Source organism: Heliomicrobium undosum (genome assembly GCF_009877425.1).
GTDB lineage: Bacteria > Bacillota > Desulfitobacteriia > Heliobacteriales > Heliobacteriaceae > Heliomicrobium > Heliomicrobium undosum.
This window is the reverse complement of sequence record NZ_WXEY01000013.1, coordinates 1-83,651: the sequence shown is the minus strand read 5'-3', so window position 1 is coordinate 83,651 and position 83,651 is coordinate 1. Positions and strand designations below refer to the sequence as shown.

68 protein-coding genes and 1 pseudogene are annotated in these 83,651 nt (G+C 58.6%); 50 read left to right on the top strand and 19 right to left on the bottom strand.

Features of this window, described 5'->3' with window-relative positions; genetic code table 11:
• The first annotated feature begins 97 nt into the window (after nucleotides 1-97).
• Nucleotides 98-2,047, top strand: a complete 1,950-nt coding sequence (locus GTO91_RS12080) for a methyl-accepting chemotaxis protein (RefSeq protein ID WP_161258974.1) — start codon at nucleotides 98-100, stop codon at nucleotides 2,045-2,047.
• Between the two features lie 87 nt (nucleotides 2,048-2,134).
• On the opposite strand, the gene GTO91_RS12075 is transcribed toward GTO91_RS12080, so the two are convergent.
• Both GTO91_RS12075 and GTO91_RS12070 read right to left on the bottom strand, forming a co-directional pair.
• Entirely contained in the window at nucleotides 2,135-3,091 is a 957-nt protein-coding gene (locus GTO91_RS12075) for a tRNA lysidine(34) synthetase (RefSeq protein WP_161258973.1), read from the bottom strand.
• Nucleotides 3,069-4,274: a multidrug efflux MFS transporter gene (locus tag GTO91_RS12070; protein WP_170294224.1), complete on the bottom strand. Its 1,206-nt coding sequence runs from the start codon at nucleotides 4,272-4,274 to the stop codon at nucleotides 3,069-3,071. The genes GTO91_RS12075 and GTO91_RS12070 overlap by 23 nt, the downstream gene beginning before the upstream one ends.
• A gap of 119 nt (nucleotides 4,275-4,393) precedes the next feature.
• Between GTO91_RS12070 and GTO91_RS12065 the strand changes: the two genes are divergently transcribed.
• The 18 genes from GTO91_RS12065 to GTO91_RS11980 all read left to right on the top strand — a co-directional run bounded on the left by GTO91_RS12065 (nucleotide 4,394) and on the right by GTO91_RS11980 (nucleotide 28,038).
• Entirely contained in the window at nucleotides 4,394-4,852 is a 459-nt protein-coding gene (locus GTO91_RS12065; protein WP_161258972.1) for an ECF transporter S component, read from the top strand.
• Nucleotides 4,853-4,895: 43 nt separating this feature from the next.
• Complete coding sequence (gene murJ, locus GTO91_RS12060; protein ID WP_161258971.1) at nucleotides 4,896-6,491, top strand: murein biosynthesis integral membrane protein MurJ; 1,596 nt, start codon at nucleotides 4,896-4,898, stop codon at nucleotides 6,489-6,491.
• Between the two features lie 115 nt (nucleotides 6,492-6,606).
• Entirely contained in the window at nucleotides 6,607-8,403 is a 1,797-nt protein-coding gene (locus GTO91_RS12055) for a peptidoglycan DD-metalloendopeptidase family protein (protein WP_161258970.1), read from the top strand.
• A gap of 215 nt (nucleotides 8,404-8,618) precedes the next feature.
• Nucleotides 8,619-9,584: a bile acid:sodium symporter family protein gene (locus GTO91_RS12050; protein WP_161258969.1), complete on the top strand. Its 966-nt coding sequence runs from the start codon at nucleotides 8,619-8,621 to the stop codon at nucleotides 9,582-9,584.
• Between the two features lie 43 nt (nucleotides 9,585-9,627).
• On the top strand, nucleotides 9,628-10,197 hold the full coding sequence (locus tag GTO91_RS12045) for a glycerol-3-phosphate responsive antiterminator (protein WP_161258968.1): 570 nt from the start codon (nucleotides 9,628-9,630) through the stop codon (nucleotides 10,195-10,197).
• Between the two features lie 333 nt (nucleotides 10,198-10,530).
• Nucleotides 10,531-10,854: a hypothetical protein gene (locus tag GTO91_RS12040; RefSeq protein ID WP_161258967.1), complete on the top strand. Its 324-nt coding sequence runs from the start codon at nucleotides 10,531-10,533 to the stop codon at nucleotides 10,852-10,854.
• Nucleotides 10,818-11,528 carry an MIP/aquaporin family protein gene (locus tag GTO91_RS12035; protein ID WP_161258966.1) on the top strand — a complete coding sequence of 237 codons (711 nt, stop codon included), beginning with the start codon at nucleotides 10,818-10,820 and terminating at the stop codon, nucleotides 11,526-11,528. The genes GTO91_RS12040 and GTO91_RS12035 overlap by 37 nt, the downstream gene beginning before the upstream one ends.
• Nucleotides 11,529-11,799: 271 nt before the next feature.
• Nucleotides 11,800-13,302: a glycerol kinase GlpK gene (glpK, locus tag GTO91_RS12030; protein WP_161258965.1), complete on the top strand. Its 1,503-nt coding sequence runs from the start codon at nucleotides 11,800-11,802 to the stop codon at nucleotides 13,300-13,302.
• 545 nt (nucleotides 13,303-13,847) lie between these two features.
• Nucleotides 13,848-15,452: an anaerobic glycerol-3-phosphate dehydrogenase subunit GlpA gene (gene glpA, locus GTO91_RS12025; protein ID WP_161258964.1), complete on the top strand. Its 1,605-nt coding sequence runs from the start codon at nucleotides 13,848-13,850 to the stop codon at nucleotides 15,450-15,452.
• Nucleotides 15,452-16,714 (top strand): anaerobic glycerol-3-phosphate dehydrogenase subunit GlpB, encoded by a 1,263-nt coding sequence (gene glpB, locus GTO91_RS12020; RefSeq protein WP_161258963.1) that lies wholly within the window; start codon nucleotides 15,452-15,454, stop codon nucleotides 16,712-16,714. The genes glpA and glpB overlap by 1 nt, the downstream gene beginning before the upstream one ends.
• Complete coding sequence (locus GTO91_RS12015; protein ID WP_161258962.1) at nucleotides 16,711-17,907, top strand: anaerobic glycerol-3-phosphate dehydrogenase subunit C; 1,197 nt, start codon at nucleotides 16,711-16,713, stop codon at nucleotides 17,905-17,907. The genes glpB and GTO91_RS12015 overlap by 4 nt, the downstream gene beginning before the upstream one ends.
• A gap of 82 nt (nucleotides 17,908-17,989) precedes the next feature.
• Complete coding sequence (gene pyk / locus GTO91_RS12010; protein ID WP_161258961.1) at nucleotides 17,990-19,726, top strand: pyruvate kinase; 1,737 nt, start codon at nucleotides 17,990-17,992, stop codon at nucleotides 19,724-19,726.
• Nucleotides 19,727-20,014: 288 nt separating this feature from the next.
• A complete protein-coding gene (gene gap, locus GTO91_RS12005) occupies nucleotides 20,015-21,040 on the top strand; it encodes a type I glyceraldehyde-3-phosphate dehydrogenase (protein ID WP_161258960.1) in 1,026 nt (341 codons plus the stop codon).
• A gap of 2 nt (nucleotides 21,041-21,042) precedes the next feature.
• Nucleotides 21,043-22,227 (top strand): phosphoglycerate kinase, encoded by a 1,185-nt coding sequence (locus GTO91_RS12000; protein WP_161258959.1) that lies wholly within the window; start codon nucleotides 21,043-21,045, stop codon nucleotides 22,225-22,227.
• A gap of 95 nt (nucleotides 22,228-22,322) precedes the next feature.
• Nucleotides 22,323-23,075 carry a triose-phosphate isomerase gene (gene tpiA, locus GTO91_RS11995; protein WP_161258958.1) on the top strand — a complete coding sequence of 251 codons (753 nt, stop codon included), beginning with the start codon at nucleotides 22,323-22,325 and terminating at the stop codon, nucleotides 23,073-23,075.
• A 138-nt stretch (nucleotides 23,076-23,213) separates the two neighbouring features.
• Nucleotides 23,214-24,530, top strand: coding sequence for a phosphopyruvate hydratase (gene eno, locus GTO91_RS11990; RefSeq protein ID WP_161258957.1), 1,317 nt, complete (start codon nucleotides 23,214-23,216; stop codon nucleotides 24,528-24,530).
• Between the two features lie 241 nt (nucleotides 24,531-24,771).
• A complete protein-coding gene (phnD, locus tag GTO91_RS11985; RefSeq protein WP_170294223.1) occupies nucleotides 24,772-26,469 on the top strand; it encodes a phosphate/phosphite/phosphonate ABC transporter substrate-binding protein in 1,698 nt (565 codons plus the stop codon).
• Nucleotides 26,470-26,598: 129 nt separating this feature from the next.
• Nucleotides 26,599-28,038 carry an aldehyde dehydrogenase family protein gene (locus GTO91_RS11980; protein WP_161258956.1) on the top strand — a complete coding sequence of 480 codons (1,440 nt, stop codon included), beginning with the start codon at nucleotides 26,599-26,601 and terminating at the stop codon, nucleotides 28,036-28,038.
• A gap of 217 nt (nucleotides 28,039-28,255) precedes the next feature.
• Here GTO91_RS11980 and GTO91_RS17845 read toward each other — a convergent pair whose 3' ends face one another.
• From GTO91_RS17845 to GTO91_RS11960, 4 genes are all read right to left on the bottom strand, one after another.
• Nucleotides 28,256-28,690 carry a DUF2642 domain-containing protein gene (locus tag GTO91_RS17845; protein ID WP_207709018.1) on the bottom strand — a complete coding sequence of 145 codons (435 nt, stop codon included), beginning with the start codon at nucleotides 28,688-28,690 and terminating at the stop codon, nucleotides 28,256-28,258.
• Entirely contained in the window at nucleotides 28,659-29,477 is an 819-nt protein-coding gene (gene mutM / locus GTO91_RS11970) for a bifunctional DNA-formamidopyrimidine glycosylase/DNA-(apurinic or apyrimidinic site) lyase (RefSeq protein ID WP_161258955.1), read from the bottom strand. Before mutM ends, GTO91_RS17845 begins: the two co-directional genes overlap by 32 nt.
• A gap of 149 nt (nucleotides 29,478-29,626) precedes the next feature.
• Nucleotides 29,627-30,058 (bottom strand): hypothetical protein, encoded by a 432-nt coding sequence (locus GTO91_RS11965; protein WP_161258954.1) that lies wholly within the window; start codon nucleotides 30,056-30,058, stop codon nucleotides 29,627-29,629.
• A gap of 179 nt (nucleotides 30,059-30,237) precedes the next feature.
• Nucleotides 30,238-33,267, bottom strand: coding sequence for a PAS domain S-box protein (locus GTO91_RS11960; RefSeq protein ID WP_328793798.1), 3,030 nt, complete (start codon nucleotides 33,265-33,267; stop codon nucleotides 30,238-30,240).
• Between the two features lie 227 nt (nucleotides 33,268-33,494).
• Here GTO91_RS11960 and GTO91_RS11955 point away from each other — a divergent pair, with 227 nt between their 5' ends.
• Nucleotides 33,495-34,154 (top strand): HAD family hydrolase, encoded by a 660-nt coding sequence (locus tag GTO91_RS11955; protein WP_161258952.1) that lies wholly within the window; start codon nucleotides 33,495-33,497, stop codon nucleotides 34,152-34,154.
• 100 nt (nucleotides 34,155-34,254) lie between these two features.
• Entirely contained in the window at nucleotides 34,255-35,439 is a 1,185-nt protein-coding gene (locus GTO91_RS11950) for a M24 family metallopeptidase (protein WP_161258951.1), read from the top strand.
• A 161-nt stretch (nucleotides 35,440-35,600) separates the two neighbouring features.
• On the opposite strand, the gene GTO91_RS11945 is transcribed toward GTO91_RS11950, so the two are convergent.
• Nucleotides 35,601-36,455, bottom strand: coding sequence for a YhfC family intramembrane metalloprotease (locus tag GTO91_RS11945; RefSeq protein WP_161258950.1), 855 nt, complete (start codon nucleotides 36,453-36,455; stop codon nucleotides 35,601-35,603).
• A gap of 172 nt (nucleotides 36,456-36,627) precedes the next feature.
• On the opposite strand from GTO91_RS11945, the gene GTO91_RS18435 reads away from it, so the two are divergent.
• Together GTO91_RS18435 and GTO91_RS18430 are read left to right on the top strand one after the other, a co-directional pair.
• Nucleotides 36,628-36,750, top strand: coding sequence for a hypothetical protein (locus tag GTO91_RS18435; RefSeq protein ID WP_268894865.1), 123 nt, complete (start codon nucleotides 36,628-36,630; stop codon nucleotides 36,748-36,750).
• Between the two features lie 69 nt (nucleotides 36,751-36,819).
• Nucleotides 36,820-36,954, top strand: coding sequence for a hypothetical protein (locus GTO91_RS18430; RefSeq protein ID WP_268894864.1), 135 nt, complete (start codon nucleotides 36,820-36,822; stop codon nucleotides 36,952-36,954).
• A gap of 51 nt (nucleotides 36,955-37,005) precedes the next feature.
• Here the strand turns inward: GTO91_RS18430 and GTO91_RS11940 are convergent, their stop codons facing one another.
• Nucleotides 37,006-38,175, bottom strand: coding sequence for a gluzincin family metallopeptidase (locus tag GTO91_RS11940; RefSeq protein ID WP_161258949.1), 1,170 nt, complete (start codon nucleotides 38,173-38,175; stop codon nucleotides 37,006-37,008).
• Between the two features lie 294 nt (nucleotides 38,176-38,469).
• On the opposite strand from GTO91_RS11940, the gene GTO91_RS11935 reads away from it, so the two are divergent.
• Nucleotides 38,470-39,312, top strand: coding sequence for an alpha/beta hydrolase (locus GTO91_RS11935; RefSeq protein WP_161258948.1), 843 nt, complete (start codon nucleotides 38,470-38,472; stop codon nucleotides 39,310-39,312).
• 114 nt (nucleotides 39,313-39,426) lie between these two features.
• Here the strand turns inward: GTO91_RS11935 and GTO91_RS11930 are convergent, their stop codons facing one another.
• Entirely contained in the window at nucleotides 39,427-40,920 is a 1,494-nt protein-coding gene (locus GTO91_RS11930; RefSeq protein ID WP_161258947.1) for a 4Fe-4S dicluster domain-containing protein, read from the bottom strand.
• 218 nt (nucleotides 40,921-41,138) lie between these two features.
• Between GTO91_RS11930 and GTO91_RS11925 the strand changes: the two genes are divergently transcribed.
• The 20 genes and pseudogenes from GTO91_RS11925 to malQ all read left to right on the top strand — a co-directional run bounded on the left by GTO91_RS11925 (nucleotide 41,139) and on the right by malQ (nucleotide 65,610).
• Entirely contained in the window at nucleotides 41,139-42,413 is a 1,275-nt protein-coding gene (locus tag GTO91_RS11925) for a LysM peptidoglycan-binding domain-containing protein (protein ID WP_161258946.1), read from the top strand.
• Between the two features lie 367 nt (nucleotides 42,414-42,780).
• Nucleotides 42,781-43,520: pseudogene (locus GTO91_RS11920) on the top strand (alcohol dehydrogenase catalytic domain-containing protein).
• A gap of 17 nt (nucleotides 43,521-43,537) precedes the next feature.
• Nucleotides 43,538-43,723, top strand: a complete 186-nt coding sequence (locus GTO91_RS11915) for a hypothetical protein (RefSeq protein WP_161258945.1) — start codon at nucleotides 43,538-43,540, stop codon at nucleotides 43,721-43,723.
• 214 nt (nucleotides 43,724-43,937) lie between these two features.
• Nucleotides 43,938-45,752, top strand: coding sequence for an MASE3 domain-containing protein (locus GTO91_RS11910; RefSeq protein WP_161258944.1), 1,815 nt, complete (start codon nucleotides 43,938-43,940; stop codon nucleotides 45,750-45,752).
• Nucleotides 45,753-46,001: 249 nt separating this feature from the next.
• Nucleotides 46,002-48,044, top strand: coding sequence for a methyl-accepting chemotaxis protein (locus GTO91_RS11905; protein WP_161258943.1), 2,043 nt, complete (start codon nucleotides 46,002-46,004; stop codon nucleotides 48,042-48,044).
• 183 nt (nucleotides 48,045-48,227) lie between these two features.
• Entirely contained in the window at nucleotides 48,228-48,551 is a 324-nt protein-coding gene (locus GTO91_RS11900; protein ID WP_161258942.1) for a DUF6884 domain-containing protein, read from the top strand.
• Nucleotides 48,552-48,748: 197 nt separating this feature from the next.
• Complete coding sequence (locus GTO91_RS11895) at nucleotides 48,749-49,351, top strand: hypothetical protein (RefSeq protein WP_161258941.1); 603 nt, start codon at nucleotides 48,749-48,751, stop codon at nucleotides 49,349-49,351.
• 26 nt (nucleotides 49,352-49,377) lie between these two features.
• Nucleotides 49,378-51,732, top strand: a complete 2,355-nt coding sequence (locus tag GTO91_RS11890) for a DEAD/DEAH box helicase (protein ID WP_161258940.1) — start codon at nucleotides 49,378-49,380, stop codon at nucleotides 51,730-51,732.
• 45 nt (nucleotides 51,733-51,777) lie between these two features.
• A complete protein-coding gene (locus GTO91_RS11885) occupies nucleotides 51,778-52,095 on the top strand; it encodes a nucleoside triphosphate pyrophosphohydrolase (RefSeq protein WP_161258939.1) in 318 nt (105 codons plus the stop codon).
• 121 nt (nucleotides 52,096-52,216) lie between these two features.
• A complete protein-coding gene (locus GTO91_RS11880) occupies nucleotides 52,217-53,155 on the top strand; it encodes a nuclease-related domain-containing protein (RefSeq protein ID WP_161258938.1) in 939 nt (312 codons plus the stop codon).
• Nucleotides 53,156-53,523: 368 nt separating this feature from the next.
• Nucleotides 53,524-54,828: a flagellar filament capping protein FliD gene (gene fliD, locus GTO91_RS11875; RefSeq protein ID WP_161258937.1), complete on the top strand. Its 1,305-nt coding sequence runs from the start codon at nucleotides 53,524-53,526 to the stop codon at nucleotides 54,826-54,828.
• Nucleotides 54,829-55,005: 177 nt separating this feature from the next.
• A complete protein-coding gene (locus GTO91_RS11870; RefSeq protein WP_161258936.1) occupies nucleotides 55,006-55,608 on the top strand; it encodes a GDSL-type esterase/lipase family protein in 603 nt (200 codons plus the stop codon).
• A gap of 89 nt (nucleotides 55,609-55,697) precedes the next feature.
• Nucleotides 55,698-57,101: a DHA2 family efflux MFS transporter permease subunit gene (locus GTO91_RS11865; protein WP_235919567.1), complete on the top strand. Its 1,404-nt coding sequence runs from the start codon at nucleotides 55,698-55,700 to the stop codon at nucleotides 57,099-57,101.
• 160 nt (nucleotides 57,102-57,261) lie between these two features.
• Nucleotides 57,262-57,828: a nitroreductase family protein gene (locus GTO91_RS11860; RefSeq protein WP_161258935.1), complete on the top strand. Its 567-nt coding sequence runs from the start codon at nucleotides 57,262-57,264 to the stop codon at nucleotides 57,826-57,828.
• Between the two features lie 64 nt (nucleotides 57,829-57,892).
• Nucleotides 57,893-59,080, top strand: a complete 1,188-nt coding sequence (locus GTO91_RS18680) for a sensor histidine kinase (protein ID WP_161258934.1) — start codon at nucleotides 57,893-57,895, stop codon at nucleotides 59,078-59,080.
• Nucleotides 59,070-59,576, top strand: a complete 507-nt coding sequence (locus GTO91_RS11850) for a hypothetical protein (protein ID WP_161258933.1) — start codon at nucleotides 59,070-59,072, stop codon at nucleotides 59,574-59,576. Before GTO91_RS18680 ends, GTO91_RS11850 begins: the two co-directional genes overlap by 11 nt.
• 89 nt (nucleotides 59,577-59,665) lie before the next feature.
• A complete protein-coding gene (locus GTO91_RS11845) occupies nucleotides 59,666-59,917 on the top strand; it encodes a DUF1540 domain-containing protein (RefSeq protein WP_161258932.1) in 252 nt (83 codons plus the stop codon).
• A 216-nt stretch (nucleotides 59,918-60,133) separates the two neighbouring features.
• Entirely contained in the window at nucleotides 60,134-61,723 is a 1,590-nt protein-coding gene (locus GTO91_RS11840; RefSeq protein ID WP_161258931.1) for an exo-beta-N-acetylmuramidase NamZ domain-containing protein, read from the top strand.
• A 478-nt stretch (nucleotides 61,724-62,201) separates the two neighbouring features.
• Nucleotides 62,202-64,034 carry a ribosomal protection-like ABC-F family protein gene (gene abc-f / locus GTO91_RS11835; RefSeq protein WP_161258930.1) on the top strand — a complete coding sequence of 611 codons (1,833 nt, stop codon included), beginning with the start codon at nucleotides 62,202-62,204 and terminating at the stop codon, nucleotides 64,032-64,034.
• A 52-nt stretch (nucleotides 64,035-64,086) separates the two neighbouring features.
• Complete coding sequence (gene malQ, locus GTO91_RS11830; protein ID WP_235919566.1) at nucleotides 64,087-65,610, top strand: 4-alpha-glucanotransferase; 1,524 nt, start codon at nucleotides 64,087-64,089, stop codon at nucleotides 65,608-65,610.
• Nucleotides 65,611-65,801: 191 nt separating this feature from the next.
• On the opposite strand, the gene GTO91_RS11825 is transcribed toward malQ, so the two are convergent.
• Nucleotides 65,802-66,863, bottom strand: a complete 1,062-nt coding sequence (locus GTO91_RS11825; RefSeq protein ID WP_161258929.1) for an S-layer homology domain-containing protein — start codon at nucleotides 66,861-66,863, stop codon at nucleotides 65,802-65,804.
• A 264-nt stretch (nucleotides 66,864-67,127) separates the two neighbouring features.
• On the opposite strand from GTO91_RS11825, the gene GTO91_RS11820 reads away from it, so the two are divergent.
• Nucleotides 67,128-67,757, top strand: coding sequence for a fumarylacetoacetate hydrolase family protein (locus GTO91_RS11820; protein ID WP_161258928.1), 630 nt, complete (start codon nucleotides 67,128-67,130; stop codon nucleotides 67,755-67,757).
• 38 nt (nucleotides 67,758-67,795) lie between these two features.
• Here GTO91_RS11820 and GTO91_RS11815 read toward each other — a convergent pair whose 3' ends face one another.
• The 4 genes from GTO91_RS11815 to GTO91_RS11800 form a co-directional block, all read right to left on the bottom strand.
• Complete coding sequence (locus GTO91_RS11815; RefSeq protein ID WP_161258927.1) at nucleotides 67,796-69,229, bottom strand: TIGR00341 family protein; 1,434 nt, start codon at nucleotides 69,227-69,229, stop codon at nucleotides 67,796-67,798.
• 268 nt (nucleotides 69,230-69,497) lie between these two features.
• The gene (locus tag GTO91_RS11810; RefSeq protein ID WP_161258926.1) at nucleotides 69,498-71,126 is read right to left on the bottom strand and encodes a gamma-glutamyltransferase family protein; all 1,629 of its coding nucleotides are present in this window, start codon (nucleotides 71,124-71,126) and stop codon (nucleotides 69,498-69,500) included.
• Entirely contained in the window at nucleotides 71,095-72,591 is a 1,497-nt protein-coding gene (locus tag GTO91_RS11805) for an ABC transporter permease (protein WP_161258925.1), read from the bottom strand. Before GTO91_RS11805 ends, GTO91_RS11810 begins: the two co-directional genes overlap by 32 nt.
• A complete protein-coding gene (locus GTO91_RS11800) occupies nucleotides 72,588-73,310 on the bottom strand; it encodes an ABC transporter ATP-binding protein (protein ID WP_328793792.1) in 723 nt (240 codons plus the stop codon). Before GTO91_RS11800 ends, GTO91_RS11805 begins: the two co-directional genes overlap by 4 nt.
• Nucleotides 73,311-73,642: 332 nt before the next feature.
• Here GTO91_RS11800 and larA point away from each other — a divergent pair, with 332 nt between their 5' ends.
• The 5 genes from larA to GTO91_RS18175 all read left to right on the top strand — a co-directional run bounded on the left by larA (nucleotide 73,643) and on the right by GTO91_RS18175 (nucleotide 78,986).
• Nucleotides 73,643-74,917 carry a nickel-dependent lactate racemase gene (gene larA / locus GTO91_RS11795; protein WP_161258924.1) on the top strand — a complete coding sequence of 425 codons (1,275 nt, stop codon included), beginning with the start codon at nucleotides 73,643-73,645 and terminating at the stop codon, nucleotides 74,915-74,917.
• Nucleotides 74,918-75,188: 271 nt separating this feature from the next.
• Nucleotides 75,189-75,971 carry a nickel pincer cofactor biosynthesis protein LarB gene (gene larB, locus GTO91_RS11790; RefSeq protein WP_161258923.1) on the top strand — a complete coding sequence of 261 codons (783 nt, stop codon included), beginning with the start codon at nucleotides 75,189-75,191 and terminating at the stop codon, nucleotides 75,969-75,971.
• Complete coding sequence (gene larC / locus GTO91_RS11785) at nucleotides 75,964-77,517, top strand: nickel pincer cofactor biosynthesis protein LarC (protein ID WP_161258922.1); 1,554 nt, start codon at nucleotides 75,964-75,966, stop codon at nucleotides 77,515-77,517. Before larB ends, larC begins: the two co-directional genes overlap by 8 nt.
• A gap of 62 nt (nucleotides 77,518-77,579) precedes the next feature.
• Nucleotides 77,580-77,981: an adenosylmethionine decarboxylase gene (gene speD, locus GTO91_RS11780; RefSeq protein ID WP_161258921.1), complete on the top strand. Its 402-nt coding sequence runs from the start codon at nucleotides 77,580-77,582 to the stop codon at nucleotides 77,979-77,981.
• 273 nt (nucleotides 77,982-78,254) lie between these two features.
• The gene (locus tag GTO91_RS18175) at nucleotides 78,255-78,986 is read left to right on the top strand and encodes a YetF domain-containing protein (protein WP_207709017.1); all 732 of its coding nucleotides are present in this window, start codon (nucleotides 78,255-78,257) and stop codon (nucleotides 78,984-78,986) included.
• A 28-nt stretch (nucleotides 78,987-79,014) separates the two neighbouring features.
• On the opposite strand, the gene GTO91_RS11770 is transcribed toward GTO91_RS18175, so the two are convergent.
• The 5 genes from GTO91_RS11770 to GTO91_RS11750 all read right to left on the bottom strand — a co-directional run.
• On the bottom strand, nucleotides 79,015-79,764 hold the full coding sequence (locus tag GTO91_RS11770; protein ID WP_161258976.1) for an SDR family NAD(P)-dependent oxidoreductase: 750 nt from the start codon (nucleotides 79,762-79,764) through the stop codon (nucleotides 79,015-79,017).
• Between the two features lie 248 nt (nucleotides 79,765-80,012).
• Nucleotides 80,013-81,203 (bottom strand): pyridoxal phosphate-dependent aminotransferase, encoded by a 1,191-nt coding sequence (locus GTO91_RS11765; protein ID WP_161258975.1) that lies wholly within the window; start codon nucleotides 81,201-81,203, stop codon nucleotides 80,013-80,015.
• Between the two features lie 98 nt (nucleotides 81,204-81,301).
• Nucleotides 81,302-81,853, bottom strand: coding sequence for a DUF2867 domain-containing protein (locus GTO91_RS11760; protein ID WP_161258920.1), 552 nt, complete (start codon nucleotides 81,851-81,853; stop codon nucleotides 81,302-81,304).
• Nucleotides 81,854-82,008: 155 nt separating this feature from the next.
• Complete coding sequence (locus GTO91_RS11755) at nucleotides 82,009-82,446, bottom strand: hypothetical protein (protein WP_161258919.1); 438 nt, start codon at nucleotides 82,444-82,446, stop codon at nucleotides 82,009-82,011.
• Nucleotides 82,447-82,607: 161 nt separating this feature from the next.
• A partial coding sequence (locus GTO91_RS11750; RefSeq protein ID WP_161258918.1) for a cation:proton antiporter occupies nucleotides 82,608-83,651 on the bottom strand: 1,044 nt, incomplete at its 5' end.

Genomic DNA, 83,651 nt, shown 5'->3' with positions numbered 1-83,651 from the left:
TTAATATAATACCTGTAATGAAATAGAGTGGATGGATCCGCTCCAATTCTTGTTTTATAGGAGGGTTTCTATGCAGAGCATCAGGACAAAGTTATCGGTGTTCATTTTTGTAATGCTCGTCGTAGCCATCTCCAGCATCGCCGGGATCGTCTACTACAATGTCAAGACCATTTTTGAAGGGCAGATCAAAACGACATTAACCTCGGAAACGAAGGGCGTCGCCTCCGATGTGGGCAACTGGTACCATGATGTCAGGGATGAAGCGGAGATGTTAAGCCAATCTCCGGCGAGAAAACAAAGCCCTGATGAAGCAAGAAACTATCTCCTGGCGGAAATGAAGAGAAAGCCCCATCTCTTCTCCTTGATGTACGGGGAAGCAGATGGCTATGCGACCGGCAATTTGCCGAGAACCTTTATCGGTGATCGTGACTTTTATAAGAAAGCAGTCGAAACCGGAAAAACAGTGACCTCTTCGCCGATTATTTCAAAAAACACGGGCAAGGCGATCATCAACACCATGGTCCCGGTAATGGAGAACGGGAGCTTCCAGGGGTTTGTTCTCGCCGGAATTGCGCTCGACAAGATTTCAGAGAAGATCTCTACATATAAGATTGGACAGAATGGCTACGCCTATCTGCTGCATCGCAACGGTATGGTGGTGGCCCACCCCGAAAAAGATTTGCCCATGAAGGCAAACTTCCTCAAAGACGAAAACGTTCCCCCGAAGTTTAAAGAGGTCAACGAGCAGATGGCCAACGGGGAATCGGGCCTCTCCAGTTTTTACGGAAGCAATAACCGTGAAAATTATATCAGTTTTGCTCCCGTGCCCGGCCTGGACTGGTCAGTCGCCGTTGTGATACCGGCCGACGAGGTTTTAGCCCCCTTTCACAATACCATTCAGATCATTCTCATGGTGTCCTTGCTGATCTTGTTCGCTGTCGGGGCTTTGACTTATTATCTTTCCACCAAGGCGGTCAATCCGATCATTGCTTTAAAAGGGATGGCGCTCCAGATGGCCGGCGGGGACTTGACCGTTGATTACCAGGGCATCAAAGCCGGAGCGGACGAAGTGGGCGAGTTGACGCGAGCTTTCCAGACAATGGCTGATAACCTGAGGACATTGGTGGGACAGGTGCAAGACAATACGAGCCATGTCGCTGAATCATCGCGGAGGATGCTGGAAAGCAGCGAACAAACCGTGTTGGCCACCCAGCAGATTGCCCTCAGCTCTCAAGAGGTTGCCATGGGATCCGAGGAAACGGTCGAAAGAACACGCCAATCGGGGACCAGTGTGCGGGAACTGTCCAATTCCATACAGGTTGTCTTGGAACGAACACAGGAAGTGGCCAAAGCGGTGAACGAGGCTTCCGCCAACGAGCAAAAAGGGCGGCAAACATTGGTTCGCGTCAACCAGCAGATGGGAACGATCCAACAGTCGGTCAATGACTCCGCCCGCGTGATCAACACGCTGGGAGATCGTTCTCAAGCCATCGGGCAGATTGTTGAAGTCATCTCCAATATCGCCACCCAAACCAACATGCTGGCTTTAAACGCGGCGATCGAAGCGGCGAGAGCAGGGGAGCAGGGACGAGGCTTTGCCGTAGTCGCCGATGAGGTAAGAAAGCTGGCGGAGCAATCGGGATCTGCCGCAAATGAGATCCGGCATCTGATTGAGGAAATACAGGTGAATACAAACAGCGCCGTACAAACCATGACCCATGGGACGGCGACAGTGGAAGAAGGTTCCCGGGTAGTCTCCGAAGTGAACAAGTTCTTCGATGCGATTGCCAATTCGATTGCGGACGTTCTTGCAAACACGGAACTTGTCGCGGAGTCCGTCCAAGAGATGGTCGCAAAGGGAAATGGGATCCATGCAGACATAGAAAAAATCAAAGAGATCGCTCAGCGCTCGTCGGCCGGTTCGGAAAATATGGCCGCAGCGACGCAAGAACAGGTGGCGATCATGGAGCAGATCAAAGATCATGCCCAGACGCTGGGGCAAATGTCTGACGAACTGCGGAATCTCGTTCTTCGTTTCCACGTCTGATCTCTGGCGTTTCTTAAAAGAAGAGCAAAAAACAAGGGACTGCCCCCCGTAGCGCGGGCAGTCCCTTGTTTTTTGTCTGTGATTGCGTTAGAAACCAGCCTCGATGTTCATCTTTTGGATCTCTTCCAGCGGCGGTATGAAGCCCAGGGATGCATAACGATCCATCATCTTCAGGTAGTTTCGGAACAAGAACGTTGACGAAATTTCAGGATCATACTGATACCTGCCTCGTAGCCATTCGATGCTGGTCATGACAAAACGCTTATACATGACAAAGTCTTTGCTGCGAACCTCGGCACAGTTTTCGGGGATGCAGGGAAAGTCTTGTTCGCGCGCATACTGGCGGAGCAAATCCTCTTCCAACTCGATCAGCGGTTTGATATATGTGATTTTTCCCTGATGAGCAAAAGGCGTGTTCTTCGGATGTAACCGCCGAGACAACTCAACGACGCGCGCAAAAAGGGTGGGCGCGCTTTCCCGCATCTCCTGCCAGCTATCGTAGGCGGAACCGATGTAAAAGAGTTCCGACAGGTATCCGGCGATATCTTCTACTGTATGCCCCACCGCGACAACCGATCCGGCATACTCTTCCTTGCACAACTCCTCGAAGGCGATCCGCGTCTTCACTTTTTCACAGATGCGGCAAGGAGCAACCACCCCATCGAAAACGGAGTCGTTCAGACCTTCAGGCAAAGTGGCGATACGATGGGTAAAACCCTTGGATTTCCAGTAACTCAGCGCGTGCTGGACCAACTTTTGCTGCGTCTCATCGGGAGATTGATAGATCATTTTCGGAAAAGGGATGGTGATCAAGGTGATCGTGAGATCCGGACGGTGGGTCTGTCTGTACGCGTCAAACAGGTGCGCCAAGACCGATGCGTCTTTTCCGCCTGAATAGAAAATAACGATTTTTGAGCATTCTTTTGGGACAAGGTTGTGCGATTGCACCATGTTCAGAAACTTATCCATAATCATGGAAGATGCGCTCTTATTTGTTGCAGTCATTTTGAAGACCTCCTGTTTATTTCCCTGTTGACGTCTCATGAGATGGGGCCAGTCGAAGTCTGATCCATAAAGCGGTGAGCATCAGCAACAGGCTGGACGCATAGAAGACATAGGGGATTCCCAGCCTGGCAGCGACGATTCCACCCAGCAGCGGGCCCATAATGTTGCCGATCATAAAGTAAGATTGGTTATAAGCGAAAATCCTCGCCGTAACCGAAGTGGGCACCGAACGACGAATCAGCGAATTGATGGAGGGAAGCAAAGCGGCGATGGCAATGCCTGCCAAAAACCGCAGTCCAATCAATTGCCAAATGTTTTGAACAAAGGCTTGAGGAATCAAAAGGATGGTTGACGCAATAAGACCTCCGAGCAACACTTTTTCGGGACCAATGCGATCAGACACTTTTCCCAGATAGGATGCGGACATGACGTTCGCCAAACCGGATGCGGACACAACGGCTCCGGAATACAAAGTCAAGTAGGAATCGCTTTGATTGAGTTGGGTTACATAGACAGTGATGATCGGCTCTATGGTGAGGGTTGCCGTCGTAAGAGAAAGTGTGCAGATGAACAGCGCTCGGATCGCGGCAGGATCGGGAATCAACCCCCAAAGGTCTGTAGAGGAAACATTGTTTTTCGCAACGGCCATGAATTCTTCTTTGACAAACAAAGCCGTAAAAATAAATCCGACAAACATCATTGCGCCGGTGATAAAGAACACATTGCGAAGCCCGAGTATCTCTGCAAGATACCCCCCCACAATCGGGCCGAGCAAAGTGCCGCTGACGATGGAAGTCGAAAAAGTGCCCAGCGCCCAACCGGCATGCTCTTTCGGGGTTTGCGAGGCTACCAGGGTGACGGCGGCGGAATAATATCCAGAAATCGCGCCGGTTAGCAGGCGCATGCCCATCAATTGGTACACGTTGCTCACCAGACCTGTCAATGCCGTGGTGATCGCCATCCCCAGACTGGACCGTAAGAGCAAAGGCTTTCGACCATACCGGTCAGCCATACGTCCCCAAATAGGCGAGACGATGGCCGAAACAAGGTAGGCGGCGCCGAAAGCGAGACCTGACCATATTTCGATCTCTGCAACGGAAAAGTGTCCGAGTTGTTCAATATATACGGGCAGGAATGGGATGGATAGGTTCATGCCGGCTACGATGACAAAGGAACCAAACCAGCAAACATAGAGGTTACGTTTCCAGGACGGTATATTCATCCATACGATGACCCCCGTATCTCAGGCTGTTGATGAATTCAAAAAAGAACCCTTTGGTTTGCGGGAAGCGATGGGGTATAATCGGAAATGCGAATTGTATTCCCGTAGGAGCGATTGGAATGAACATTACTTTACTGACCCGAACGGCGCTGTTATTGGCCTTGGCCCTGCTGTTTACGCAGGTAAAACTCCAGTGGGTTTCCGGTCCGGCTGTCAATGCCCTTCTGATCATCGCGACGGCTGCCAACGGCCTATGGAGCGGCGTCCTATTAGGGGCCTTAACACCAGTGCTGGCTTTTTTGGGAGGCTTCATGCCTTTGGTTTTCGTGGTGCCCGTTATCGCCGCCGGGAATATCCTCTTTTGTGTGACCTTCGCCTGGCTGCATAAAAGAAACGGAATGGCGGCTGTGGCGGCGGGAGCGACGTTGAAGTTTCTCCTCTTGGCCTTATCTGTCAACTACCTGATCCAAGTCCCGCCGCCGGTTGCCAAGGCGCTTTCTTTGCCGCAACTGTTCACGGCTTTGGCTGGCGGGGCTTTGGCATTGCTGTTGCTGCGTTACTTGCCGGCAAGGGATTAAGCATCGTTGCAGAGATTGATGAGATGTATCGGAGGCAATTCACTTGACCGCACAACGAATCGCAAAAGCAGCCGCGTTGATTATGGTCCTTACCTTGTTGGGGAGGGCGATCGGGCTTGTCCGGGAGATCTTCGTGGGCGCCAAGTTCGGCGCCGAGGTTCTCGGCCCTTTTGTGGTGGCCTTTAACCTGCCAAACATTGTCGGCATCACCCTGACAGGTGCCTTTAGCGCCGCTTTTATCCCGCTTTTTACGGCCGAGATGGAAAAGGGGCATCGGGATGCGGCTTGGCGTTTGGCCAGCGCTGTTTTAAACACCGTGTTGTTTGGCATATCTCTGCTGGTGGTCCTCGGGATGGTTTTTTCACGGCAGGTCGCTTTCCTCCTGGCTACTGATTTTTCGTCGCAACTGCTTGACCTGACAGGGGAACTGCTCGTTATTCTTTTTCCTACGCTCATACTGTCATCGCTGGGCGGCGTGACCATGGCCGTTCTCAGTTCCTTGAACCGCTATTTCGTTTCCTCCATCGGTCCTTTGTTGTCGAGCCTCGTTGTCATCGCCTCCATCTATTTGTTGGCTCCTCGCTGGGGCATCCATGGCGTCGCCTGGGGGACAACCCTGGGGGCATTGGTGTCCTTTGTCGTCATGATCCCGACCCTGATGAAGGAAGGATTTCGTTACTACCCGACGCTGGGGCTGGACAATCCCCTCGTCCGGCAACTCTGGACGATGATCCTGCCGGTGCTCTTCGGCGTCGGTGTGAGCCAGATCCACATCCTCATCGACAGCAATATGGCGGCGTCCATCTCCGAGGAGAGCGTCGTCGCGCTGAAATACGCCAATACGGTGGCTCAACTCCCGATGGGCGTCTTTGTCTCGGCTGTCGCCATCCCCATGTTGCCGGCGCTGTCCGCCTTGTTGGCGGTGGGCGATCGGGAGGGTTTCAAAAACACCCTTGCTCGGGGTGTCAGCTATTACGCCTTGATCCTGCTGCCCGTCATGGTGGTGACGGTGGTTCTGAGCGGTCCCATCATCCAGGTGCTGTTTCAGCGGGAGGAATTCGACGCCACGCGGGCCGCGATGACCGCCTTCGCCCTCGTTTTTTACGGCCTGGGTTTTTTCCCGTCAGCCGTCCGCGATTTGTACACCCGCGGTTTTTACTCGCTTCATGACACGGCCACGCCGGTCAAAATCGGCGCGCTGACGGTGTTCATCCATGTGGCCATGAACTTTCTCTTCATCCCCTGGCTCTCCCATGGCGGCCTGGCGCTGGCCACATCCATTTCCAATGTCCTGAACATGGTGATTCTGGGATGGCTGCTCTACCGGCGCGTCGGCGGCTGGTCCTTCGGAACGCAGTGGAAGGTCTTTTACCAGGCGGTGATTGCGTCGGCCCTGATGGGACTCGTCCTGGCCGTGGGCTTTCCTTGGCTCTATTCCTTTTTCCCGGGAGGCGGTTGGTGGGCGACGGTCATTTCCATGGTCCTTGCGGGCGCAGCAGCGGCTGCCGTATACGGGGGCACACTCCTCATCCTGGGGACGCCGGAGGTGAAGGAATTCGCCCAACGGCTCCTCTCCAGGGTCAAAGGTCCGCGCAAGCCCCCCCCAGCCGTGGGGCTGTCAAAAAGCGACGGGGAATAAGGGTAAAACGCCGCAGTGATCCCTGAGACATGAACCCGGTAGGGTAACAGTCGGACTATCATGCCATATTTTGGTAGTATATACGATTGGAAATTCCCTATCGGAGGTAGTGCCCGTGAACGAATGGAACGTCGGCGCCATCGCTGCCATCACAGGGGGGCAGCTCCTGTCTGGGCGCCCGGAGGATCCAGTCCGCTATGTCTGTGAGCGATTGGCCGACTGTGGCAAGGGCGATGTCTTGATCCCTCTGGTGAAAATCGCCGATCCTGCGGGATACGCCGCCCGCGCTGCCCGCCAGGGTGTAGGCGCTCTCGTGCTTCCGGCACGGGTTGCTGCAGCGGCAGCCAATGCCGCTGTGCCTGTCATCAGCGCAAACTCGGTGCGGGACGCCTATTTCAAACTGGTCAAGGCGTACCGGCGTCGCTGCAAGGCGCGCATCATTGCGGTAACCGGCTCGGCGGGAAAAACGACCACCAAGGAGATGATCGCCGCTGTACTGGCCGAAGGGGGAGAGGTGCAAAAAAACTGGCGTAACTACAACGGTCCCTACGGGATCGGGTATACGCTCTTCCGCCTCCGTCCACGCCACGACTTCGGGGTTCTCGAAGTTGGCGCTTATATCCCTGACAGCATCGATTTTGGCGCCCGCCTGGCGGCGCCGGAGATCGGCGTGATCACTTGTATCGGTCTTGGCCACGCAGAAGACCTTGGGGGGAGAGAGGGTGTCCTCCGGGAAAAGCAGAAGTTGCTGAGACACCTTCCCGAAAAGGGATTGCTGGTTTTAAACGGTGACGACCCGGGTTGCCGGAGCCTCGATCTTTCACGCTGCAAGGCGCCTGTTCGCTGGGTGGGGCTGGAGCGTGAGCGGGAGGATCTTTTCCTCTGGGCGGAGGGGATCCAGGTGCACCGCAACGGAACGCGCTTTCAACTCTGCGGTTTGGAGCGGGAGGTCGAGGTGGAACTGCCCGGATTCTACGGTCGTCCGGCAGTAATCGACGCGCTGCTGACCGCAGTTGTAGCCGACCATGTGGGTCTTTCCCCGGAGTCGATCGCCATCGGATTGACCAAGGTTCAGCAAACACCGGGGCGTTTTTCCCCTATCCGCCTACCAGGGAGGCGACTGCTGATCGACGCCACCTACAACGCCAACCCGCACTCCATGTCGGCCTCTTTGGAAAGCGCGTCGAAACTGGCAGAAGAGGGGAAACGCCTGGCAGTCCTCGGGACCATGAGCAACCTCGGCGAGGAGGCGCCCGAGCAGCACCGGGCCGTGGGGAGGCTTGCAGCAGAACTTGGCATTGCCCTGATCGCCCTGGGACAATACGCCGAAAACATGGCGGCAGGGGCGCAGGAAGCGGGAGGAACGGTGATCTACGCCTCGAAGCAATGGAGGAAAGATCACATCGTTGATCTGGCCCTGAACCTGTTGCCGGAAGAAGGGGTTCTGCTGGTTAAAGCCTCCAACAGCGTTGAACTGGAAATTGTGGCTGAGGCCATCGAGAAAGAAGCGGCACGCCGTTCCGGTCTGATCCCGCCTTTGGCGAAAATCGTCCCCACCCGTTACTACGGTTTTCAACGGCATCCGGTAACCCGAGAGTGGGCGCCTCATGAGGGGATCGACCTTTCGGCCCGCCGGGGGACTCCGATTGTGGCGGTCGCTGATGGAACAGTATCGAAGGTGCAAATGGACCATCCTACCTATGGAAATCATCTGGAGATCGATCACGGTGATGGGATTGTGACAGGCTATGCCCATGCCCACAAGATCTACGTCAATGTTGGAGAAAGGGTCGCCCAGGGACAGTCCATCGCTGAGGTCGGCAACACGGGCCGGACCACGGGACCGCACCTGCACTTTGAGGTGCGTTTTCACGGAAAGGCTGTCGATCCGTACTACTATGTGATACGGTGACAAACCACTAGCATTAACATAGGTTTAAAGAAATTGAAGCAGTTTTATCGGCAGTCAGGCCTTTTCTATTGACAGACGACGATTTACCGGCAGGCGGCGACGCTGATCAAAAAGTGATCGGTGTCTTTTTTTTGCATGAAAAATAGAACCCGCTTGAGCATAGCGACTGCGCCTGTGGGACAAAATCGGAACACATGGTAGAAGAGCAACCAAAAATGATCGAGAGGAAGTATCCCTTGCGCGCCATCGATAAAGCAGCCCAATTCATCACCCGGTTGTTTCCCCTCTGGGTCATCCTCTTCTCCGTTTACGCCTTGATCCACCCAGCGCTGTTCCAGCCCTACCGGGGGGCAGTCCCCTCGTTGCTCGGTCTGGTGATGCTTGGCATGGGGCTGACACTCACCCCTGTCGATTTCCGGCTCATCCTCACGCGCCCGCGAGATGTCTTTTACGGGGTCGCACTACGCTATCTGATCATGCCCTTGGCCGGTTTTGTTGTGGCCAGGGTGCTGTCGCTCCCGCCTGAGTTGGCTGCCGGCGTGATCTTGGTCGGCTGCTGCCCCAGCGGGACCGCATCGAATGTGCTCACCTACCTGGCCAAGGGAGATACGGCGCTCTCCATCACCCTGTCCAGCGTCAACACCCTGCTCGCTCCGGTGCTGACGCCCTACATCTTCCTAGCACTGGCCGGCGCCTTGATCCCCGTCCGAGCGGAGGACCTGCTGGCGGATATCCTGCGGATCGTGCTATTGCCGGTCTCGGTGGGACTGGTTTTGCGCGTCCTCTTCGCTGGCACTGTTGAGCGCCTGCGGATGATCGTCCCCCTTCTGTCGGTCGTCACCATCGTCTTCATCATCGCCATCGTCATCGCTCTGAACGCCGCAAAACTCTTCACCGTCGCTTGGATCGCCCTTACCGCCGTGACGTTGCACAACGGAGCCGGCCTGGCCGCCGGGTTCAACGCGGCGCGGTCAGCCGGCCTGGGGGCAAGCAAGGCGAGGGCGCTCGCCTTCACCATCGGGGTGGAGAACTCAGGACTCGCCGCCGCCCTGGCCATGGCGCACCTCGATCCCCTGGCTGCAGTCCCCGGCGCCCTTTTCAGTGTCTGGCAGAACCTGACCGGTTCGGTCTTGGCCGGATATTGGGGAAACGCAGGATTTGGCACGAAAGATGGAGAATGAATGAACAAATACAATGCGGCAGATTCAGTGTTCGGGAGGTAGTATGGGATTTTTAGAAACGATCATGGAAGGAACCAAGATCGGAGGCGCCCTTCGGCGGCTCGAGGATCTGGAAGAACTAATCGGCCATCCCAAGATTCGCACGATCTTTCTTCTTGGCGGTGACGTCAACCAACTGCCCAACGCGATCAAACGGATCCGAGTGGCGCAAAAAAACGTGCTCGCCCATATCGATCTCATCGAAGGGATTGGGAAGGACAAGGCAGGCATCCATCTGCTCAAGCGCATGGGCGTCCACGGCATCGTCACCACCAAGTCGAACCTGGTCAAACTCACACTCGACGAAGGCCTCTGGGTTGTCCAGCGGGTGTTCATCGTCGATTCCGAATCGATCAAGACGGCTATCCGCGTCGCCGGCGATGTCAAGCCCAGCGCTGTGGAGATCCTGCCGGCCACCGTTCCTCGCTTCGTCATTCATGACTTAAAGAAGTCTCTCGGCGTCCCTGTCCTCGCCGGAGGGCTGTTGCGTTCCGAGGCAGATGTGCGACAAGCTTTCGAGAAAGGGATCGATGCCGTGTCGACGAGCCTGCGCCATCTCTGGCTATGTTCTTAACATTTTTTTAACGAGCAAGCAGGGATTTCGATTGCCATGTCGAATAAGCACTTAAGAAAACTTGAGACAACGTGAACGATGGGTTGGAGTGTAGAGAACCCCCGAGAACGCATCAATCGGATGCTTTTTCGGGGTTTACTTTTTTTCAAGGGGTGTGATGGGTTGTAAGAAACCTCGCAGAGTCAGTCAGTAAATTTAAAATAATTTTAATTTTTCAGCAGGAATTTACCCGAAGATGAAGAATGTTATAACTAAGAACAATTTGATATCGGGTTAGGAGTAAAAGAGTTAACCCCCGATGCGGCATCCACTGGATGTCGAATTGGGGGTTATATGTTTTGCTCGCTGAACCCGGGCTTTGGAGTTCAGGAGACGGCCGCTAAGACGCTCGAACCTTTCGTGCGCGAAGATGTGGTCGTGAAATCTTACGCAACGAAGGGAGTGATCTGTAAAAAAGCGGCCAACCTCCGATTGCTCCGGATAACACCGGCAAGGGGGATGATTCCGATTCAAGCGATGAAAAACCATATGGGGCATGTCGCAAGTGACAAACCGGCGAGGCGTATCCGCTGGTTGCACGCGAAGAAGCAGAAGGAAAAACAGTACGAGGAGGACAAACTATGTCGCCGTTTGCAGCAGAACTTATCGGTACGATGATTCTTATTCTCCTGGGTGACGGTGTTGTCGCCGGGGTGTTGCTGAACAAATCGAAAGGTCAGAACGCTGGCTGGATCGTCATCACTGTTGCCTGGGGTCTCGCCGTTCTGATCGCCGCCTTCAGCGTCGGCCAGTACAGCGGCGCTCACCTGAACCCCGCGCTGACCATCGGCCTCGCCGCCATTGGCAAATTCTCCTGGGACCTGGTTCCCACCTACATTGCCGCCCAGATGATCGGCGCTTTCCTTGGCGCAGTGCTCGTCTACCTGGCTTACCTGCCCCACTGGAAAGAAACCAGCGATGCTGACGCCAAACTGGGCATCTTCTGCACCGGCCCGGCCATCCGCAGCTACGGCGCCAACGTGGTCACCGAAATCATCGCTACGGCCATGCTCGTCCTGGGTATCCTCGCCCTCGGCGCCAACAAGATGGCTGACGGTGTCGGCACCATCTCCGTCGGTCTGCTGATCGTTGTCCTCGGTATGTCTCTCGGCGGCCCCACCGGTTACGCCCTGAACCCTGCCCGCGACCTTGGTCCTCGTATCGCTCACGCCATCCTGCCCATCCCCGGCAAGCGGGACTCTGACTGGGCCTACTCCTGGGTTCCCATCGTCGGCCCTGTCATCGGCGCGGTTGTCGGCGCATTCTTCTACACCACCTTCTTCGGCGCCTAATCGCATCGCTTCACACAAAAACAAAGAAGCGACCCTTTTCTGCAATCATGAAGGTGATAACGGCGGGTCGCCCCATCCGCCGAACGCTTGAAACGGTAACACTATCCTGCAAGCCGCATCCCGGTTGGACCTTTTATTCAAATTGAGAATGTATATGACAAAAAAAGCGCGTCAAATCGACGGTGAACAAGTTCATCACAGGTACAGTCCGTACAGAGATCTTTCGAATCAAAGTTGCGAATCAAATGATGAAAGAGGAGTGTCGGATTCGATGAGCAAGAAGTACGTCATGGCTTTGGACCAAGGTACCACCAGCTGCCGCGCCATTCTCTTTGACAAGGACAGCAACATCGTCGCCGTGGCCCAAAAAGAGTTCACCCAGATCTACCCCAAAGCCGGTTGGGTGGAACACAACGCCGATGAGATCTGGAGCACCCAGTATGGCGTCATCGCCGAACTGCTGGCCAAGACCGGCGTCAGCGCCGAAGAGATCGCCTCCATCGGCATCACCAACCAGCGCGAAACGACTGTCGTCTGGGAAAAGGCCACCGGCAAGCCCGTCTACAACGCCATCGTCTGGCAATGCCGCCGCACCACCGCCATCTGCGACGAACTGAAAGCCCGCGGTCTGGAACAGGCCTTCCGGACCAAGACCGGCCTCGTCGTCGACGCCTACTTCTCCGGCACCAAGGCCAAGTGGATCCTGGACAACGTGGAAGGCGCCCGCGAAAAAGCGGAAAAAGGCGAACTGCTCTTCGGCACCATGGACACCTGGCTGATCTGGAAGTTGACCGCCGGCAAGGTTCATGTCACCGACTACTCCAACGCTTCCCGGACCCTGATGTACAACATCCGCGAACTGAAGTGGGATGAGGAACTGCTGGCCGCCTTGAACGTGCCCGCCTCCATGCTGCCGGAAGTGAAGCCCTCCAGCGAAGTCTACGGCTGCACCGACGCGGAACTCTTCTTCGGACACGCCGTTCCCATCGCCGGCGCCGCCGGTGACCAGCAAGCCGCCCTCTTCGGTCAAGCTTGCTACGCGCCCGGTATGGCCAAGAACACCTACGGCACCGGCTGCTTCATGCTCATGAACACCGGCTCCGAACTGTATGACTCCAAGAACGGCCTGCTGACCACCATCGCCTGGGGCATCGAAGGCAAAGTGGAATACGCCCTGGAAGGCTCTATCTTCATCGCCGGCGCCGCCATTCAGTGGCTCCGCGACGGCCTGAAGCTGATCGAAGCCGCTCCTGACTCAGAATACTTCGCCGGCAAAGTGGACGACACCGACGGCGTCTACATGGTTCCCGCCTTCGCCGGCCTGGGCGCTCCCTACTGGGATATGCGCGCTCGCGGCGCCATCGTCGGCCTGACCCGCGGCACCACCAAGGCCCACATCGTCCGCGCCGCCCTGGAAGCCCTCGCCTACCAGACCAAGGACGTCCTCGGCGCCATGGAAGCCGACTCCAACATCAAACTGCAAGCGTTGAAAGTGGACGGCGGCGCCGTCGCCAACAACCTGCTCATGCAGTTCCAGGCTGACATCCTCGGCGTTCCTGTCGACCGCCCCCGGATCATCGAGACGACCGCCCTCGGCGCCGCCTACCTGGCTGGCCTGGCTGTCGGTTTCTGGTCGAGCAAAGAAGAACTGGCCAAGCGTTGGCAACTGGACAACCGCTTTGAAGTCGAAATGGCCGAAGAAAAGCGGGCCAAGCTCTACGGCGGCTGGAAACGGGCCGTCACCCGCAGCATGGACTGGGAAACGGAAGACTAATCGGGAGCATCGAGTTAGCGACGCAATGAATTTCGATCCAATAAACCGGTCGCTTTTCGAACCGGTCACTTTCTAAATCGGTGGCTTGGTGAACCGGTGATGAAGTGAATGCGCTTTCAGTAATAGCGCGATCCAGCAAAACAGCGGGTCATCGGATCACAGAAGCAAAGCGAGTGGGGGGAAGGCCGCGCTGGCAGTCCAACAGCCGGCGCGCCTCCTCCTGGCTCCTCTTTCTCCCTTTCGCACAGTGCCATTGATGTCGTCAATTCTGGCCGCAGGGTCGATCACAACCGTAGGGTTTATTGACCATACCGCTAGGCCAATTCGATAAAGTTTTTCGGAACCCGACTTTTTTTCGCCACCCGAACAGTTCGTTCAAATCTTATGGAGAAAAAAACGCTAGAACTTGATAAGGGCTTGTGAGTTTGGAGAAGCCGCAGCAGTACCGGAAGAGTCCCGGCATTGGCGGCTTTTTTTCATAAATTTAGGTGATTGTGCATTGGGTGAACCTTTTTTATACGACGAAACGGACGGAGGATGACCAAATGGCAACCGAACGCGTTCAGGTGGTGGTGATCGGAGGCGGCGCCACCGGGACGGGCATCCTGCGCGACCTGGCGATGCGGGGCATATCCGCCCTCCTGGTCGAGCAGGGCGACCTGGCCCATGGCACCAGTTCCCGATTCCACGGGCTGCTGCACAGCGGCGGCCGCTACGCCGTCAAAGACAAAGAGGCGGCGAAAGAGTGTATCGAGGAGAATCTATTGCTGCGGCGTTTGGCGCCCGACTGCATCGAGCCGACGGGCGGCCTCTTCGCCCAGCTTCCGAGCGACGACCCGGCTTACGCCGAACTGTGGGTAAAGGCTTGCGCCGAGGCGGGCATCGAAACGGAAGAACTCGACGTCAAAGGGCTGCTCAAGAAGTACCCCGTTCTCTCGCCGAAGATCACCCGCGCCTTTACGGTGCCCGATGCGGCCGTCGACGGCTTCCGTCTGCTCTGGAGCAATGTCCACTCGGCCCGCCGCTACGGCGCCCAGATGGCCAACTACAGCAAACTGACGGCGGTGTATCGTTCGAACGGCCGCGTCGCTGGTGTAGAGATCACCAACACCCTGACGGGCGAGACCCGCCAGATCGAATGCGAGATGGTAATCAACGCCGCCGGCGCCTGGGCAGGCGAGGTGACGGCGCTGGCCGGTCTCGACGTGAGCATCATCAAGGACAAGGGCACCCTGCTCGCCTTCAACCACCGGTTGACCAACCAGGTCGTCAACCGCTTGCGACCCCCTGGCGACGCCGACATCTTCGTTCCCCACGGCACCATCACGCTGCTGGGAACCACCTCCGTGGGGGTGGACGATCCCAACAGCTTCAAGACGACCGATAAAGAGGTCCAGGACATGCTGGCCGTCGGCCGGGAGATGATGCCCCGCATTGACGACTACCGGATCATCCGCGCCTTCGCCGGCGTGCGGCCCCTTTACCAGGCCGACAAAGGCGCCGGAGGCCGGGCGGTGACGAGAAACTTCGCCCTCATCGATCATGAACAGCGCGACGGCTTGACCGGCCTGATCAGCATCGTCGGCGGCAAGTTCACCACCTTCCGGCTGATGGCCGAAAAGACCGTCGACCTGGCCGCCAAAAAACTCGGCAACAGCACCCCCTGCCGGACGAAGGAAGAGCCCCTCAGCGCGGCCCAGCCGGCCGAACTGCTGGAACGGGGGAAAAAGGTCTTCGGCGTCCCCGGCGCCAAGAAAGCGGCCGAACGGCTCGGACAGGACTTTGCCAAGGTCGTTGCCGAGGCGGAGAAGGATCGGGCCAAGCGCCGCATGTTCTGCGAGTGCGAGATGGTCAGCGCCGCCGAGATCGACCATGTGGCCGGTGACGGCGACAGCAAGACCTTGAGCGACATCCGCCGCAAAACCCGCATGGGCATGGGCACCTGCCAGGGCATCTTCTGCAGTTACCGCACCCTGGGGGCGATGAGTGACCACAAGCAGTTCACCGGCACCCACCGCGAGTTTTTGGCCGAGTTTTTGCAAAACCGCTGGCGGGGCGTCCGGGCGGTCCTCTGGGGCCAGCAACTGCGGGAAGCCCAACTGTCCTCGGAGATCTTCTGCACACTCTTCGGCATGGAGAGAATGAAATGATGAATAAAAAAACAGATGTGTTGATCATAGGCGCCGGACTGTCCGGCCTGCTGGCCGCCGCCAAAGCGGCCGAATCGGGTAAACGAGTCACTGTAGCCGCTAAAGGCATGGGCTCGCTCAGCCTGTCTTCGGGCTGCATCGACCTCTGGGGATATGACATCGATGACCCCCAGCAGGTCTGCCAGAACCCCCTGTCCCAGATCGCCCGCTTAAACGAAGTGAATCCCGAGCACCCCTACACCAAAGTGGCCGACGTGCTGGAAGAGAGCCTGCGCTACTTTCAGGGGCTCACCGAACGCTACGGCTGCCATTACCGGGACAACGGCGGCGCCAACTGGCTGCTGCCGACAGCCGTCGGCACCTTCCGGCCTTCTTTCCTGGCGCCGCCTTCGATGGCCGTCAGGGACCTGGACAAGGCTAAGCGAATCGTCATCGTCGGCTATGAGGAACTGAAGGATTTCTATCCCGAAGTGATGGCCTCCAACCTGGCCTGCAACGGCAACCTGCCTGACACAGCCAAACTGACAGTTGTGAGACTGCGCAGCGCCTGGAAAAAACTCTACGCCACCACCTTGGCCCACCGTCTGGAACAAGCGGAAGGGATCCAGGAAGCGGTGGAGCAGATCAAGCCCCATATCGTCAATGGCACGGTCGTCCTCTTCCCGCCGGTCCTCGGCGAGCGCCTCGATATCGACGTGGCCGGCCGGCTCTCCAAAGCCCTAGGCGCTCCCGTCTATGAAGTGACCAACATCCCGCCGGCCCTCCCCGGCCAGCGGTTGCAGCAACTGCTGCTCAAGCACCTGCGCAACGCCGGCGTCGACGTGATCATCGGCTGCACCTTCACCGGCGCCAAGGTAGAGGGCAACCGCTGCCTTCAGGTGACGGCCGAAGGGGCTGGGAAGACCTTCACCTTCTCGGCCGAGACCTACATCCTGGCCACAGGCGCCTTTGTCGGCGGCGGCCTCGACAGCCGGATCGGCGAGGCGCGGGAAGTCATCTTCGACCTGCCTGTCCGCACTGCTGAGAAATGGGCCTCCGGCGAGTTCCTCTCCATGAACGGGCACGGCTTCAACAGCTTCGGCATCGCCGTCAACGACCGGTTGCAGCCCCTTGACGGGGCGGGCCGGGTCTGCCTGGAAAACGTGCGGATCACCGGCGCCAACCTGGCCGGCGCCAACGGACCCATTGAAAAATGCGGCAACGGCGTCGCCGTCGCCTCCGGCTACAAGGCCGGCAAGCTCGCCGGGGAGGTGGCACAATGAGTCAGGACCGTCATCTCATCCTCGACAACTGCATCAAGTGCAACATCTGTGTCGCCAACTGCCCCGTCGTCAAGGTGACCGACCAGTACGCGGGACCGAAACAGAACGGCCCTGACCTGGAGCGCTTCCGCCTCGACGAGCCTGCCGCCGTCCATCCCTCCATCGGCTATTGCAGCAACTGCAAGACCTGCGACTTCGTCTGCCCCTCCGGCGTCAACGTAGCCACCATGAACTGCAAGGCCAAAGGGGAGTACGTGGCCCTCAACGGCGCGCCCCTGCGTGACCAGGTGCTGGGCCGGGTCGAACTGATCTGCAAGGCCGCCCAGATCGCCCCGTCCATCGTCAACTGGGCCGCCGGCGTCGGTCCCTTCCGGGCGATGGGGGAAGCTTTCTTCGGCGTCGCCGCCGGCATGCCCTTCCCGCGTTTCGCCTCGAAAACGTTCCTGCAACAATTCAAGCCGAAAAAGATCGCCAAGCCGAAAGGGAAGGTCCTCTACTACCCCGGCTGCTATGTCAACTACTACACCCCCGAGGTCGGCCTGGCGCTGGCCAAGGTCTTCGCCCACAACGGCATCGAGATGGTCGTCGACGACTTCAACTGCTGCGGCCTGCCGACCGTCTCCAACGGCCTCATGGACGCGGCCAAAGCCTACGGCGTCAACAACCTGGCCAAGTTGAACCGCTACATCAACGAGGGCTACGCCGTCATCACCACCTGCCCGAGTTGCAACCTGATGCTGCGCCAGGAGTACCACGAACTCTTCGACATGGACACCGCCCTGGTGACGGAAAACACCTACGATGCCTTCGAGTACCTCGTGTTGCTCCATGAGAAGGGGCAACTGGACACGAACCTGAAACGGCTGCCCCGGCGCTACGGCTACCACCAGCCCTGCCACCTGCGCGCTGTCGGCTACGGTGTTCCTTCCCAGGAGATCCTGCGGCTCATCCCCGATCTGCAGGTGGCCGCTCTTGACGCCGGTTGCTGCGGCCTCTCCGGCAGCTACGGCTTCAAAAAAGAAAAATACCCCATCGCCCACGAGATCGGCCAGAACATCGTCCGGGCCGTCGCAGACACCGGCGTCAAACAGGCTGTCACCGAATGCGGCATGTGCCAGTTGCAGGTCAACCACGTGACCGGCCTGCCGGTGGTTCATCCCATCCAACTGCTGGCTGAGGCCTACGGGCTATAGCATATTCGCGTGGGCGTTTCGCGCCGGCGATAGTGAAAAATGAAGAACAACTCCGACCGAGCGCGTTTGAAAGAGGTGTCATATGCGAAGGACAAAAATCGTCTGCACCATCGGGCCGGCCAGTGAACACCCGGATACCCTGAGAGAGATCATCCGTTCCGGCATGAATGTGGCCCGTCTCAACTTCTCCCACGGATCCCATGAGGAACATGGACGCCGCATGGAGACCATCCGCCGCATCGCTGCCGAACTCGGCGCCAATGTGGCCATCCTGCTGGACACGAAAGGTCCGGAGATCCGCACGGGCGATTTCGCCGCTCCGCCGATCTTCCTGGAAGCGGGACAGCGCTTCACATTGACGACAGAACCGATCCTCGGCGACGCCTCGCGGGTCTCCGTCACCTATGCCGACCTGCCCAAGGACGTGTCACCGGGCGCCCGCATCCTCGTCGATGACGGTCTCGTCGAACTGGAAGTGGAGGCTGTCGAAGGCAGCGACATCCACTGTCGTGTCCTCAACGGCGGCAAGGTCTCCAACAAAAAAGGCGTCAACGTCCCCGGCATCTCGATCAACCTGCCCTCGGTCACCGAGAAGGACATCGCCGACATCCGCTTCGGCATCGAACAGAAGGTGGACTTCATCGCCGCCTCCTTCGTCCGCAAGGCCGCCGACGTGCTGGCCATCCGCAAACTCCTCGAAGCGGGTGGCGCCGACATCGAGATCATCTCCAAGATCGAGAGCAGCGAAGCGGTGGACAACCTCGACGAGATCATCCAGGCCTCTGACGGCATCATGGTCGCCCGGGGCGATCTGGGCGTGGAGATCCCCGCTGAAGAGGTGCCCATCCTGCAAAAATCGATCATCGCCGAATGTAACCGCCTCGGAAAACCGGTGATCACCGCCACCCAGATGCTCGATTCCATGATGAACAACCCCCGGCCGACCCGCGCCGAAGCGAGCGACGTGGCCAACGCTATCTTCGACGGCACCGACGCCATCATGCTCTCCGGCGAGACGGCCAACGGCAAGTACCCTGTCGTCGCCGTCCAGACGATGGACCGCATCGCCCGGCGCGCCGAATCGTCCTTGCAAAGAAACCAGACGATCCACAACGGCAAGACCAGCGTCACTGACGCCATCGGTCAGGCCGTCTGCGTCACAGCGACCCAGTTGGAGGCGGCGGCCATCATCACCGCAACGGCCTCCGGTTACACGGCCCGCATGATCGCCCGCTACCGTCCCCAGGCGCCTATCGTCGCTGTCACCCCCCGACCGGAAGTGTTGCGCCGTTTGGCCCTCGTCTGGGGCGTCGTCCCCTTGCCGTCGGTCCAATTGACCGATACGGATCGCATGCTCGCGACAGCCGTCAATGTGGCCATGGAGCATGACCTGATCCAGGGCGGCGATCTCGTCGTCATCACCGCCGGCGTCCCTGTCGGCGTCCAGGGCTCGACAAACCTGCTCAAGGTCCACACCGTCGGCAAAGCGGCGGCACGAGGCACCGGCATCGTCACCCGGTCGGTCACCGGCAAGGCGAGGGTCTGCCGAGTCGCTGACGACGCCGCGAACCTGGAGCCGGGAGAAGTCCTGGTCGCCTATGGCACCGATGCCGACTACGTCCCCTACCTGAAGAACGCAGCCGCCATTGTCTGCGAAGAGGGCGGCCTCACCTCCCACGCCGCCATCATGGCTTTGGAGTATCGCATCCCCGTTGTTGTCGGTGTCGACAGCGCGCTGTCCCTGTTCGAGACAGGGGAGACGATCACCGTCGACGGCCGGCGCGGCTTGATCTACCGGGGGACAGCGAAAGTCCTCTAGGGATCTGCGCGAATAGCCGTGGTCGCTAAGGAGACTCACTCCTGCTGAAAAGTTGAGAAGCGCCGCTCGACTCCTCACACTTTACTACATTCAACTTGACACGAGGGCCCGGAGGATTTGAGCAGGCCGCTGAGTGGATCGGAGATCCATTCTTCGCGCCTGCTTTTCCTTTAACACCGAATCACACCGAAAAACTTTCCCAAACAGGCATCCCAACAAAAAAACAGACATCCCAACAAAAACAAGACACCCAACCAAATGAAAAAAACGATGCGGAGGAATGCAACAATGACTACCAAAATCGCCATCAACGGATTTGGCCGGATCGGCCGCAACGTGCTGCGGGCCATGCTGAAGCGGGATATGCTGAAAGCCGGTTCCGACGTGGAAATCGTCGCCCTCAACGACCTGACCAGCCCGGAGATGCTGGCCCACCTGCTCCAGTACGACTCCATCCATGGCGAACTGCCCTACGAAGTAACCGTTTCCGAAAAGGCGATCACCGTAAACGGCGTAGAGATCAAGGTCTGCGCCGAAACGGATCCGGCCAAACTGCCCTGGAAAGAACTCGGCGTTGACATCGTCGTCGAATCGACGGGCCGATTCACCAAAGGCCCCGATGCGGCCAAGCACATCCAGGCGGGCGCCAAAAAAGTGATCATCTCGGCCCCCGGCAAAGACATCGACGCCACCATCGTCATGGGGGTCAACGACCATACATACGACGCGGCCAACCACCACGTCGTCTCCAACGCCTCCTGCACCACCAACTGCCTGGCCCCCTTCGCCAAGGTGCTCCATGAGCAGTTCGGCATCGTGCGCGGCCTGATGACGACGGTCCACGCCTACACGAACGACCAGCGCATCCTCGACCTGCCCCACAGCGACCTGCGCCGCGCCCGCGCCGCCGGCCAGTCGATCATCCCCACCACCACCGGCGCCGCCAAGGCCGTCGCCCTCGTCCTGCCCGAACTGAAGGGCAAGCTGAACGGCTTCGCCATGCGCGTCCCCACCCCCAACGTCTCCGTCGTCGACCTGGTGGCCGAGCTGGAAAAACCGGCCACAGAAGAAGCGATCAACAGCGCCCTGAAAGCCGCTGCTGAAGGCCCCCTGAAAGGCATCCTGGCCTTCTGTGAAAAGCCCCTCGTCTCCCGCGACTTCAACGGCAATCCTCACTCCTCCATCGTCGACGCCCCCTCCACGATGGTCCTCGACGGCAAGATGGCCAAAGTCGTCGCCTGGTATGACAACGAGTGGGGCTACTCCAACCGCGTCGTCGACCTGGCCCTGCTGATGGCCGCGAAGGGGCTGTAAGCATGGAGAAGATCTCCCTTCGCGACATTGACGTGCGGGGCAAGCGCGTCCTCGTCCGGGAGGACCTGAACGTCCCCCTCAAAAACGGCGTCATCACCGATGATACGCGCATCCGCATGACCCTGCCGACGATGCAATACCTGATCGACCGGGGGGCGCGAGTAATCGTCGCCTCCCACCTGGGCCGCCCGAAAGGCCAGGCTGTCGACGAGTTCCGCCTTACCCCTGTTGCCAAGCGCCTGGCCGAACTCCTCGGCAAACCGGTCGCCAAGGTCGACGACTCCATCGGCCCGGAAGTCCAGGCTGCCGTAGCCGCCATGCAAGACGGCGACGTGCTCCTCTTAGAAAACGTCCGCTTTTACAAGGAAGAAGAAAAGAACGACAAGGCTTACGCCAAAGCGCTGGCCGACTTAGCTGACATCTACGTGAACGATGCCTTCGGGACCTCCCACCGCGCTCACGCCTCCACCGCCGGTGTCGCCGACTTCCTGCCGGCCGTGGCCGGATTCCTCATGGAAAAAGAGCTGTCCATGCTCGGCAAGGCCGTCACCAACCCGGAAAGACCTTTCGTCGCCGTCATCGGCGGCGCCAAAGTCTCCGACAAGATCGGCGTCATCGAGAACCTCCTGAACAAGGTGGACAGCCTGATCATCGGCGGCGGCATGGCCAACACCTTCCTGCGCGCCCTCGGCTATGAGACGGGCAATTCCCTCGTCGAGGCCGACAAGGTCAACCTGGCCGGCGAACTGATCCTGCGCGCCAAGGCGCAGAAGGTGAACCTGCTGCTGCCCACCGATGTCGTCGTCACCCAGGCCTTTGAGGCCGGCGCTCCCCAGAAGACCGTCGGCGTCAACGCCATCGAGCCCGGTTGGATGGCCCTGGACATCGGCCCCGAAACGGCAAAACTCTATGCCGATGTGGTCAAACAGGCAGGGACCGTCTTGTGGAACGGCCCTATGGGTGTCTTCGAGATCGACGACTTCGCCAAGGGAACAGAGGCAGTGGCCCAGGCGATGGCTGAGTGCCGGGGCATCACCGTCATCGGCGGCGGCGACTCCGTGGCAGCCGTCAACAAGGTCGGTGTGGCCGATCAGATGAGCCACATCTCCACCGGCGGCGGCGCCTCCCTGGAATTTCTGGAAGGCAAGAAACTGCCTGGGGTGGCGGTTCTGCGGGACAAAAAATAGAGATTTCGAACAGAGAAAAAACGCCTATATGTTTGGAAAAAAGCGATGTCACTTACATTTTGGTTTGCCATACAGAAGGGAAGCGAAGCACCGAAATGCGTAGACCCATCATTGCCGGCAATTGGAAGATGCACAAGACGATAGCCGAGGCCGTTCAACTGGCCGAGGCGCTGAAAGGGCAACCGGGGGAACTGCGGGCGGAGATCGTCCTCTGCCCGCCCTTCACGGCCCTGGCCGCCGTCGCGGCCATCATCAAAGACAGCCCCATCGCCCTGGGCGCTCAGAACATGCACTGGGAAGAGCAAGGCGCCTTCACCGGCGAGATCTCGCCGAACATGCTCAAAGACGCCGGCTGCGCCTACGTGATCCTCGGCCATTCGGAGCGGCGCCAGTATTTCGGCGAAACGGATGAACTCGTCAACCGCAAAGCGAAGGCCGCCCTGGCTCACGACTTGACGCCCATCGTCTGCGTCGGTGAGACCCTGGTCCAGCGGGAAGCGGGGGAGACGGAGGCCATCGTCGCCACCCAGACCCGCGGCGCCCTGGCCGGACTCACGCCCGAGGCCGTCGCCTCCCTGGTCATCGCTTATGAGCCTGTCTGGGCCATCGGCACCGGCAAAACCGCATCGGATGATGACGCCCAGCAGGTCATCGCCTTCATCCGTGCCACCGTGGCCGCCGAATTCGGCAACGCGGCGGCAGCCGCCGTCCGCATCCAATACGGCGGCAGCGTGAAGGCGGCCAATGCGGCCAGCCTGCTTTCCCGCCCCGACATTGACGGCGCCCTCGTCGGCGGCGCCAGCTTGAAGGCGGCAGATTTTCAAGGGATCATCGACGGCGCGCGCTAGGGCTGATTTCGCACAACATGCTGACTCTTGATAAGGCTCAGTCATGCAGCGAATCAATGCGGTGAGAGGATACACAACGGATGGTTGATTTAAATATAGCACCATGGCGCATCGGCGCGCCGATATGGAGGAAGCAACATGACGATCATCAGTGATATTACAGCCCGTGAAATCCTCGATTCCCGGGGCAACCCGACCCTGGAAGTGGATGTGTGGCTCATCGACGGCAGCAAAGGCCGCGCCGCCGTTCCCTCAGGCGCCTCCACCGGGGCCTATGAAGCCGTTGAACTCCGAGACGGCGACAAGAACCGCTACCTGGGCAAAGGTGTCCGCCAGGCTGTCGCCAACGTGAACGACATCATCAAGCCGGCCCTGAATCAGATGGACGCCGCCGACCAGGCCGCCCTCGACCAGAAGCTGATCGAACTGGACGGCACGGCCAACAAGAGCAAACTGGGTGCCAACGCCATCCTCGGCGTCTCCCTCGCCGCCGCCAAGGCGTCAGCCAACTACTTCGGCCTGCCCCTCTACCAGTACGTGGGCGGCATCAACGGCCGGGAACTGCCTGTGCCGATGATGAACATCCTCAACGGCGGCGCCCATGCCGACAACAACGTGGACATCCAGGAGTTCATGGTCCTGCCCGTCGGCGCTTCCAGCTTCGCGGAAGGCCTGCGCATGGGCGCCGAAATCTTCCACAGCCTGAAGGGCGTCCTCAAAGCCAAAGGGCTCAACACCGCCGTCGGCGATGAAGGCGGCTTTGCCCCGAACCTGAAGAGCAACGAAGAAGCCCTGGCCGTCATCGTCAACGCCATCGAAAAAGCCGGCTACCGGCCTGGAGAAGATGTCTTCCTCGGCCTCGACGTGGCCGCCACCGAACTCTACAAAGACGGCAAATACGTCCTCGCCGGTGAAGGGGCGACCTGCACCGCCGATGAGATGATCGCCTTCTATCTGGACCTGGCCGCCAAATACCCCATCATCACCATCGAAGACGGCCTGGCCGAAGACGACTGGGAAGGCTGGGCCAAACTCACCCAAGCCCTCGGCAAAAAACTGCAACTCGTCGGCGACGACCTCTTCGTCACCAACACGGAGCGCCTCGCTCGCGGCATCGCCGGCAACGTGGCCAACTCCATTCTGATCAAAGTCAACCAGATCGGCACGCTTACGGAGACCCTCGACGCCATCGAACTGGCCCGCCGAGCCGGCTATACGGCCGTCGTCTCCCACCGATCCGGCGAAACGGACGACACCACCATCGCCGACCTGGCCGTCGCGATCAACGCCGGCCAGATCAAGACCGGCGCCCCCTCCCGGACCGACCGGGTGGCCAAATACAACCAGTTGCTGCGCATTGAAGAGGAACTGGGCGAACGGGCCTGCTACCGCGGTCTCAACGCCTTCTACAACCTCGACTTTACCGACAGCCGCGCCAAGCGCATCCTGTACTAAAGACAACAGGGAATTCCGCATTTTTCACTCTGAACAAATACACTTGCTGAACACCGGCGCAAAAAAACCTATTTGCCTCTACTGTCCCCGGTCGACTGCCGGGTTCTGTAGATAAAAACAACCCCTGCAGGGCCATGCCATGGCAAAGAATCTCCCTCATCGCTGTAATTCAATGAATGCCGGCAGAAGGGAACCATTGGCATGGCTCATTTTTTCTTTTGAACCACGGAGGAACATAGCGATGATAAAGACAGATGTGTGCCCCCGGCCCGGCGACGAACCGAAGCTTGACATCCTGCCCCTTTCAGAAAAGCTGGGCCTCGACGCCCACCAGGTCAAATGGACTGTCGGCGAGACGGCGGAAGTGGCCCGCGGCCTCGTCAAAATCACGGAACGCAACGGCAGGGACCTGATCGATGGCTCGGCTCGTTTACAGGAAATGACCGGCGTGGCACGGCTGCTCGAAGAGCGGGCGCGGCAGGTGGCTGACCTGTCGGTGTCCCGCCTGGAAGAAACCCGGGAGGGAGAAAAGCGGGTCGCTGAGGCGGAACGGCTCCTGCAGGTGATCGCCGCCGATGTGCTCACCTACGCCCGGGCGGCCCTGAAACTGCGGGAGGAGTCGGAGCAGATCGCCCGCTTTGTCCGAGAAGCCCGCGATATCGCCAAGAAGACGAACCTCCTCGCCCTCAACGCCTCCATCGAAGCCGCCCGCGCCGGCGCAGCCGGAAGAGGTTTCGCCGTCGTCGCCGACGAGGTCCGCAAGCTTGCCGAAAAAAGCGCTCAGTCCGCCCAGGGGATTCAAAAGGCGGCTGACCAGATCAACAAAGACATCCATGCCGTAGCCGCCGGCGCCGATTTCAGTTCCAAACAACTGAACACCATCGTGGCCGATGTCCGATCCGGCCGGGAGGTCCTCTCCCATACGGTCAACACCTTCGGTGAGATCACCGACCTGAACAAGGAACTCTTCGAGGCCACAGCCCAGCACGCCGAAGGGGCGGAACAACTGGCCGCCATTTTCGTCTCTCTCGGCGACGGCATGCAGGACATCATGGCCCGGGTTCGCGATCAGGAGAAGCACCACGGCAAGCTGTTAGACCTGGCTGAAGGGCTGAACGGTAACGTCCATCAACTGCAGAAACAGGCCGCCCGGTTCAAGCAGGACGATGAATTGGTCATCGGCATCAACCCGGCCTTAAGCCCTGACACGATCCGCCGGCAGTATCTGCCGGTCATCGCCGCTCTCTGTGAAAACCTCGGCGTCAAGCCCCGCATCCTCATCGCCGCCGACTACAACGCCCTGGCCGACTGCCTCATCGATGAGATCGTCGACGTGGGCTGGTTTTCCCCGCTGGCCTATGTCAACGCGGCCGCCAAGGGGAGGGTCATCCCGCTGGCCACCCCCATCGTCAACGGGAACGCTTCCTACAAGGGCTACATCATCGCCCGCAAGGGGAGCGGCGTCGTCAACCTGGGCGCGTTAAAGGGCAAACGGATGGCCTTCGTCGATCCCCAGTCCGCCTCGGGATACGCCTACCCGCGCCTGCTCCTACGCCGGGCCGGTCTCAACCCCGATAAGGACCTAGGTGAGGTCATCTTCCAGGGCACTCACAGCCGCGTCATCGAGACGGTCCTCAAAGGCGAGGTAACCGCCGGCGCCACCTATTCGGAAGCGATCGACGACGCCCGCCGGCGCAACCTGCCTGTCGAGGATCTGGTCTTCCTGGCCGAAACGGAGGCAATCCCCAAGGACTGTATCGCCGCCCGGGGCCGGCTGGACAGCGACCTCGTCGATCGGCTAAGAGCAGGTCTCCTGGCCCTCAACCGCACCGACAAGGGAAGAAGGGTGACGGCCGAATCGTCGATCCAGGGGTTCATCGATACGCGCGATGAGAACTATGACATCATCCGGGAGGTCTTGCGCGAAGGCGGGCGGTAGGATCCCGGAAAGGCGGAGGCGCGCGAGCAACCAGTCATGAGCGGAAACTCACCCCAGAATCTGGACAGCTTGTGTGGGACTTGGTACGATATTTCTGAGAAAACAAGTCCCGTGACTGGAGGGAGCGACATGAACAATGCGCAACCGCTCGGGCTGCTCATCGACGGCGCCTGGGTGATGACAGAAGACCTGCTCGAAGTCCGCGACAAATACTCCGGCGAACTGCTGGCCCGCGTCAGCCAGGCCGGTGAAGGCGAAACGGCAGCGGCGGTGACGGCGGCGCGGCGCGCGCTGGAACGGCCGCTGACAGCCCAGCAGCGCTATGGCATCCTGATGAAGACGCGCGAACTCCTCCTGGCCAACCGCGAGGAGTTAGGTCATCTGATCGCCGCCGAAGCGGGAAAACCGCTCAAAGACGCCCTGGCCGAGGTGGGAAGGGCCGCCGAGACCATCCGCCTCTCCGCCGAGGAGGCCTTGCGCATCACCGGCGAAACCGTCCCTGTGGAAGCTTTTCCAGGCTCGGAAAACCGCATGGCCTTCACCATCCGCGTGCCCGTCGGCGTCGTCTGCGCCATCAGTCCCTTTAACTACCCCTTGAACCTGCTCTGCCACAAGGTCGGCCCTGCCATTGCCGCCGGCAACGCCGTGGTGGCCAAACCGGCCTCGACGACACCCCTCTCGGCGCTCTCCCTCGCCCGGCTCATGCAGGAAGCCGGCCTGCCGGAGGGCTGGCTGAACATGGTCGTCGGCCCCGGCTGGACTGTCGGCGAGTGGCTCCTGGAGAACCCCGGCATCGACTACTACACCTTCACCGGCTCCTATGCTGTCGGAAAACGGCTCCGCGAACGGGCCGGCCTGCGCAAAGTGACCCTGGAGTTGGGCGCCAACTCGGGCACTATCGTACATAAAGACGCCGACCTGGAACTAGCCGCCCGGCAGTGTGCCCGCATGGCTTTCGCCAACGCCGGTCAGATCTGCATCTCCGTCCAGCGCATCCTCGTCCATGAAGCCATCGCTGACGCTTTCGCCCGTGAACTGGTCGCCCGGACGAAGGAACTGGTCGTCGGCAACCCACTGGACATGACCACCGACGTGGGTCCCCTCATCTGCGAGCAGGAAGCCGAACGGGTCGTCGAATGGATCGACGATGCGATCAAGGGAGGCGCTCATTTGCTCACAGGCGGAACCCGGCAGGGCGCCCTGGTGCAGCCCGCAGTACTCACCGATGTGCAGACAGGGATGCGCGTCTGGTGCCAGGAGATCTTCGGCCCTGTCGCCTGCCTGGCCACCTACAAAACCCTCGATGAAGCCATTGAGCGCATCAACGACTCCGAATACGGCTTGCAGGCCGGCGTGTTCACGGGCTCCATCGACGTGGCCCTCCGCTGCGCCCGGGAGATCCGGGTGGGCGGCGTGATCATCAACGACGTATCCACCTACCGGGCCGACAACATGCCCTATGGCGGCGTCAAACACAGCGGCTCGGGCAAGGAAGGCCCGGCCTACGCCGTCCGGGAGATGACGGAAAGCCGCATCGTTGTTTTTAACCACCGACCGCCGAAGGACTAAGCAGAAAAAAGGGATTGACCCGGTGAGTGCGCGGGTCAGTCCCTTTTGTTTTCACATCCCTACCCAAACGTGATCATCGTCGCTGTCTGATTAATGTGCCCGATATACATCTCCCCATAGGATGAAAACCCGATCACAGGCGCGCAAACCATAATCCGCCTTTCTGTACATAGTAATCATGTTCATCCTATGTGCATCAGGCGGATATTGATCTTTTTTATCGATAGGAAATAGAAAAACATTCAAAATATACGATTTGGGCGATGCGTACATGGAGGGCTTTGTCTTTGTCAATATTCAGTTGGATGTGGTCAACGGCAACGCCGGTCAACACACCTTCCAGTTTTCCAGCCGTTGTCATGACAGTCATCTGTTGACCCATATGCCGCGTCACATGATCGATGAAAACGGGGTCGATCAGGCTCACGTATTGGGATGGCTGGGGCACTGCCGACGCCGTGTAAATCGGTGTGAAGGCAACAGGCATCTGATTGACGTAAGCGGGCTGAACAATCGGATGGAGACCGCTGTAACCGCTTTGCGGGTTTGGCGCAGAAAGGCCGCAGGTGTTGCCCTGCAGCCTTTGCAGACAAGGTGATTCGATGGTAGAAACAAGACCGTTATCGCTGGCAGCGAGGGCAGAAAAAAGCATTCCGACCGCCCACCCGATCTGTCTCGATCAGGCCACTGCAGGAAAAGCAAGGCTGACCGGCGCGATCATAGACCTGCAACCGGGAGGTATAGCCGCCGGTGAAAGTGTCGCCTGTCTGAAAAGGATCCTCGGAGACGCCGCCCAGCCGCACCGATTCCGCCAGGATTGTCCGGAGGCAGTGGTAGAGGCGTTCTTTTTCCGTGTCCGAGAGGGTCGGCAGTTTCCGCGCCGGCAGGATACGGCTGCAAAAGAGGGCTTCGTTGGAGTAGACATTGCCGATCCCTGCGATAACCTTTTGATCCATCAGCAGCGGCTTGATCATCCCTCGTCGCGCGCTGAGAAGCCGCATCCATGCCTCCAGGTCGAAGGAACTGTCAAGAGGATCCTGCCCCAGTCCTGCATAGTCGGGATTACCTTCCACTTCCGCGTCAGCGAAGAGTTGGACATAGCCCAGATGCATCCGGTAAAAGGCCAGAGTTTCCCCTGTATCGAAACGGAGGGTCACATTGGCCCCCTCGGGAGCCGCCTCGTCAGGGGAGAAGAAGCGCAGGTAGCCGTCGATCATGAAGTGAAAGAGGAGGGAGAGACCGCCGGGCAGACGCAGGCGGATCACCTTGCCGCGCCGTTCCGCTCCTTGGAATGACCGGCCGGTGAGCGCCTGCGCAAAAGCATCCGGGGCGACGTTCAGGGTCTTGGGGCGACCCACGGCCACGTCTTGAATCGCTTTTCCGACGACCTGCTTCTCAAGATGGCGGCGGACCGTTTCGATTTCTGGAAGTTCCGGCATCGCAAAGCTCCTTTATGGCATTACGCCCATAGGTGGAGGAGGTCTCCTGATATTATGAACAATGTCTTGCTCCCGATATCAAAGAAAATAAGAAGCCGCGCGATCAATGCAACGGCTTCCTCATGACTTTTGTCCGAATGATGTTGTTGTTACCGGTGAATCTGCAACTTCTGGCTGCGCAGATCGAAGGTGGCCAGGGTGACCTTGTGCAGTCCCCAACTCTTCAAGTGGTTTCTGGCATGTTCCACCGGTCCACCTTCGAGAAAACGGCTGAGGCAGTCCTGGGGGATGACGAGTACTGTCGGGTAGGTTAAAGAAAAGGCGGCCAGTTGTTCGCGCGTGTGGATGTCGCCGATGGTGGAGCAGGTCTCGACCTCAAAAACGGTGGTCTGGTCATCCTTTTTCGCCAGGATGTCGGGCACACAGTGGCTGACTTCATGGGGCGCTCCCGGTTCCCAGTGGATGTGATCAGCCAGCACATGGTACCCATCGGCAGCGAGGCTGTCTGCCACCGCCTGGACGCAACGGTCATGGGTGGACTGCTCGACGTGAACACGGTTGGGGTTTTTCCCTCGGAACATAATTTCACCCTCCTTTAATCCACCGTAATAAAAAACCCTTTTAGGTTGATGACCATGCTGTCAAACCTAAAAGGGCTTTATGTCGCATTATGCAATTGTACTTGTGGGGGTTATTGCTTCGCTGATTTTGGTTTATTATAGCATGATTTGCCGATACCGCCAATGCCCCCATGAATTTCTTAATCCGTTCCCGTCTCCTCGTCGGCGCTCTCGCTCAGCCAGCGGGCGAGCATGGCCGTCAACTGCTTTCGATCAATCGGTTTGCTGATATAGTCGTCCATCCCCGCCTGGAGGCACTTCTCCCGGTCCCCCTGCATTGACAAGGCTGTCATGGCGATGATGGGGATGTGCTGCCCCGTCTCGGCCTCGCTGTCGCGGATCACCTGCGTCGTTTCAAAGCCGTTCAGATCGGGAAGCTGGCAGTCCATCAGGATGAGGGCATAATCCTCTTCACCCAATGCGTCAATAGCTTCCAGACCGCTACCGGCCAAGCGGACGGAAAGGCCCATTTTTCGCAACAGCGCGGTGACCAGTTTCTGGTTCACCGGATTGTCCTCCACAACGAGGACGGAGGCTTGGCGAAGACGGGGAAGCGGGGCGACGGAAAGATGAGGGGGATGAGCGGGGAGATGAGAGGGGTGCTGAGAAGCCTGAAGAGAAGGGGGACGAGGGGCATGATGAGAGGGAAGATGAGCGGGAAGATGTGAGGGATGCTGAGAGGGAAGATGAGCGGGAAGATGTGAGGGATGCTGAGAAGGAAGATGAGAAGGGGGATGAATACTTGTTGAACGGTCCATGGAAGCCAGCGAAACCAGCGGCGGCGAGGCAGTCGGCCGGGATTCGGCGGCGTCGACAGGCGATTGCGGCAACGGAGACCGTTTGCGCACCGGAAGGGTAAACCAGAAGGTGGATCCTTCGCCGGGCTTGCTTTGGACGCCGATCTTGCCGCCCATCAGTTCCACCAGGTTCCGGGAGATGGCGAGACCCAGACCGGTTCCGCCGTATTTGCGCGTCATGGATGTGTTTCCCTGGCTGAAGGGCCGGAAGAGGCAGTCCCGAATCTCCGGCGCGATGCCGATCCCCGAGTCGGTCACCTCAAAACGGATAGTGACCTGGGCGCCCGTATCGGAAACGGGGAAGACACGGATGTCGATGGCGCCCTTTTCGGTAAACTTGACGGCGTTGCTGACGAGGTTGAGCAGCACCTGCCGCAGCCGTCCCGGATCGCCCTGAAAGAGGAAGCGCGCCTCATCAGCGATGGAAGTGGAAATGGACAGGCCCTTTTCCCGCGCTTTGCCCTGAAGCAGCCGGGCCACGCCGTTGACGACCGGAACGGGATCGAAATCGATCGATTCCAGTTCCATCTTGCCGGCTTCGACCTTCGAGTAGTCAAGGATGTCATTGATCACGGTGAGCAGGAGTTCGGCTGATTCCTGCACTGCCTCGGCGTAATCGACTTGTTCCGACGTCAACCGAGTGCCCAGCAGCAGTTCGTTCATGCCGATAATCCCGTTCATGGGTGTGCGGATCTCATGGCTCATCATGGCCAGGAAGGAACTCTTCGCTAAACTGGCCTCCTCGGCACGGACCTTGGCGATCCGCAACTCCATATCCACCTGTTTCTTTTCCGTGATGTCCATGAGCATGCCGTCGAGACGGACAACCTTCCCGGAACTGCCGGCAACAGGGATGACATGACCGCTTACCCAGCGCAGATCGCCGTCCCTGTGGACGATGCGGAATTCATCCTGAATGGGTTTGCTGACGAGAACCCGTTTCGATATGCGTTGCAAGCGAGGCAGATCGTCGGGGTGGATCGACTGCGCCCATGTGTCGGGGTGATCAAAAAAAGCCTGGGCGGGAACGCCGAAGAGCCCCTCGCAGGCAGGGGAGAGTTGCAAAAGGCGTCGCTGTGACACGTCGTAGGACCAGAAGACGATATTCAGGCTGTTGAAGAGGTTCTTCAACTGTTCCCTTGTCTCCAGCAGTTTCTGTTCGATCTTGCGCCGTTCCGTAATATCGGTAAAGGTCGCCACCACCCGGAAGGGCTCGCCTTCACCCGGACGAAAGAGCGGTTCGGCGTTGATTAGAATCCAAGACATTTCTCCATTGGGCTTGTGGACGCCCATGACCACATTGTGACAGGGTTTCCCTGTGCGCAATGAGACCATGGCCGGGTGTTCCTCGCCGGGGAAGGGGGATCCGTCTTCCCGGACGGCGCGCCAGCGCGGGTCGTAAGAGGTCCGTCCAAGCAACTGATCAGCCGTTAAGCCCAGAATGGTCTCCGCTTTTCGGTTAAAGGACACGATCTGCCCGTCCCGCTCTTGGACAACCATGCCCTCGGCGATGGCAGTCACGATCGAGCGATAGTGCTCCTCGCTGTCGCGCAAGGCGGCCTCCGCCGTTTTCTGCTTCGTAATATCCAGCGTGGCGCCGCGAAAACCGATCACCGTCCCGTTTTCATTGAAGATCGGGACGCCGTTCGCGCTCAACCAACGAAGCTCCCCGGAGGCGGAGCGCCGGCGGTACTCCAGGTTGCGGACCAGTTCGTTCTTGGCAGCGGCTTTGAGGAAACCGTTCCAAAATCGTTCCGCGTCATCGGGATAGACATACTGTCGAACAGGCGCACCGATCAATTCTTCCGGCGTTACACCCAGGATGGACCGGATCTGGGGTGAGACATAGGTATACCGGCCTTCCGCATCCAGTTCCCAAATAAATTCGTCAAAGGCCCGTTCCACATCGCGAAAACGCTGATCCCTTTTACGCAATTCGATTTCCATCTGTTTGCACTGTTCCAGCAGTGAGTAATACTTTGCGGCCAGGCGACGACAGGTTCTATCGCACGAGGGTGAACCAAGATCACCCAACGTGACCGCTTCCAGGATGACCAAAAAGGCATCTGCTTTTTCGTCGTCAAGGGTAAGGGCATGGGCCTGCACACAGAGGGAGCGGGACTCTCCTTCCGGCGTGACAATGTGACCGCAATGGGTGGGCAGCCCAGCCGCATCTGTTTCGCCCAGATGAAAAAAATCGTCGCTCCGGCGACCGGCCGCATCCTGACTGTTCCATCCGGTCAACCGTTCGGCGGACGGATTCAAAAAGCGGATGGTTCGGTCAGGATCCAACACCGCCAAAGGCAACGGGAATTGTCGGACAAGAGACAGGAATGTCTCGGACGAACCCGAGGCAGTTATCAAGAGGATCACCGCCTTAACAGCAATCAGGAAGGGTCCTGCATTCGGAACATGTATTTTGCAACCGCAATTTCATTATACAGATTTTTCTTCGCCCGATTAAGAGGCAAAGGGGTCAAAAGAGAAAAAATTGTGAAAATACTTCCCCTAACCTTTTTCGGCAGGGAAAAGGGATTCACGGCGCCAGCCGCCAATAAAAAAGGGAACTGGCGATCATCTTGGTAAAGGGAGTGACCCCATTGGCGTGCAAGGCCGTGATTTTTGACCTGGACGGAACCCTGCTGGACACACTGGCCGATCTGGCCGATTCGATGAACCGCGTGCTCTCCCGCGCCGGCTTTCCCACCCATCCTCTAGACGATTACCGGTACTTCGTCGGTGACGGCCTCGCCACAATGGTGAGGCGTGCGCTACCGGAGGAAGGTTGCGACGAGGAGACGCTGCGGCGCTGTTTCGCCGATATGCAAGAGGAATACGGCCGGAACTGGGCCGTGAAAACCGCCCCCTACACCGGGGTAATGGAAATGATCGAGGGCCTGGCGGCCCGGAACATCCCCATGGCTGTCTTATCAAATAAGCCCCACGACTGGACCGTCGAGATGACCGATTATTTTTTCCCGCAGCGGCCCTTTGCCATGGTATTCGGCCAGCGTCCGGCAGTCCCCAAGAAGCCCGATCCGGCCGGGGCGCTGGAGATCGCCGCGCGATTCGGTTTCGATCCGGCGGATATCCGCTATCTGGGCGATACGAATACGGATATGAAGACGGCAAAAGGGGCGGGCATGCCGGCCATCGGCGTCCTCTGGGGCTTCCGACCGGCGGAAGAACTGCTGGCGAGCGGGGCGGACCGGCTGATCGGGCACCCTGACGAGTTGTTCAATTTGATTGATGAAGGGTAGCATATACGAACAAGATATGTAAACATCCGATGCGCGAGACGCTTCGCGATACAGCGCATGTTTTTTATGCGACAATGGATGATGAGGAGGAGTGGCTCAGATGCGGTATACACCAGCCGATGAGTTGCAGCGGCGGATCGCCCGGTTCCAATCGATGCTGTGTCAGAAAGGCCTTGACGGCGCTTTGATCGTGCAAAACGCCGACCTCTTTTATTTTTCCGGCACCATCCAGCGCGCCCACCTCTATATCCCGGCCGAAGGCAAGGCGTTGCTGATGGTCAAGCGGAACCTGGAGCGGGCGCGCCAGGAGTCTGCCCTGGAACAGATCGTTCCGCTGGACAACCCCAAGGAACTGCCGGCCATGCTGGATGCTTACGGCTTCGGTGTTCCGGCGCGGCTCGGTCTCGAACTGGACGTGCTGCCGGTGGTCCACTTTCAGCGCTACCAGAAGCTCTTCGCCGCCAGCCGCCTGGAGGATGCCTCTGGGCTGATCCGGACGGCCCGGGCCGTTAAGACGCCCTTTGAGTTGGAACGGCTGGCGGAAGCGGCCGAACTGTGCCGCATCGTCTTCGGCAGCGTTCCCCAGTGGCTGCGCGAGGGAATGACCGAGTTGGAACTGGCCGCCGAGGTGGAGGCCTGTTTCCGGCGTCACGGGCACCAGGGCTTGACGCGCACCCGCGGCTTTAACATGGACATCAGCTACGGCCACACCCTCTCCGGCGCCAACCTGGCCATGCCGTCCTTCTTCGAGGGGCCCATCGGCGGCGTCGGCCTCAATCCCTCCTTCACCATGGGGTCTGGCACCAAGGCGATCGGCCGCGATGAGCCGATCATGGTCGATCAGGTGGGCGTCATCGACGGCTACGGCGTCGACAAATCCCGTGTCTTCTGCATGGGCCGGCTGCCGGCGCACCTGGAGCGGGCGCACAGCGTCGCGCTGGAGATCCTGGCCGGGATCCGAGAAAAAGCACGGCCGGGCGTGACGGGCGGGGAACTCTTCGATTATGCCCTTCAGAAGGCGAAGGACTACGGCCTGGCGGATCACTTCATGGGACATAAAGAAAAAGTGGCCTTTGTGGGCCACGGTGTCGGCATTGAATTGGACGAGCTTCCCGTCCTGGCGAAAGGCGTTGGTATGGCGCTGGAGGAAGGGATGGTCTTTGCCCTCGAACCTAAGTTTGTCTTCCCCGAAGGCGCCGTCGGCATCGAAGACACCCTCGTCGTCCGCGCGAATGGATTGGAGACGATCACTCTATTTGATGAAGGGATTATCTATCTTCCTTAGTCATCTGACTCCCCTCGTGCTCGCACGCCAGTTTCGTTGTTTGTGAAACGGCAACAAGGCAGGGCCGATTATTCCTTGACCTGCCTTACCGTCTTGTCTGCAACCGCCTTTACACATCCAATGGCTGTTCATTCTTCATCTACGTTGCCGCCCCTGTCATATTACTGCTTCTTCGGTTTATTCCTGTTTTTTCCCTCGCTGCGGTTCCTTTCTTTTGCAGGTTCTCCTGTCGGTTCCTCGGCTGCGCCGGGGAAAAGCCGTCGCGACCAGAAGATGAAAATCAGCGAGATCCCGAAGAGCGCGACCAGATAGAGGAACAGGTACAGCGTGTCATAGCGTATTGCCTGGTAGAGGGCAACGGGAAAGTCGATGACGGCATGGGCCGCGATGGCGGCGAAGAGGATGGCGATCTTTCCCTCCCGTACGCCGTAGAGCACCAGCAAGGACAGGGCGATTTGCATGGCCAGGGCGATGTTTCGCTCCAATCCACCGGCCAAAAAGGCGAGGGGCGGTGTCGACAGCAGGAGGTTTTTCGCCTGTTCCAGCGCCTCTGGCGGCAGCTTGCCCCCCAGGTCGCCCAGAGTTCCTGTATTGATCATGCGGGCCATCAGCACCGACTGGACGCCCATGATGCCGCCGATCAACAGCGACTCGATGCCGCCGTGACCGAGCCCGTAGGCGACGCCGTCCTTCCAGGCTCGCAGCGTTTTCAACCAGGCCGTAAAGGCGATGTAGCGGCCAACCTCCTCGAAAATGCCTGCCGCCAGAGCGCCGTACAGGGCGAACCAGAGCGGTTTTTTCATCAAGGCAGCCGTGAAGGGGTTCACGTCGAAGACATAGACATGGACCATCTTTTCCAGCCCTTGGGTGAAGAAAAACCAGACGAGAGCGCCTACGGTGACTGCTTTCCAGGAGATCTGGTGGCGTTGGTGCAGGTATATGAGCAGGCCCACGGGGACCCCGATGGAGAGCAGCACCGAGAGGGACATGTAGAGGATGGATAGGTTGCTGACCATGGGAAGCCTCCTTGAATGATTCCTGCCTATGGTGTCGCCAAATCAGGGCAGGAGTATACGAAAAAAACAACGGTCCGGCGGTTACTTTTGTACCGTCGGACCATTGTTTTCCATACTTTGTTATTGGAGGCAGTTCCAACCCGATGATTCCATTTGAAAGGAGGCTGCAGGCATGGGTGGTTACGGCGGTTATGTTGGCACCGGTTTCGGCGTTGTCGCCGGTCTGGTCATCACCCTGATCGTTATTGGGGCCTTTTACCCCAACATTGTCGGATTCGGATACGGCGCCCAGTAATGATCAGGCGCTAGTCCGGTGACGGTCCGGCGGAGGTTGATGAAAGAAAGAATGAAAGGAGGGTCTCATATGAGCCAATGCGGTCCTGTCGGTCCCGCTTGCGCACAGGGCGGCTATGTGGGCAACTGCATCGTCGCGCTGGCCATCCTGATCATCATCATCGCCATCCTGGGAACGGGTTTTGGTTTTGGATACGGGGGGTAACTAAAACCGGTGAAACAGCGTGGGGAAACCCACGCTGTTTACATATCAATGCTATAATGCCGCTGCAAACTCCCGCTCAAAACGGGTGATCGACATGCCGTACTGGGCCTGGAAGCTGGCGGCCACACCGGTTTTGCGCGCGCCCGTCAAAAAGGCGCGCAGCCGTTCCTCGCCGTACTTTTTGATCAGGTGCTCGACGGCCAGATAGTCTTGCCACTCCACATTGTAGTCGGCCCGCAGGATATCCTCTTCCGAGGCGGAGAGGGGGAGGATGCGACCCTCCTTGGCGGCGCGTCTGATCTGGCTGTCCAAGGACTTCTCCAGGCGGCGCGCCATGGCCGGGTTGATCTTCTTCACCGCCGTCATCCCGGCGTCCCAGGCGACGCCCTCGTTGACCCAGGTGGGCAGCTTGCTGCCGAGGCCCTGCTCGTTGAAGACGACGTGGACGAGTTCATGGGTGAGGACGTTGGCCAGGCTCGATTTATCCTGGAGGGAGTAGAGGGGAATCCAGACATCGGTTCCGATGCAGATGCCGTTCGTGTTTTCCACAATCGGCGTGATTAGGCTGGCCTCGACGCCTGCGTCGGTGAGCGCCTTCCGGTAGGCCGTTTTCGTGGAGTAGAGAACGACCACGGTCTGGTTGGAGGGCGCTTGTCCCAGTTTGGCCTGCACGATGGGCAGCGCCGTCGTCTGCACCGTCTCGGCGGCCTGCTGGACGATGCTGTCGGGAACGCCGCTGTCGCCGGCGAGGATCTGGATGCCGGTGGCCGTCTTCCGGCTGCGGCTGGCAGTCTCGGGGTCGGAAGGGCGGGGCAGGTGACGGCTGCCGAAGTGCTTCGCCAGCAGTTCCCGGGGGTCCCGTCCCTGAACAAGCAGTTGATCGTTTAGGGCTTCTACGTTGTCGATGATCTCGCCCAGACGCCGGTTGAGTTGCTCCTTCACCTGCTCCGGGTCGTCGATGGCGTCTTTGACCCGGTCGACGCCGTTTTTCAGGCTGTCGACGACGGTGGCCGGCGTCTGGCCCACATCGATGCCGGTCAGCCGATCCTTCAGGGCTTCCGTCCATTTTTGCGCGGCGGTTTGCGCCTCCTGCCAGGAGGAAGCAATCCCCTTGCCGGACAGGCCCGGATGACCGGACAGGTTGGGCATCGAAGGGGACATGACGCGCCAACCGGTCAAAAGCAGCAGGGCGATGGCGAGAAAAGCCAGCAGTTTTCTCACTGTTTTATTCCCTTCTGTTCCAGCGTTCGTGTTCGCATGCCGGTAGGGTGATTCGGTTAAGGAAACCTCGGGGCGGTCATGGTTCGGTATTCGCCGGGAATTGAGAAAAACCTTCGTAAAAAGCAGAGGGAATCATTGGCGAACCGTTGACGGCTACTGCGCATACTTGTAAAATGTACTTAACAAACAGAAATACTTGGAATTGGTTGACCGGAGACACCGGAGGCCGCTACAGGGTGATGAACATCCCTGTAGCGGCCTCTTTTTTAGGTGACAGAAGGAGGCGATTGGGGAATGGAACAGTACATCGAATTCTCCGTCGAAAAAGCGGTGCTGCGGGGGATCCTCCACTGGCCCGAGAGCAAGGCCGGATCGGGCGGGGCAGCCGGCGCGCCGGCGATCATCCTCTGCCACGGTTTTTGCGGAACCAAGGTGGGCCTGCACCGCATCTTTGTCAAAGCGGCCCGGACCTTTGCCCAAGCCGGCTATGCCGTGCTCCGCTTTGACTTCAGCGGATGCGGCGACAGCGACGGCGAACATGTGGACACCACCCTGGACCGGCAGGTGCGGGAAGCCCGTCACGCCGTAGAAACCGTGGCGGCCTTGCCGGGGATCGACCCGAAGCGCATCACCCTGCTCGGGTTGAGCCAGGGCGGGTGCGTCGCCGCGCTGGCGGCGCCATCGCTGCCCTTTCTGGAAGGCGTCGTGCTCTGGGCGCCGGTGGCCCGTGCCTGGAACGACATCACCGGCATCCTGGGCCGGGAATTGACGGAACGGGCACTGAGAAACGGCTGGGCCGATTTTAACGGCTACGCCATCGGCAGCGCCTACCTGGAGTCGCTGCGTAAACCTGATCCGGTAGAAGCGATCCGGCATGTCGCCGTGCCCCTGCTGGTTATTCACGGAACGGGCGATCAGGAGATTTCCTGGGAGAACACCTGCAAGTATCATGTGAGCCGGAAAGTGACCGGCTTGGGTCACCTGACCGATACGATCCTGGTGACTGGTGCGGATCACACCTTTTCCAGCCATGAATGGGAACAACTCGTGTTCACGCGAACCCTGGCCTGGCTGAGCGGGGAGACGCGGTCGAGGCATGGTGAATGTGAAGCGTCGCGGCGGGCGGTCATTCTGTAAATGAAATCGTCCTCGATATCACCTGGAAAAACATCTATCATCTAGAAAAAACAGCGCCGCCGGCTCATGATTCGAGCCCGGCGCCGCTGTTTTTTGCATGTCTCTTCGTTCGCCTTAGCAATTCTCAATGGCGGAAAGGGCTTCGGCGATGGTCTTGGCTTTCGTCTCCTCACTGTAGGTATCGATGATCTGGCGGGCCTTGCGGTTGTGGTTCAAGGACGCGGGACCGCCGACACAGCCGCCGGCGCAGGCCATGCCTTCGATGAAGTTCCCCGGCGGGCGGCCCACCTTGGCCTGGCGGAGCGCCTTGATGCAGGCGTCAAGGCCGTCCACCTGGACCGGTTTCAGTTCGACCTGTACGCCGGCCTCCTTCAGGGCCTGGGCGATGGCTTCCGACACGCCGCCGCAGCGGGCGAAGCGGCGGCTGAAGGGGGAGGCCTGCTGGAGCGGCTCATCGGGGCATTCGGAGAGTTGAATGCCGGCGGCGTCAAACATGGCCAGGATCTCTTCGAAAGTGAGGGCCAGGTCGATGTAGTCACTGCTCTTGGGCAATCCGATTTCCACCTTCTTGGCGTAGCAGGGGCCGATGAAGACCGTCTTCACGCCGGGGTGCAGCTTCTTCACATAACGCCCCACGGCCACCATGGGCGAGACCGAGGTGGAGACATTCTCTTTCAGCGTGGGGAAGTGCTTTTCGATGAGGGAGACGAAGGCGGGGCAGCAGGAGTTGGTCAGGAAAGAGCCTTCCTTCAACTTCTCCGCCAATTCCTTCGCCTCATGATCAAGGATCATGTCAGCGCCGAGGGCCGCTTCGTGAACGGCGGCAAAGCCGAGCTTTTTCAAGGCATGGTGGACCTGGCCGATGGTGATGCCGGGGATCTGGCTGGCCACCGAGGGGGCCAGGACAGCATGGACCGTTCCGTCCTTCGGCTTTAGCAGTTCCACGGCATGAGGGATGTAGGAGATATCCGAGATGGCCCCGAAGGGACAACTGACGGCGCAGTGGCCGCAGGAGACGCATTTGTTCGGGTCGATGACGGCGATCTTGTCTTCGCCGTAGCGGATGGCTTTGACGGGGCAGGCCTTGATGCAAGGGCGCTGCATGTCCGTGATGGCGCCGTAGGGGCAGACCTGGTGGCAGCGGCCGCACTCGATGCACTTCTCCTGATTGATGTAGGCGAAGCGGTTGATCTGGGCGATGGCGTCAACAGGGCAGGCCTCGACACAGCGGTGGGTGATGCAGCCGCGGCAGGCGCCAGTGACGGTGAAGCGGTCGACGGGACACTCGTCACAGGCGATGGCGATGACACGGACGAGGGGATCGGGCACGCCAGGCACACCGCCGGCCTCACCCGCCGCATAAGCCACACCGCTCTCCGGCTCCTCCCCACAGGCCAGGCGGACCCGTTCCGCCGCAACGGCCCGCTCCTTATAGACACAGCAGCGAAAGCGCGCCTTGTTTCCCTGAAAGACAACAGTGGGAATAAACTCACGATGCTCCTGCAAGGTTCCTTCCATCGCCATCGTGGCGACCTGCTGGAAGACCTCATGGCGGATCATCTGGATGGTCGTCTCGTATTTTCGTCCGTTCACCGATTCGTTCGACATGGCTTGCCCTCCCCTTGGTCCATTCGTAATCGATAGTGTTTTTTTCAACGCTATACGTATTTGACACAAAGGGTGGAAAACCTTGCTTCAACAGGAGAGGAATGCTGAAAAAACACGGGTATCCGCTTGGAATGTAATTCTTCCCCCATCAAGACAGGCCAATCGCCCTTGAGGTAAGGCGCGCATAGGATGAACAAAGGAATTACGGAGGTATGGGCATGTTCATCCATGTGGTCCGACCCGGCGAGAACCTGTTCGCCATCGCCCGTCTTTATGGCATTCGTCCAGAGGAAATCGAACGAATCAACCAATTGCCGAATCCGGAGAGGTTGTTGATCGGTCAAGCGATTCTCATTCCCGTCGCTATTCGTACTCACACCGTTGCAGCGGGAGAAAGCCTCTATGCCATTGCCCGGCGATACGGTGTGACCGTGCAGGCGCTGGCACGGGCGAATAACCTCGCCCCATCAGCGATTCTTTCGCCTGGAACGGTGCTTACGATTCCCCCACGAGTCCGCCGGCCGGTAGATGTGAATGCGTACCTGGAAACGATGGGGGAAACAGGAGCGCGTCTAACTCGCGACGTTGGCTTTTTTCTCACGTACTTGAGCCTGTTCAGTTATCGTGTTAATGCTGCCGGAGACCTTTCCACGCTCAATGCCGGCCCACCGGTCGAGGCCGCCCTCGCCGCAGGGGTGGCGCCGATCATGACGATCACCAATTTTGAAGATGGGACGTTCAGTTCGGAAATTGCTCGCGCTGTTCTCTCCAGTTTGGAAGTGCAAAACCGTCTTTTTGACAACATAGAAAGGATCCTTCGCGCCCAGAGATACCGCGGCATCAATGTCGATTTCGAGTACCTCTTTCCGGCGGACAGGGAGTTGTACAACCGGTTTCTCCGGCGATTGGTGGCGCGCTTCCGACCACAGGGGTATCTGCTTTCCACAGCGCTTGCGCCGAAAACGAGCCCAACCCAGGCGGGAACCCTCTATGAGGCGCACGATTATCCCGTCCATGGTCAACTGATGGACTTTGTGGTGCTCATGACCTATGAATGGGGCTGGTCCGGCGGTCCGCCGTTGCCAGTGGCGCCCATCCCACAGGTGCGTGCCGTTCTGGACTATGCCGTAACTGTAATACCTAGCACTAAAATTATGCTGGGAGCGCCCCTGTATGGATACGACTGGACCTTGCCCTACGTACCGAGAGGGCAGTGGGCGCAAAGCATTGACCCCCAAGAAGCCATTCGGCGCGCCGTCCAATATAACACAGTCATCCAGTACGATTCGACGGCGCAGGCGCCCTTTTTCCGGTATACCGATGCAAACGGCAGGCAGCACATTGTTTGGTTTGAAGATGCCCGCAGCGCCCAGGCTAAGTTTGACCTTATCCGCGCCTATAACCTTCGCGGCATCAGTTATTGGCGTCTCGGCAACAACTTCCCGCAGAACTGGCCACTTTTGTTCGATAACTTTGTGATTCGGAAGATCTGAGCGGTTCATGGTGTAACAAACCGTCAAGGTGCTGGTTCGGGACCACGTCCAAGATGTATCCGCCGCAACCGAAGAAATGAACGCGGGCTCATCGGAAGTGGTCAAGTCGGTGCAAAACATTTCTTCCCTGAACCAGGAAAGCGCATCCAGCATTGAGGAGCTATCGGCCATATCGGATCAACAATCTGCCGGGGCGCAACAAGTCTCAGCAAGCTCCCAGCAACTGTATAAAATCTCCAAAGACCTCAAGCAAATGGTGGATAATATATAGCGTGCGGCGTTTTTTTTCCGACCCAACGGGGAAGCATCTCATTAGATCCGTTTTTCGGCAACTGCGATTCAACCGACAGAAGGCAGGGATCACCACATGCTTGCCGTCACCTACCAGGGCATCAAAGACGTCAAAGTCAAAGAGGTCAACGACCCGAAGATCGAACAGCCCGAGGACATCCTCGTCCGCATCACCTCGACGGCCATCTGCGGCTCCGACCTGCACCTGATCCACGGCATGGTGCCGAACATGCCGGAAAACTTCATCATCGGCCATGAGCCGATGGGCGTTGTCGAAGAGGTGGGCCCCGAGGTGCGCCGCGTCAAGAAGGGCGACCGTGTCATCATCCCCTTCACCATGGCCTGCGGCCGTTGCTGGTACTGCGAACACCACCTGGAGAGCCTCTGCGATAACTCCAACACACACGGCGAGGCCGGCGGCTTTCTCGGCTACTCGGAGACTTTTGGCGGCTATGCCGGGAGATGGTCGAGACAGCCTTGAAGCTGCAGGGCGGGGCCTTGGGGGCCGTCAACCTGGCGACCCAGGCGGTGCGCAAGGCCGGCACGATCCAACTGACCGGCGTCTATGGCATGCGCTACAACGCCTTCCCCCTGGGCGATCTCTTCGCTTGCAACGTGACTCTCAAAATGGGGCAGGCGCCCGCCATCCACTACATGCCGGAACTGTACGAGCGGATCAAGCGGGGCGAGTTCGACCCCACGGACATCATTACTCACCGGCTGCCGCTGGCAGAGGCGGAATACGGCTATACCGTCTTCGACACCAAACAGGACGACTGCATCAAGGTGGTCTTAAAGCCGCAGGGTGTGCATTGAAGAGGAGTGGATACAACGTGTGCGGAGAATGGAACCTGCCGGAACGGAACGTCAAAAAGGGTGCGCCGGGGGAGCAGGCGAGCGCGGCCGGACGGCTGCAGAGCGGCTGCGGCATCATCGGCAACTGTGACGGCATCGAGAAGCCGGGGCTTCAGAAAGAAGGCCAACCTGCCGGCGAGGGTGACGGAAAAGCGGCGCGATAGCCAATCAATCGCCAATGGGATACCCAATCCTCGAAAGCAGGGGATTGGGTGTTTTTTTCCTGCTATTATCCATAATTCGACATGTTTTTCCTGATGGATCATGCATAATGGAGCTGTCATTTAATTTTAGACATAAGGAGAGACAAAATGTGAGGCATAATATCGAACATCGGGTGAGTCAGCCGTGAAAAACCTGTTGTCAAGCGCAAAGGCTATGGCAGAATCGCAAATTGGCGCCGGGTATGCCGCAATTGTATTGTCAGCCGTTCTAATCACAGCCCTGTTTCTACCGTTCTGGCAAAGCCACACTGTCATTATCCATGCGATTTTCGAACTTCTCTGCGTCGTACTCGCCTTGTCCGGTTTTATCATTACGTGGATTCTCTTTGAGAAAGGAAAACCGGAATGCCACCTCTTCGGCTTTGGTTTCTTGTCCGTAGGTTTGTTTACGGTTTTTCATATCGGCGCATTACTCGGGTTTTTTTCAAGCCCCATTGACCCTCCCAATCTGGCGGGACGGTACTGGGTGACCGCGCGATTCGTCGAAGCGTTGGTGCTGCTGATCGCCTCAGCAGGGCTTTCCTTTCGTTTTCATCGATGGGCATGGCTCTTCCTGACGTTGTCGGGAACGTTGGCAGTATCACTGGCCATCTTCTTGATTCCCGACCTGCTCCCCAAGCTGTTTATCGAAGAACAGGGAGGAAGCACGGCCACGAAAATATTCCTAGAAATGCTCATCACCGGCATGTTTTTTGCCAGCGTCGTTTTTCAGTTGCGGCGAGCCCCGTCCAGGCAAAGCGGATACACCCGGTACGTCATCTTGGCGTTGCTCCTCGCCATCCCGGTGGGGGCGCTGTCCTCCGTTTTTCCATCCATGCGTTCATATAACGGCCTCCTGCTCCATGCGTTGAAAGTCAGTTACTACTACTTCTTGTTTCAAGGGCTTTTCGTCAACATGGTCACATCGCCCTACCGGGAACTGACGATGGCCTCTCAACGGTTTTACAAGATATTCCATGCGAGCCCTGCCAGCATCTCCATTGTCTCCATCCAGGGTTACCGGTACGTCGACGTAAACGAAGCGTGGGTGAAGCTGACAGGATACTCGCGAGAGGAAGTCATCGGCAGGAGTCAGCAGGAGTTCGGATGCCTGAGCCGGGAAACTCACCTGGCCATCGCCAACCGGCCGGTGCAGAACATCATCGGAAAGTTCACCACGAAGAACGGGGAAGCACGCGAAGGCATGATCACGACGGAAGTCATCGAATTGGACGGCGTTCCCTGCCTGTTTTACGTCACCATCGACGTGACGGAAAAGAACCGATTCGAACGGGAACTGGCGCGCCTGGATCGACTCAACCTTGTCGGGCAGGTGGCCGCCGGCATCGGTCATGAGATCCGCAATCCCCTCACGACGGTGCGCGGATTCCTGCAACTGTTCGGCTCCAAGGAAGACCTGGTCAAATATGAAGAGTATTTTCAATTGATGATCAGCGAACTGGACCGGGCTAACGAAATCATTACGGAGTTTTTATCACTGGCCAAAACCAAACCGAAGCGCCCACTGTTCCAGGACCTCAACCAGATCATCCATAACCTGCACCCCTTGTTAATGGCGCAGGCCTTTAAGAAAGACAGGCATCTGGTGACAGAACTCGGCGCCATTCCCCCGCTGGCGCTTGACGAAAACGAGATCCGGCAACTCCTCTTAAACCTCGTCAACAACGCCCTCGATGCGATGAAGAAAAGAGGAACGGCCACGATCAGAACCTACATCCAAGGGGAGCGGGTCGTGCTGTCCGTGACCGATCAGGGAGAGGGGATCCCCAAAGAAATCCAGAGCCAGATCGGCACCCCCTTCTTTACCACGAAGGCCCATGGCACAGGATTGGGCCTGGCCACCTGCTACACCATCGCCGAGCGCCATCACGGGCGGATCGACTTTGAAACCGGTCCGAAGGGGACCACCTTCTTTGTGGCCTTTCCTCTGGCAGAACAGGAAGGCGGAAATGTGGAGAGAGCATCGTAGAATGGAAACATCGTGGCATCGAAAGCATCGTGGTATTGAAGTGTCGCAGCAACGAAATATCGCAGAAAGAATACGCTGTAAAATGAGGAAGCGTTGTAATCAGAGGAAGCGAGAGCAATCGAAAGCAAACCTGCTCCTGGCATGGCTACAGGGTTCGTAAAGGGATGCAATAATCTTTGTAAAGGATTTGTTGACACAATATACTTTCACTATACGATGAAAGGGATGAAAGAAGGGTTATGTTCGAGTATGACGATAAAGAGAAAAATTGTCATCGCCACGCTGATTTCCATCCTGCTCAGCACAACGGCCGTCGGCGCCTTGATCTTCAAATCGTACAACGATGAGATCCGCACCTACGGCCAGGAACAACTGAAAATATCCAACGAGAACTTCAACCGCCTGATGCAGGGCGATGTAGCCATGATGGCGTCGACGACCGACGCTTTGATGAACAACCCGCACATCGCCGAACTCTACCGGCAGCGCGACCGGGAGGCCCTCTACGCCGCCACCGCTCCCTTGTTCCAGCAACTGCGGGAACGCTATCGCATCACCCACTGGTATTTCCACACACCGGAGCCGGAGAAAAAAGCCTTCCTGCGCGTTCACCAGAAAGAGACCTTTGACGACGAGATCAAACGGGTCACCTACCTGAAAGCCATTGAGACAAAGAAGATGTCCGCCGGTTTGGAGCTCGGCAAGACCGCCTTTGCGTTGCGCGTCGTTTCTCCCTACCACCAGCAGGGACAGTTGATCGGATACATGGAACTGGGCGAGGAGATCGACCACTTCCTGAGCATCCTCAAAGAGCAGACCGGCTATGAATACGGGATGCTGATCCAGAAGCGCTTCCTTGACGCGAATGAGTGGGAGAAAGTCCGCAAAAACCACGGCCTGGCGAACAACTGGGACGACCAGCCTGACCTCGTCCTGGTCGACAAGACCTGCGATGCGCCGGCGGTCTTCCGTTACTCCGGCATAGTGGATGAGCTGCCTGACGACGGGCAGGTCTTAGAAGACGTCAAACAAGAGGGCGCGGTCTTTACGAAAGCCATCTTCCCCATCTTTGACGCGGGGCATCGCAAAGTGGGGGCCGTCGTCGTTTCGCGCGACATGACAGCCGCTTATGTAGAGATGCAGAAAAAGATGGCCCTTCAGATCGGCGTCGTGCTTCTCATTAACATGGCCGTCATCTACATACTCACCCGCCTGATCTACCGCCCCATCGTCGACCTGGCCGCGCTGGCCAAAGAACTGGCGGCGGGGAACCTTAACGCGCTGACGAAGGACAGCGCCCACAGCCATGACGAGATCGGAGAATTGAAGAGCGCCATCGCCGTCAACGTGGACGACATGCGCAACCTGATCACCCATATCCGGGAAAAGTCATCCAAGGTGGAGGAATTGTCGCGCCATCTCAACAGCGCCTTCCGGGAGATCAGCGACGTGTCGGAAGAGGTGTCCCAGAGCACCCAGGCCTTAGCCGCAGGCGCATCCACGCAGGCGGAAGAGGCGCTAGCCGCCCGTGACGTAGCTGCACAGATGATCGCCTTCAGCCAGGTCGTTGACAGGGAACGGCAGAGCCTCGTCGAGATCGTCGGTCAGACGGCGACGCTGACGGAAGACGGCAACGCCAAGATCCGTGACGCCGTCGCCAAGATGCAGTTGATCGCCGACACCAACGCGTTGACGGTGGAACAGATCAAGGCCCTCGAACAACGCTCCCAGGAGATCGGCGCCATCGTCGACATGATCACCGCCATCGCCGCCCAGACGAACATGCTCGCCCTGAACGCCGCCATCGAGGCGGCACGAGCGGGCGAACTGGGTCGCGGCTTCGGCGTCGTGGCCGAAGAGGTCAACAAACTGGCCGGTGAGTCGGGCAACGCCGCCCGGCAGATCGCCGAACGGATCGGCGGCATCCAAACCCTGATCCGCCACATCACCGAAAACATCCATACCGGCGCGGACCGGATCGTTGACGGCGTCCGCGTCGCCAACCTGGCCGGCCAAGGCTTCCAGCAGATCGCCCAGTCGGTCGGTCAGTTCCTGAGCGAAGTGGATAAGTTGAACCGGGCCACAGAGGAACTGGTGAACAAGTCCCAGACCGTCATGACCGTCATCCAACACGTGGCCGCCGTGACGGAAGAATCGAAAAAGGCCACCGAGAACATCTCGGCAGCCACGGAAGAGCAGACGGCGACCATGCAGGACATCAGCGCCACATCGCAGAAGATGGCGGGGATGGCGATGGAGTTGGGGGAGGTTGTGGGGAAGTTTAGGGTGTAAGGGAAGGGAACTCGGTCAGTAGACAATGAAAGGTGTCTTTTAGGTAGAACCCTCTAGCGGCGAAAAGGCTGCTGTAGGGGGTTCTTTTCTTTTACTTTTTATAATTTCAATACCAGAACGGTGAAGGAATTTCGTAACTTAAGTAAAATATTATGGAAAAAGGTCGAATAGGGGTGATTCGCCTTGAATGATACGCACAACCTATGTGTTGGTTTGATTAGTTGCACTAAACGAAAAAGAGCGTATGCGTGTAAAGCTTGCGAATTGTATTCTGCATCATCGTTATTTCAAAAGGCATACTCCTACTGCTTAGAGCGTTACGATAGGGTTTATATACTTTCTGCGAAGTACGGGTTGCTTCTTCCGGACCAATGGATTGACCCTTATGATGAAACTTTAAAAAACATGGGTGTCGGGAAGAAAAAAGAGTGGGCAAGTAGTGTGAGCGTTCAGTTTCATCATCTTTTTAACAAGAGAAAAGAAGAGGATTTGTTATTACACATGTAAACTTTCATGCAGGCATTGAGTATAGAAAATATCTAATTCCATTGCTCCCATCGGATATTACCGTTTGTGTTCCCTTTGAAGGGATGGAGATCGGCAGGCAGTTAAGCGCCTACAAATCATTAGGTTATTAAAGAACGGTGGGTGGTTCACTAGATTGGGTCTCGTATGATTGAAGCTTCGTACTGGAGGAATGAACGATGTTGCTTTTGAACAAGTGGCTTTGCAATGCTTCTGAACACCGCTTTGAGCCGTTATTCTCTGTTTCTAAGGACCTGCGAGTAGAAATAAAGAGCTCTGAAAATACGGAAAAGAGATTATTAGCGAGAAGCCCGGAAGTAGAAAGGGCAATCATATCGACGATAGAAGAAGGCTTTCGGCGAGATGACTGGGAAGGAATCCTTTACATATTAGGAATTGGACAATTGCCGAAGTTTCAAGGCATAATGGTAAGCATCACAGACAAACACGGAATTAAAAACGAAATCAACGAAAACATTAAAAACATAAAGAGCAACTACAACAAATTTGGCCGTTGGGGCGACGGCTTAGACTACCACATCGGTGATTTAAGCCACGCAATTTTTCAGTTTCAAGCATACCGTAAACCCAAAAAACGATATCTAGATTTGGCGCAGCAGCTTTTTGCTTCTTTCGAGCCTCCCGTGTTGAAGTCCCCAGTATACCTTTATATTTTGCCTTGGTATGCCGACAGTGTCGGACCTTTTGGAATCAGGCATTCATTAAGAGAACTGAAAAAGGAACTCACGTACATCATCGGCAGGGAGCAGGTTGTCGCGTAGGACTTTTGATAAAGAGGATATATAGAATGTCCGAAAGCAAGTTTAAGGAATCCGAAGACCTCTTCTTCGAACTCTTCGCCGAAACCTTCGGCCTCGACAAGCTCCAGTACCTCGTCCCCGAGTACCCCTTTGAGGACATCTATGGCTACCCGAGGCGCATTGACTACGCGCTGATGAGCGGTGTGGACAAGTTCGCACTGGAGATCGATGGGCAGCGCTACCATGATCCCTTACAGGTGGCGAAGGACAAGTTTATCGACGACCTGATCCGTCAGAACAGCCTCGTCTACCATGGGTGGACGGTCTATCGCTGGGCCTACCGGCAATTGACCCAAAGCCGGGAACAGGTGAAAAGCGAACTCGTTCAGTTCCTGGGCCACAACCCGATGCTGCAGTTGTGGGCCGAGTTTTTGCCGCTGCAACGGGCCGGTGAGGTCGCCTCGGGGGATTTGGAGCTTCGGGAACATCAGGCGTCGGCATTGGATGAGTTAGCCGGGCTTCGCCGGGAAGGGAAAACGATCGCGCTGTTGACCCATGCCACCGGCACAGGGAAAACGACAACCGCTGTTCTGGACGCAAAACGCGTCGGTTTGCCGGTGCTTTTCCTGGCCCACACCCGTGAACTCGTCGAACAAGCCGCCCATACCTTCCTTCGGCTCTGGCCGGAGGCGGAGGTCATCGTAGAGGATGGCGCTGGCCGACGCAGCCTTGGCAAAGCCAAAGATCTCCCGGCAAAGCGTAAAAGCGAAGAAGCTGCCGGTACTGTTGAAAACGACGATGGAGTTTCCCCGATAGAGGTGATCGTCAGCAGCATCCAATACGTGAGCCGCAACCTCTCCCATTTTTCGCCTGATCAGTTCGGTTATCTTGTCATCGATGAAGCCCATCATGCCACCTCTCGTACATACAAGGAAGTCATCGGCTACTTCAAAACCCGTTTCCTCCTCGGGTTGACGGCGACGCCGGAACGGATGGACGGCCAGTCGTTGCTCGATATCTTTCAGCAGGTGGCCCACCGAATGGATCTGAAAAGGGCCATTGAACTGGGAGAACTGGTCCCTATCCGCTGTGTCCGCGTCAAGACCAACGTCGATCTGTCTTCCGTGCGGTTCAACGGCTTTCGCTATCAGGCAAAAGACCTGGAGGAGAAACTGCGCATCCCCGAGCGGGACCGCCTGATCGTCCAGACCTACTTGGAACTGACGCCGGGGGAGCGGACCGTCATCTTTTGCGTCAATGTGGCCCACGCCGAAAGCCTGGCGGAACTGTTTTGCGCCGAAGGGGTCCCGGCTCGCGCCGTGTCGGGCCGGCAAGGCCGGTCAGAGCGCCAGCAGATCCTTGCCGACTACGCTACAGGTGTCATCCGGGTGCTCTGCGCCTGTGATATCCTCAATGAAGGCTGGGACAGCCCCGAGACGCGGGTGCTCTTCATGGCCCGGCCGACCCTGTCCAAGGTGATCTACCTCCAGCAGTTGGGGCGGGGCACCCGCAAAGCCCCCGGAAAAGAGTCGCTGCTGGTGGTCGATTTCGTCGACAATGGGAACTGGTACAACCAGGGATTAAGCCTGCACCGCCTCTTTAAGATCCGCGAGTACATGGCCGGTCGTTTGGCCCTTGCGCCCACCGAAAAGATCGCGGAAGAACGGGCAGCCTGGGAAGCGGCTCGGCTCAGCCAGGAGCTTCCCGAGGCGCTGGCCCATCTGCATCTCTGGCTGAAGGACATCGAAGTGGTCGATCTCTTCGACTGGCAGGATGCCATCGAACACATGTGGAGCCACCGCCGCCTGGCGATGGAACTGGGTGTGTCGGACGACACGGTGCTCAACTGGGTGAGGAAGGGGAAGGTCCAGGCCGATCATGCCGTTCCCCTCGGCAAGCGGACCTATTACTACTTCGAGCCTGATCGTGTGGAAGAGATCCGGCGCGCCACGAATACGCCGCCACGGCTTCCGATCTATGATGAGTTTTTTCTATTTGTCCGCCAGGCCGATATGGTTTTTTCCTACAAATCGGTCCTGTTGATGGCCATGCTGGAACTGACCGATCCCGACGGGCGAGTGCGTGTGGATCGCCTCGTGGAACGCTTTGCCCGCTTTTATCGAGAGCGGGAGGAGCAGGGATTGCCCGTCGAAGCGCCCAAGGCGAAGATGGCCCGTGTGCGTGATTTGACAACCGACGATATCCGCAACCTTTTGTTTGAGATGCCCTTTGAAAAATTCGAACGAAAAGGATACTTCCGCCGTTGCCGCGAATTGACAGAAGTGGAGTGGCATCCATCCCTATGGGTTAAGCTCACCGCCGGAGACAAAGAGATGCTCCTGCGTGAGGCCCAGTGGCAGAACGATGATTACTACGCGCGGAGAGTCGCGCCGCAGGGATAAAGCGCCGATTCATGCACCAGCCCTCGGAAGAAAGGAGCGCCCACCATGGCTACCGTTTCCCACAACAAACTCGTCCGCGATCTCATCCCCCAGATCATCCTCCGCGCCGGCAAGTACCCGGAAACACGCGTTGCCGATGACGCTGAGTATCGCGAACTGCTCCTCGCAAAGCTCCAGGAGGAAATGCAGGAATACCTCGCCTCCGGCAGTCCCGAGGAGTTGGCCGATATTTTGGAGGTCCTCATCGCGTTGGCCGAGAGCGATGGTCTGTCCTGGGCGGAAATCGAAGCATTAGCCGACCAGAAGCGGGAGGAGCGAGGGGCCTTTCGGGACAAAATCGTCTTGATTCGGGTAGAAGACTGAAACTTGTCATAATCCGACATTTTCCAACAAAGGGTCCAGCCTCCTGGGGTCGAAAAGTATAGATCAAAAACCTGCCGTTATAAGGGGTTTCTCGGCAGGTTTTCGCTTTTTTATAGAGCGCTTGCGAAAGCATAACGTCGAGCAAGCCAAGCGGGAGAACAAAGGCGACGATGGGGAATCGGAAGTTGCCAGAGCGCTGAAAAAAGGGCTACCCGATAACTGGGTGGTCATGAATGATGTGGTGGTTGAACCCGATCCGGAGGTCTTCGCCCAAAACGATCACATCGTTGTCGGTCCGCAGGGGCTTTTCGTGATCGAAACGAAGGCCTGGGAAGGTTCTTATCTGGCTCATAAGGATCAGTGGAAGCGGCGGGAGGGGAAGAACTGGGTCAAGTGTGACAGCCCCACCCAGCAGAACTGGCGTCATGCTCAGCGGGTCGGCAAGTGGCTTCAGGACACGAGGTTGATGAACATCCCGCACCCCATGTCCGAATGGGTCCGGCCGGTCGTCGTCTTTACCTGCGCCAAATGGCTGAAGGCGAATGATTGTTCGATGCCGGTCACCCAGGGCACCGGGGAATTGCTCGCTTACATCCGCCTCTTTGAGAAGGAACTGCTGACACCGACACAGGTGGAGAAGATTGTCACCTTGCTGCAGTATCCGCGGGTCGCCAAAGCCTTCTCCAGCAAAGCCATCGTCTCCAGCGACGTAGAAGCGGAAATCGCTGCGACGTTGGACCAGCCCGTGCAACTGGCCCAAGGGCGTCCCGATCCGTCTTCGTCAGCGCCCAAGGGCGAGGTGGCTGAATCGAGCAGTGCTGAAACCGTCGTGTCCCCTAACGTCAGCCAACCGCCGGCCCAACCGCCCACCGAACCGAACATCGATCTCCCGCCTCATGAACAGTCCACCACCCGGGATGGCAAGGCCTTCGTGCGCATCACCGCCGTCTATGACGATGCAAAGCGGGTCTATGAACACTACAAGCCCAAATTCCCCAACATCGGTCCCCTCAAGCGGGACCGATACAAAAAAGACACCTATTACTTCTATCTGGCGTGACGGTACTAGTTTAGGAAGAGCTTTTTTAATTGAGCACAAGTCTCTTAAATTGCGTATACCTTTCATCCTGATCGCGAGCTTCGAAATGAATTAAGCGCAAGTTTCGAAACAAAAGACCGATGCCCATGAAAGCGACAGCGCGGAGCGGATTTTTCAAAGATCCGCTCCCTTTTTTTGGCGGATAGACCTTCATCACTTAGACCCTTTCGAACGATAAATAAAGTGAGAAGGGAGGGCCTGTTTTTTCTTGCCGGATATTGACAGCCGGCACAACCTGTGAGAGGATAAATTTGCAGGGATCTATCCTCCTTTTGCCATGGCGAACGCCGTTTCTCCCAAGGGGGAAGCGACATGAAGGAGGTGTCGTCATGGTTGGTTCGATCAGTTCCATCGGGTACAGCCGGTATATCGGCGCCTACCGGACATCGCTGGTCAACTCGCTGAGTTCGACGGCAGCTGCGACGTTTACGCCCTTTGTGCCCTCTATCACGCCGGGCTCGACGTTGCTGGAGAACCGGAACCGCTACCTGTCCTCTGTCCAGAGCGCCCGGGAGCAGTTCGTCGATCTGGCGAAGCAGGCGAAGGAACTCGCCGGCGGCGAGAATGTCTTTGATCAGCGGAGCGTTGACGCGGGCGGATCTGCCGCCGTCACCGGGTCGGCTGCCAAGAACGCGTCCTTTGCCAACTACAACGTGGGCGTCACCCAAGTAGCCAAAGCCCAGCAGAACAGCGGCAACGCCTTCACGTCCACCGCCCTCTCCGGCGACGCCGGATTTGCGGCGGGGACAAACAAGTTCACCATCACCGGCAACGGCGTCAACAGGAGTCTTTCTGTTGATGTGGGCGCCGGCGACAATGCGAAGACGGTCCTGAAGAAGATGGCCGACGCCATCAACAACGCCGCCGTCGGCGTCTCCGCCCAGGTGGTCGACACGACTTCGGGCGGCGTGACGAAGAGCAAACTGACCTTGACGGCGCAAAAAACCGGCGCCGACAACGCCTTTTCCCTGACCGACACGGCCGGCAACCTGGTCACGACCAGCGGCGCCGGCAACCAGACGACGGCCGCCCAGAACGCCCAGTATACCGTCAACGGCACGGCTTTTACGAGCCAGAGCAACGACGTCAAACTAGACGGGGGCAAGGTAAACCTTACCCTGAAGGCGACTACCACCGACGATGTGGCGGTGAAGGTCGGCTATGACGCGAAGGCCATCACCGGCGAGATCGACAGCTTCGTTAAATCCTTCAACGGTACGAGCGATCTGCTCCAAAAAAACGCGGGCCTGCTCAGTTCCACCTTGAGCCGCGGGATGGAGCGCTTCGTCTCCGACAGCCGCAACGCGCTGAAAGACGTGGGCATCACCGTCACCTCCGGCAACAAGTTGAAGGTGGACGCCGACAAGTTGAAGTCCACCCTGGCCGACAACCCCAGCCGGGTCGAACAGGCGATGGCCGGCTACGGCGGCTTTGCCTACAAGGTGGGCCAGTTTGCCCAGGGCGTCTCCACCTCGTCTCTCTCGTCGCTGGCCGCCCCTTCCACCCGCTACGGCGGCGGGAGCGCGTACAGTCTCTCGCGCCAGCAGTTCGGCCTCTACCAGCAAAACGCGAACCTGGGGCTCTACATGCCGCAGATGTTCGGAACCGGGAGTTTTTACGACTCCTACATTTGATACGACTAAATCAAAGGATATACGACGAATCAACCGATCTGAATCGACGCAACGGTCCGGCTTCGCGCCGGGCCTTTTTGTTGTCTGGTTGCGGAAGAGAACGTCAATGGTTGATAATAAGGATGAACGGCGAACCGACCGGCGCCGCCCAAGACATCAACCAGAGGTGGAAATGACATGTATAAACATCCGGAAATTTTTGCAGTCGGCGATTCCCTGACCTGGGGATACCCTTACGGACCGGACGATTCCTGGACAGCCATGGTGGAGCGGGAGTTGGCCCGCCCTGTCATCAATCTGGGCGTGAACGGCGCGACGACCGATGACATGCGCCGCGAACTGATCAACATCCTCCCCGATGTGGAGCCCCGGTCTGTCGTCATCATCACCGGCGGCGCCAACGACGCCTACAACCTCGTCTCGCCGGCCAAAAGCCTGCGCTACTACCAGGACATGGTCGAGCGGATCCTCATCGCCCGCTGTCTCCCCGTCATCGGGCTGACCGGCCCCATGAGCGATGAGCCCTTCCAGACGCGCCTCCTGGAGTTTCGCGCCTTGATGCTCGATCACCTTGACGAGATGCTCGCGCCGGCGATGCGGCAGTGGGGAGCGCAGTTGTCGGGGCATGCGCCGGTGATCGATTTCTTTCCCGCCCTTGTCGCTGCCGATGGTCATTCCCTTCTCCCTGACCTTGCCTCGGGTGACTGTCACCCGAACCGGGCAGGTTATGCAAAGATGGGGGAGGCCGCCGTCGCCGCGCTTCGTCAGATCATCAAATAACCGATCAGACGGGCGAAGTCATTCGGTGAGGGACACTTTGCTCTACTCATCATTGCTTTCCACAGACGCTGTCACAGGGGGGGTATCCATTGAATCAAGCCGCTCCCACGCCTGCTCCTGATCCTCGCCGCTGGTTGATCCTCTTTTCCGTCATGACCGCCGGTGTGATGGGGCCCATCGATGGCAGCGTCGTCAATGTGGCCTTGCCCACCTTCAGCCAGGTCTTTGGCGTGGGCCTGCACACGGTCAGTTGGGTGACCATGTCCTACCTGCTGGTGCTGGGCAGCCTGATCCTGACCTACGGCCGCCTCGGTGACATCTACGGTTTCAAGCGCATCCTGCTCATCGGCATCGCCCTTTTCACGGCGGCGTCGGCCCTCTGCGCCCTGGCCCCGACCATCTGGGCGCTCGTCGCCTTTCGCGCCTTGCAGGCCGTCGGCGCCGGCATGTTCATGGCCGTCGGCCCGGCCATCATCGCCTCCGTGTTCCCGCCCCAGGAGCGCGGCCGCGCCCTGGGGACGAACGGCATGGTCGTCGCCGTCGGGTTGGCTCTCGGCCCTACCTTGGGGGGGTTCCTCCTCACCTGGGCCGGGTGGAAGGCCATTTTTCTGATCAATATCCCCGTCGGCCTGATCGGTTTCCTTCTCTGCCTGCGCATGGTGCCTGCCCGCCGGGACCCCCGCCCCCAATCCTTCGACCTGACCGGGGCGGCCCTGGGTTTTGTCACCCTTGGGTCTTTTTTGCTGGCCGGCAGCTACGGCGAGGACTGGGGATGGACGTCGCCGCTCATCCTTACGCTGGTCGCCCTTTTCGCCTTCGGCGCTGTGGCCTTTGTCACCTGGGAGCGACGGGTGGAGCAGCCGATGCTCGATTTGGATCTCTTCAAAAACCGCGTCTTTTCGTCGGCCAATTTTGCCGGCCTGATGAACTTCATGGCCCTATCGTCGATGATGTTTCTGCTGCCCTTTTTCATGCAGCAGGTGCTCCAGTATGACGCCGGCCGGATCGGGATGATTTTGTCCGTATCGCCGGCGCTGATGCTCTTCATGTCGCCGCTGAGCGGGACCCTCTCCGATAAACTGGGCACGCGGCGGTTGGCCTTTGCCGGCCAGTCCCTCGTCGCTGTCGCCCTATTGCTTATGGCCGGTTTGCGACCTGACGCCCAGGCCGTCGATATCCTCTGGCGCTTGAGCATCTTCGGCCTGGGGGCCGGTGTCTTCATGGCGCCGAACAACAGCGCTGTCATGGGCAGCGTTCCCCGTCACCGCCTCGGCATCGGCTCGGGCGTGCTGGCGACGGTGCGCAACGTGGGCATGGTCCTGGGCATCGCCGTCAGCAGCGCCCTGGTCACCTGGCAGGCCGGTGTCCATACGGCCCCGGGGGCGATCGACGGGGTGGCCGGCTTTATGACCGGCTTGCGGACGGCCTTTCTCGCCGGCGCGCTGCTGGCCGCAGCCGGCGCCTTCGCTTCGCTGGCGCGGGGGGATGAATAGCGCCCATCAGATGGACCGCAGGAGATCGAGCGCAGCAGATGGAACCCCGAAATAGAAAAAAGCGAAGTCCGGCAAGATAGTCGTCGCAGGATAGGACGAAAATAAGTCGAAAGATAGAAAGCAAATCGTGAAACATACGATAACGATAAGGAGAGCTTCGATGGAATTGCGAGAGGTCATCTACGGGCGCCGGTCGGTGCGCAAATATACGGAGCAAAAGGTGGAGCGCCAACAGGTCGAGGCGTTGCTGGAGGCGGCGGTGCAGGCGCCGAGCGCCATGAACAGCCAGCCCTGGTCCTTCGTCGTCATCCAGGATAAAGAGCGGCTCAAAGCGTATTCTGATCAGGCCAAGGCGATGATGCTTCCCCTCTGCGACGTCCGGCCGCTTTTTGAGAAGTACCGGTCGCTCTTTACCGATCCCGACTACAACATCTTTTACGACGCCGCCACGCTGATCGTCATCTACGCCAAGCCGGCCGGTCCCAACCCGACCGTCGACTGCGCCCTGGCGGCCCAGAACATCATGCTGGCGGCGCGAGACATGGGACTGGGAACCTGCTGGATCGGCTTTGCCTGGGGCCTGTTCAACGACCCGGCGGTGAAAGCCGATTTGGGTGTTCCCGAGGGCTGCCAGGCGGTGGCGCCGCTGATCGTCGGCTATCCCCAGGGGGAATTCCGGAATATGCGCAAGAAAGCGCCTGAGGTGATGGCCTGGCTGGAAGGCTGATCGTTCCCAGGCGCGGGCGTAGGGGCTTCGCCGGTTGATTGACGATTATAAGGAGGTGGGGCTTGTGGAATCATCATCCGTCTTTTCCATTGAATTCGGTGTCAACACGCTGGCGGAGCGGCTGAGCCGTCGCGAGGTGGAGGCGCAGGCAAACCTGATCGAAAAACTGGAAGGCGTGCGGGTCGCCTTCAACGCCCTGCCCCATATCACCATGGTGCTCAACCGGCAGCGGCAGATCATCTTTACCAATTCGGCGCTCCTTGATCTGCTGGGCGATGTGAATATAGAAACGGTGCTGGGGGTGCGCCCCGGCGAGGTGTTGCGCTGCATCCACGCCAACAATGAGACGGGCGGCTGCGGCACCACCGAATCCTGCCGCACCTGCGGGGCCTTCTTCGCCCTGATGAACGGGCTGCAAGGAAAACTTGATTGCCAGGACTGCCGGATTTCCGTACGCGCCGGTGATTCCTTTCGCGCCCTCGATGTGCGCGTCCTGGCCAACCCCGTTGAGGTGGAGGGCCAGATATTTTCGATCGTGACGATGACTGACATCAGCCATGAAAAACGGCGCAAGATGCTGGAACGGATTTTTTTCCATGATGTGATGAACACGGCCAGCGGTCTGCATGGGCTCCTGGAGTTGGGTCGTGACGTGGAAGATCTGGAAGAGGCCAAGCACCTCCTCGTTACGCTCGAATCGGTGGCGAGCGGTCTTGTCGATGAGATCGCCGAGCAGCGTGATCTGATCGCCGCAGAAAATGACGAGCTCAAGGTGACGCCTGCCTATATCCGCTCACGGGAACTGCTGGACGGGCTGGTGCGCCAGTTTGCCGCCAGTGACCAGTATGGGCGCTGGTCCGTCCGTCTCGACGGGCGATCAGACAACGCCACCTTCCTCAGTTCGCCGGTGCTGTTGCGCCGGGTCTTGAAAAACATGCTGAAGAACGCCGTCGAGGCCTCGCCGCCCGGCGCTGTGATCACGGCCGGCTGCCGCAAGACGGGCGACTGGGTGGAATTCTGGGTGAACAACCCTGTGCCCATGTCGCGGGAGGTGCAACTCCAGGTCTTTAAGCGCTCCTTTTCAACGAAAGGGGAGGGCCGGGGGATCGGCACCTACAGCATGAAACTGCTGACAGAGCGTTACCTGAACGGGCGGATCCATTTTACGGTGTCCGCTGAGACGGGAACGACCTTCGTCGTCGCCTACCCCCTCGACAACAAGGAATGGAAGAGCGAAGAATTTGCCGGGTAAAACAGTGGAAACGGTTGAGGTGTTGCCCATGCATGTGGCCCTGCAATACTCCAAACCGGATTTGTGGCCCCTGGAGCCGGGACCGCTGGGGTGGAAGCTGCTTCGCCAGGGGCTGATGACCTTGGAACCGAGGACCGCCAGGGCGCCGTCGGAGGAGCGCCGCCACAGCAGTTGGGTCTACGTGGAGATCCCCGATACGGCGCCGGCCGTCTACTGGCTGGTGCGGGAGTTGCTGCCCGGACCGATCAGCGGTCATGTCTGGCTGCACATCCGGGCGCCGCAGCGATTCTGGGAGATTTATGAGGAATACGCCTCCGGCCTGGCTGAAGGCGGACCGGAACAGGTGGAATGCATCGTTGAAGCGGTTACCCCGCCGGAAAACGCGATGGTCCATCGCTTGGAAGACCTCCTGCCGGAGCATTTCCCCTCAGGACCGGTCTGGCGCTTCGTCCAGTTTTTGCTCGAACGCTGGGGTCGCCCCCTGTCAGCCGATTAACCGGAGAATTCCCGGAGAATTCACTGATGGGAGCATAGTCTCCTTTTGCGTGGGGAAACTAAAAAAAACGCAAAAGGGGGATTTAAGAGATGCCGCAACAGCACATCCATTGCATCGTCAGCAACTGCCATTACTATGCTGCCGGGAACAAGTGTGTCGCCAATGAGATTCTCGTCGCCAGCGACAAGTTCGGCGCCAACCAGCCCGACAACGTGGACGCCAACATGTCGGCCCAACTGACCGCCGTCTCTGTCAATGACTGCATGTCCACTTGCTGCAAGTCCTTCGTGCCCAAGGACTCCGGCAAGGTGGACGTCGACGGAATCAAGAAGATGCAGTAAGAGGTTCGCCCCTGCGCTAGGAATCCGCAAAAGACGAAGTCCCTATCGAATAAGCCGCCGGCTGATTGCCGGCGGCTTATTTTTCGCCCCGTCCCAAAAAAAGGGGATCCCTGGGGGGGCGTCGAAGAAATAGAATATAATCGATGCAACAGGTGGTGATATGTAAGGCGAATCGCTCTTGTCGCGAAATAAAAATTGTCGAAAAGAGGTTATGCAATGCAAAAACGGTGGTTGCTTTTCTGTGCCATTTTGCTCGGGCTCAGCGCCATTTTGATTTCCCCCTTACCGCCCTTCCCGGTCGTGCCGCCGGCTGAGGCCGCAGCGGTCACCCTGGGCAACGAACGCCTGATGAGTACATACCATAGCCTCATCGCCGGCAAGCGCGTCGGCCTCGTCACCAACCAGACGGGCCTCAACAGCCGCGGTGAACGCACCCTCGAAGTGCTGGCCCGGGATCAGTCGACGAAGCTTGTGGCCCTTTTCGGTCCCGAACATGGCGTCGACGGGATAGCCAAGGCAGGCGAGCATGTGGCTTCCTACCAGCACCCCACCTTGAACATCCCCGTCTACAGCCTCTACGGGCCGACGCGGATGCCCACCGAAGAGATGCTCCGCAATCTCGACGTGCTGCTCTTCGATATCCAGGATATCGGCGCCCGTTCCTATACATACATGTCGACCTTGAACTACTGCATGGTGGCCGCCCAGAAATACAACAAAGCGATCATTGTTCTCGACCGGCCCAACCCTGTGGGCGGCGTCATCGCCGACGGTCCGGTGCTGGAGGATCCCTATAAAACCTTTGTCGGCGTAGATAACCTGCCGATGTCTCACGGCATGACTGCCGGTGAACTGGCCCTCTATTTCAACCGCAACATCGGCGCCAAGCTCACCGTCGTGCCGATGGCCGGCTGGCATCGCAACATGGTCTTCCAGGATACGGGTCTGCCTTGGGTAAACACGTCACCCGCCATCGTCGATCTCGACGCCGCCTTCGGTTATATGGCCACCGGTCTCGGCGAAGGCACCGGCGTCTTCCAATCGAACTTCAAGTGGATCGGCGCCAAGGGCATCGACGCCGACAAGTATGCGGAACTGCTCAACGGGGCTGGCCTCCCCGGCGTCACCTTTGTCGCCGACCGGCGCGGAACAGCCGGCGGGGTGCGACTTCAGATCACTGATTACCATGCCTTCAACCCGGCCAAGACAGGCATCTACGCATTGGCCTACGCCCATTCCCTCAACCGCTTCCCCGTGCCAAAAAGCGGTGACAAGGTGGTCATGTTTGACAAGATCATGGGCACCGACAAAGTGGGCATCTGGCTGGAGGCCGGCCTGTCGCCGCAGGAGATGGAGGACAACTACCGGCCGGCTCTAGAGGCCTTTCGAGAAGAACGAAAGCGTTACCTGATCTATGGCGACCGGCTTGATTCGCCGCCGGGATTGATCGAACCGATCCGGGTGGTCGTCGACGGGCGTGAGGTTCCCTTTGATTCGGCTCCCTATCTGGACCGCAATGACCGGGTTATGGTCCCCTTGCGGGCCATCGTGGAGGCGCTTGGCGCTTCGGTCACCTGGAACGGCGCCACCGGGACGATCACCGTTGAGAAGGCGGGGAATAGGAGCCTCTTTACCGTCGGGAGCCCTTCCGCCGTAATCCAGGGTGAGAAAAAGCGTCTTGACGCCGCCCCTGTCATCCTAGGCGCTCGAACGATGATCCCCGCCCGCTATGTGACCGAGGCCGTCGGCGGCGCCGTCGAGTGGGACGGCGCGAGACGGACGGTGATTGTACGGGCGAAGCCGTAGCCGGGCTGCGCTCGCAGATTGTTACCATGAAAGTAGCTTGGAATCGGAGCCTGCGGCTTGACGCCGCAACTGCCCGGCGCCGTTGACTCCTGGACGATTCTGACGTACACTAAAGACGAATCTCGAAGAAAGGGCAAGGTAGCGAGACATGCGCAAATAATCCTGTTTCCATTGATTTCCGAATGCAAGCGGCCCTCTTGGCAGCCGGGTTTCCTATTGCCCGGGCCACTGGTTCCGTCATCACGCTCGGAGTCAAGAACAGGATGGATATTTGCGCAGATCAAGCAAAAGGCCCTTCGTCCGTGTTTCGTATTTCTACCGCTTGGCGGGAAGAAAACGAATGGCGATGTTTCGCGCTTGTCATAAGCAGCCCCTGTTGGGCGCTTGCTTTGGCTGTGCGATAATGCCTTTATGTAATGGGTAATGCATTGGTCGTTAGCGCGCCATCCTCTCTTGGACTCCCAAGGGAGGTTTTTTTATGCTCGCAGCAGAGCTTTGTAACCTAAAGAAATATTTTGGGGATCGTTTGATCCTGGCTATTGATGAATTGAAGATCTACCGGGGCGACCGGATCGGCGTCGTCGGCCGCAACGGGGCGGGGAAGAGCACCTTCCTCCGGATTCTCGAAGGGCGGCTGCTTCCCGAAGAGGGCCTGGTCAAAGGGTATGCCGAAACGGCGGTTATCGAACAAATGGGAAACGGTGAGATGGCTGGCTACGGTGGTTGCCATGGTGGCTGCGATGGTGGCTGCGACGGTTCCGAAGAGACTTTGCGAGAACCGGATTTGTCCGAACGCCTCCTTCGCACTTCCGAGCAGGCCGATAAAGAAAAGCGTTTTCAAGTCCGGACAGGCGATCCGGACTTATTGAGCGGCGGCGAGGTCACCCGACGCAAGATCGCCGTCGCCCTTGGTCGCCCATCAGGGATCCTGCTGGCCGATGAGCCGACGGCCAACCTCGATATGGCGGGCACGCAGTTGTTGCAGGCGCACCTGCTCGAATATGACGGGGCAGTCCTGCTCGTCTCCCATGACCGGGAACTGCTCGATCAGGTGTGTAACCGCATCCTTGAGATCGAGAACGGCTGCGTCCGCCTCTTTGACGGCAACTACACGGACTACCGCAAGCAAAAACAGGCCGAGGCGGTCCGCCGGCAGGCTGAGTACGAGGCGTATGTACAGGAACGGGAGCGCCTGGAGGCGGCCATGCGGGAAAAGTCACGGCAGGCCAAGGCGATGCGGTCGACGCCGTCTCGCATGGGCAATTCGGAAGCCCGCTTGCACAAGCGCGGCGTTAACAGCAAGCGGGCCAAGCTCGACCGGGGCGCCCAGGCCATCGAGTCCCGCCTTGAGCGGCTGGAGAAGAAGGAGAAGCCCGAGGCGGCGCCAGGCATCGTCTTCGATCGGCCGGGAGAAGGGGCGCTGCCCGGCAAAATCGCCATCCGCGTCGAGAACCTGACCAAGCGCTTCGGCGAGCGGCTGCTCTTTCAGGGCGCAAATTTCGAGGTAGCGAGGGGTCGCAAGATCGCGCTGGCCGGCGACAACGGATCGGGGAAGACCACCTTGCTCAAGATGATCCTGGCAAGGGAAACGGGGGTCACCATCCATCCGGCAGCCCGTATCGGCTTTTTTGACCAAAAACTGGAACGGCTCCGTGAGGACCGGACGGTGCTGGAGACGCTGCGAGCCCTTTCTGATCGGCCTGAGTCCTTCGTGCGCACCCTGCTGGCGCGGCTGAACTTCCGGCGCGATGATGCGCACAAGCAGGTGGCCATGCTCAGCGGCGGGGAACGGGTGAAACTGTCGCTGGCGATGACGCTGGTTCAGGATTTCAACGTCCTGCTCCTTGACGAGCCGACGAACTACCTCGACATCGACGCCCTGGAAGCGCTGGAATCGCTGCTCAGGGAGTACCCGGGGACGATCCTCTTTGTATCTCACGACCGCAGGCTCGTCGACCGAGTGGCAGATCAAGTCCTCTGGATCGAGGGGGGCCGGGTCACGGCGTGTCAGCCGTCGCGGACGACGCAGCCGTCCCAGTCGCCGCGGTCGCAGCGGTCGTCACAACCGTCACAGACAGCACAGCCGTTTCAACCGGTGGACCCGTCGCCGTACGGCAAGGCAAAACGGACTGAAACCGATATCTCGGGTGAGCGGCTGCGGCTGGAATGCCGCATGGCCGATCTGCTGGGGCGCTTGTCCATGCCCCGGCGCAAAGGCGATGAACAGGTACGGGCGCAGTGGGAGGCTGAATACCGGGACATCGTGGCCCAATCGGCGCGATTGCGGAAGGAAAAATCGTTCAATTCATAGAATGATCACCTGGGATCTTGTGATGCCTAAAACAGAGAGGTGAACTCCCCTGTTGCAGGAACGCGTCAGCGGGGTGCTTCTGCACCCCACCTCGTTGCCTGGTCCACACGGTGTCGGCGATCTTGGCGCCGACGCCTACCGGTTTGTCGACTTTTTATCCCGCGCCCGGCAGCGGTTGTGGCAGGTGCTCCCCCTGGGGCCGACGGGGCGTGGGCACAGTCCCTACTCTTGCCAATCGGCTTTTGCCGGCAATCCGCTCATGATCAGCTTGGAGAAGCTGCGGGAGGATGGGTTGCTCACAGGCACCGAGGTGGAAGAGGTGGACCGCTCGAACCCTTTCCGGGCCAATTTTTCCTGGGCTTACTGGTACAAGGGCTCCCGGCTGCGCCTCGCCTTTGAGCGCTTCCGCGCCTTGCCGGAACGGTCGCCCCTCAAAACGGAGCATGGGCGTTTTTGTCACCAGCACGGTCGCTGGCTGGACCCCTTCGCTCAATTCATGGCCTTAAAGAACCGTTTCGGCGATATCAGTTGGTTGGATTGGGATCCCGAGTTCGCCTGCCCCGACGAATTGGGATGGGCGAGCACGATGCATTCCTTTTCCGATGAAGCCAGCTACCAAAAGTTTGTCCAGTTCATCTTTTTCCGCCAGTGGTACGCCCTCAAGGCCTATGCCAACGAACGGGGCATCGGGATTGTCGGCGATATCCCCATCTACGTCTCCCTGGACAGCGCCGACGCCTGGGGCGAACGGGCCATCTTCGCCCTCGATGAGAAAGGCTTCCCCAAAGAGGTCGGCGGCGTGCCCCCTGACTACTTCAGCGAGACGGGCCAACTGTGGGGGAACCCGGTCTACAACTGGGATTACCTGAAATCAACGGGCTATCAATGGTGGATCGAGCGGTTCCGCCACAATCTCTCCCTGGCTGATATCATCCGCGTCGATCACTTCCGCGGCTTTGAAGCGTACTGGTCCGTTCCCTACGGTGAACCGACGGCAGTCCGCGGCCAATGGCGCAAAGGGCCTGCCGAGGCGCTGTTCTTCGCTGTCGAAAAGGCGCTCGGACCGATCCCGATCATCGCCGAGGACTTAGGCATGATCACGCCGGAGGTTACGGCGCTCCGGGAACGCTTCTGCTTTCCGGGCATGAAGATCATGCACTTTTCCTTCAGCGGTCAAGATGGTTTCAACGGGCTCTTTTACGACCATGATAAAAACTATGTCATCTACCCGGGAAATCACGACAACGATACGACACTCAGCTGGTTTTTGACGCTCCAGCCCTGGGAAAGAGATCAACTGCTTGCCTACTTCCGCTGCGACGGCCGGGACATCGTCTGGGAGATGATCCGCTTTGCCATGGCTTCGAATTACAACACGGCGATTTTCGCCATGCAGGACCTGCTGAACCTCGGCGTCGAGGCGCGGATGAACCTGCCGGGAACGATCAACGACAAGAACTGGACATGGCGCTTCTCCTGGAGCCAGATCGATGAGACGCTGATGGAAAAACTCTCCTGCATGACCGTCCTCTACCGGCGCGGTTCGACGAAGGCAGGGATGAAGATCTCGTTGTAAAAGCTTCCTTGTGAGGGGAGCCTTTCCATTAGGAATTTCGCATCAGCCCATACAGCGAGGAAGCCGGAGCGGTACGGAAAATCAAAAAAGCGGTTGGAACCTCATCGAGGTTCCAACCGCTTCTGTCATTTCTCTGCAGTGCTCGGAGATTTATCATCCGGTGAGCGGCTTGGGAAATGATCTTCCTTCGTTTAAGCGGAAGCGTAAATCTTCCAGGTCGATCCGCCGGGCATCTTCTTCAGGAGCACTGTCGTTGTCGTCTGTTTGGTCTCACGTGTTTCCACTCCATCGGTTACCGTCACCAATTCGTAATCCTCATCCAGTTCAATCACGGCAAACCGGTTCGATTTGGTAATGACGCGGGCCACCGGCGCGCTGCGGTCGATCACATCGATGCTGTCGCCTTCGGCGATCATCTGCGCCATGCCGTCCATGAGCAGGTTGCGCAACTCCTTTTGAAATCCCGTGCTGTGTTTCTCTATGCTCTGGGCGAAAGCATCAAAATCGCGGGACTTCAACGCCGACAAGGCGGCGCGCTCGCTCGTGAGCACGAGGTCGGTCAAGGTCTGGTCTGTGGGTGGCGCGTCCGCTTCGACACGGAGGGCGTTCCAAAGCAGGGCCATCGCTTCGGCGCGCTTGGCCAAGCCTTTCGGCATGAAGCGGTTGTCGCCCACACCGTTGATCAGGCCGGCGCCGCTTGCCTTGTCGATGTAGGGCTTAAAAAAGCCGTCCGTCACGTCGGAAAATGGCTGGGCCTGCTTGTCGAAGGGGATGCCGCCTTCAAAAGCGCGCACCACCAGGGTGGCGATCTCCTCGCGCCGGATCTTGCGATTCGGTTCAAACTTCCCAGTGCCGACGCCGTTGACCAGGCCAAGGGCGCTGGTGATGCGGACGGCGTCGGTGTAATACTGGCCGGCCGGGACATCGGAGAAAGACTCGCCGCCGCCGTTGCTCTGCAAACCGAGAGCGCGGACGAACAGGGTGACGAGTTCTGCCCGGGTGATGTTATCTTCGGGGCGCATCATCGTCGCGCCATCCTTGTCGATAGAGCCGGTCAGCACATCGGCCAACACAAAATCCATCAGGTAATACTCGGCCCAGTGACCGTCGATGTCCTTCACCATGTACCGGGATAGGGGATCCGCCGGTGCGGGCGTGCTGGCCGAGGCGGGGGGAAACAGGGGAAGGGACGGCGACAGGGACAGGGAAAGGGTGAGAAGCATGGTGAGCAAGGGAGTAATCATTTTTTTCATAGTCCCTATATTGTCCTTTCCGGTCATAGACCCATTGGTGTAAGCATAAGCAGAGGGCGCCTGACTCATTATACCGTTGTTCGAGAGGACAGGTCATGGCTCAATTATTGGTATTCACAACATGATTATAGTGAAAAAACATCGGAAAACCGGCTTCATATAAAGCGGCGGGACGCCGAATCCTTTCGTTTGCTGAAGGATGCGCGATGGGGTATGATGCAAGTGGGCACAAAGGCATTGTCGATAAGAAAGGGCTGACTCACGATGGATGTCCGCAATATCTACTGTGTCGGCTGGAACTACCGCCTGCACGCCCAGGAGTTGCAGAACGAAGTGCCCGAGGCGCCCATCCTTTTCACCAAGCCGACCCATGCCCTCGTCGAGATGCAGGGGCAAACGGTGCTGCTGCCGGGGGAGCGGGGATCTGTCCATTATGAGGCCGAACTGGTGTTGCTGATCGATCGCGCCTACGAGCCGGGGATGTCGGTGAACGATCTGGTCCGGCAGATGGCGCTGGGGTTGGACATGACCCTCCGAGACAAGCAAAACGACATCAAGCGCAGGGGGCAGCCCTGGCTGGAGTGCAAGGGCTTTCGGAATGGTGCGCTCATAAGCCGGGCCATCCCCTTTCCCGGCCTGAAGCGACTGGGGGAACGCGATTTTCGGTTGTTGAAAAACGGGGTGGAAGTCCAGCGGGGGAATGCCGCCCAGATGGTCTTTTCCCCGCAGTTGCTGGTTGACTACTGCGGCAACCGCTTTGGGTTGGGAGCGGGGGATATCCTCTACACCGGCACGCCTGTCGGCGTCGGTCCCGTGATGAGCGGCGATCATTTGGCCCTGTTCTGGGGAGATGACTTGTTAGGGGAATGCACGGTTCAACTCGAAGGGGTGTAGCTGTCATCTGGCGCCGAGGACGGCAGAGCAGGTTTGGATCAACCGGCGCTTTTTGCTGCAGCCGGTTCCTCTCCCGGCGTGCCTGGCGCAGCCGCTTCGGGCGCCTTGGGCTTTTCGACGGTGAGGTTGACTTTGCGCTTCAGCCGCTCCTCCATCAGTTCGGCCAACAGCGGTGGCAGATCGCCTGTCCATTCGGCTTGGGGTTGCATGAGCAGGCGAACGTCATAGGCAGCTTTCTCCCGGTCGTAGGAAAAGGAGAAGGTCTGCCAGAGGAAACCGGGGGACACCCTGCTTTTTTCCACCAGGATGTCTTCGATCAATTTTTCCGGGTTGTTCAGCTTTACAGTCTGGGTCGATGCCGACGGGGATAAGGCCGGGGTGTCCGCTCCCTCTGCCGGACTATCCGACGCCCCCCCTGAAGCCGCTTCAGCGGGCACAGCGCCGGAACCCGTTCCGGGAAGCGGGTGTTCGACATCGAACAGGCGGTGGCGGGTGACCTCGGCGACGCGGACCGTCTGCAAATGGACTTCCACAGGCGCTTTTAATGTGTACTCCAGCACGTTTTCCATATCCCGGATTTGTTCTGGCTTGAATGTGCCCGGCGTGCGCACAACGGCGGAGACGGTCACACCGTCCGTGTTTCGCTCCGCTTTGTAGGATACGAGTTCGCTCCTGGGTACAATCTGCAGGTTTTCAGTCAGCGATTCCCGCACGAGCTTGTCCAGATTGTTGTGGTCGATCACCTTTAGCATGATGCTTACCAAGGGAAGAGAGATGAGTACGAAGAGGGCAGCCGACATTAACAGCCGCTGGCGCACAGACAGGTCGAAGGACTCGTCGTTGCCATAATGGGTGGTGAAACCGGCCAGGCGGAAGACGATGAAACTGGCGAGGTTGATGGCGATCAAGTTGGCCAAAAAGAGCAGGAATCCGCCCCAGACGACGCTGTAATCGTAGGAGGCGAAACCGATGCCGACGACGCAGAGGGGCGGCATGAGGGCCGTAGCGATGGCCACGCCAGGCAGGGCCGACGATTCAGGGCGGTAGGCGAGGGTGTAGGCGCCGGCTGCGCCGGAGGCGAAGGCGATGAGCAGGTCAAAGAGGGTCGGCTGGGTGCGGGCGAGGATTTCCGGTGTCAATTCCCGCGTCGGCGAGATGAGGGTGATGAAGGTGGAGAGTACGACGGCCAGGATGACGCCGCTCAGTTCGGCTACGGCGGAACGGCGGAGCATCTGCGTGTCGCCGATCGTCATGGCCAGCGCGCCGGCGACGATGGGGTTCATGAGCGGCGCCAGGAGCATGGCGCCGATGATAACGGCGGCGCTGTTGGTGAGCAAGCCCAGGGTAGCAACGGTTCCAGAGAGGCAGACCATCAGGTAGAAAAAGCCGTCGGCTCGTGCGGCTCGGGTGTTGGCGTCGTAGATCGCCTGCATCTTCTCCTGGGGGAGTTTGTCGATCAATCCGTTGAACAAGGCGGCGCCCCCTTTCGAAAAATAAAAAAAACACCCCTGCCGTTCTGTGGCTGGGGTGTTTGACGAACGACATCATCCTGCGAAAGCACTTTTGGCGCTTACATGCGGAACTCAGCGCCGGATGAAAGATATTTGATTGTAGTTATTTTAACATATTCCGACAGGGGAGGGAACTCCCCCTATCGCGCGCTGCAAGCGCTTATATTGCGCTGCCCGCAAAGTGCGGCGACCAAGGATGCCATCTCGCACCATGGCGTAGCCGGACAAACTACCATACTGCGATCATGCCGTCGGCCCGCGGCTCTGTCCCGCCGGCGAGGACCCCTGACTCGTCGCGCCAGATGATCTGGCCGCGCCCGAAGGAAGCCGGGTCAGCCGATGTCGAGACGTGATGACCCCGCCGGGCCAGCGCCTCCCGGATCGCTTCCGGGACGGCGGGCTCTAACTCGACGCGCTTTCCTTCTGTCCACTGCCAGCGCGGCGCGTCGAGAGCCGCCTGCGGGTTGAGCCCGAAGTCGACTGTGTTCAGCACGACCTGCACGTGGCCTTGGGGCTGCATGAACGCGCCCATGACCCCGAAGGGTCCTACCGCCTGATCGCCCTTGCTGAGAAAGCCGGGGATGATCGTGTGGTAGGGCTTTTTTTCTGGTTCCAGGCAGTTGGGATGGGCAGGGTCGAGGGAAAAGTTGCGTCCCCGGTTGTGCAGCGCGATCCCCGTGCCGGGGACGACGAGACCGGAGCCGAAGCCCATGTAGTTGCTCTGGATGTAGGAGACCATTGTCCCCTCGCCGTCGGCGGCGGCCAGGTAGACAGTGCCGCCGCTGTGGGGCATCCCAGGCGACGGTGTCAGCGCCTTCGGGCCGATCTGCCGCCGCCGCTCCTCGGCGTAAGCATCAGAGAGCAGGTCTTCGACAGAGACGGTCATCCGGCGCGGATCGGCGATGTAGCGTTTTCCGTCGGCAAAAGCCAGCTTGAGCGCCTCGATGGAATGGTGGTAGGCCGCTTCCGACTCTCGTTCGGTGAAGTCAAATCCTTTGAGGATGTTGAGGGCCATCAGGGCGACGATGCCGTGGCCGTTCGGCGGGATCTCCCAGACCTGATAACCCTTGTAGTCGATGCGGATCGGATCGACCCACTCGGGCCGGTAGCGTTCCAGGTCGTCGCCGCGCAAGAAGCCGCCTGTCTGCCGGGAAAAGGCGTCGATCTTTTCGGTCAGGTCGCCCCGGTAGAAGGAGGCGGCGCCGCTCTCGGCGATGGACTGCAGCGTGCGGGCGTGGTCGGGCGAGCGCCAGATCTCGCCGGTGGCGGGAGCCCGTCCCTTCGGCGCGAAGGTATCGAACCAGGGGCGGAAGGCTTCACCCCGCAGGTTTTGGGCGTATTCCCGGAAGGCGGCCTGCCAGTAGCGGCCCACCACCGGCGCTACCGGATGCCCTTCTTCCGCATAGGCGATGGCCGGGGCCAGCGATAACGTGAGAGGCAGCCGGCCGAAGCGGTGGGCCAGCTCCGCCCAGGCGGCCGGAGCGCCGGGCACGTTGACGGGTGTCCAGCCGTAGGCGGGCATCTCACCACAGCCTTCGCGAAGGACAGTGTCGAGGGAGATCCGCTTCGGTGACGGTCCGCTGGCGTTTAAGCCGTAGAGTTTGCCCTGATGCCAGACGAGGGCGAAGGCATCGCCGCCGATGCCGTTTGAGGTGGGTTCCACCACGGTCAGGCAAGCGGCGGCAGCCACAGCGGCGTCGACGGCGTTGCCGCCCTGTTGCAGCGCCTGCAGTCCGCTCTGGGCAGCCAGAGGGTGAGAGGCGGCGACCATGCCCCGGCGGCCGAAGACGGTGAACCGCCGGGAGGGGTAGGGGTGATGGAGAGGGTCAAAGGTCAGTTTCTTGTGCCGGTTGTTCATGATGAATCACTCCAAAGTAAGAGATCATGTTGGCGGTGACGTATCCGGCAAAGGAGCCCAAGGGCAAGGCGGCAGCGGCGCCAAGCCAAGAGAAGCTTTGAAACCCGGCGACGGCGCTGATGAGGAGCAACGACGGAAGACTCAGCAGAAAGAGAGCGCGTTCCGCTGCCAGCCGCTGGTCGGAGACGGTCCAGCGGAAAAGCTGGACGAACTCGGCATGGATCGTCTCTTTCCAGTAGTATCCCGTCCATTGGGTCATCACAACGATCGCGCCGATCCAGAGCGCCCACTTCCACAGTCCCGACGCGATGGTGACGGCGAACAACCCCAGGAGGGTCATCTGGCCGTACTGGGAGAGACGGGAGCGGCTGCGCAGCACCGTCTTCAGGCAGGCCTCAGTCAGGATGTCGACGGCGGCGCGGCGACGAAAGAGCGCGTTGGAACGGCGAAAGGCGATGGGACGCTGTCTGCGCCGGTTGGGTTTGCGAAAGCGAAAGCCGGCGGCGTTCAGGATCAGGGCGGCGTAGCGCAGCCGCTCCTGTCTCTCCCGGGCGACGTCGTGGAAGAAGTGACCTTTCCAGTTGAGGCGCAGCCGGATCAGATAGCCGAGCAGGACGGTCAGGGCGATCACGGTCGTGGCTGCGATGACGTCGATGTGGCCGCCTTCCACAGTCCCCGCGATAGCGGAAGGGTCCGCCTGATTGCGGGCGAGGTGTGAGGGAGGCGCCGGATACACTCCGTCGAGGGGCGCCTGATCCTGGGGAGCACGATCCTGGGGCGACGGAATCGACAAATCTTGAAGCGTCGGCGGAACGCCGGGACCGTTCGGTTTTTCCAGAATCGAGGAACTGCCCCAACCGGCGAAGACGGTGGGCGCGAGCGGAGGACCGGCTAGCGCGACCAGTTCCGTTCGGAAGAGCAGACCAGCCAGCGAAAAGAGAAGGAAAAAGAGCAAGGTCCCTTTCCAGTCGGCATAGCGCAACGTGAGCAGTTGCCGGCTCAGCGCCATCACGGCGCGAAAGAGGAAGGTGACACCGATCAAAAGCGCGATTTGGCTGACGGCCAGCCCGTAGCCGGTTGTGAGAAAGGGCGCCAGCAGCAAAAAGAGCAGGACCGTCAGCAGAAGCTCTTTGCCGAGCGAATAGAAGATACCAAGCGCCACGATGCGCCTGTGCCAGGATCGTTGACGAAGCAGGAAAAGGTGGTCTGCCTCCTCCACAAAGATGCGCATGCGGCCAGTGAAGATGAACAGGAGGAGCAGGCTCTGGGGAATCACCGCAGGGAGGCCGGCGAGCCAAAGGGGCGGCGCGAGCCACCAGGAACGGTAGGCGTCGGCGAAAAGGAGCAGGGCGGGGATGATGAGATAGAGGGCGATGGTCCAGTCGACGACCGTTTTCCAGAGGTCGTACTGAAAACGCCATTCCGATCGCAGGCGGCGGAGAAAGAGACTGTCGGCTGTGATCATGGTTCATTCTCCAACAACGCATGGAAACAGTCGAAGAGGGAACCGCCCCCAAGACGGCTCTGCTCGCGCAGTTGCGCCAACGTACCGCAGGCGACGACGCATCCGTCGTCGATGAGGGTGAAGGTGTCACAGATTTTTTCTGCCGTGTCGAGGACATGGGTGGACATGAGCACGCCGGCGCCCCGGCGGCGCGCCTCCTGAAGTTGGTTCAGGAGATCCAGCGTGGCCCGGGGGTCCAAGCCGACGAAAGGTTCGTCGACGATAAGCACCTCCGGTTCGAGCAGGAAGGCCAGGGCCAGCATCATCTTCTGCTGCATGCCCTTGGAGAAGCTTTCCGGCAGGTGGTCGCGCACATGGTCCATGCGAAAGCGGTGCAGCAGCGAAACGGCACGCTCCCGGAAGGCATCCTGCGGGAGGCCGTGGGCCGCCGCCGCCAATTCCAGGTGCTCCCACAAGGTGAGTTCTTCATAATAAATGGGTTGTTCCGGCACGTAGGCCAGACGCCTTCCCTTTCCGCCGATGCGGACCGCGCCGTCCAACTCGGGCAGAAGGCCCAGGATGGCTTTGATCGTGGTGCTTTTACCGGCGCCGTTGGCGCCGATGAGCCCCATCATCTCTCCTGGTCGAAGGGAAAAGCGGATGTTCCGGATCGCCTCTTTTTTTTCGCCGTATCCGGCCCGGCGGATATCCACTTGCAACAGCGCGTCAGACTGTTCCACAGCAGGAACCTCGATTCTTTCATTTCGATTCTCTTGTATAGAATCTCTAATCCAGGTGTCTATCCAGAGTACTAAGCCAGAAGCGCGAACCAGATTCGGGATGCTATCGCACCGTTTCTCTATTTCCGATGTTGCTCGTCGAACTTGAAGAACCACGTGTTTCCTTCTGATATACCTTTTAATTCCGCTTTTTACATTATATTCTAACACGTTTTCACCACTCCTTTGCGCTCTTGTAGCAATTTCTTGTGCCTTCACTGCTTTTCGCTTCTTCCGAAAGACCCTTTCTTTCGTTATAATAACTTTGTCACCACTATCACGAAAAGGGGTCGATGTTTTTGATTAAGCTGCCCTATCATAAGACCTACCTGGATCTTCCCTTGGAACCGGGCCCCAAGGTCCGCCTGCTGACCCCGGAGAACCACGAATACACCCCGGATGGAACCCAGGAAGAGATCGTCCGCCGTGCGCTGGCCAATCCCATCGCCTCGCCGCCCTTGTCGGAACTTGTCAAGGGCAAGAAGAATATCGTCATCATCTCGAGCGATCATACCCGCCCTGTGCCGAGCCATATCAATATCCCGCTCATGCTCGAAGAGATCAAAAAGGGCAACCCTGACGCCGATGTGACCATCCTGGTCGCCACCGGCATGCACCGCCCGACCACCGACGAGGAACTGCTGGCCAAGTTCGGCCAAAAGGTCGTCGACGAGGTCAAGATCGTCAATCACCTCTCCGAAAAAGACGAGGACATGGCCTTCTTGGGTATTCTGCCTTCCGGCGGCGAGTTGTGGGTGAACAAGCTGGCCGTCGAGGCCGACCTGCTCCTGGCTGACGGCTTCATTGAGCCCCACTTCTTCGCCGGCTTCTCCGGCGGCCGCAAGAGCGTCCTCCCCGGTGTCGCCTCCCGCAAGACCGTCATGTACAACCACAACTCCACCTTTATCTCCAGCCCCTATGCCCGCACGGGGAACCTGGAAAACAACCCGATCCACCGCGATATGCTCTTCGCCGCGGAAAAGGCCAAGTTGGCCTTTGTCCTCAACGTAGTGATCAACGCCAAAAAAGAGATCATCTACGCAGTGGCAGGCCACACCGTCGAGGCCCACCTCAAAGGCTGTGCCTTTGTCCGTGAACTGGTGGCCGCCAAGCCGATCCCCGGCGATATCGTCATCTCCACGAACGGTGGCTATCCCCTCGACCAGAACCTGTACCAAGCTGTCAAAGGCATGACGGCGGCAGAGGCGACGGCCAAGCCGGGCGCCGTCATCATCATGGTCGCCGGCTGCTCCGACGGGCTCGGCGGCGAGGACTTCTATCACCAGTTGGCCGACTTCCCCTCTCCCCAGGCCGCCATGGACACCTTCCTGTCGACGGCCAAGGAAGACACGCCGGCTGACCAGTGGGAATCGCAGATCCTCTGCCGCATGCTGATCAAGTACAAGGTGATCATGGTCAGCGACCCAAAACTGGCAGGCCGTTTCCGCGACATGCACCTCGACTACGCCGAAACGCTCGAAGAAGCCCTGACCATGGCCAAAGCCATCAAGGGCGATGATGCAGAGATCACCGTCATCCCCGACGGCGTCGGCGTCATCGTCGGATAGCACGGGCAGGCTGCCGAAAGGCTGGCTGGTCAGTTAGAAAAAAAGCTTTGGAACAAGCGCTTGAGATGAAAATGCTTCAGACAATAACGTCCAATAACGTTGCGCCCTCTCTGCAAAGGGAGGGCGCTTCTCTTCAGAAGCTTCTTTTTTATGCGTAAGCGGACAAACATAAAGCGTAAGTGGACAAATCGCCGAATAATTGCCAGCAGACTACATACTGCTACATCTGTGGTATGATAAGGATTGAACTTGTCGGGAGGAGTCGGTTTCCATGGATCATTCGAGGCTGACCCATCTGTTGCGGGCGGTCCAGGACGGGCAGATGCCTGTGGAAGAGGCCGTCGATCGGCTGAAAGGTTGGCCCTATGAGGATATCGGTTTTGCCAAGGTCGATCACTACCGGGCCATCAACCAGGGTTTTCCTGAAGTCATCTTCGGCCTCGGCAAACGGCCGGAACAGACGGCGGCCATCTTCGAGCGATTGGCCCAGACGGGTCTGCCGGTGCTGGCGACGCGCTGCACGGCGGAAGCCTTTGCCGCTGTGCAGGCCAAGGTTCCCGAAGCGGTCTTTCACGAACTGGCTCAGGCCATCACCCTGCGTGTGCCGGAAGAAAACGACCGACCCATCGGGACCATTGCTGTCGTCACGGCGGGAACGGCCGACCTGCCGGTTGCCGAGGAGGCGGTTGTCAGCGCTCTCGCCATGGGATGCCGGGTGAAGCGGATCTTTGACGTCGGTGTGGCCGGGTTGCACCGGCTGTTATCAAAGCGGAATGAACTGAACGAGGCGCAGGTGATCGTCGTCATCGCCGGCATGGAAGGCGCTCTGGCCTCCGTCGTCGCCGGCATGGTGGACATCCCTGTCGTGGCCGTGCCGACGAGCATCGGCTATGGCGCCAATTTCGGCGGTCTCTCGGCGTTGCTGGGCATGCTGAACTCCTGCGCCCTCGGCGTCGGTGTCGTCAATATCGACAATGGATTCGGCGCGGCGGCCCTGGCGGCGACGATCGTCCGCAGCGGAAGTCGTGAAGCAGGGAGGTTCCACGATGTGTAATAGCGACGAGCAAACCGGCCATGGTCATGGGGAAAGAGGCAAACATTCGCACGGCTGCCGGAATGATGCGCCTACGAATGGTCATAACATCCTCGTCGTCGATCCCGTCTCCGGCGCGGCCGGCGACATGTGGCTGGGCGCCCTGGTCGACCTGGGGGTTCCCTGGGAAGAACTGACGGAAGCCTTGCGAGGGCTCGGCGTCGACGGTTATGAGTTGCGCCGTGAGTCTGTCATCTCCAAGGGCATCCGGGCCACGAAGGTGAACGTCCTTCTCGATGACCGGCCCCAGCCCCACCGCCACCTGCATCATGTGGCGCAGATCATCGAAAGTTCCGCCATGGCGTCCCCGGTGAAGGAGATGGCCATCCGGGTTTTTACGCGTCTGGCTGAATCGGAAGCGAAGGTGCACGGCTGCTCCGTCGAAAAGGTTCACTTTCATGAAGTGGGCGCTGTCGACGCCATCGTCGACATTGTCGGGACCTGCTGGGCGCTGGAATACCTGAAGGTGGAGGAGATCCTCGTCCTGCCCCTGCCGCTCGGATCCGGCACGGTCCGTTGCGCCCACGGGGTGATGCCGGTGCCTGCGCCGGCTACGGCCGACCTCGTCCGTGACTTCCCCGTCTACCTCGGCGGCGGGGAGGGCGAACTGGTCACGCCGACCGGCGCCGCCCTCTGTACAACCTTGGGCCGTCCCCATGACAGCCATTCCCAAGGGATGCCCTTGCGGATCGAGCGGATCGGTCACGGGGCAGGCTCTCGGCCGGCGAAGGATCGGCCCAATGTGCTGCGGTTGCTGCTCGGTCGCCGTGAAGAGGCAGGGAAAAGTTGGCTCGTCTGTTCCGGCGGCATGACCCATGCCCACGGGCATCACCATGGGCATGGTCACAAACACGCCAGCGGTCATGGTCATGGAAATGGGCACGGGATTAAACAAGAAAATGAGCACCGACATGAGCATGGACATGAGAACGGACATGAGCAAAGAGATGACCACGGGCATGACCACGGGCATGGACAGAAAGGGGATTGCCTGGGGGAGTTGCAAAGGGGCGGGAGTGAACATGGCGCCGGCGGCGTGCCGGCGCTCCTGTGGGAGGATGTGCAGGTCATCGAGACGACCGTTGACGACATGAATCCCCAGTGGCTCTCGCCCCTGACAGCCCGGCTCTTTGATGCCGGCGCGCTGGATGTGCAAGCGGTTTCGGTGATGATGAAGAAAGGCCGCCTCGGCTGCCACCTGACGGTGCTTTGTCCGCCCGAGCGCGGGACGGTCGTGCTGGAGCAACTCTTTGCCGAGTCGACGACGCTCGGTGTTCGCTCCCGCCTGGAGCGGCGGGCTTGCTTGGAACGGGACTGGGTGACGGTGACCACTGAAGGCGGTCCGGTACGGTTGAAGCGGGGCATCCTGGCCGGTCGCGTCGTCAACATTCATCCCGAATTTGATGATTGCCAGGCGGCGGCTCGCCGGGGGAATCTGCCTATCAAAGAGATTCACCGGCAGGCTTTAGCGGCTTACGAAGAGATACGGCCGGAAAAAGCCGAGTAAGTTCAAAAAATAATTGCAGGCTCCTTGAGGAATAATGCTATCTGAAAGGAGACCTGCCGTGGATGAATGTGTTGGGCAATCCCCTCGGTGTGCAGTTGCTGGCCGAGGTATGGGAATGTAATTCCGATAAACTCAACGATGTGAAGACGGTGGAAGAGGTCATGGTTCGCGCCGCTGAGAAATCGGGGGCCGATATCCGGGAAGTGGTCTTTCATCGCTTTGAACCGCAAGGTGTCAGCGGTGTTGTCGTCATCTCCGAATCCCACCTGACGATCCACACTTGGCCGGAACTCGGATATGCCGCCGTTGACATTTTCACCTGTGGAGAACGGGTGAATCCTTGGGATGCGCTGGAGTCCATCGCCCAGGAACTCGATGCGGAAGAGGCTCATGCGATGGAGATCAGCCGGGGAATGAAAAACTTGAGCCGGTTGAAGAAAAAAATGGACAGGTCAAAAGAATAACCCTGGAAAAGAACTGGGGTTCAATCATAGCGATTCGCTGTTTATCAGGAAGCCGGAGCATTTTGCCCGGCTTTTTTTATGATGAAAAGGCCTTTTCATCATAACCTGTGGCCTGAAGAGGCATGGTTGTTTTGTTTTTGATCAAGAGGATTCTGCGCGTAGGTTGCCTGTGGGATTCCCAGTCGACTTTGAGGGGAGAATGAAAGGAGCGACCCATTGGGATAAAGCACATACTTGGATCAAGGACAAGCGTGAAAAGGTGGTTCTCATCGCGTGCAAAACGGCTGGGTTGAATTGTTCCGGGTGACAACGCAGACGCTGGCAGCCTATATACTGCTGACCATTCTGACCCGCATCATTGGAAAAAAACTATTGTCTCAAATGACCTATTTTGATTTTGTCATCGCTATCGTCATGGGGACGATTGCCGGCGCCTATGTCGTCACTGAGGTAAAGGGCGCATGGGTGCTCTTGAGTCCTGTGGTTCTGACAATCGCCACGGTGGCCACTAGCATGGTCCATTTGAAAAGTCTGGCCGCCCGCAAAATACTGGAAGGGGAGCCCGTCATCGTCGTTCAAAACGGCAAGGTGATGGAAGAAAACATGAAGCGGCTCCGCTACAGCCTGGATAAGTTGGAGATGCAACTACGCAATAAGGGGGCTTTCAACATCACCGATGTGGAGTTTGCCTTGTTGGAGCCCAACGGAAAACTGAGCGTTCTGAAGAAGTCGCAGCACCTGCCGGTAACGATGAGCGACCTGGGCAAACCGACGGCATATAAGGGCTTGGCGACGGAGATCATCAAGGACGGCGATGTGTTGGAGCAGAATCTGCTCCAACACAACCTCAGTTTCAAGTGGCTCTACGGCGAACTGAAAAAGCGGGGCGTGGAAGATCTGTCGGAGGTGTTTTACGCCGCCCTGCAGAGCGACGGGACCCTCTATGTGGATGTCCGGCGCGATGGGGTGGACGGGGTCCACGAGGTGGAAGACAAATTAGAGTAGCTTAAAAAGATAGCCGTTGCCTACTGCTTTACGGTTCGTAGATCATCTTGCGCGTCATGCCCCCGTCGAGGACCAGGTTGGCGCCGGTGATGAAGTCGTTGCCCTCCGTGGTAAGGAAGAGGCAGGCCCGCGCCACATCGTCCGGTTTGCCCACCCTCCCGGCGGGGTGCTGGCTGTGATCGACGGGGCGCAACTGTTCATAGTCGCCCGTCTCGATCCAACCGGGGCTGATGGCGTTCACCCGGATGTTGTCGGGACCGAGCGAGACCGCCAGGGCGTGGGTCAAGGCGATGATACCGCCCTTGGATGCGGCGTAGGCCTCCGTGTCCGGTTCGGACATGAGCGCCCGCGTGGAGGCGATGTTGACGATGGCGCCGCCGCCTATTGTCCTCATGATCCGGGCCGCCGCGCGGGAACAGAGGAAGACGCTGCGCAGGTTCGTGTCGATGATGTCGTCCCACTCTTCCACGGTCAGTTCATAGGGGGATTTCCAGCGGGAGACGCCAGCGTTGTTGATCAGGATGTCGACCCTGCCGAAACGTTTTTCCGTCTCCGCCATGAGCGCATCGATGTCGTCAGGTCGGCGGACATCGACGGGGATGAACAGGGCTTTGCCGCCTTTGTCATTGATGATGGCTTCTGTTTCTCTACCGGATTCGGCGTTTCGTTCGGCGATGATGACCGTAGCGCCCGCTTGTGCGTAAGCCAGGGCGACACTGCGGCCGATGCCGTTGCCGGCGCCGGTGATAATGGTGACTTTGTCAGTGAATGTGTGCAGGGCATCCACGAGCTAAGGCTCCTTTCCTACTGAAATCATCTGTTCGTCAAGAGATGGAACGTTTCTCAGGAAGAGAAGGGGGACTTTAGAAGGGACTTGATGGGGGAAGGGGATTGAAGGGGGGAGGGTTTTATGAAAGAAAGGATGACAGAAATGTCACCCTTTCTCTTCAAAGATTATAGCCTGTTTTTCTTGGATTAACTTGATTGTCAGTTTTATTGAGGGGGCAATCTATTGCTTCTCTTAGTCTAACCCGACAGTCCTAATTCCTTCGCCAGCGCCCGGAAGGCCTCCAGCGAGTTCTCGATGATCCGCTTCTCTACGCAGTAGGCGATGCGGAAGTAGCCGGGTTTGCCGAACCCGCTGCCAGGGACGAGGAGGATGTTGTACTTCTGGGCGCGCCGGACGAACTCGACGTCATCAGCCAGGGGGGACTTGGGGAAGAGGTAGAAGGCCCCCTGAGGCTTGACCATCTCGTAGCCCATCGCGGTCAGGTTGTCGTAGAAGAGATCCCGTTTTTCTCGGTACTCGTCGATGTTCACCGATTCGTTCTGCAGCTTGGCCACCAGGCGCTGCATCAAGGCCGGCGCATTGACGAAGCCCAGGATGCGGTTGGCCAGCACCAAGCCGTCGAAGAGCAGGGTCGCTTCCTCGATCTCGGGGCTGATGGCGATATAACCGATGCGTTCACCCGGCAGGGCCAGGTCTTTGCTGTGGGAGGTTACAACGATGCTGTTGCGGATGTGGGCGAAGACGGGAGGAACGGTCACCCCGTCGTAGACGATTTTCGCATAGGGCTCATCAGAGACGACGAACAGGGTTCGTCCGAACTCGGCGCCCTTGGCTTCCAGGAGGCGATTCAATGCGTCGAGGCTCTCGGCGGGGTAGACGACGCCGGTGGGGTTGTTGGGGGAGTTGATGATGATGGCCCGCGTTTTCGCCGTCACCGCTGCGGCGATGGCGTCCAGGTCCAATTGAAAGTCTTCTTTTGACTGGACGATGACCGCCTTGCCGCCTTGGTTGGCGAGGTAGCCTTTATATTCGACAAAGAAGGGAGCGGAGATGATCACCTCGTCGCCGGGGTCGAGGATCGTCTTGAAGACGACGTTCAGACCGCCGCCGGCGCCGACGGTCATCACCACATGATCGGCTGTCAAGGCCTTGCCGCTGGCTGTGCTGAGGGCTTCGGCCACAGCCTGACGGGTTTCGGGGTAGCCGGCGTTGCTCATGTAGCGGTGCATGCCGGGAACAGGGTGGTTGGCCAATTCTATGAGGGCTTCACGGAAAGCGGCCGGCGGTTCGTTGTTCGGGTTGCCGATGGTGAAGTCATAGACCTTGTCTTCGCCGTAAATCGGTTTCAGGCGCTCGCCCTCTTCGAACATCTTGCGGATCCAGGAGGACTGGCTGATCTGCGCGCGGATATGTTGTGCGACTGGGATAAGAATCGCTCCCTTCAGTGCGGAATGGTTTATCCCTATGATAGCCTCTTCTGAGGCGGGTGACAACTTTTTGATGGTCTTGTCTGAATGAGATGGCATTACCCCTCGTCGGTGTTCGCCATTTCCCAGTTGAGGGCCGCCTTTTTCATGATCGCTGGAACGAGGAGCCGGTGGAAGGGTTTCACGGGCACAAAGTAGGCTCTTCCCAGGAGATTGTGAAACTTCACGACGGTCGCCACATCGACAGAGCGGTTTGCGCCTTCTTCGACCAGCCGAACAGAGACGCGAAAGTCCAGGTGGCGATCATCCAACCCTAACAGCAGTTCCGTGTCGGTGCGAGCGATGATGGGAAAGAGCAGGCGACGTTGACCCGGTTGGAGCGAGTCGCCCTGTTTGGCAGCGCCGGGGCCGGGCGTCACCCTTTTGATGCCGAACAGTCCGACGACGCTATCGCGGACCTTCGTCAACCCACTCGCCCAGGAAGGGTTTGAAGCCGGTGAAAAAATCAAACCGGTCAAGTCGTCAACGCCGCCGGTGAAGTTCTTCGGAACCTGCATGCGGTAACAGTCGCCGTAATGGATCGGCTGGAGGGAAGCGGCGACCAGAGCATCTTGCGGGATCGGGACTTCTGCCACACTGACTGCGCACATGAGGGGTTGCCTCCTTCCAAAGCATGGCATTACCATAACATACCTTCGGCGACAAAACAAAAGAAGCCTGCTATCGAGGCTTCTTTGTCATCGAACATACATCAGTAATCGAACATACATCCTCTGTTTCGAGTCCGGGCCATTACCGAAGGAGACTATGGAATCATCACCTTGTGGGCGACAAACCCGGCGATCAACAGCGCTGTGGCCATGCGGTGCACCCCGGAAGCGGGGTTGCGTGTGCCAGTGAAGATCAGCAAGCCGATGCCGACGGTCGCCAGCATACCTGTGGCGTTGATCAAGGGTTTTTCCATGCCCATCTGGGTGAGCGCGTAGATAGCGTGACCGAGGGTTGCGGCGCCGATGAGCAGGCCCAACCCGCGGTGCAGCGTAAAGAGGCCTTTGTTTTTCATAAAGCGTGCGGCGAAGGCCGCCAGCAAGACGAAGGCGATGAGTGGAACGAGAATCTTACCGGTCATGTCGACTTGTTGGGCGATGGGGTCTTTCGCGGCCTCGGCGGCCCAAGCGGCAGCGGGGCTCATCACCAGGAGCGTAGAAGCGGCCATTGCCCGCTTCATCCAGGAAACAAACATGGGACAACCTCCTCTTGGAAAATCGTGTAAAGGCAACACCCTTATAATAAAACACCATAAACGTCATTTGGTCAAGATTTTGTCAAGATTTTGTGTAAAGTTTGTGCCACCACTTATAGCAGGACGGTGCCTGTAACGATTCACCCAAGGAAAGAGCTGGCTTATCCATTAAATGTAACAATAGGCGGCTGCTCGGTATGCAGCATTACGCGTTTTAAGATAGGACCTGTGATCAGCGATGTCGCAAGCGCCATGACGACGAGGGATACATACACTGCTTCCGTAATGAGACCATGCTCCAGCGCTAAGCTAGCCAGGACGATCTCCATGGCCCCACGAGCGTTCATGCCGATACCGATGCAGAGTGCTTCTTGGGGTTTCATCCCCCCGAGCAAAGCGCCGAGTCCTGCGCCCAGAATTTTTCCGCAGCAAGCGAGAACTGTAATCGTGATGACGAAAAAGGGAATAAAGTTACTGAAAAAGTTTGCTTTTAGTCCGATCGAAACAAAATAGAGCGGTGCGAAAATATTCAACGCGAGATGGTGCAGCAAGGCGCCGGAGTTCTGGTGTTTGCCTTCGAAAAAGGGCGCCCAAACAATACCCAACAGAAAAACGGCAAAAAAGGCATGCATGCCTACGATTTCCGCCATGTTCGATAATAAGATGACGGCCAAGAGGCACATGGCGATTTCCATTTTTGGCGTGACCGCAAATGTTTCATTGTTAAATAAAAAGTTTCCAAGAAGTGGTCCGAGATAAAAAATGACGGCTGCAAACATCATCACCATACCGAGCGATGTGAGCGACGAGATCAACGTGCCCGTTGATTGAACGAAATCAATGACGAGTGTAAAGATGATCCATCCCAGTAAGTCGTTGATCATGGCCGAAAGCATGATCGTCAAGCCGATATTTGATTTGAGCAGATGAAGATCCTTGAGAATTCGCAGGATGACGGGGAGGGCAGAGATAGAGAGCGCCGTGCCTAACACGAGCGCGAAAATCCATGGACGGCTTTGGTTTGCTCCCTGTGAAAATTCCGGCGCGAGCAACGCCAGCGACACACCCAGACCGAACGGAATGACAATGCCCATCACGCTTGTGAGTACAACGCTGTGTCGGTTGTTGTGAAGAAACCGGAGGTTGATTTCCGTGCCGGAAACAAACATAAAAACTAACATGCCAAAATGGATCAAGTGTTGTAA

What these genes read in the sequence shown, in the direction of transcription:
- GTO91_RS12075 (WP_161258973.1), bottom strand. Translation starts at nt 3,091, where the DNA reads ATGAGACGTCAACAGGGAAATAAACAGGAGGTCTTCAAAATGACTGCA.
- GTO91_RS12070 (WP_170294224.1), bottom strand. Translation starts at nt 4,274, where the DNA reads ATGAATATACCGTCCTGGAAACGTAACCTCTATGTTTGCTGGTTTGGT.
- GTO91_RS12065 (WP_161258972.1), top strand. Translation starts at nt 4,394, where the DNA reads ATGAACATTACTTTACTGACCCGAACGGCGCTGTTATTGGCCTTGGCC.
- GTO91_RS12050 (WP_161258969.1), top strand. Translation starts at nt 8,619, where the DNA reads ATGATCGAGAGGAAGTATCCCTTGCGCGCCATCGATAAAGCAGCCCAA.
- GTO91_RS12045 (WP_161258968.1), top strand. Translation starts at nt 9,628, where the DNA reads ATGGGATTTTTAGAAACGATCATGGAAGGAACCAAGATCGGAGGCGCC.
- GTO91_RS12040 (WP_161258967.1), top strand. Translation starts at nt 10,531, where the DNA reads ATGTTTTGCTCGCTGAACCCGGGCTTTGGAGTTCAGGAGACGGCCGCT.
- GTO91_RS12035 (WP_161258966.1), top strand. Translation starts at nt 10,818, where the DNA reads ATGTCGCCGTTTGCAGCAGAACTTATCGGTACGATGATTCTTATTCTC.
- glpK (WP_161258965.1), top strand. Translation starts at nt 11,800, where the DNA reads ATGAGCAAGAAGTACGTCATGGCTTTGGACCAAGGTACCACCAGCTGC.
- glpA (WP_161258964.1), top strand. Translation starts at nt 13,848, where the DNA reads ATGGCAACCGAACGCGTTCAGGTGGTGGTGATCGGAGGCGGCGCCACC.
- glpB (WP_161258963.1), top strand. Translation starts at nt 15,452, where the DNA reads ATGAATAAAAAAACAGATGTGTTGATCATAGGCGCCGGACTGTCCGGC.
- GTO91_RS12015 (WP_161258962.1), top strand. Translation starts at nt 16,711, where the DNA reads ATGAGTCAGGACCGTCATCTCATCCTCGACAACTGCATCAAGTGCAAC.
- pyk (WP_161258961.1), top strand. Translation starts at nt 17,990, where the DNA reads ATGCGAAGGACAAAAATCGTCTGCACCATCGGGCCGGCCAGTGAACAC.
- gap (WP_161258960.1), top strand. Translation starts at nt 20,015, where the DNA reads ATGACTACCAAAATCGCCATCAACGGATTTGGCCGGATCGGCCGCAAC.
- GTO91_RS12000 (WP_161258959.1), top strand. Translation starts at nt 21,043, where the DNA reads ATGGAGAAGATCTCCCTTCGCGACATTGACGTGCGGGGCAAGCGCGTC.
- tpiA (WP_161258958.1), top strand. Translation starts at nt 22,323, where the DNA reads ATGCGTAGACCCATCATTGCCGGCAATTGGAAGATGCACAAGACGATA.
- eno (WP_161258957.1), top strand. Translation starts at nt 23,214, where the DNA reads ATGACGATCATCAGTGATATTACAGCCCGTGAAATCCTCGATTCCCGG.
- phnD (WP_170294223.1), top strand. Translation starts at nt 24,772, where the DNA reads ATGATAAAGACAGATGTGTGCCCCCGGCCCGGCGACGAACCGAAGCTT.
- GTO91_RS11980 (WP_161258956.1), top strand. Translation starts at nt 26,599, where the DNA reads ATGAACAATGCGCAACCGCTCGGGCTGCTCATCGACGGCGCCTGGGTG.
- GTO91_RS17845 (WP_207709018.1), bottom strand. Translation starts at nt 28,690, where the DNA reads ATGCTTTTTTCTGCCCTCGCTGCCAGCGATAACGGTCTTGTTTCTACC.
- mutM (WP_161258955.1), bottom strand. Translation starts at nt 29,477, where the DNA reads ATGCCGGAACTTCCAGAAATCGAAACGGTCCGCCGCCATCTTGAGAAG.
- GTO91_RS11965 (WP_161258954.1), bottom strand. Translation starts at nt 30,058, where the DNA reads ATGTTCCGAGGGAAAAACCCCAACCGTGTTCACGTCGAGCAGTCCACC.
- GTO91_RS11950 (WP_161258951.1), top strand. Translation starts at nt 34,255, where the DNA reads ATGCGGTATACACCAGCCGATGAGTTGCAGCGGCGGATCGCCCGGTTC.
- GTO91_RS11945 (WP_161258950.1), bottom strand. Translation starts at nt 36,455, where the DNA reads ATGGTCAGCAACCTATCCATCCTCTACATGTCCCTCTCGGTGCTGCTC.
- GTO91_RS18435 (WP_268894865.1), top strand. Translation starts at nt 36,628, where the DNA reads ATGGGTGGTTACGGCGGTTATGTTGGCACCGGTTTCGGCGTTGTCGCC.
- GTO91_RS18430 (WP_268894864.1), top strand. Translation starts at nt 36,820, where the DNA reads ATGAGCCAATGCGGTCCTGTCGGTCCCGCTTGCGCACAGGGCGGCTAT.
- GTO91_RS11935 (WP_161258948.1), top strand. Translation starts at nt 38,470, where the DNA reads ATGGAACAGTACATCGAATTCTCCGTCGAAAAAGCGGTGCTGCGGGGG.
- GTO91_RS11930 (WP_161258947.1), bottom strand. Translation starts at nt 40,920, where the DNA reads ATGTCGAACGAATCGGTGAACGGACGAAAATACGAGACGACCATCCAG.
- GTO91_RS11925 (WP_161258946.1), top strand. Translation starts at nt 41,139, where the DNA reads ATGTTCATCCATGTGGTCCGACCCGGCGAGAACCTGTTCGCCATCGCC.
- GTO91_RS11910 (WP_161258944.1), top strand. Translation starts at nt 43,938, where the DNA reads ATGGCAGAATCGCAAATTGGCGCCGGGTATGCCGCAATTGTATTGTCA.
- GTO91_RS11905 (WP_161258943.1), top strand. Translation starts at nt 46,002, where the DNA reads ATGACGATAAAGAGAAAAATTGTCATCGCCACGCTGATTTCCATCCTG.
- GTO91_RS11895 (WP_161258941.1), top strand. Translation starts at nt 48,749, where the DNA reads ATGTTGCTTTTGAACAAGTGGCTTTGCAATGCTTCTGAACACCGCTTT.
- GTO91_RS11890 (WP_161258940.1), top strand. Translation starts at nt 49,378, where the DNA reads ATGTCCGAAAGCAAGTTTAAGGAATCCGAAGACCTCTTCTTCGAACTC.
- GTO91_RS11885 (WP_161258939.1), top strand. Translation starts at nt 51,778, where the DNA reads ATGGCTACCGTTTCCCACAACAAACTCGTCCGCGATCTCATCCCCCAG.
- fliD (WP_161258937.1), top strand. Translation starts at nt 53,524, where the DNA reads ATGGTTGGTTCGATCAGTTCCATCGGGTACAGCCGGTATATCGGCGCC.
- GTO91_RS11870 (WP_161258936.1), top strand. Translation starts at nt 55,006, where the DNA reads ATGTATAAACATCCGGAAATTTTTGCAGTCGGCGATTCCCTGACCTGG.
- GTO91_RS11860 (WP_161258935.1), top strand. Translation starts at nt 57,262, where the DNA reads ATGGAATTGCGAGAGGTCATCTACGGGCGCCGGTCGGTGCGCAAATAT.
- GTO91_RS11845 (WP_161258932.1), top strand. Translation starts at nt 59,666, where the DNA reads ATGCCGCAACAGCACATCCATTGCATCGTCAGCAACTGCCATTACTAT.
- GTO91_RS11840 (WP_161258931.1), top strand. Translation starts at nt 60,134, where the DNA reads ATGCAAAAACGGTGGTTGCTTTTCTGTGCCATTTTGCTCGGGCTCAGC.
- abc-f (WP_161258930.1), top strand. Translation starts at nt 62,202, where the DNA reads ATGCTCGCAGCAGAGCTTTGTAACCTAAAGAAATATTTTGGGGATCGT.
- GTO91_RS11825 (WP_161258929.1), bottom strand. Translation starts at nt 66,863, where the DNA reads ATGAAAAAAATGATTACTCCCTTGCTCACCATGCTTCTCACCCTTTCC.
- GTO91_RS11820 (WP_161258928.1), top strand. Translation starts at nt 67,128, where the DNA reads ATGGATGTCCGCAATATCTACTGTGTCGGCTGGAACTACCGCCTGCAC.
- GTO91_RS11810 (WP_161258926.1), bottom strand. Translation starts at nt 71,126, where the DNA reads ATGAACAACCGGCACAAGAAACTGACCTTTGACCCTCTCCATCACCCC.
- GTO91_RS11805 (WP_161258925.1), bottom strand. Translation starts at nt 72,591, where the DNA reads ATGATCACAGCCGACAGTCTCTTTCTCCGCCGCCTGCGATCGGAATGG.
- larA (WP_161258924.1), top strand. Translation starts at nt 73,643, where the DNA reads ATGTTTTTGATTAAGCTGCCCTATCATAAGACCTACCTGGATCTTCCC.
- larB (WP_161258923.1), top strand. Translation starts at nt 75,189, where the DNA reads ATGGATCATTCGAGGCTGACCCATCTGTTGCGGGCGGTCCAGGACGGG.
- larC (WP_161258922.1), top strand. Translation starts at nt 75,964, where the DNA reads ATGTGTAATAGCGACGAGCAAACCGGCCATGGTCATGGGGAAAGAGGC.
- speD (WP_161258921.1), top strand. Translation starts at nt 77,580, where the DNA reads ATGAATGTGTTGGGCAATCCCCTCGGTGTGCAGTTGCTGGCCGAGGTA.
- GTO91_RS11760 (WP_161258920.1), bottom strand. Translation starts at nt 81,853, where the DNA reads ATGTGCGCAGTCAGTGTGGCAGAAGTCCCGATCCCGCAAGATGCTCTG.
- GTO91_RS11755 (WP_161258919.1), bottom strand. Translation starts at nt 82,446, where the DNA reads ATGTTTGTTTCCTGGATGAAGCGGGCAATGGCCGCTTCTACGCTCCTG.